Origin of the sequence: Phocicoccus schoeneichii, from assembly GCF_014635565.1 — a bacterium.
GTDB lineage: Bacteria > Bacillota > Bacilli > Staphylococcales > Salinicoccaceae > Phocicoccus > Phocicoccus schoeneichii.
Genome location: NZ_BMDB01000004.1, coordinates 115,343 through 218,330, shown reverse-complemented (window position 1 = coordinate 218,330; position 102,988 = coordinate 115,343). Strand labels below are relative to the sequence as shown.

The 102,988-nt window shown below is 35.6% G+C and carries 104 protein-coding genes, 1 rRNA gene and 2 pseudogenes; 78 read left to right on the top strand and 29 right to left on the bottom strand.

Features of this window, described 5'->3' with window-relative positions:
• Nucleotides 1–11 precede the first annotated feature (11 nt).
• The 5 genes from rrf (at nucleotide 12) to tsaD (ending at nucleotide 2,724) form a co-directional block, all read left to right on the top strand.
• Nucleotides 12–124: ribosomal RNA gene (gene rrf, locus IEU51_RS09000) — 5S ribosomal RNA — on the top strand.
• Between the two features lie 82 nt (nucleotides 125–206).
• The gene (gene tsaE, locus IEU51_RS08995; protein ID WP_186088403.1) at nucleotides 207–665 is read left to right on the top strand and encodes a tRNA (adenosine(37)-N6)-threonylcarbamoyltransferase complex ATPase subunit type 1 TsaE; all 459 of its coding nucleotides are present in this window, start codon (nucleotides 207–209) and stop codon (nucleotides 663–665) included.
• Complete coding sequence (gene tsaB, locus IEU51_RS08990; RefSeq protein WP_186088404.1) at nucleotides 646–1,290, top strand: tRNA (adenosine(37)-N6)-threonylcarbamoyltransferase complex dimerization subunit type 1 TsaB; 645 nt, start codon at nucleotides 646–648, stop codon at nucleotides 1,288–1,290. Before tsaE ends, tsaB begins: the two co-directional genes overlap by 20 nt.
• Nucleotides 1,263–1,718 carry a ribosomal protein S18-alanine N-acetyltransferase gene (gene rimI / locus IEU51_RS08985; protein ID WP_229713934.1) on the top strand — a complete coding sequence of 152 codons (456 nt, stop codon included), beginning with the start codon at nucleotides 1,263–1,265 and terminating at the stop codon, nucleotides 1,716–1,718. The genes tsaB and rimI overlap by 28 nt, the downstream gene beginning before the upstream one ends.
• Entirely contained in the window at nucleotides 1,705–2,724 is a 1,020-nt protein-coding gene (tsaD, locus tag IEU51_RS08980) for a tRNA (adenosine(37)-N6)-threonylcarbamoyltransferase complex transferase subunit TsaD (protein ID WP_186088405.1), read from the top strand. The genes rimI and tsaD overlap by 14 nt, the downstream gene beginning before the upstream one ends.
• Before the next feature lie 287 nt (nucleotides 2,725–3,011).
• On the opposite strand, the gene IEU51_RS08975 is transcribed toward tsaD, so the two are convergent.
• Entirely contained in the window at nucleotides 3,012–4,940 is a 1,929-nt protein-coding gene (locus IEU51_RS08975; protein WP_186088406.1) for an ABC-F family ATP-binding cassette domain-containing protein, read from the bottom strand.
• A gap of 125 nt (nucleotides 4,941–5,065) precedes the next feature.
• Here IEU51_RS08975 and IEU51_RS08970 point away from each other — a divergent pair, with 125 nt between their 5' ends.
• The 6 genes from IEU51_RS08970 (at nucleotide 5,066) to IEU51_RS08945 (ending at nucleotide 10,176) form a co-directional block, all read left to right on the top strand.
• Nucleotides 5,066–5,698, top strand: coding sequence for a redox-sensing transcriptional repressor Rex (locus tag IEU51_RS08970; protein WP_186088407.1), 633 nt, complete (start codon nucleotides 5,066–5,068; stop codon nucleotides 5,696–5,698).
• 15 nt (nucleotides 5,699–5,713) lie between these two features.
• On the top strand, nucleotides 5,714–5,959 hold the full coding sequence (gene tatA / locus IEU51_RS08965) for a twin-arginine translocase TatA/TatE family subunit (protein WP_308808187.1): 246 nt from the start codon (nucleotides 5,714–5,716) through the stop codon (nucleotides 5,957–5,959).
• A 53-nt stretch (nucleotides 5,960–6,012) separates the two neighbouring features.
• Nucleotides 6,013–6,771 carry a twin-arginine translocase subunit TatC gene (gene tatC, locus IEU51_RS08960; protein WP_186088408.1) on the top strand — a complete coding sequence of 253 codons (759 nt, stop codon included), beginning with the start codon at nucleotides 6,013–6,015 and terminating at the stop codon, nucleotides 6,769–6,771.
• Nucleotides 6,771–8,255: a glycoside hydrolase family 32 protein gene (locus IEU51_RS08955; protein ID WP_186088409.1), complete on the top strand. Its 1,485-nt coding sequence runs from the start codon at nucleotides 6,771–6,773 to the stop codon at nucleotides 8,253–8,255. The genes tatC and IEU51_RS08955 overlap by 1 nt, the downstream gene beginning before the upstream one ends.
• Nucleotides 8,256–8,297: 42 nt before the next feature.
• A complete protein-coding gene (locus IEU51_RS08950; RefSeq protein WP_186088410.1) occupies nucleotides 8,298–9,128 on the top strand; it encodes a MurR/RpiR family transcriptional regulator in 831 nt (276 codons plus the stop codon).
• Between the two features lie 115 nt (nucleotides 9,129–9,243).
• Nucleotides 9,244–10,176: a midas domain-containing protein gene (locus IEU51_RS08945; RefSeq protein WP_186088411.1), complete on the top strand. Its 933-nt coding sequence runs from the start codon at nucleotides 9,244–9,246 to the stop codon at nucleotides 10,174–10,176.
• Between the two features lie 55 nt (nucleotides 10,177–10,231).
• Here IEU51_RS08945 and IEU51_RS08940 read toward each other — a convergent pair whose 3' ends face one another.
• A complete protein-coding gene (locus IEU51_RS08940; RefSeq protein ID WP_186088412.1) occupies nucleotides 10,232–11,932 on the bottom strand; it encodes a M3 family oligoendopeptidase in 1,701 nt (566 codons plus the stop codon).
• Nucleotides 11,933–12,058: 126 nt separating this feature from the next.
• Here IEU51_RS08940 and IEU51_RS08935 point away from each other — a divergent pair, with 126 nt between their 5' ends.
• The 3 genes from IEU51_RS08935 to IEU51_RS08925 all read left to right on the top strand — a co-directional run bounded on the left by IEU51_RS08935 (nucleotide 12,059) and on the right by IEU51_RS08925 (nucleotide 14,738).
• Nucleotides 12,059–12,655: a LemA family protein gene (locus IEU51_RS08935; RefSeq protein WP_186088413.1), complete on the top strand. Its 597-nt coding sequence runs from the start codon at nucleotides 12,059–12,061 to the stop codon at nucleotides 12,653–12,655.
• Nucleotides 12,655–13,479 (top strand): TPM domain-containing protein, encoded by an 825-nt coding sequence (locus tag IEU51_RS08930; RefSeq protein ID WP_186088414.1) that lies wholly within the window; start codon nucleotides 12,655–12,657, stop codon nucleotides 13,477–13,479. The genes IEU51_RS08935 and IEU51_RS08930 overlap by 1 nt, the downstream gene beginning before the upstream one ends.
• 128 nt (nucleotides 13,480–13,607) lie before the next feature.
• Nucleotides 13,608–14,738, top strand: coding sequence for a globin domain-containing protein (locus IEU51_RS08925; protein WP_186088415.1), 1,131 nt, complete (start codon nucleotides 13,608–13,610; stop codon nucleotides 14,736–14,738).
• Nucleotides 14,739–14,791: 53 nt separating this feature from the next.
• Here IEU51_RS08925 and IEU51_RS08920 read toward each other — a convergent pair whose 3' ends face one another.
• Entirely contained in the window at nucleotides 14,792–15,547 is a 756-nt protein-coding gene (locus IEU51_RS08920) for a CPBP family intramembrane glutamic endopeptidase (protein ID WP_186088416.1), read from the bottom strand.
• Between the two features lie 160 nt (nucleotides 15,548–15,707).
• Here IEU51_RS08920 and groES point away from each other — a divergent pair, with 160 nt between their 5' ends.
• The 14 genes from groES to IEU51_RS08850 all read left to right on the top strand — a co-directional run bounded on the left by groES (nucleotide 15,708) and on the right by IEU51_RS08850 (nucleotide 34,837).
• Nucleotides 15,708–15,992, top strand: coding sequence for a co-chaperone GroES (gene groES / locus IEU51_RS08915; protein ID WP_186088417.1), 285 nt, complete (start codon nucleotides 15,708–15,710; stop codon nucleotides 15,990–15,992).
• 17 nt (nucleotides 15,993–16,009) lie between these two features.
• Nucleotides 16,010–17,632, top strand: a complete 1,623-nt coding sequence (groL, locus tag IEU51_RS08910; RefSeq protein WP_186088418.1) for a chaperonin GroEL — start codon at nucleotides 16,010–16,012, stop codon at nucleotides 17,630–17,632.
• Nucleotides 17,633–17,765: 133 nt separating this feature from the next.
• Nucleotides 17,766–19,046 carry a sigma-70 family RNA polymerase sigma factor gene (locus IEU51_RS08905; protein WP_188349300.1) on the top strand — a complete coding sequence of 427 codons (1,281 nt, stop codon included), beginning with the start codon at nucleotides 17,766–17,768 and terminating at the stop codon, nucleotides 19,044–19,046.
• Nucleotides 19,033–22,338: a helicase-related protein gene (locus IEU51_RS08900; RefSeq protein WP_188349299.1), complete on the top strand. Its 3,306-nt coding sequence runs from the start codon at nucleotides 19,033–19,035 to the stop codon at nucleotides 22,336–22,338. Before IEU51_RS08905 ends, IEU51_RS08900 begins: the two co-directional genes overlap by 14 nt.
• A gap of 9 nt (nucleotides 22,339–22,347) precedes the next feature.
• Nucleotides 22,348–22,500: a hypothetical protein gene (locus IEU51_RS08895; protein WP_186088607.1), complete on the top strand. Its 153-nt coding sequence runs from the start codon at nucleotides 22,348–22,350 to the stop codon at nucleotides 22,498–22,500.
• A gap of 129 nt (nucleotides 22,501–22,629) precedes the next feature.
• Nucleotides 22,630–24,231, top strand: a complete 1,602-nt coding sequence (locus IEU51_RS08890; protein ID WP_186088421.1) for an N-6 DNA methylase — start codon at nucleotides 22,630–22,632, stop codon at nucleotides 24,229–24,231.
• Nucleotides 24,232–24,234: 3 nt separating this feature from the next.
• Nucleotides 24,235–24,759 carry a hypothetical protein gene (locus tag IEU51_RS08885; protein ID WP_186088422.1) on the top strand — a complete coding sequence of 175 codons (525 nt, stop codon included), beginning with the start codon at nucleotides 24,235–24,237 and terminating at the stop codon, nucleotides 24,757–24,759.
• A gap of 89 nt (nucleotides 24,760–24,848) precedes the next feature.
• Nucleotides 24,849–26,366: a class I SAM-dependent DNA methyltransferase gene (locus IEU51_RS08880; RefSeq protein WP_186088423.1), complete on the top strand. Its 1,518-nt coding sequence runs from the start codon at nucleotides 24,849–24,851 to the stop codon at nucleotides 26,364–26,366.
• A complete protein-coding gene (locus IEU51_RS08875) occupies nucleotides 26,356–27,573 on the top strand; it encodes a restriction endonuclease subunit S (protein ID WP_186088424.1) in 1,218 nt (405 codons plus the stop codon). The genes IEU51_RS08880 and IEU51_RS08875 overlap by 11 nt, the downstream gene beginning before the upstream one ends.
• Nucleotides 27,557–30,652 (top strand): type I restriction endonuclease subunit R, encoded by a 3,096-nt coding sequence (locus IEU51_RS08870; protein ID WP_186088595.1) that lies wholly within the window; start codon nucleotides 27,557–27,559, stop codon nucleotides 30,650–30,652. Before IEU51_RS08875 ends, IEU51_RS08870 begins: the two co-directional genes overlap by 17 nt.
• Nucleotides 30,653–30,683: 31 nt before the next feature.
• On the top strand, nucleotides 30,684–30,875 hold the full coding sequence (locus IEU51_RS08865; protein WP_186088425.1) for a hypothetical protein: 192 nt from the start codon (nucleotides 30,684–30,686) through the stop codon (nucleotides 30,873–30,875).
• A gap of 8 nt (nucleotides 30,876–30,883) precedes the next feature.
• Complete coding sequence (locus IEU51_RS08860) at nucleotides 30,884–31,267, top strand: hypothetical protein (protein WP_188349298.1); 384 nt, start codon at nucleotides 30,884–30,886, stop codon at nucleotides 31,265–31,267.
• 305 nt (nucleotides 31,268–31,572) lie between these two features.
• The gene (locus tag IEU51_RS08855; protein WP_186088427.1) at nucleotides 31,573–33,315 is read left to right on the top strand and encodes an ATP-dependent nuclease; all 1,743 of its coding nucleotides are present in this window, start codon (nucleotides 31,573–31,575) and stop codon (nucleotides 33,313–33,315) included.
• Between the two features lies 1 nt (nucleotide 33,316).
• On the top strand, nucleotides 33,317–34,837 hold the full coding sequence (locus IEU51_RS08850) for a UvrD-helicase domain-containing protein (protein WP_186088428.1): 1,521 nt from the start codon (nucleotides 33,317–33,319) through the stop codon (nucleotides 34,835–34,837).
• Between the two features lie 469 nt (nucleotides 34,838–35,306).
• Here the strand turns inward: IEU51_RS08850 and IEU51_RS08845 are convergent, their stop codons facing one another.
• Complete coding sequence (locus tag IEU51_RS08845) at nucleotides 35,307–35,471, bottom strand: hypothetical protein (protein WP_186088429.1); 165 nt, start codon at nucleotides 35,469–35,471, stop codon at nucleotides 35,307–35,309.
• Between the two features lie 263 nt (nucleotides 35,472–35,734).
• Here IEU51_RS08845 and IEU51_RS08840 point away from each other — a divergent pair.
• From IEU51_RS08840 to IEU51_RS08795, 11 genes and pseudogenes are all read left to right on the top strand, one after another.
• Nucleotides 35,735–36,801 (top strand): annotated as a pseudogene (locus IEU51_RS08840) (ABC transporter permease).
• 3 nt (nucleotides 36,802–36,804) lie between these two features.
• Nucleotides 36,805–37,476: an ABC transporter ATP-binding protein gene (locus tag IEU51_RS08835; protein WP_186088430.1), complete on the top strand. Its 672-nt coding sequence runs from the start codon at nucleotides 36,805–36,807 to the stop codon at nucleotides 37,474–37,476.
• An 82-nt stretch (nucleotides 37,477–37,558) separates the two neighbouring features.
• Nucleotides 37,559–37,726, top strand: coding sequence for a hypothetical protein (locus IEU51_RS09425; protein ID WP_308808186.1), 168 nt, complete (start codon nucleotides 37,559–37,561; stop codon nucleotides 37,724–37,726).
• A 6-nt stretch (nucleotides 37,727–37,732) separates the two neighbouring features.
• A complete protein-coding gene (locus tag IEU51_RS08830; RefSeq protein ID WP_308808185.1) occupies nucleotides 37,733–40,150 on the top strand; it encodes a DEAD/DEAH box helicase family protein in 2,418 nt (805 codons plus the stop codon).
• A gap of 547 nt (nucleotides 40,151–40,697) precedes the next feature.
• Complete coding sequence (locus IEU51_RS08825; protein WP_186088431.1) at nucleotides 40,698–40,943, top strand: hypothetical protein; 246 nt, start codon at nucleotides 40,698–40,700, stop codon at nucleotides 40,941–40,943.
• Nucleotides 40,944–41,124: 181 nt separating this feature from the next.
• Complete coding sequence (locus tag IEU51_RS08820) at nucleotides 41,125–41,436, top strand: putative quinol monooxygenase (RefSeq protein ID WP_186088432.1); 312 nt, start codon at nucleotides 41,125–41,127, stop codon at nucleotides 41,434–41,436.
• A gap of 163 nt (nucleotides 41,437–41,599) precedes the next feature.
• Nucleotides 41,600–41,995 carry a MepB family protein gene (locus IEU51_RS08815; protein WP_186088596.1) on the top strand — a complete coding sequence of 132 codons (396 nt, stop codon included), beginning with the start codon at nucleotides 41,600–41,602 and terminating at the stop codon, nucleotides 41,993–41,995.
• 87 nt (nucleotides 41,996–42,082) lie between these two features.
• Entirely contained in the window at nucleotides 42,083–42,562 is a 480-nt protein-coding gene (locus IEU51_RS08810; RefSeq protein ID WP_186088433.1) for an immunoglobulin-like domain-containing protein, read from the top strand.
• A gap of 115 nt (nucleotides 42,563–42,677) precedes the next feature.
• Nucleotides 42,678–42,944 carry a ribosomal protein L7/L12 gene (locus tag IEU51_RS08805; RefSeq protein ID WP_186088434.1) on the top strand — a complete coding sequence of 89 codons (267 nt, stop codon included), beginning with the start codon at nucleotides 42,678–42,680 and terminating at the stop codon, nucleotides 42,942–42,944.
• Nucleotides 42,945–43,085: 141 nt separating this feature from the next.
• On the top strand, nucleotides 43,086–43,316 hold the full coding sequence (locus tag IEU51_RS08800) for a hypothetical protein (RefSeq protein WP_186088435.1): 231 nt from the start codon (nucleotides 43,086–43,088) through the stop codon (nucleotides 43,314–43,316).
• A 3-nt stretch (nucleotides 43,317–43,319) separates the two neighbouring features.
• Nucleotides 43,320–43,781, top strand: a complete 462-nt coding sequence (locus IEU51_RS08795; protein ID WP_186088597.1) for a S41 family peptidase — start codon at nucleotides 43,320–43,322, stop codon at nucleotides 43,779–43,781.
• 683 nt (nucleotides 43,782–44,464) lie between these two features.
• Here the strand turns inward: IEU51_RS08795 and IEU51_RS08790 are convergent.
• A pseudogene (locus tag IEU51_RS08790) lies at nucleotides 44,465–44,704 on the bottom strand (Na+/H+ antiporter NhaC); the annotation flags it as partial.
• Nucleotides 44,705–44,799: 95 nt separating this feature from the next.
• Between IEU51_RS08790 and IEU51_RS08785 the strand changes: the two are divergent.
• The 3 genes from IEU51_RS08785 (at nucleotide 44,800) to IEU51_RS08775 (ending at nucleotide 48,522) form a co-directional block, all read left to right on the top strand.
• On the top strand, nucleotides 44,800–46,251 hold the full coding sequence (locus IEU51_RS08785) for a phospholipase D-like domain-containing protein (RefSeq protein WP_186088436.1): 1,452 nt from the start codon (nucleotides 44,800–44,802) through the stop codon (nucleotides 46,249–46,251).
• 112 nt (nucleotides 46,252–46,363) lie between these two features.
• Entirely contained in the window at nucleotides 46,364–47,401 is a 1,038-nt protein-coding gene (locus IEU51_RS08780) for a hypothetical protein (RefSeq protein ID WP_186088437.1), read from the top strand.
• A 101-nt stretch (nucleotides 47,402–47,502) separates the two neighbouring features.
• Nucleotides 47,503–48,522 (top strand): hypothetical protein, encoded by a 1,020-nt coding sequence (locus IEU51_RS08775; RefSeq protein ID WP_186088438.1) that lies wholly within the window; start codon nucleotides 47,503–47,505, stop codon nucleotides 48,520–48,522.
• 806 nt (nucleotides 48,523–49,328) lie between these two features.
• Here IEU51_RS08775 and IEU51_RS08770 read toward each other — a convergent pair.
• The 4 genes from IEU51_RS08770 to IEU51_RS08755 form a co-directional block, all read right to left on the bottom strand.
• The gene (locus tag IEU51_RS08770) at nucleotides 49,329–50,093 is read right to left on the bottom strand and encodes an NRDE family protein (protein WP_186088439.1); all 765 of its coding nucleotides are present in this window, start codon (nucleotides 50,091–50,093) and stop codon (nucleotides 49,329–49,331) included.
• A complete protein-coding gene (locus tag IEU51_RS08765) occupies nucleotides 50,093–50,770 on the bottom strand; it encodes an RluA family pseudouridine synthase (protein ID WP_186088440.1) in 678 nt (225 codons plus the stop codon). The genes IEU51_RS08770 and IEU51_RS08765 overlap by 1 nt, the downstream gene beginning before the upstream one ends.
• Before the next feature lie 65 nt (nucleotides 50,771–50,835).
• Nucleotides 50,836–51,741, bottom strand: coding sequence for a fructose bisphosphate aldolase (locus tag IEU51_RS08760; protein WP_408634900.1), 906 nt, complete (start codon nucleotides 51,739–51,741; stop codon nucleotides 50,836–50,838).
• Between the two features lie 112 nt (nucleotides 51,742–51,853).
• The gene (locus tag IEU51_RS08755; RefSeq protein ID WP_186088442.1) at nucleotides 51,854–52,318 is read right to left on the bottom strand and encodes an S-ribosylhomocysteine lyase; all 465 of its coding nucleotides are present in this window, start codon (nucleotides 52,316–52,318) and stop codon (nucleotides 51,854–51,856) included.
• Nucleotides 52,319–52,414: 96 nt separating this feature from the next.
• Here IEU51_RS08755 and IEU51_RS08750 point away from each other — a divergent pair, with 96 nt between their 5' ends.
• Nucleotides 52,415–53,374: an ABC transporter ATP-binding protein gene (locus IEU51_RS08750; RefSeq protein WP_186088443.1), complete on the top strand. Its 960-nt coding sequence runs from the start codon at nucleotides 52,415–52,417 to the stop codon at nucleotides 53,372–53,374.
• A 14-nt stretch (nucleotides 53,375–53,388) separates the two neighbouring features.
• Nucleotides 53,389–53,868 carry a nucleoside deaminase gene (locus IEU51_RS08745; RefSeq protein ID WP_308808184.1) on the top strand — a complete coding sequence of 160 codons (480 nt, stop codon included), beginning with the start codon at nucleotides 53,389–53,391 and terminating at the stop codon, nucleotides 53,866–53,868.
• Nucleotides 53,869–53,905: 37 nt separating this feature from the next.
• Here the strand turns inward: IEU51_RS08745 and IEU51_RS08740 are convergent, their stop codons facing one another.
• Together IEU51_RS08740 and IEU51_RS08735 are read right to left on the bottom strand one after the other, a co-directional pair.
• Nucleotides 53,906–55,279 carry a nucleobase:cation symporter-2 family protein gene (locus tag IEU51_RS08740; RefSeq protein WP_186088444.1) on the bottom strand — a complete coding sequence of 458 codons (1,374 nt, stop codon included), beginning with the start codon at nucleotides 55,277–55,279 and terminating at the stop codon, nucleotides 53,906–53,908.
• The gene (locus IEU51_RS08735; RefSeq protein WP_186088445.1) at nucleotides 55,276–55,857 is read right to left on the bottom strand and encodes a xanthine phosphoribosyltransferase; all 582 of its coding nucleotides are present in this window, start codon (nucleotides 55,855–55,857) and stop codon (nucleotides 55,276–55,278) included. Before IEU51_RS08735 ends, IEU51_RS08740 begins: the two co-directional genes overlap by 4 nt.
• A gap of 122 nt (nucleotides 55,858–55,979) precedes the next feature.
• Between IEU51_RS08735 and IEU51_RS08730 the strand changes: the two genes are divergently transcribed.
• Nucleotides 55,980–57,422, top strand: a complete 1,443-nt coding sequence (locus tag IEU51_RS08730) for an MDR family MFS transporter (RefSeq protein ID WP_186088446.1) — start codon at nucleotides 55,980–55,982, stop codon at nucleotides 57,420–57,422.
• 24 nt (nucleotides 57,423–57,446) lie between these two features.
• On the opposite strand, the gene IEU51_RS08725 is transcribed toward IEU51_RS08730, so the two are convergent.
• Nucleotides 57,447–58,823 carry a hypothetical protein gene (locus IEU51_RS08725; protein ID WP_186088447.1) on the bottom strand — a complete coding sequence of 459 codons (1,377 nt, stop codon included), beginning with the start codon at nucleotides 58,821–58,823 and terminating at the stop codon, nucleotides 57,447–57,449.
• 21 nt (nucleotides 58,824–58,844) lie between these two features.
• On the bottom strand, nucleotides 58,845–59,120 hold the full coding sequence (locus tag IEU51_RS08720; RefSeq protein ID WP_186088448.1) for a hypothetical protein: 276 nt from the start codon (nucleotides 59,118–59,120) through the stop codon (nucleotides 58,845–58,847).
• A 73-nt stretch (nucleotides 59,121–59,193) separates the two neighbouring features.
• Between IEU51_RS08720 and IEU51_RS08715 the strand changes: the two genes are divergently transcribed.
• Both IEU51_RS08715 and IEU51_RS08710 read left to right on the top strand, forming a co-directional pair.
• Nucleotides 59,194–59,769, top strand: coding sequence for a nitroreductase family protein (locus IEU51_RS08715; protein ID WP_186088449.1), 576 nt, complete (start codon nucleotides 59,194–59,196; stop codon nucleotides 59,767–59,769).
• Nucleotides 59,770–59,775: 6 nt separating this feature from the next.
• The gene (locus tag IEU51_RS08710; RefSeq protein ID WP_186088450.1) at nucleotides 59,776–59,931 is read left to right on the top strand and encodes a hypothetical protein; all 156 of its coding nucleotides are present in this window, start codon (nucleotides 59,776–59,778) and stop codon (nucleotides 59,929–59,931) included.
• Nucleotides 59,932–59,985: 54 nt separating this feature from the next.
• Here IEU51_RS08710 and IEU51_RS08705 read toward each other — a convergent pair whose 3' ends face one another.
• The 3 genes from IEU51_RS08705 to IEU51_RS08695 all read right to left on the bottom strand — a co-directional run bounded on the left by IEU51_RS08705 (nucleotide 59,986) and on the right by IEU51_RS08695 (nucleotide 62,649).
• A complete protein-coding gene (locus IEU51_RS08705) occupies nucleotides 59,986–60,177 on the bottom strand; it encodes a hypothetical protein (RefSeq protein WP_186088451.1) in 192 nt (63 codons plus the stop codon).
• A gap of 112 nt (nucleotides 60,178–60,289) precedes the next feature.
• On the bottom strand, nucleotides 60,290–61,126 hold the full coding sequence (locus IEU51_RS08700) for a prephenate dehydratase (protein ID WP_186088452.1): 837 nt from the start codon (nucleotides 61,124–61,126) through the stop codon (nucleotides 60,290–60,292).
• 14 nt (nucleotides 61,127–61,140) lie between these two features.
• On the bottom strand, nucleotides 61,141–62,649 hold the full coding sequence (locus tag IEU51_RS08695) for an ABC transporter ATP-binding protein (RefSeq protein WP_186088453.1): 1,509 nt from the start codon (nucleotides 62,647–62,649) through the stop codon (nucleotides 61,141–61,143).
• Between the two features lie 136 nt (nucleotides 62,650–62,785).
• On the opposite strand from IEU51_RS08695, the gene IEU51_RS08690 reads away from it, so the two are divergent.
• Nucleotides 62,786–63,847: a D-alanine--D-alanine ligase family protein gene (locus tag IEU51_RS08690; RefSeq protein WP_186088454.1), complete on the top strand. Its 1,062-nt coding sequence runs from the start codon at nucleotides 62,786–62,788 to the stop codon at nucleotides 63,845–63,847.
• A 97-nt stretch (nucleotides 63,848–63,944) separates the two neighbouring features.
• On the top strand, nucleotides 63,945–65,171 hold the full coding sequence (gene pepT, locus IEU51_RS08685; RefSeq protein ID WP_186088455.1) for a peptidase T: 1,227 nt from the start codon (nucleotides 63,945–63,947) through the stop codon (nucleotides 65,169–65,171).
• Nucleotides 65,172–65,189: 18 nt separating this feature from the next.
• Here pepT and IEU51_RS08680 read toward each other — a convergent pair whose 3' ends face one another.
• Together IEU51_RS08680 and IEU51_RS08675 are read right to left on the bottom strand one after the other, a co-directional pair.
• Nucleotides 65,190–66,878 (bottom strand): IS1182 family transposase, encoded by a 1,689-nt coding sequence (locus tag IEU51_RS08680; RefSeq protein ID WP_186088456.1) that lies wholly within the window; start codon nucleotides 66,876–66,878, stop codon nucleotides 65,190–65,192.
• A 180-nt stretch (nucleotides 66,879–67,058) separates the two neighbouring features.
• Complete coding sequence (locus tag IEU51_RS08675) at nucleotides 67,059–68,558, bottom strand: SLC13 family permease (RefSeq protein WP_186088457.1); 1,500 nt, start codon at nucleotides 68,556–68,558, stop codon at nucleotides 67,059–67,061.
• Nucleotides 68,559–68,718: 160 nt separating this feature from the next.
• Between IEU51_RS08675 and IEU51_RS08670 the strand changes: the two genes are divergently transcribed.
• Nucleotides 68,719–69,282 carry an NAD(P)H-hydrate epimerase gene (locus IEU51_RS08670; RefSeq protein WP_186088458.1) on the top strand — a complete coding sequence of 188 codons (564 nt, stop codon included), beginning with the start codon at nucleotides 68,719–68,721 and terminating at the stop codon, nucleotides 69,280–69,282.
• A 208-nt stretch (nucleotides 69,283–69,490) separates the two neighbouring features.
• Here the strand turns inward: IEU51_RS08670 and IEU51_RS08665 are convergent, their stop codons facing one another.
• The 3 genes from IEU51_RS08665 to IEU51_RS08655 all read right to left on the bottom strand — a co-directional run bounded on the left by IEU51_RS08665 (nucleotide 69,491) and on the right by IEU51_RS08655 (nucleotide 71,729).
• On the bottom strand, nucleotides 69,491–69,757 hold the full coding sequence (locus tag IEU51_RS08665; RefSeq protein WP_186088459.1) for a hypothetical protein: 267 nt from the start codon (nucleotides 69,755–69,757) through the stop codon (nucleotides 69,491–69,493).
• A gap of 259 nt (nucleotides 69,758–70,016) precedes the next feature.
• Nucleotides 70,017–71,504, bottom strand: a complete 1,488-nt coding sequence (locus tag IEU51_RS08660; protein ID WP_186088460.1) for an MDR family MFS transporter — start codon at nucleotides 71,502–71,504, stop codon at nucleotides 70,017–70,019.
• A gap of 48 nt (nucleotides 71,505–71,552) precedes the next feature.
• A complete protein-coding gene (locus IEU51_RS08655) occupies nucleotides 71,553–71,729 on the bottom strand; it encodes a hypothetical protein (protein WP_186088461.1) in 177 nt (58 codons plus the stop codon).
• Between the two features lie 113 nt (nucleotides 71,730–71,842).
• Between IEU51_RS08655 and IEU51_RS08650 the strand changes: the two genes are divergently transcribed.
• Complete coding sequence (locus IEU51_RS08650) at nucleotides 71,843–72,631, top strand: class I SAM-dependent methyltransferase (protein ID WP_186088462.1); 789 nt, start codon at nucleotides 71,843–71,845, stop codon at nucleotides 72,629–72,631.
• A 387-nt stretch (nucleotides 72,632–73,018) separates the two neighbouring features.
• Entirely contained in the window at nucleotides 73,019–73,153 is a 135-nt protein-coding gene (locus IEU51_RS09390) for a hypothetical protein (protein WP_268234197.1), read from the top strand.
• Between the two features lie 79 nt (nucleotides 73,154–73,232).
• Here the strand turns inward: IEU51_RS09390 and IEU51_RS08645 are convergent, their stop codons facing one another.
• On the bottom strand, nucleotides 73,233–73,625 hold the full coding sequence (locus tag IEU51_RS08645; RefSeq protein WP_186088463.1) for a VOC family protein: 393 nt from the start codon (nucleotides 73,623–73,625) through the stop codon (nucleotides 73,233–73,235).
• A gap of 189 nt (nucleotides 73,626–73,814) precedes the next feature.
• Between IEU51_RS08645 and IEU51_RS08640 the strand changes: the two genes are divergently transcribed.
• The 10 genes from IEU51_RS08640 (at nucleotide 73,815) to IEU51_RS08595 (ending at nucleotide 83,952) form a co-directional block, all read left to right on the top strand.
• Nucleotides 73,815–74,642, top strand: coding sequence for a YitT family protein (locus IEU51_RS08640; RefSeq protein ID WP_229713938.1), 828 nt, complete (start codon nucleotides 73,815–73,817; stop codon nucleotides 74,640–74,642).
• A 57-nt stretch (nucleotides 74,643–74,699) separates the two neighbouring features.
• The gene (pxpB, locus tag IEU51_RS08635) at nucleotides 74,700–75,368 is read left to right on the top strand and encodes a 5-oxoprolinase subunit PxpB (protein ID WP_186088465.1); all 669 of its coding nucleotides are present in this window, start codon (nucleotides 74,700–74,702) and stop codon (nucleotides 75,366–75,368) included.
• Nucleotides 75,352–76,263, top strand: coding sequence for a 5-oxoprolinase subunit C family protein (locus IEU51_RS08630; RefSeq protein ID WP_186088466.1), 912 nt, complete (start codon nucleotides 75,352–75,354; stop codon nucleotides 76,261–76,263). The genes pxpB and IEU51_RS08630 overlap by 17 nt, the downstream gene beginning before the upstream one ends.
• Before the next feature lie 49 nt (nucleotides 76,264–76,312).
• On the top strand, nucleotides 76,313–77,074 hold the full coding sequence (locus tag IEU51_RS08625; protein ID WP_186088467.1) for a 5-oxoprolinase subunit PxpA: 762 nt from the start codon (nucleotides 76,313–76,315) through the stop codon (nucleotides 77,072–77,074).
• Nucleotide 77,075: 1 nt separating this feature from the next.
• On the top strand, nucleotides 77,076–78,290 hold the full coding sequence (locus IEU51_RS08620) for an NRAMP family divalent metal transporter (protein WP_186088468.1): 1,215 nt from the start codon (nucleotides 77,076–77,078) through the stop codon (nucleotides 78,288–78,290).
• A 70-nt stretch (nucleotides 78,291–78,360) separates the two neighbouring features.
• Entirely contained in the window at nucleotides 78,361–78,960 is a 600-nt protein-coding gene (locus IEU51_RS08615) for a pyroglutamyl-peptidase I family protein (protein ID WP_308808183.1), read from the top strand.
• 19 nt (nucleotides 78,961–78,979) lie between these two features.
• Nucleotides 78,980–79,708, top strand: a complete 729-nt coding sequence (gene nagB / locus IEU51_RS08610; protein ID WP_186088469.1) for a glucosamine-6-phosphate deaminase — start codon at nucleotides 78,980–78,982, stop codon at nucleotides 79,706–79,708.
• 368 nt (nucleotides 79,709–80,076) lie between these two features.
• Nucleotides 80,077–81,819 carry an ABC transporter ATP-binding protein gene (locus IEU51_RS08605; RefSeq protein WP_186088600.1) on the top strand — a complete coding sequence of 581 codons (1,743 nt, stop codon included), beginning with the start codon at nucleotides 80,077–80,079 and terminating at the stop codon, nucleotides 81,817–81,819.
• Nucleotides 81,806–83,545, top strand: a complete 1,740-nt coding sequence (locus IEU51_RS08600; RefSeq protein WP_186088470.1) for an ABC transporter ATP-binding protein — start codon at nucleotides 81,806–81,808, stop codon at nucleotides 83,543–83,545. Before IEU51_RS08605 ends, IEU51_RS08600 begins: the two co-directional genes overlap by 14 nt.
• Nucleotides 83,542–83,952 (top strand): GNAT family N-acetyltransferase, encoded by a 411-nt coding sequence (locus tag IEU51_RS08595; RefSeq protein ID WP_208455160.1) that lies wholly within the window; start codon nucleotides 83,542–83,544, stop codon nucleotides 83,950–83,952. Before IEU51_RS08600 ends, IEU51_RS08595 begins: the two co-directional genes overlap by 4 nt.
• Nucleotides 83,953–83,990: 38 nt before the next feature.
• On the opposite strand, the gene IEU51_RS08590 is transcribed toward IEU51_RS08595, so the two are convergent.
• Together IEU51_RS08590 and IEU51_RS08585 are read right to left on the bottom strand one after the other, a co-directional pair.
• Nucleotides 83,991–85,184 carry an ABC transporter permease gene (locus tag IEU51_RS08590; RefSeq protein ID WP_186088471.1) on the bottom strand — a complete coding sequence of 398 codons (1,194 nt, stop codon included), beginning with the start codon at nucleotides 85,182–85,184 and terminating at the stop codon, nucleotides 83,991–83,993.
• On the bottom strand, nucleotides 85,184–86,077 hold the full coding sequence (locus IEU51_RS08585; RefSeq protein WP_186088472.1) for an ABC transporter ATP-binding protein: 894 nt from the start codon (nucleotides 86,075–86,077) through the stop codon (nucleotides 85,184–85,186). The genes IEU51_RS08590 and IEU51_RS08585 overlap by 1 nt, the downstream gene beginning before the upstream one ends.
• 79 nt (nucleotides 86,078–86,156) lie before the next feature.
• Between IEU51_RS08585 and IEU51_RS08580 the strand changes: the two genes are divergently transcribed.
• From IEU51_RS08580 to IEU51_RS08565, 4 genes are all read left to right on the top strand, one after another.
• Nucleotides 86,157–86,711, top strand: coding sequence for a VanZ family protein (locus IEU51_RS08580; RefSeq protein ID WP_229713932.1), 555 nt, complete (start codon nucleotides 86,157–86,159; stop codon nucleotides 86,709–86,711).
• A complete protein-coding gene (locus tag IEU51_RS08575) occupies nucleotides 86,708–87,625 on the top strand; it encodes an ABC transporter substrate-binding protein (RefSeq protein WP_186088474.1) in 918 nt (305 codons plus the stop codon). Before IEU51_RS08580 ends, IEU51_RS08575 begins: the two co-directional genes overlap by 4 nt.
• A 68-nt stretch (nucleotides 87,626–87,693) precedes the next feature.
• The gene (locus IEU51_RS08570) at nucleotides 87,694–88,554 is read left to right on the top strand and encodes a M23 family metallopeptidase (RefSeq protein ID WP_186088475.1); all 861 of its coding nucleotides are present in this window, start codon (nucleotides 87,694–87,696) and stop codon (nucleotides 88,552–88,554) included.
• A 2-nt stretch (nucleotides 88,555–88,556) separates the two neighbouring features.
• Nucleotides 88,557–89,645, top strand: a complete 1,089-nt coding sequence (locus tag IEU51_RS08565; RefSeq protein WP_186088476.1) for a CapA family protein — start codon at nucleotides 88,557–88,559, stop codon at nucleotides 89,643–89,645.
• Here the strand turns inward: IEU51_RS08565 and IEU51_RS08560 are convergent, their stop codons facing one another.
• Nucleotides 89,646–89,825 carry a hypothetical protein gene (locus tag IEU51_RS08560; protein WP_186088477.1) on the bottom strand — a complete coding sequence of 60 codons (180 nt, stop codon included), beginning with the start codon at nucleotides 89,823–89,825 and terminating at the stop codon, nucleotides 89,646–89,648. It lies immediately after the preceding gene.
• A 57-nt stretch (nucleotides 89,826–89,882) separates the two neighbouring features.
• Here IEU51_RS08560 and IEU51_RS08555 point away from each other — a divergent pair, with 57 nt between their 5' ends.
• Genes IEU51_RS08555 through IEU51_RS08540 form a run of 4 tightly spaced genes read left to right on the top strand, consistent with a single transcriptional unit; the run spans nucleotide 89,883 to nucleotide 91,906 of the window.
• Entirely contained in the window at nucleotides 89,883–90,221 is a 339-nt protein-coding gene (locus tag IEU51_RS08555; RefSeq protein WP_186088478.1) for a TIGR04104 family putative zinc finger protein, read from the top strand.
• A 10-nt stretch (nucleotides 90,222–90,231) separates the two neighbouring features.
• Nucleotides 90,232–91,335 (top strand): iron-containing alcohol dehydrogenase, encoded by a 1,104-nt coding sequence (locus tag IEU51_RS08550; RefSeq protein WP_186088479.1) that lies wholly within the window; start codon nucleotides 90,232–90,234, stop codon nucleotides 91,333–91,335.
• On the top strand, nucleotides 91,336–91,746 hold the full coding sequence (locus IEU51_RS08545) for a (deoxy)nucleoside triphosphate pyrophosphohydrolase (protein WP_186088602.1): 411 nt from the start codon (nucleotides 91,336–91,338) through the stop codon (nucleotides 91,744–91,746).
• Nucleotides 91,733–91,906, top strand: coding sequence for a hypothetical protein (locus tag IEU51_RS08540; protein WP_186088480.1), 174 nt, complete (start codon nucleotides 91,733–91,735; stop codon nucleotides 91,904–91,906). Before IEU51_RS08545 ends, IEU51_RS08540 begins: the two co-directional genes overlap by 14 nt.
• Before the next feature lie 62 nt (nucleotides 91,907–91,968).
• Here the strand turns inward: IEU51_RS08540 and IEU51_RS08535 are convergent, their stop codons facing one another.
• The gene (locus IEU51_RS08535) at nucleotides 91,969–92,970 is read right to left on the bottom strand and encodes a metal ABC transporter solute-binding protein, Zn/Mn family (protein WP_186088481.1); all 1,002 of its coding nucleotides are present in this window, start codon (nucleotides 92,968–92,970) and stop codon (nucleotides 91,969–91,971) included.
• Between the two features lie 212 nt (nucleotides 92,971–93,182).
• On the opposite strand from IEU51_RS08535, the gene rpmG reads away from it, so the two are divergent.
• Both rpmG and IEU51_RS08525 read left to right on the top strand, forming a co-directional pair.
• Nucleotides 93,183–93,332 carry a 50S ribosomal protein L33 gene (gene rpmG / locus IEU51_RS08530; RefSeq protein ID WP_186077036.1) on the top strand — a complete coding sequence of 50 codons (150 nt, stop codon included), beginning with the start codon at nucleotides 93,183–93,185 and terminating at the stop codon, nucleotides 93,330–93,332.
• Between the two features lie 116 nt (nucleotides 93,333–93,448).
• Nucleotides 93,449–94,327 (top strand): bifunctional 5,10-methylenetetrahydrofolate dehydrogenase/5,10-methenyltetrahydrofolate cyclohydrolase, encoded by an 879-nt coding sequence (locus IEU51_RS08525; RefSeq protein ID WP_186088482.1) that lies wholly within the window; start codon nucleotides 93,449–93,451, stop codon nucleotides 94,325–94,327.
• Here the strand turns inward: IEU51_RS08525 and IEU51_RS08520 are convergent, their stop codons facing one another.
• Entirely contained in the window at nucleotides 94,328–94,705 is a 378-nt protein-coding gene (locus IEU51_RS08520) for a YolD-like family protein (RefSeq protein WP_186088483.1), read from the bottom strand.
• 101 nt (nucleotides 94,706–94,806) lie between these two features.
• On the opposite strand from IEU51_RS08520, the gene IEU51_RS08515 reads away from it, so the two are divergent.
• Entirely contained in the window at nucleotides 94,807–95,091 is a 285-nt protein-coding gene (locus IEU51_RS08515) for an alpha-amylase (RefSeq protein WP_186088484.1), read from the top strand.
• Between the two features lie 1,135 nt (nucleotides 95,092–96,226).
• Here the strand turns inward: IEU51_RS08515 and IEU51_RS08510 are convergent.
• Together IEU51_RS08510 and IEU51_RS08505 are read right to left on the bottom strand one after the other, a co-directional pair.
• On the bottom strand, nucleotides 96,227–97,159 hold the full coding sequence (locus IEU51_RS08510) for a manganese-dependent inorganic pyrophosphatase (protein ID WP_186088485.1): 933 nt from the start codon (nucleotides 97,157–97,159) through the stop codon (nucleotides 96,227–96,229).
• A 45-nt stretch (nucleotides 97,160–97,204) separates the two neighbouring features.
• Nucleotides 97,205–98,389 (bottom strand): MFS transporter, encoded by a 1,185-nt coding sequence (locus tag IEU51_RS08505; RefSeq protein ID WP_186088486.1) that lies wholly within the window; start codon nucleotides 98,387–98,389, stop codon nucleotides 97,205–97,207.
• A 71-nt stretch (nucleotides 98,390–98,460) separates the two neighbouring features.
• On the opposite strand from IEU51_RS08505, the gene IEU51_RS08500 reads away from it, so the two are divergent.
• Genes IEU51_RS08500 through purB form a run of 5 tightly spaced genes read left to right on the top strand, consistent with a single transcriptional unit; the run spans nucleotide 98,461 to nucleotide 102,869 of the window.
• The gene (locus tag IEU51_RS08500; protein ID WP_186088487.1) at nucleotides 98,461–99,906 is read left to right on the top strand and encodes a nicotinate phosphoribosyltransferase; all 1,446 of its coding nucleotides are present in this window, start codon (nucleotides 98,461–98,463) and stop codon (nucleotides 99,904–99,906) included.
• Nucleotides 99,906–100,742 carry an ammonia-dependent NAD(+) synthetase gene (nadE, locus tag IEU51_RS08495; RefSeq protein WP_186088488.1) on the top strand — a complete coding sequence of 279 codons (837 nt, stop codon included), beginning with the start codon at nucleotides 99,906–99,908 and terminating at the stop codon, nucleotides 100,740–100,742. Before IEU51_RS08500 ends, nadE begins: the two co-directional genes overlap by 1 nt.
• Before the next feature lie 4 nt (nucleotides 100,743–100,746).
• Nucleotides 100,747–101,367 carry a DUF2179 domain-containing protein gene (locus IEU51_RS08490; RefSeq protein ID WP_186088489.1) on the top strand — a complete coding sequence of 207 codons (621 nt, stop codon included), beginning with the start codon at nucleotides 100,747–100,749 and terminating at the stop codon, nucleotides 101,365–101,367.
• Nucleotides 101,357–101,554 carry an NETI motif-containing protein gene (locus IEU51_RS08485; protein WP_186088490.1) on the top strand — a complete coding sequence of 66 codons (198 nt, stop codon included), beginning with the start codon at nucleotides 101,357–101,359 and terminating at the stop codon, nucleotides 101,552–101,554. The genes IEU51_RS08490 and IEU51_RS08485 overlap by 11 nt, the downstream gene beginning before the upstream one ends.
• 16 nt (nucleotides 101,555–101,570) lie before the next feature.
• Complete coding sequence (gene purB / locus IEU51_RS08480; protein WP_186088491.1) at nucleotides 101,571–102,869, top strand: adenylosuccinate lyase; 1,299 nt, start codon at nucleotides 101,571–101,573, stop codon at nucleotides 102,867–102,869.
• Nucleotides 102,870–102,988 lie beyond the last annotated feature (119 nt).

Genomic DNA, 102,988 nt, shown 5'->3' with positions numbered 1-102,988 from the left:
AACATTCCATGTCTAGTGGCGATGGCGGAGAGGCCACACCTGTTCCCATGCCGAACACAGAAGTTAAGCTCTCCAGCGCCGATGGTAGTTGGGGTTTCCCTGCGAGAGTAGGACGCTGCTAGGCAATACATAATAAATATTATGGATGCGATGAGCCGCATTGAGACCGTAAGGTCTCTTTTTTTTATATATATTGAGGTGATCTTTTGAAACTTGTTACGAATTCATTAGAAGACACAGTTGAACTCGGTAACCGTTTAGGACAAACTCTAAAGCCTGGAATGACTTTATTATTAGAAGGTGATTTAGGTGCAGGAAAAACGACACTTTCACAAAGCATAGGTAAAGGTTTAGGTGTAAAACGTCATATGACAAGTCCTACATTTAGTATTATTAAAAGTTATAAGGGCAAATATAGAGTCCATCACATGGATTGTTATCGTCTTGAAGGTAGTGACGAAGATCTAGGGTTTGACGAGTATTTCAATGATGAAGATATTGTCCTTGTGGAATGGTATACTTTTATTGAAGATTATTTGCCAAGTGAGTATTTACATGTCGCTATTCGTTATATAGATGAAACGACACGTGAAATTGAATTTACTCCAGTTGGTGATAAGTATATTGAGTTAGTTGGTGAACTAAGTGAAAACACTATTAATTGATACGTCAGATCAAGTATTATCTGTAGCAGTAACAGATACTATTATTTTGGGTGAAATTAATATTAATATAAAAAGAACACATTCAGAAACACTCATGCCATATATTAGTGAGTTATTAAATATGACGAATGTGAAGAAGAATGAATTAGAACAAATTGTTGTGTCTAATGGTCCAGGATCTTATACAGGTGTGAGAATTGGTGTGACTGTAGCTAAGACTTTAGCTGTTGCATTAAACATTCCTATTTATACTGTATCGAGTCTATTTGTCATGGCTGCAAGCGTCCGAGGTGTTGTTGCTCCAGTCATAGATGCACGAAGAGGAAATGTGTATGGTGCGATCTATGAGTTAGACGGTGAATCATTCGATACTTTAAAAGAGCCGATGTATTTATCTTTTGAGGAATTTAGTGAAACTGTTAAAGATACAGGTGCAATCGTGATAGGGAATACAGATCTAAAGCAAAACTTTGAAGGTAATGTCACACATGTGATGAGTCGTGTTGGAAATGTTGTGAATTATACTGATGCGCTCGTTGAAGTAGATGCACACAGTGTAGTTCCAGAATATCTAAGAATATCGGAGGCGGAACGTAATTGGATAGAATCAACATCCGAAAAATGATGCTAGACGATATTGATGACGTTCATAAGATTGAGAAAGAAGCCTTTCCATTTACGACATGGAAAAAAGAAACTTATATCCATGAAGTGACGCTGAATAATTTTGCGCACTATTTTGTCTTAGAAATAGACGAAAGTATCATTGGCTATATTGGTATGTGGATAGTGATTGATGACGGACAAATTACGACTATTGCTGTAAAGAGAGAGCATCAGGGCAGAGGGTATGCAAAAAAACTAATGAATTTTGCAATGGATTATATGCAGCCACCTGTTAAAAAAGTGTCATTAGAAGTAAATGTTAAAAATGAGAGTGCAATCAAACTGTATGAATCTCTCGGATTTCTATACGGAGGAATCCGAAAGGAGTATTACGGACCAGGTATGGATGCACATGTAATGTGGGTGAATTTAGATGAAAGACATTAAAATCTTAGCAATTGAAACAAGTTGTGATGAGACGGCTGCAAGTGTGGTTCAGAATGGTAACAAAGTGCTTTCTAACGTCGTTATCAGTCAAATTGAGAGTCATAAACGCTTCGGTGGTGTGGTTCCAGAGGTCGCAAGTAGACACCACGTAGAATTGATTACTATCGTTATTGAAGAAGCAATGCAAGAAGCAAATCTTAAGCCAGAGGATCTCGATGCAGTTGCTGTGACATATGGTCCAGGTTTAATTGGTGCCTTGCTTGTCGGTCTGAATGCTGCAAAAGCATACGCATTTGCGCACGACTTACCACTTATTCCAGTACATCATATTGCTGGTCATATTTACGCGAATCAACTTGAGCGTAAGCTTCAATTCCCACTCGTTGCTTTAATCGTTTCTGGAGGTCATACAGAGCTTATTAAGATGAATGAGCACTTAGACTTTACAGTGCTCGGAGAGACACGAGACGATGCTGTAGGTGAAGCATACGACAAAGTTGCACGTGTTTTAGGTTTACCATATCCTGGTGGACCTGAAATCGACCGACTTGCAAAAGAGGGTGAGGATACGTACAAGTTTCCACGAGCGTATCTTGATAAAGACAGCTACGACTTTAGTTTCAGTGGTCTAAAATCAGCAGTCATCAATACGCTTCATAACGAGCGCCAAAAGAATAATCCAATTAATGAAAAAGACGTTTCACGTAGCTTCCAGGAGAGTGTGATCGATGTGTTAACTGAGAAGACATTAGATGCGATTATCTCTGAAGACGTTAAAGATTTAATTGTTGCAGGAGGAGTAGCTGCGAACAGTGGATTAAGAGGGCGCTTTGAAACATTAAGTGAAAAACACGGATTTAATCTTTACATCCCAGCCCTTAAGTATTGTACAGATAACGCTGCAATGATCGGAGCAGTTGCATACGAGTTATATCTCAAAAAACACTTTGCAGATTTAGATTTAAATGGACAAAACTATATAGATATAGAAGAATTTAGCTTCTAAAAGTTTACCTTCCAATTAATAAATTGGAAGGTATTTTTTTGATTTTAGAACATATGTTTTATCGTTTACACTTACTTTACGCTGTGTTCTTGTCAATACAGAACATACGTTTTATCCACAATTGTGGATAACTTGTTGATAACTATGTGAGTAATTCTGTAAAACAGTGGATAAGTGTGTGGATAACTCTGTAATTTGTGGATAATTACGGAGGAAAGTGATAAAATCAACATTTTTCATGTGTATAACTAAACAACGAACATAGTATCGAAAATAAGAACTTGACGTTAATCAAGTTCTAATTCGGATAATCGTTCGACTGCAGATTCCCAGTTTTCCATAGCAGTTTCTAGGTCTCTGTTCATCTTATTTAGTTGTGCATTCAGTTCATCTAATTTTTCATAGTCATTAAAAATCTCAGGGTTTGTCATTTCTAATTCTATTGTTTCGATCTGAGTCTCTAAATTATGAATCACTGTTTCAACAGCATCTCGTTCACGTTCAATCTTTTGGATTTCAGAACGTCGCTCTTTCTGCTCTTGATAATCCATGTTCACATCTTTTTTCTCTTCCACTTGCGGAACTTCATTTGCACTTTCTTCTGCTAAACGTTCTTCCTTCTTATGAAGATAATATTCATAATCACCATTTACTAAAAAGACATCATCATGTCCGATTTCCATAACTCTGTTCGCAATTTTTCTGATAAAGTAACGGTCATGCGAAACGACAATCAGAGTACCAGGGTAGTCGAGTAACGCTTGTTCTAGGACTTCCTTACTATTGATGTCTAAATGGTTCGTCGGTTCGTCTAATATCAGAACGTTATTCTTTTCAAGCATGAGTTTCGAAATCTGAATACGGGCTTTTTCTCCACCGCTCAAGTGGTCGACATATTTCATAACATCGTCTTTTGAGAATAAGAATTGACCAAGCACACTTCTAATATCTTTTTCAGACATGTGTGGATATTCTTTCCATAACTCTTCTAGTACCGTGTTATTAGATGAAAACTCGGCTTGCTTCTGGTCATAATATCCAATCGAAACATTCGTACCATATAAAATGTTCCCATCAATCGCTGGAATGAGTTTTGCGATCGTTTTAATTAACGTCGATTTCCCAATACCGTTCGGACCAAGAATCGCAAGGCGGTCTTTCTTTTCAACATAGAAATTAAGGTGAGCATTTAACGTTAGGTCATCGTAACCAATTGCTAAATCATTTACTCGGAGAACGTCATTTCCACTTTCTTTTTCAATATCAAAATGGAAACTTGCCTTTCTATGGTCGTAATCCGGACGATCCATGACATTCATATGCTCAAGCATCTTTCGCCTACTCTTTGCCATGCCACTCGTAGATGCACGTGCTATATTTTTTTCTACAAATGTCTCGAGCTTTTTAATTTCTTTTTGTTGAGCTTCGTAGAGTTTCATCTGCTGCTTATAGATTTCTTCTTTTTGAGTCATATAAAGAGAATAGTTACCGTGATAGACAGTACCTTTGCCGTATTCAATTTCATAGATAGAGTCAACCGTCTGGTCTAAGAAATAACGATCGTGTGAGATAATTACAATCGCACCTGTATAACGTTTCAAATACGACTCTAGCCATTCAACCGTCTCTAAGTCCAAGTGGTTCGTAGGCTCATCCAAAAGAAGCACATCCGGACGCTCTAACAGCATCTTACCTAACGCAAGACGTGTTTTCTGACCACCAGAAAACTCGTTAATGTTTCGATCTAAATCTGAGAGTTCGAAATTTAATCCAGTTAATACTGTCTTAATTTCAACATCAATCGTATATCCATGATGAGTTTCAAAATAAGATTGGAGTGATTCAAACTCTTTAATTTTTGAATTATAGTCTGGATGCGTATATTCATGTTTTGAGAGCCATTCAGTGACATCATCCATCTTGTCTTTTACGTTCAGAACTTCACTAAAGGCAGACTCCATCTCACTTCGAACTGTAGCGTCACTATCTAAAGTCATTTGTTGTGATAAATACCCAACTGTAATGCCTTTCGGTGTTGAGATAATACCGTCATAAGAAAGCACGCCAGCCATCATGCGCATGAGCGTCGTTTTACCGGCACCATTTTTACCAACAATACCAGTTGTTTTGCCTGTTTTTATCTCTAAATTTATACCATGTATGATATCTGTCCCACTAAAATGTTTGCTCACATTTTGGAGTTGCATAACAATCATTTTTTTAACCTCGCTTTAGAATAATTTTACATCATTTTAGATTCGTTTACGACATATAAAAATTCACATAAAAGCATGCAAGTTTATGGTATAATTGGAGAACAAGATGTATGAGGTGAGAACGGTTGTCAAAAAAACGTAAAATTCCTAATGCGACACTAAACCGATTACCCCTTTACTTTAAGTATTTTAAGCAAAGTGAAGATAACGGTGTAGACAGGGTGTCATCTAGAGAAATCAGCGAGGCACTCGATATAGATTCGGCGACAATTCGCCGAGATTTTTCATATTTCGGAGAACTCGGTCGTAAAGGCTATGGGTATAATGTTCGTGCGCTCGTTAAGTTCTTTTCAGAACAAGTTCAAGGCACAGGATTAAAACATGTAATTTTAGTCGGAACAGGAAACCTTGGTAGTGCACTTTTAAACTACAAATTTACAAATATTCATGATAAGATGAGTATCGTAGCAGCATTTGATAATAAGGAATCTATCATTGGAAATGTCATCAATGAAGTAGAGGTCTTACACACAGATAAATTAGAGGAAGTCATCAAAGACCATCACGCAGAAGTGGCCATTCTTACTGTACCAGGTGAAGCGGGAGTTAAAATTGCTGAACGCCTTGAAGCCGCTGGCATTAAAGGAATCCTAAACTTCACACCTGAAAAGTTAGAAGTGTCTAAAAAAGTTACTGTTCACAACATCGACTTAGGTGTTGAGATGCAAGCATTATTATTTTATATGAAGCATAAATAACAGAGGAGGAATATTATGAGCATTTTATTACCAATAACGCTTATGGTTCCAGCACCAATTAGTTTAATCATAATTGCTGCGATTGCGCTATTAATTTTCGGACCAACAAAATTACCACAACTCGGTCGTTCAGTAGGGACTACGTTCAAAGAATTTAAGGCTGGTTTCAACGGTTTAGCTGATGACGAAGAAGAAAAAGAAGAGCCTAAAAAACTTGAAGAAGTCAGCACTGTTAAAGCAGAAGATAAAGTAACGAAATAAAGATTATCTGAGGTGGCCCTGGCCGCCTCTTTTTTCAATGAGGTGAGAAATGTATGCATGAAGAAAAAGAAATAATGGAGCACTTAGATGAGCTTAGAAAACGGGTGCTATTTACTGCATACTTCTTTGTTGCAGCAATATTTGTTGGATTTTTCTTCGCAAAACCAACAGTAAAGTTTTTACAAAATGCACCATGGACGGATTCAATAGAAATGCATGCATTTAACGTTACCGATCCATTAAAAATATATCTAACTGTTATTGTCGTAATAGCATTTATCATCGTTTCTCCAATTATTCTATATCAACTATGGGCATTTGTATCACCAGGATTATACGAAAATGAGCGCAGAGTGACGCTTCTATATATTCCTGTCGCATTTGTACTCATGATTATCGGAATTGTATTTAGTTATTTTGTATTAGTACCTTACATAATTGAATTCACATTCCAGCTTTCGAACGATATGGGAATCGTGACAACAATCGGTATCAATGAATACTTTGGATTCTTGATGAGAACAGTTTTACCATTTGGTGTCGTATTCCAAATGCCAATACTTGTTTTATTCTTAACACAACTTGGAATCATCACACCGATGATGTTAAAGAAATACCGTAAGTATGCATATTTTGTACTGTTTGTAATTGCTGCGATTATCGCGCCACCTGACTTAATGACACACGTCTTACTTACAATTCCAATGATTCTTTTATATGAGATTAGTATCATTGTTTCAAAAACAGGTTATAAGAGATATTTAAAATCTGAAGAAAAAGCACTACTACAATCATTAGAGGAGGATGAGTAATGGATAGACTCGAGCATATAGACAATGAAATTCTAGACAAAGCAATTGAAGAATCCATGCATTCTCCTTATCGCCTCGGGTATCATGTACAACCTGTGGTCGGCACTATGGGAGCACCATGTGGCTTTTGTTACATCAATGGTTTATTCCACCTGTTCTATGAATGGCAGCCAACAGTGACAAATGATAGTGTGACGTATCTATACCACGTGACAACTGAAGACTTAGTTACGTTTAATTACGAAGGTGTGAAGGTGCGTCCTGAAAGTCTTTATGATAACTATAATATTTATGGCGGAAGCCTCGCAGTCGTGAATAATGTACTCACACTTTTCTACACAGGGATTCAGGAGAAAAATGGTGAATATATTACCCATCAACTCGCTGGTGAAATTGATACAGGATTTAAGGTTCAAAAATTACCTGCACCAATTATTCGTGGGATACATTCGAAATATAACACGTATTTTAGAAATCCGTATGTCTTTACGGAAGGCTCTGAAGTTAACTTAATGCTCGGTACTATGAATGAATCTGAATTTGGTCGTGCCGTCATGTATCGAGGGGAGTCTGTAGAATCACTCAATCTCTTAGGAGAGCTCAATACAGGATACGATATGTTTGGATATTTCTGGGAATCTCCTGAAATATTCCCAATTGATGATGCCGCAATTATGATTTTAAACCCAAGAGGGTTAGATAAATATAAGAATAATTTTTGGAATATCTATCAGTCTGGCTATATGGTTAATGATTTTGAGTACAATTCACTTTTTGTAGATCATGACGACTTCCATGAATTTGATAATGGATTTGATTTTTACAGACCCGTTACAACATTAGATAAAAACAACACCCGCATCATGATTGCATCGATGTCCGCTCATGAGTCAGAGTATCCAACAGAAAAAGATGGATTTAAAAATGCGCTGACGATCCCTCGCGTGTTAACGATCAAAGAAGATCGTGTGATTCAAACGCCACACCCGAACCTTAAAAAGTTAAGGGGAGAGAAGATTACTGCACTTGGTTACTTTGATCAGTATCCAAAGAAAATACAGGATTTTTACGGAAGTCAGTATGAATTATGTATTGAATTAAAAGAGTTAACGACAAATGAGATCTCGTTTTTACTTAGAAAAAGTCGTAGAGAAGAAACGGTCATTAAGTACAATGTAGAAAATCAGACCGTTATCTTAGACCGCACATTCAGTGGAGAGCCAATTAATGAAGTCGATGGTACAACACGAACGGTAGAACTCTTACGTCCACTAGAAAACTTAACTGTTTTTATGGATCGAACAAGCATCGAGGTATTTTTAAATGATGGAGAGCATACGATGACAGCGCGTATCTTCCCAAGTGAGGAAGCAGTGGGGGTAGAGCTCGTGACTGAAAACGGCGATTGCCTTGTTGAGATGACGTATTATAAATTATCGAGCATTATGGAAGCGCCTGTAATCACAAGTAGAGACAAGATTTAAGATACATAGCATTTACGGATTTAATAATTTGGGGTGATTAGAGTGTATTCTGTTCTTGATCAGATTAAAAAAATGTATGAGACGATGACTCCTGTCGAAAAGAAAATTGCAGACTACATTTTGAATAATTCTGAAGCGGTCACTAAAATGGCAGTTAAAAGAATTGCTGAAGAGAGTGGCACAAGTGACGCGGCAATCGTACGCTTTTCAAAACGCATTGGTCTAAGCGGCATAAAAGCGCTAAAGATGGAGCTTGTTAAAGAGCTCACTGAAAACACAGATACAGGGTTATCTCGAACGATCGATATAAACACAGATAATCATGAGTTAATCTTTCAGAAAGTGTTTCAAAATACATTAAGATCTCTGTACAACACTGAAAAAATCATTAACCATAAAAGAGTCATAGAATCTGCACAACTCATTGTGAAAGCAAATCGATCACTCATTTTTGGCGTATCAGACTCAGCAAACACAGCAAAAGATTTAGAACAAAAATTACAACGATTAAACTTCAACGCATATTTCACTTCAGATCGTACACTCATGATGGAGCGACTGAAAACTGCGAATGATAAAGATATTCTTTTTGTTGTGTCAGCGAAAGGACACTCTACAGAAGTCATTGATGTTTTAAAGCTTGCTAAAGAGCAAAAACTTAAAACAATTGTACTGACTCAACAAAATGTCATGCAGCTTGCACGTCTTTCTGACGTTAAGATTGAAATTAGTTCAGAAGAATCTAATGTAGTGGATATCAATATGACAAACAGAATTTCTCAACTCATGGTAATCGATGTTTTATTCTTCTATATTTGTAAGAGCGTCAAAGACACTGCAAATTACAAGAGATTAAATATATTAGATATTTAAAATTAAATGTATATCTCATGATTATTAAGAGTATGTAACAATCCCTATATTTAATGGAATAGATGGCTTTACTTTAATATAATTGAAGAAAAGATGAATGGACGCGTGGTAAAAAATGCTGAAAACAATTAAATTAATGAATGGCATCCTGATCGGGTCATTTTTAATTTGTGTTTCTACAGATTCGGTAGTAAGCGCAGAAGAAGTGCCGACAGAAATACTATCAGAACCTGTAAATGACGCGCGTGATTCTAAAGATAAATTAATTGAAGTTCTAAATAAAGAAAATGAACTAACAGAAAATTCTGAAGCAGTGGCTGAAGAGATAGAAGTTAATCATCCATCTGTAGAGACGCCTGAACAAAATGACAATGTGACATCACCAACTGAATCCAATGATGTTGAAGCAATACAAGAGTCAAACGTGAATACAAAAGCTGAAGAGAGTGAATCAGAAGTAGGTACTGAAGAATCTGATGAAGCGGGCGTCTCTAATGAAGAAAACACTGGTGATACTACAGAAGAACCTGTAATAACCGAACCAGAAGTACCGACCGAAGAGGAAAATCCAGGTGATGGTACAGAACCAGATACAGGCAATGAAGGTACTGACAATGATGGAGACACGTCAACTCCTGATGAGCCTGGTGAAGGAAACAATGAGCCTACTGACGACAATGACTCTGATAATAGCGGTAATGAAGGATACGTCCCGCCATCTTCAGAAATTGATGATTTAGACGACAAAGTCAAAGATGCATTCAAACCAATTGAGATACCAGAAGAAGACACAACAGTGGAAGAACCAACTAATAATACAGACAACAATACGACTTATCAAAATAATGATACTTCTAAACAAGAAACACAAACAAATATTGCCAATAAAGATAAAAAGAAAAAGATAACGAAGTATAACATTGATCGTCTACCTGAGACAGGAATTACGGATAATATCGAATTGATTTACATTTTCGAAATTATCATTCTTGGTTTCGCATTACTCTTACTTTCATTTAAACCAGTGAGAAAATCTCATAAAAAATAAACAAAAGACCTTTTAATTTCCATGACGGATTTAGAAGGTCTTTTCTTTTTAATTATTATAGGTTTTTATCGTCGATGCTATTTAAGAAATCTTTTACGTGTGAGACGATTGATTCTAACGTACCATCTTCAAACGGAGAAAGTAGGTTTGCAGTTTTTACAATTTCACCGAATGGTAATGATCCGCCAAGCTTACAAATTGTAAGATAGTCGTTCCATGCACTGTCGAAGTCTTCATTTGCACGTTTCCAGAACTGTAGCGCACATACTTGAGCGAGTGTATAGTCAATGTAGTAGAACGGTGCACCGAATACGTGACCTTGGCGATGCCATAATGAACCATGAATCAATGGTTCAATTCCATCATAGTCCGTTTCAGGAAGATATTTCTGTTCAATCTTTTTCCACTCGTTACGACGTTCTTCTGGAGTGAGTTGAGGGTTTTCATACACCACATGCTGGAACTCATCAATTGCTACACCATATGGTAAGAATTCTAACGCACCAGATACGTGTGAGAACTTGAATTTATCCGTGTCTTCTTCGAAGAATAATTCCATCCAAGGATATGTGAAGAACTCCATACTCATAGAATGAATTTCAGCTGCTTCATAAGTTGGCCAAATATATTCAGGAACAATCACATCTCTTGATGAATACACTTGGAACGCATGTCCTGCTTCATGTGTTAATACTTCTACGTCCCCCTGAGTACCGTTGAAGTTAGAGAAAATAAATGGTGCTTTATAGTCATTGATGTATGTACAATAACCGCCACCTTCTTTACCTTTTTTAGCTTCAACATCAAAGAGATCACGCTCAGTCATGAATGTATAGAACGCATCTGTTTCAGGTGAAAGTTCTTTGTACATTTTAGCACCCTTAGCCATGATTTCTTTAGTAGAGCCTTTAGGAGTAGGATTTCCATTATTAAACTCAAATGCTGAGTCGTATGATTTCAGTGAATCCACACCGATGCGTTCTTTTTGGCGACGTTTTAAATCACTAACGATTGGTACAACATGTTCTTTAATTTGATTACGGAAATTCTCAACCATTTTTCTGTCATAGCCGATTCGGTTCATACGAATATATCCGAGCTCAACAAAGTCTTTAAGTCCAAGTTGTTTCGCCATTTTGTCGCGGACTTTAACGAGATTATCATAAATTGTATCAATCTTGTCTAGGTTTTCACCCATGAATCCTTGAACCGCAAGAGATGCATTTTTACGTACATCACGATCACTATCGATCATATATTTACCAAACTCAGTCAGTGATAATTTCTTACCATCGAAGTCAATTTGTGCACTCGCGAGAAGTTTAGAATACTCAGTTGTGAGTCTGTTTTCTTCTTTCATTAAGTCCATGATAGAAGGGTCGAATTCTTTAACAGCATTATCTGTTAAAGCAAATAATTGATAACCAAATTCTTGTTCTAAATCATTTCTATACTTACTTTGTGCAAGTCTCTTTTGGAATTTGTTTTCTAGCTCAGACACATTTGGACCAAACTCATCGTAGAAATTACGCTCTTCATCGTAAAACTTATCGTTTGTATCGATAGATGCTCTAATAGACGCAAGTGTATGCATACTATAGTACTTACTCATCAAATCATTATAATCATAGATTGCCTGTTTTTCATCTTCAACACTTTCTGATTTGTCAAACGCTTCCAAAACTTTGTTGACTGAAGCAGTAAGTGCGTCTAGATCTGGACGTTTGTATTCAAAATCTTTAAACTTAGTAACCATTGTGTCACTCCTTTTAATTGTTAGATTCTATTTTACACTACTCTAAATAAATATGGAAAGTCATGGTTTACGGTTGTGTATAAAAGGCTATAATGTACTATAGACTTTTATTAAGGAGACACACCAATGAAAAAATTTTTAGTACCGATCATAGTTGTTGTTGGTATCATTGTAGTCGCTGCAATGATTATCATGCCTAAGTACAATAGCTTTGTTCAATTAGATGAAGAAGTAAATCAAAAAGAAGCACAAATTGAAACACAACTACAGAGACGTGGAGAACTTATTCCTAACTTAGTAAGTACCGTTCAAGGATATGCGTCACACGAAAAAGAAATCTTTACGGAAGTTGCTGAAGCACGTTCTAAACTTGCTGGTGCGAACGGAGTAGAAGAGATGAGTGCAGCGAACGATGAAATGACGTCAGCACTATCTCGTTTACTTGCGGTTGCAGAGAACTATCCAGAACTTCAAGCGAGTGAACAGTTCACTGGTTTAAGAGACGAATTAGCAGGAACTGAAAACAGAATTGCTGTCGCAAGAAATGACTATAACACAGCAGTTCAAGAGTTCAACAGACAAACGCGCACATTCCCAAGTAACATTATCGCAACAATTTTTAACTTCGATAAGAAGCCATACTTTGAAGCAGACGCAAATGTTAAAAACGCGCCGAAAGTAGATTTTAATACAAATCAAGAGGATAACTCTGGTGAGGACTAATGAAACGTCTTGTTGCACTCATTGCAATACTATTCTTATTTTTAAGTTCAAGCGCTAGTGCACGCATAGAGTTACCTGAACTTAATACATCACATCTATTTGTTCAAGATAATGCGCACTTATTAACAGAAGCAGAAATCAATGAATTAAACGCGCTCGGCACTCACCTTGAAAAAGGGACAGGCGTTGAGCTACTCCTACTTACTATGGATAGTGTAGGTCAAGAACATCGACAAGATTTTGCTTTAAGAGCACTCAGAGAATATGGTGTAGGTAAAAAAGAACGAGACAACGGGATTGTTATATTCTTAAACATGGACAATGGTAATGAATATAATAACCGTGGTATTGACATACAGGTAGGCTATGAAGTCGAAGGATATTTAAACGATGCAAAATTAGGTAATATCATCGACACAGTAGCCATGGATGATTTTAGAAAAGGGGATTATGCTTCGGGAATAAAAAATCTATACAAAGCAATCTATGACGAGAGTCTAGATGCATATGGATGGGATCCTGAATCACAAGAATTCACAAACGATCAACCACAGAATACGGAAGAAACCCCTTCACTCTTTGAAGTCATTTTATCTATCATATTTATTATGATTGTAATTTGGCTACTCTATAAAGGGGGGAGTGGTGGTGGACGTCCACCTGGCGGACGTCGTAGACGCGGTCTTTATCCACCAATCTTTACAAGTGGTTCCGGTGGCCATGGTGGCTTCGGAGGTGGCTTTGGTGGCGGATCAAGCGGCGGTGGGTTTGGCGGCTTCGGCGGTGGTTCCGGAGGCGGCGGAGGCGCAGGTCGTGGATTTTAGAAATGGACAGTACATGAAATATGTACTGTTTTTTCCTATGAAAAACATTAAAAAATGATATAGGTCAATTTATTTAGAAAAATTTTCATATATACTGTTATCAGTATAAATATTAGAGGAGTGTTATTGTGTTAACAGAACAAGAGAAAGACATTATTAAAAGCACTGTACCTGTTTTAGAAGAGTACGGTACAGGAATAACGAAGACTTTCTATAAGAATATGTTTGAAGCTCATCCGGAGTTATTAAACATGTTTAACCAAACAAACCAAAAGGTAGGAGATCAGCCAGAAGCACTTGCTAAGACTGTACTTGCGGCTGCACGTCATATTGACAACCTTGAAGCCATTCTTCCTGCTGTCATTGGAATTGGACACAAGCACCGTGCACTAAATGTAAAACCTGAGCACTACCCAATTGTTGGTAAATATCTGTTAGCTGCAATTCAACATGTACTTGGTCTTGAATCGTCAGATAAAATCCTAAGCGCTTGGGAAAAATACTACGGTGTAATTGCGCAAGTATTTATCGATGTTGAAAAAGATATGTATAAAGAAGCAGACTGGGATGGATTCCAACCTTTCGAAGTCATCAACAAAGAATTTCTTTCGGATGATATCGTTAGATTTACAGTTAAAAATGATGAGCTTAAGTTTGGAGTACAAGCAGGTCAATATATCACTGTAAAAGTTAAACCAGAAAATTCAGATTACGAAGCTTTAAGACACTACTCAATCTCAAGTATTGACACTTCAAAAGGTTTACAGTTCGCTGTAAGACGTGAAGGTAAAGGCGACGAGAAAGGTGTTGTATCACACCACATGTTTAACGATTTAAATATTGGTGACACTGTTGAAATCTCAGCACCAGCTGGAGACTTCTTACTTGATCCATCAGATGATCACTTACTATTCATTGCAGGTGGAGTAGGTATCACACCAGTGATGTCAATGATCGAGGAAGCAATGGGTAACAATAAAAATATTAAATTAATCTACAGTGTAAGAAATGAATCAGAGCTTCCATTCAAAGAAGAGCTAGAAGCGCTGAAAGAAAAAATTGATGTAGAAGTACGATTCACACATGAAAAAGGTCGTTTATCTGGTAAAGACTTCAGAGACTATGTAGAACACTCAGTATATCTCTGTGGGTCTATGGACTTCATGCAATCAATGATTCACTTCTTACAAGATGAAGGATTCGAAATGAACCAAATCAACTACGAACCATTCGGTCCGAAGATGAGTATTTCCATCTAATTATTTTCCAATAAAAATGACGATATGAGGGTTTCTCATATCGTCATATTTTTTTAGAATAAATGAATGATCGCTTGTGCGACTGATTGTAGTTTTTCGATTGCCTCGATGTGATCTTTTAAAACGACTTGTAATAGTACGACGATACCGTTCATCAGCATGTGCACCATGATTGGTACAATCAAGCGTTTTGTCATCAGATATACAAAGCTAAATGTGTAGCTCATTGCGAGATAAATAATGATGTGGGTAAAGTCCCAGTGTGCGAGTGCAAAAACGAGTCCACTGATGAGTCCTGCAAGTAAGAATGCAACAACTTTATTCATTCTAGCCATGAGTTCATACAACTCTGCAAAGATCGCTCTTCTAAATACATACTCTTCAATAATCGGCCCGAGAACGACAACGAGAATTACCATATAAGGTGCACTGAGTACCATGTCAATAATACCTTCGGTATTTTGACTTTCTATTGGATTTTGAAGTACGTAGACGTTGATGAGTCCTGCAATGATTTGAGAGGTATAAGCTAAGAACGTCCCACCAATAATCCAAAGGACCGTCGCATATAATGGTGATTTCTTCTCACTACGCTCGAAGATGTTTTTATCTTTATGTGTATTTCCTAAAATAATCACTGCGATTGCTCCGAGTACAAACGCACCGAATTGGTAAGGCATCACTTTATTTAATAACTCAGCCTGTGTTAAATCTTGATTTGTAAAACCTATGACCATTGCTATGGGTACGACAGCGACTTGTACAACAATAAAAGTAAGTATAATAAATAAACTAAATGCTTTTCTCATAACGTCCTCCTAAAGAAGTCATAGTGTTAGTTTACATGAAATTAAAGTCACACTAAAGATAAATCTTTTGGATTGATTCTTGACCAATTTTGATGTAATATAAAAATTGTTAGCAATGCTCTATTAAGAGTGCTAAAAATTATATTTTGGAGGGGATTTTATGTTAAGACCTTTAAGAAATAGAGTTATTGTAGAAAGAAATGAAAATGAAGAGTCTACTAAAAGTGGCATTATTATTACGGATTCTTCAAAAGAAAGGCCATCTCAAGGAAAAATAATTGCAGTGGGGCCTGGGCGATTAAGAGAAAGTGGAGAATTACAACCAATGTCTGTTGAGGTTGGTGAAGAAGTTTACTTCTCTAAATATGCAGGGGAAGAAGTAGAGTATGAAGGTAATAAATATTTAATTTTAGATGATGATGATATTTTAGCAGTAATTGAGTAAATGGAGGATTTTAAACGATGGCTAAAGAGTTAAAGTTTTCAGAAGATGCACGTCAATCGATGCTAAATGGTGTAGAAAAATTAGCGAAAGCAGTACGTGTTACATTAGGACCTAAAGGACGTAACGTTGTTTTAGATAAATCATATACAACACCACTCATCACAAATGATGGTGTAACAATTGCAAAAGAAATTGAATTACAAGATCGCTTTGAGGACATGGGTGCAAAACTTGTAGCAGAGGTTGCAACTAAAACTAACGAAATTGCAGGTGACGGTACAACAACAGCAACAGTACTTGCACACTCAATGATTGAAGAAGGACTTAAAAACGTAACAGCAGGTGCAAACCCTGTAGGCATTCGTCGTGGTATCAGCCGTGCAGTAGAAGTCGCTGTAGAAGAATTAAAAGCAATTTCTAAATCAGTGCAAGATAAAGACTCAATCGCTCAAGTAGGCGCAATTTCAGCGAATGATGAAGAAGTCGGAAAATTCATTTCAGAAGCGATGGAAAAAGTTGGAAAAGACGGTGTGATTACAATTGAAGAATCACGCGGATTAAAAACAGAATTAGAAGTCGTTGAAGGAATGCAATTTGACCGTGGGTATTCATCTCCATACATGGTGACAGACTCAGAAAAAATGGTTGCAGATTTAGAAAATCCATACATTTTAATTACAGATAAGAAAATCTCAAACTTCCAACAAGATTTATTGCCAATATTAGAGCAAATTGTGCAGCAAGGTAGACCAATTTTAATCATTGCAGACGATGTAGAAGGTGACGCACTTGCAAACCTTGTCTTAAACAAACTCAGAGGTACATTCACAGCAATTACAGTTAAAGCACCAGGATTTGGAGACCGTCGTAAAGAAATGTTACAAGACATTGCAATTTTAACTGGTGGACAAGTGATTTCAGAAGAACTTGGATTTGAGTTAAAAGACACGACACTCGATATGCTCGGACGCGCATCACGTGTACAAGTGACAAAAGATGACACAACAATCGTCGAAGGCGCAGGAGATGAAGCGGCGCTCGAAGGACGTGTGAAACAAATTAAAGCACAACTTGAAAATACGGATTCAAATTTCGATAGAGAAAAATTAGAAGAACGACTTGCAAAACTTTCAGGTGGGGTTGCGGTAATCAAAGTAGGAGCAGCAACAGAAACAGAGATGAAAGAACGTAAGCTACGTATTGAAGATGCTTTAAACTCTACACGTGCAGCAGTAGAAGAAGGTATTGTTGCAGGTGGAGGAACAGCACTTGTACAAGTGTATGATAAAGTTGCTCAAATCGAAGCAGAAGACGATGAAAAGACAGGAATTAATATTGTCTTAAAAGCATTAGAAGCACCATTACGTCAGATTGCAGAAAACGCAGGACAAGAAGGATCAGTCATTGTATCGAAGTTGAAAGAACAGGCGCAAGGATTTGGATACAATGCAGCAACAAACGAATGGGTGAATATGATTGAAGCGGGAATTGTAGACCCAACAAAAGTAACAAGAAGTGCACTGCAAAACGCAGGATCAGTAGCTTCAATGTTCTTAACAACAGAAGCAGTAGTCGCAGACATCCCAGAACCAGAAAGCAATATGGATATGGGAATGGGCGGCATGCCGGGAATGATGTAATAAATTAGGACTCTCTCACCTAGGTGGGGGAGTTTTTTTGTTGAGATAAATTATTATATAATTGATAGAATTATATAATAATTTTAAGAATAAATGATATGATTAACTTGAGTATGACAAAAATTACTGTTATTTGGAAGTGATTAAAGTGAAGGGTAAAAATGCTTTAATTGAATATATTAATAACAATATACGTTTTGGATCAGTGCTTGATGATAAACGATTAATACAATTGTATCGCGAGTATTCATTAAACTTTTCTGAAAAAATTGAAGTATTTAATGAGTTGAATTCATTGGATATAAAGTTAAATTCTTATTCCAAACACTATCATCTAAATGTACTAAACACCTTAATTGTATGTTTAGAGAATGAAAAAGAAATACATAAGTATCAAATTGAAGAAGTATTAGAGAAAAATAATGTGTACTCACAATACTATGAAGAAATATTTAAAGAGATAGATAAAAGAAATCTTGTTAAAATAATAGAGACTGAATATAAAGATGAATTCGATTTTCTAGAGGACTTTAATGATATAGATTTAGATGAATTTTTATCCTCAGAAAACTTAACTTCAGAATTAAAAAAATACGAAGATATTGTTGATAAATCCTTTAATATAGATTATTTGACTTCTTATAAGGAAGGTATTGATCAAGAGTCAGCAGTTGAAAATTTAATTATTGCTAATAGAGGATTGGTTAAGAAAATAGCAAAACAATATTCAGGATTAGTAACAACAAGTCTTGATAAAGATGACATTGAACAATTTGCATTAGAAGGGTTATTAGAAGCTATAAAAAGATTTGAAGTAGCAAAAGGATATCAATTTTCTACTTATGCATACTGGTGGTTAAGACAAGCGACAAGCAGAGGCATTTATGAAACAGCAGATATGATTAGAATTCCAATACATATGCGAGAAAGAATCAATAAATTGCAAAAAATAGAAAAGGAATTATCTGTATATTTAGGTAGAGATGTAACAAATTTTGAACTTTCAAATGAGATGGATATTTCAGAGGACGAGATTAGAAAAATTAAGTTTTTAATTTTCCAATCAAACATTCCTAGTCTCGATATTTCTGTTAATGAAGATGGAGACACATCGCTTGTAGAAATGATTGAAGATACTGATGGTGAATTAGTTGAAGAAAGAGTAATAGAAAATAGTCTAATCAATGACATAAATAATTTACTAACAAACAATTTGACTAAAAGAGAGAAAGAAGTATTAATTTACCGATTTGGACTAGAGGGTAGACAAGAAAAAATGACATTGGAAGAAATTGGAAAGATTTTCAGTGTTACAAGAGAAAGAATCAGACAAATAGAAGCAAAAGCTCTAAGAAAATTACGTACACCAAAATTAAAAAAAATTTTAGAGGAGTATTTTTATGAAACTAATTAATAAGTGCAATAAAATTTTTGAGGAAGTAGGACCTTCCATTCTTGTATTAAGCGGATTTGATACAGAAAGTTTAAGTAAAGAGAACAAATATTTTAAGTTCGACCTTAGCAACATAGATCAAATAGATTTAGATGAGGTATACAAAACAGTAAGAACAACTTTAATAGAAAATTTAGACAGCAATGATAGTTATAAATGGATGACGATAGAAGAGTATCAACTATTTAAAAGACATAGCAATATTAATGATATGAAGATAGTATCATTAAAAAACAATTTATATGATAAACAATTTCCATATAATGGCCTATTGTCAGATGTGGATAAAATATATAAAAACTACTACTTCGATGAAGAAAATGAGTTATCTAAAGAAGAGTTAAAGACTTTAGAAAATGTAAATACTTTTTATGGAAAAATAAACTATTCGAAGCAAAGAAATGTTTATTATGTTACATATCCAGAATTTGAACAAGATGTAGAAGAATATTATTTTTATGATCAAGAGGACTACAAAGCAATACAGGAAGAAAATCTACCAGAGAATATTTATCAAGTTGAGTTATCAGAGGATGAGATACCTTTTCTTGATATAGTAAGTGATTTATCAAGTAATGAGAAATTCGATGCAAATATTGTTTTCGTTACTTCAGGAGATTCTGTAATAAATTATAATAACTATTTATCTAGAATAAATATCTTATCTAAAATAACAAACAAGAAATTTTATTTTTCTACTCACTCATTACAAAGAAAAGCTATAAAGAATGAACAAGAATATAAAAGCATCCTAAATAACATTTATGGTTATGATTATTTTAAAGACATAGCATTCTATAAAAATATTGATGAAAAATCTAGTGAAACCATCGAAATATCTCAAATGCAGATAATCGATGATATAGTCAATGAAGCAGAAAAAGCTATGTTAGGAGAAGATTTTAGAGATATTTATATTACGGCTTCAACTGGAGCAGGAAAATCACTTATGTTCCAAATTCCTGCTCTTTATTTATTAGATAAATATCCAGTAGAAAGACCAATTACAATAGTAATTTCTCCTTTGATTGGATTGATGAATGATCAGGTTTCAAGCATGAAAAGGAAAGGTATAAAAAACTCAGCTACTATTAATGGTAATACACTTCCTTTTGATAAAGAGAAAATTCTTGAAAATGTAGCGAATAAAGAAGTTGATATTCTATATATATCGCCAGAAACTCTTCAATCAAGATCAGATATTAAGACATTGATTTCAGATCGCAGTATTGGTGCGGTTATTATTGATGAAGCACATATAGTAACAACTTGGGGAAAATCATTTAGATCAGATTATTGGTATCTAGGGATATATTTAACTAAATTAAGAAAAGAATATAAATTTCCTATTATTACTTTTACAGCTACATCAATTTATGGTGGAAAAGAAGATATGTACATCGATACTAGGAACAGCTTGAATATGATAAGTCCGATTTCCTATTTTGGTAAAGTTAGAAGAGAAGAAATATTGATGAATGTTGTTAGTAGCGAAAAAACTTATAATTTAGAAGGTAATGATTATAGAAAAACAAAAAATGTTTTAGCTTTAAGACACTTAGTAAGAGCAAGTAAAAATAATGAAAAATCTTTACTTTACTTCCCAACAGTGAGGTTATTAAATGAATTTGGAGAGTTTCTAAAAAAGAATGAACCTAAATTATATGAAGATACTGGTAGATACTTCGGTAATTTACAAAAAGAAGAAAAAGATGAAGTGTTAAATCAATACCAATCCGGAGAAATAAAATTTGTCTTAGCAACAAAAGCATTTGGTATGGGAATTGATATTCCAGATATAAAGTATGTATATCATTACGCACCAACAGGTAATGTTGTTGACTATATCCAAGAAATTGGAAGAGCAGCAAGGGATAGAGATAAGGTTACTAACCGTTATGGGATAGCAGAGATTGATTTTTTACACAGAGATATGAATGAAGTCATGAGATTATATGGTATGTCTTCAATAAGAAAGCAACAAATTTTAGATGTAATGGCAAAGATTGTTCAAATCTATAAGAAAAATAATAATCGTAATATGATTATAAGTCCTGAGGACTTTAAACATATATTTGAAGATAATAACGTACATGAAGATTCTTTAGATAATAAAGTGAAAACAGTATTGTTGATGATAGAAAAAGATTTTGAATCTCCGAACAAATTAGGATACCCACCATTTGTCGCAAGACCAAGGAATGTCTTCGGAAATGATTTAATTTTTGTATCAAGAGATTTTGAGAAAAAGCTGTTAAGTTCTAACCTTGGAAAGCATGTGAAGAAACTTTATGATATCGACGGTAAATATTATTCAATGGTATATGAATTAAAGTTAAGTGAGATTTGGGAAAAGCATTACAATAAGTATTCATATCCAGATTTTAAGAGAAGATTATTCACACCTGAAGAACGAGACAAGCTACAGCACGCTAACTTATTTAGTGAATTAACATTTGCGTCTGGAGTAATTGTTACACCAAGTAGTGGATATAATGATATTCGAATCCTACAAGAATATGAAGAGACAATGAAAGCATTTGAAAGCTTTTCTAATAACTATAGAATATCTGATAAACATTTTACAGTAAGAGACCTTGGTCGCCATTTTAAAAAGTCGTTAAAAATTAACGATGAATTTAAGGCTATGACTGTGGCTCAAAGTGTGATTAACGCAGCATTTGAATTTTCAAAGATTAATGAAATTAAATTTATTACGGATAGATCTATCAGTAGTGAAACACAATCTCGATATAAAATAACTCAAGATGTAGACTTGTTTAAGAAGTTCATACTAAATAATATAAAGAATTGTTTAACCCCATCAATGAACTTTGTACAAAAAGAAGATAGCATGATCACTTTCCATAGTCGTACAAAATTGGGGAACAAGTCTGAAATGGACGCAAAAATAGCGACATTAGGTATTGGTGATGTACAAAAAATATTGAGTTTCAAAGTAATCGGCGGATACAACCCACAAATATATTTAAGAATGAACTCTATTTATCCAATGGAAAGAGCTATAGCAGAAGGAGATTTCTACAAAAACAATATTCTTCAAGATGTTCAAAACAAACATTATACTAGTGTAGAAATGCTTAGATATCTATTTACGAAAAAGTTTGACGTGAAAAGTAATGGAGAAAGAATTAAAAAATATACTGAATGGTTTTGGGATGTAATTGAAGAATACTTTATGGGTAAGATTCCTCAAGAAGTAGAAGACAATATAAATAGACTAAGAAGATAGTTCATACTATTGAACAGACTAATTACAGTAACAAGAAGTGCACTGCAAAACGCAGGATCAGTAGCTTCAATGTTCTTAACAACTGAAGCAGTAGTCGCAGACATCCCAGAACCAGAAAGCAATATGGATATGGGAATGGGCGGCATGCCGGGCATGATGTAATAAATTAGGACTCTCTCACCATGAGGTGGGGGAGTTTTTTTGTTTAAAAAATAAAATGGTTAACATTAACCTTGACATCGTTTACGGATTAGATTATTATTAGGTTAACATTAACCAGGGGATGATTTTATGTCAGAAAACAAACAGTGGAAACAACTAGAAAAACTTAGAGGACGATGGCATTTAGAAGAAGTACGAAATACGATTCTTGGTACTATAGAGAATAGAGATAATCCAGAATTAAATAAAGATATAGTTTTTGAATTAGATTTATTGTCAAAAAGCGAAGAGGAATTAATTAATCTATTTTATTCATTAAAAGGCACTAATTATGAAAATATCTTTTTCTTTAATGATTCAATTGAAAATCTAGCATTAGAAATATTCAAGGAAAAATCTAAATCTAATTCGATTCTTGATTTGGGATCTGGTGTAGGACATATGCTTTATAAAGCTGCTAAAAATTATAATTACACTGAATTAGAAGGTGAGGAAATTAATCCAGATGCAATTAAAATAAGTAATATTATTTTAGATAAACTTGATGCTAAAAAAGAAATATCTAATGTGGATTCTACTTTTAACTTTTCTAATACTAAAAAATATGATTCTGTTTTTGTAGATGGATTATTTTTGAATGCAAACAAAAATCAATTTGATGATATTGCAAAACAAGCTGGAGAAGAATTTCTAACAACAAAAGGACGTATCCTTGAGTGGGTTTTTGTGAACAGAATTTTGCACAATATAGACAATGATGGAGTAGGGGTAATTGTTATCAGAGACAGTGCTCTGACTTCTGATTATAATGCTGATATTAGAAAGCAACTTGTAGAATCAGGTCTGATTAAAGCAGTAATACAGTTGCCTAAAAATATATTGGAGCTTACATCAATCTCAACGTCTATTTTAGTGCTATCGAAAAATAATGCTGAAGACATTACTTTCATTGATGCGAGTGAGGAATTTGAAGTGAAAAATCGTTTTGAAGCAAAGTTTAGCGAATCAAATATTCAAAAGATTATTCATTCTTTTGAACAAAATACCAGTATATCTTGTGTCATTACAAAAGATGAGATTAGAAAGAAGCATTATGCTTTGAATGCTAAAAGATATGTTAATAATGTAGTAGATAATTTAATTAATCCTGTAAGTTTAACTTCATTAGTTGATGTAATCAGAGGAAGAGATATATCTAAGAAAATTTTAGATGATGATAAATCCAAAGCTAAAGCAGGATACTTAATAAATCTTTCTGATATCCAAGATTACAATATCTTCTTTCCTCAACAAGAAATAAGTAGTGAGGTTTTTGAAGAGTATAAGAGATATAAAGTAGAGCCTCTGGATATCGTTATTACAGCAAGAGGATCAGGATTCAAAGTAGCGTTAGTACGTGAAGATATTTCCGATAAAAATATGATTGTAAGTTCGAATTTAAACATATTGAGAGTTAAAGATTCAAGTATCGATCCATATTATTTATTCTCTTTCTTAACAAGCCAGCTAGCAACTGAGCAACTTGAACAATTAAGTTCTGGAAGTGTAATTAATGTCATCTCAAAAAAATCTTTAGATGATTTTCAAGTTTCACTATTAAATCAAGAAGAGCAAGAAGAAATTGCAAAACAAATGGAAGAAACTATCATCGATTACACAAGTTATCTAGAGAAAATTAATAATCTCCAATCTGATATTAAATCATTATTTGAAAAAACATTGGAGGTTTAATCGATGGCAAAATTATCTTATAAAGATCTTAGAGTATATTTAGATGATTTATTTGAGAAGTTAAGTGAAGAGGCAAGGTTTTTCAATGAATCAGGAAACCTAAACATGTTTATTAATAAATATCAGTTCGAAGATGATAATAATAAAAGTTCAACGATATCTGAAGATGCAAAAGTACTTATACTTGGTATAGGTAATGGTTTAAAAGAAAAAGATATCACTGGAATTTTCAAGGAAGCGAAACTAAAAGACGATTTTGAATGTATAAATATCGAGAATTTAACCAACTTTGACTTTTCAAACTTAGAACATAGCATAAAATATTCTGACGTTTTTGTTGGTTCAATACCTCATAAAGTAAGAGGAATTAAAGATGCTAATAATCCTGTTGAATATTTGGAGGAAAATTCAGAAGGACTGTATCCAAAAATTCATGTACTGAGAACATCAAATAAACTGAAGATTACTAAGTCAAATTTAAGAGAAGCAATTGCAACGTCATTGAAGTTCCAGTTAGCAAATTTATAGTGATTTATAGTATAAGATTATTCTCATAAGTATTGGTATGATAGGGATAAGAGAAATAAGTACAAAAATATTATATTAGGAGTTTTATTATGTCCGAAAATATTAAATTAGAAGAAAGATTATGGAAGATGGCTGATAAATTAAGAGGAAGCATGGATTCATCAGAATACAAACACGTTGCATTAGGATTACTCTTTTTAAAGTACGTATCTGATTCATTTGAAGAATTACATGGACAATTACAAGAAGAAGAATATGCTGATCCAGAGGATAAAGATGAATATTTAGCTGAAAATGTATTCTGGGTACCTAAAGTAGCGAGATGGTCGTACATTAAAGATAATGCTAAAAGACCTGAAATTGGTCAGATTATTGATGAAGCAATGATTGCGATTGAAAAAGAAAACGCTAGTTTACAAGGGGTTCTTCCTAAAAACTATGCGAGACCAGATTTAGATAAAACTAGACTTGGTGAGACTATCGATATGTTTTCATTCAAAGTTGGGGATAAAGAAAGTCGTTCAAGTGATGTTCTAGGAAGAGTTTATGAATACTTCTTATCGAAGTTCGCCAGTGCTGAAGGAAAAGGTGGAGGCGAGTTCTATACGCCTAAATCCGTAGTAAAGCTACTCGTTGAAATGCTTGAACCATATAAAGGAAGAGTTTATGACCCTTGCTGTGGATCTGGCGGTATGTTTGTTCAGAGTGAAAGGTTTGTAGAAGAACATCAAGGGAAATTAGGTGACATTGCAGTATACGGTCAGGAATCAAACCCGACAACTTGGAAGTTAGCAAAAATGAACTTGGCTATCCGCGGAATTGATGCCAACTTAGGAGCGCAAAATGCAGATACTTTCCATAATGATTTACATAAGCGTTTGAAAGCTGATTATATTTTAGCGAATCCTCCATTCAATATTAGTGATTGGGGTGGAGAACGTCTTCAAGATGATTTACGTTGGAAATACGGTACACCACCAACAGGGAATGCGAACTATGCTTGGCTTCAACATATGGTATCAAAACTGGCACCCACAGGAACAGCTGGAATTGTCTTAGCAAACGGATCTATGTCTACGAATACATCATCTGAATTAGAAATTCGTAAAAACTTAATTGAAGAAGATCTTGTAGAATGTATCGTCACATTACCTGGACAACTCTTTTATTCTACACAAATTCCTGTTTGTCTATGGTTCATTACAAAAAATAAAAAGAAAAACGGTAAACGTGAACGTTCAGGAGAAATATTATTTATTGATGCGCGTAATTTAGGTCATATGGCAACACGTACGTTGAAAGAATTCTCACAAGAAGATATTCAAAAGGTTGCAACAACCTATCATGCTTGGCGTGGAACGAAAGAAGAAACATATGAAGATATTGCTGGTTTCTGTAAGGCTGCAAACTTAGAAGAAGTGCGTGAACATGATTATATTTTAACACCCGGTCGTTATGTTGGTTTAGAAGCAGAGGAAGATGACGCTATTCCATTTGAAGAGAAAATGGAAAGACTAACAAGAGAATTATCCGCGCGATTTAAAGAATCAAAGAAACTAGAAGACCAAATCCGCGAAGTACTTGGGGGGATTGGGTATGAGGTTTGAAGACTATAAATTAGGTGAAATTTCAACATTTAAATACGGTAAAATGCCAAAAAAAGATCGAATAAAAGTTAAGGGTTATCCAATATATACTGGATATAAAGTTTCGGGGTATTATGATGAATACATGTATGAAACAGAACAGCTTATAGTCGTGGCTCGTGGTGTAGGAGGAACTGGTGATGTAAAATTAGCTCCAGAGAAGTCATATATTACCAATCTATCTATCATAGTTGAATTAGATAAAAAAAAGGCTGATAAGACATATATGATGTATTATTTAAATTCATTAAAATTACGTTATCTTGATACTGGATCGGCACAATCTCAGATTACAATTAAAGATTTAACGAATCTTAAAGTACGTATACCATGTTTAAAAGAACAAAAAAAAGTAGCGCAAACCTTGAATAAATTGTTCGAAAAAATCGAACTAAACAACTCCATCATTGCAAATCTTGAAGAACTTGCCCAAACTTTATTCAAACATTGGTTTGTTGATTTTGAATTTCCTAATGAAGAAGGAAAACCATACAAATCAAGTGGTGGAAAAATGGTTGAAAGTGAACTTGGGATGATACCAGAGGGATGGGATGTAAAAACTTTAAAAGATTTAATTGAAATTATAGACAATCGCGGAAAAACTCCTCCGTTAGTAAACTATAGTGAATATCCAATTATTGATGTGAAAGCTTTATCTGGAGATAGTAGAGTTATAAATTATGGTATGTGCACAAAATATGTGAATAAAAATACATATGATAATTGGTTTAGAAAAGGTCATCCTCAACGTTATGATATTCTTTTCTCTACTGTGGGTAGTATTGCGTCTATGAAAATGTTTTTTGAAGGAAACTTTGGAACGATAGCGCAAAATGTTGTGGCATTAAGAAGTATCGCAATTAATCCATTTTATTTATATCAGTATTTGATCTATCAACAGGAAGAAATAAAGCAACTTAATATTGGTTCTGTACAACCTAGTATTAAGGTAACTCATTTTATTAAAAAGAAAATCTTAGTTCCTAATAAAGAATTATATAACAAATTTAACAATACCATATCAATCCTATCTTTGTATATTAATTCTATTAATAAAGAGAATGTGAAATTAATGAATGTGAGAGATACACTCTTACCTAAACTCCTTTCAGGAGAAATCGAACTACCAGATGACATGGAGGTGACGGATGATGTACCAATTTCATGAAGATGATTTAGAACAAGCAACCCTTGAATGGCTAGAAGAATTGGGGTATGAAAGACTTCATGGTCCAGATATTGCCGTAGATGGAGAATATCCAGAGCGTGAGTCTTATCAAGAAGTTGTTTTACATGATCGTTTAGAGGAAGCTTTACGGAAAATCAATCCGTCAGCTTCTTCTAGTTCGATTGAGCGTGCGATTCAACTTGTTACAATGATTGAATCACCTAGCCTAATTGTAAATAATCGTAATTTCCAAAAGTTCGTGACAGATGGAATTGATGTAGAATATCGTACAGATGATGGCAGAAATGCAACGGAAAAATTATGGTTATTTGACTTTGAAAATATGAATAATAATGATTTTCTTGCAGTGAATCAATTTACGGTTATTGAGGGACAGAACAATAAACGACCAGACGTCGTTATTTTTGTAAACGGTTTACCACTAGTTGTGATCGAATTAAAGAGTTCAACAAATGAACAAGCAGGGATTACAGAGGCATTTCGTCAAATTCAAACCTATAAACGGGCAATTCCATCATTGTTTAAATATAATACTTTCCTAGTAATTAGTGATGGGGTAAACGCAAGAGCAGGGTCACTTACTGCTAACGAAGAACGTTTCATGATGTGGCGTACAGAAGACGGAGAAACAATTGCTCCGACTTCAAATCCTCAACTTGAAACATTATTACGTGGGATGTTTAAACAAGATGTACTATTAGATATTTTACGTCACTTTGTTGTCTTCCAATCAGATGGAGAGAATACCTTTAAAATTGTTGCTGCTTATCACCAATATTACGCAGTCAATAAGGCAGTAGAACAAGCAAAACGAGCTTCAAGTGCGGATGGAGATCGTAAAATTGGGGTTATTTGGCATACACAAGGCTCTGGTAAAAGTTTATCCATGGTCTTTTTCACGGGGAAACTTGTATTAGAGATGGATAATCCAACTGTTGTCGTTTTAACAGACAGAAATGACTTAGACGATCAACTGTATGGAACTTTTTCGATGTCGAAAGATTTATTACGTCAGACACCAAAACAAGCAGAAACAAGAAGTGATTTAAAAGATTTATTAGCCGTTGAATCAGGTGGAATTGTCTTTACAACGATGCAGAAGTTTGCCCCTGAAGAAGGATCAAGCACGATGGATGCTTTAACGGAACGTAAGAACGTGATTGTGATGGCAGATGAAGCTCATCGTACACAATATGGTTTTCAAGCAGAGATGCAAAAGGGAAATTCAGATATTGCAACAAAATATGGCTATGCAAAATATATGCGTGATGCATTACCAAATGCGTCATTCATTGGATTTACTGGTACACCAGTTGAAATGGCAGACAAAAATACGCCTGCTGTATTTGGTAATTATATTGATATTTACGATATGACTCAATCAGTAGAAGATGAGTCAACCGTTCGTATTTTCTATGAAAGTAGAATCATCCCACTTCAATTACCTGAAGATTTGAATATTGATAGTGATTATGAAGAGATTACTGAATACCAAGAAGAGTCTGACCGTGAACGATTGAAATCCAAATGGTCACGTTTAGAAGCTCTAGCAGGTGCAGAGAGTCGGGTTGACCAATTAGCGAAGGATATTGTGGATCACTATGAAAATAGAGAGACAGCCATTCATGGTAAAGCGATGATCGTTGTCATGAGTCGTCGGATTGCTGTTGATTTATATGAAGAAATCATAAGAATTCGACCAGAATGGCATTCTTATGATGATGATAAAGGTGTAATCAAAATTGTTATGACAGGCGCATCAAATGATCCTGAACATTGGCAGCAACACATTGGTAACAAAAGACGTCGAGACTTTTTAGCACGTCGTATGAAAGATAATGAGGACGAATTGAAACTTGTTATCGTTCGTGACATGTGGTTAACAGGGTTTGACGTACCATCTATGCATACAATGTATGTGGATAAGCCAATGCGTGGACATAACTTGATGCAGGCAATTGCTCGCGTTAACCGTGTGTTTAAAGATAAACCAGGAGGATTAATTGTTGACTATATAGGTATTGCAGATAGTTTAAAAGAAGCTTTAAAGCAATATACAGAATCTGACCGTGAAAATACAGGCATCGACACATCAGTTGCAGTTGATCTTATGCTCGAAAAATACGAAATTATTCAAGATATGCTTTATCAACATAATTATGAGCACTTTTTATCCGATAAATCATCAGAGCGAATGAAAGCTATTACGGAAACAATGGATTTTGTTATTGGTTTAGGTGACGAAGATAAGAAGCATTTCATAAAGACGGTAACTGAATTAGCTAAAGCGTTTGCTTTATGTTCAACTGAAGAGGAAGCACAAGAGTTAAATGCTGAAATAGGATTCTTTAAAGCGGTTAAATCAGGGTTAATGAAGCTTATACCATCAGGAAGTGGCAAGAAAACAACAGCGCAAATTGATGATCAGCTTAATCAATTAATCTCAAAGTCAATCATTTCTGAAGAAGTAGTCGATGTATATGAGACTCTAGGGTTAGATAGTCCGGACATTTCAATACTTTCGGATAAGTTTTTGGAAGATGTTCGAGGATTACCTCAGAAAAACTTAGCAGTAGAACTATTAAATCGTCTGTTACAAGGGAAAATCAAAGCTGTTCAGAAAATCAATTTAGTTAAAGCGAAGAAGTTTTCAGAAATGCTAGAAAATGCTGTGAACCAATACAATAAACGTGCAATCGAGACGTCTAAAGTCATTGAGGAACTTATTAAACTAGCAAAAGAAATGAATGAGTCATATAAAATAGGAGAAAATCATGGCATGCTTAAAGAAGAAGTTGCATTCTATGATGCACTTTCTTCACATGATACAGCAGAAGAAGTTCTAGGTGATGAAGTATTGCGGGCAATCGCTCACGAGCTTACAAAATCGATTAAAGAGAATATGAGCATTGACTGGAACCTACGTGAATCAGCAAGAGCTAAAATGAGAATTACCGTAAGACGGTTACTGAAAAAATACGGTTATCCACCAGATCTACAAAAGATGGCAGTGGAAACAGTAGTTAAGCAGGCGGAATTAATGGCGGAGAATATGTAGTTTTAATTTCTATTGAAGGGAGATAACAGATGTGTTAGGAGGATTCATTGGGGGAGGACTAGGTTTAGTTGGTGTTATTACTTCGATATACTTTTCTTATAAATTAAATAAATCTAATCAACAATTCCAAAACGAATTAAAAAATAAAGAACATAACTTCGAATTAAAGTTAAAAGATATGGAAAAGAAAAATAGTGTTTGGTTAAAAAATATAATCTTTTAATACAGTTAATGAGCTACAAACATGATATAGGATCAAAAGAATTTAGTTCGGCTTTAAATGGCGTAGTTGCTTTATTCCATGATTCCAGAGAAGTAATGGATGCACTAAAAAGTTTTTATAATATTGCATCAAAACCAAAAGAACAAAAAAGCTCAAATGAACAAAATGATAAACTAATTGAAGTATTTTCTTCAATATATACAGAATTGGATATGGATGAGAACTTAGATAAATCATTTTTAGAAAAAACTTTTAATATTGATGATAATCTATTGAATTTTTATCAACACGAACATCTAATATTAGAAAGGGAACAAACAATTTCTTTAGCTAGAATTGCAGATGTAATTGATCCAAATGACACTAGAAGGCAAATACATCAAGAAAATTAGATTGTACTGTAACTTAATGCATTGGTTTCTTCTAGAAGAAAGAGCATAAATGGAAACCGATACCTACTAACACTATGGGGAACCTAGTTTTGTAGGAATCATTGTTTTAACTATAGTCACAACAGCGTGACAAGTTACTTATTTAAAGTCACATGCTTGTGACAAGTACAAAAAACATGTCCCCATCCATTTGTTAGGCTTTGCCTAATTCCATACGTTAAGAGGGGAAAAAATCCCCTTATGCTCTTACCTGACCTTTATCTATATTACAGATTGGATCAAACATTAGAATGGAGAGATGGCTTTTGGAATTAAAAAAATTGATTGTGAAAAATTTTCGGAACTTTGGAAGTGTTGAGATTCAATTAACTAATCAAAATGTAATCTTTGGAATGAATGATGTAGGGAAAACTAACTTACTATATGCTTTAAGGTTTTTGCTAGATCGGCAAATACGAAAAGATGGATTTAGAGATAGTGATTTTTTTCAAAAAAACACTAATCTAGAGATCGAAATAACTCTAGAGATAGATTTAAGTAATAATGAAAATAAAGATTCTCAACACGTTATTTCTAAAGTGCGTGGTAGCAGAAAACAGCAGGATCTTGAAAAGTTTTATATCCAAGTAAAAGGTATATACGATGAATCGGAATATTTTGGTGCTCCTACATTGTATTGGGGAAGTGTATTTGAGGAGCTTGAGGAAGTTCCTCAAACAGGTTTAATATCTGATTTAGATAGGTTATTTAAAGTAGTTTATATTGATCCAATTATTAATTTAGAAAATACATTTTCAAGAAATAGAAAGAAATTGTTTGATCAAAGAAGATTGAGTGAAGATGATATAGTATTATCCAATGAAATCCAAGATTTAACAGACGGTATGAACGAAAAAATTAGTGAAATGGAAGTAATCCAAGATTTTCAAAATATACTAACTGAGGAATACAAAAATTTAAAAAAGGAAGAAATTAAAATTGAAATGAAGTCCGAAATGGCTATAAATGGGTATTTCAGTGATCTAACTCCATACATAAAACGTGATGGGGACGAAAAACATTATCCAACTTCTGGAGATGGAAGAAAAAAGATATTGGCATATTCTCTGCTTAATTATTTAACTAAAGAATACGAATCAAATAAAATTGTTATATATTTAATTGAAGAGCCTGAAAATAGTTTGCATAGATCTATGCAAATAGCACTTTCCAAACAGTTATTTGAAAATGAAGTATATGATTATTTCTTTTTATCAACACATTCTTCAGAGTTATTATATGAAATGGATAACGCTTCCTTAATTAGAATTTACAACAAAGACAGAGTTAATTGTGCATCGCATATTTATCATGTGGATGAAGATTATAAAAGTTTGAAGCAAGAATTGAATCGTTCTCTATCTACAGCTTTATTTGCAGATAAAGTATTATTAATTGAGGGTCCTTCAGAGCGTGTATTATTTGAAAAGGTTTTAGAAGAAACAAACCCCACTTATGAATTAGAAGGTGGATATATCCTGGAGGTTGATGGGATAAAATTTAAGCCCTATTATAAAGTTTTAAAAGCTTTGGAGATTATTACTATTGTTAAGACAGATAATGACTTGAAGGCAAAAAGTAATGAAAAGACCCATTTTGATTTAATAGGATTTAATAGATGCCTTGAATTGGTGGAAATGACTAAGAAAGAATTCGTTGAGATTGATTATTCAAGCATAGACGAAAATGGCAAAAAAGTTTGGTTAGGATCTAATAAAGAAAGACTAGTAAAAGAAGAAAAAAAAGATATTTATGAAACAGAAGAGGAAACTATTAAAACTCTAGAAAGCAAAGACATTTATCTATCGGAAATAGATTTAGAACATGATTTGTATGAGGCTATAGGAGATAGAATGAAAGAGATTTTAAAGAGTAGTACTCCAATAGAGTATCTGCAAAGAGCTAAAATGTTAAATATGCTAAAGCTTACCCAAGATCTTACCGCAACAGACTGTTCAACAATAATAGAACATGATTTATTTAAAGCATTGAAAAGGCTGGTAGATTAATATGATAATTGTTGATCAGGAAGCTCGAGATGCAATATTGTATGAAAAAGGAAGTATAGTAATTTCAGCAAGTGCTGGATCTGGGAAGACAACAATAATGATAAAGAAATTAAAAAAGGTACTTGAAGAAATAAATAATCATAAGACAGTAGCCGCAATAACCTTTACAACTAAGGCTACTGAAGAAATCAAGAAGAAAGCCATCTTAGAAGGAGTAAAAAAGGAGTTTTTTGCCCAAACTAACGATTCTTTTGTTGAATACGAAATAATTCGTCCGTTTATTACCGATACTTATGGACCAGAATTCCAAAGTGATTTTACCATCGATTATGATTTTAAATTCCATGACTTTGAAAGTGGGAAAATATCACTTGTTGAGCAAGAGAAACTAGGAGTCTTTTATGACATCAAAGAGAATTTCAAGTTTCGATTAGCTTTAGATATCTTAAAAAATAATACTGCAGCTCGTCAATATTTACAATCAAAATATGAAATGATTTTTCTGGATGAATATCAAGATTCAGATTTAGATATGCACGAACTATTTATGTATCTTAAAGAAGTACTTGGTATAAAGTTATTTATCGTTGGTGACCCTAAACAAGCAATTTATATATGGAGGGGTGCACAACCAAATATATTTGAAAAATTGGATAGCGATGATTTCAAGCATTACGAATTAGTCATGAATTTTAGGAGTCATGATGAGATAGTAAATTATGCAAACCTACTTCATAATACTAAATATTTTAACAATCAGTATAGTGAAAAAGTGAAGCGAGTAGTTCACTGTAAATTAAAAGATTTTACATCAAGCTTTTCTCGACTAGTTTATGAAGGTGAGATTGATCCTGATAAAGAAATTACAATTATTATTAACTATAACAATGATGCTAGAGAATGTGCCGAAAGACTAAATGAACAAGGTTATAACTTTCAATTTATCCCGAGAACTCCAATAGATGATAATACTCCTAATAATCATTTGTTATATCAGCTTGCGTGCTATGTAATCGATAATAATTTCTCTATTTATGATTTAATCGAAAATATAAATGTAGATTCAAGACGACAAATGGTGCGAAGAGTAGAAGTGATTCTCAAGAAATTGAAAGGGAATTTGAAGTGTGATCAAGAGACGTTTTGTAGCACTTTAATTGAGTTAGAAAAATTGTTAGAGATTAAGTTTACAAAAGATGAAATGAATTTACTTTATGAAACAGTGAAAGAAGATCAGTACCATATTGCATTTAAAAAGATAGAGGACAAATATAAAGTTATGACAGTATTTGGCTCAAAAGGATTGGAATTTAGCCAAGTAATTAGCTTTTCTAGATTTTACAAAGTACACATTGGAGAAGGATATCAGAACCATTATGTATGCATTACTAGGGCGAAAGATAAGTTTATAATGGTTGATGATTCGAATTCGTATGAGGAGCATATAGTATCTCATTCTTATAGATTAGGGATGAGTAAGACATATAATTTATTTAAAAGCGTAGATATGTTATCTGAATAAGAACTTTTGGAAAAATCGATTTTGTGAAATCCAGAAAATTATGTTTAGGATATCTGTCAGAAACTACTTTTTACCTTTAATGAATAAAACAGACTTATTTTAATTTGCAAGAAAATATTCCCAATATCAGTAATTTATTGAACTTTTACTAACGATGAAAGAAAAGTACAGAGTAAAAAGAAGCTTACGAAAACTATATATAAGTGAATAACCATAACAAAGCTCATGCAAAAGTTTTTCTGCGTGGGCACTTTTTATATTCATCTTCATCCAGTTTCTTCACAACTAAATTCATTGTCTTTTCGTATAAATCTAGTAACTTATTCAATTCGTCATTACGATCATTAAACATTTGCTGGATGTTATTTAGTTCGAGTTGGATACAATATGTTGCAAATTATGTGTCAGCGAATAGATTTACAAAGTTGGATTCATTTTTCTGCTTCCACACCTTTGTTCACAACGTTCGTTATATAATTAAGACTCCAATTTTTTTGCTTAATTCACGGTGTTCTGCAATAATTGCATCTACTGCTTCACCGATTGTATTATAATCATTGTTAATTTGATAATCCTCTAAATACTCATAGTTTACATTTCGAATTCTTGCTCTAAATTGATGTCTATTCTCCACTCAATTTTCATCTTTTCAAATATCTTTTATTTTCTTTTTTCTAAGAATATTGATTTCATCGAATTGTTAAAAGTTGATTTTATGCTATTTTACTGGCTATCTTATGCCGGGAATAATGTAATCTATGAAACCTATCATCTTTTTTGATGATAGGTTTTTGTTTTTTTAAATCTTATAAGCAGTGTGAGGCTTTTAAACCATTATTTTATAGAGATTATGATATAAATGATTAATAAGAAGTTTAGATGAAGGGTTGGAAGTTTATGTTTTTGGCATGGAATGAAATCATGAAAAATAAACTCCGATTTATTTTAATTATTGGAGTTTTAATGCTCGTTTCTTATCTCGTATTCTTTTTATCTGGTCTGGCTACTGGATTAAAAGATTTAAATAGAGAAGCTGTTGACAAGTGGGAAGCGGATGGCATTATTTTAACAGAGGAGTCTGATAGAAGTTTATCTCAATCTTCTCTTGATTTAGATAATGAGAAAGATGTGGACGCAAAGGAAACGGCTGTTCTTGGACAAATCAATGCAATTGCTAGAGCGGGTGACAAGAAAACAAATATTGCGTTGTTTGGTATTCGGAAAGATGAATTTTTGATGCCAAATATCGAAGAAGGAACAGCATTTAGTAAAAAGAATGAAGTGATTGCAAGTGATGCATTAAAGGATGATGGATTTAAGATAGGGGATACCCTTCAGTTATCATCATCTGAAGAAAAGCTAAAATTGTTGGATTTACAAATCAGTCACGGTTTAATGCTGCGCCTGTATTATATGGAGATTTAGATACTTTCAAAGAAGTAAAGTTTGGAAAAGCACAAAATCCAAACATGAAAGATCAAATTAACGCGATTGTTGTGCGGGGTGACATTCAGGATAGTGTTTCTAATAGTGAATTAGAGGGTGTAGAAATTGAAACGTTCATTGAAAACTTACCCGGATATACTGAGCAAAATTTGACGTTAACATTTATGATTTATTTCTTATTCATTATTTCATCAGTGATTGTAGCGATTTTCCTTTATGTCTTGACTGTACAAAAGATTAGCATGTTTGGTCTAATGAAAGCACAAGGTATTTCTAATTTATATCTCGCGAAATCTGTAATTGCTCAAACGTTTATTCTAGCTTTTTTAGGTGTCTTTGTAGGATTCATTTTAACTTTGATTACCGGAAAGTTTTTACCAAGTGAGGTACCGGTGTCATTCGATATTGTTACCATGATTTTATATGGTGTTATTATAATCATTGTTGCAATTCTCGGTGCTGTATTCTCTGTATTTACGATATTTAAAATTGATCCATTAAAAGCGATAGGAGGATAATCGATGTCTGTTTTAGAATTGAAGAATGTGAATAAGACATTTGGTAAAGGGCACAAGAAAGTACATGCATTAAAAGATACTGATTTCTCAGCAGAAAAAGGAGAAATTATTGCGATCATAGGTCCTTCTGGTTCTGGAAAAAGTACCTTTCTAACTATTGTTGGTGGCCTTCTTTCACCAACTGATGGAAATGTGAGTATTAATGGGACCTCAATTTCTCACTTAAGTGAGAAAAAACGCTCTAAAGTGCGTTTAAATGAAATTGGATTTGTTCTGCAAGCCTCTAATCTCATTCCGTTTTTAACAGTAGAAAAACAATTTAAATTATTAGATAAAGTGAAGAAAAATAATATGTCCCCTGACGAATTAAATTCACTTTATGAAGACTTGGATATTATAGATTTAAAAAATAAATATCCGAATGATTTATCAGGGGGAGAAAGGCAACGGGTGGCAATAGCTAAAGCACTCTACAGCAACCCATCATTAATACTTGCAGATGAACCGACCGCTTCACTGGATTCTGACCGTGCATTTGAAGTGATGGAACTTTTAAGAAATGAAACAAAAAATAAGAATACAACAACAATTGTTGTTACTCACGATACCAGACTCATCGACTATTGTGATCGTGTATTTAAAATGAAGGATGGCGTATTACTTCAAGAACCCTAAAATCTTCTAATTTAATTGGTCCCTATATCTCTACATAGATTTAGGGACTTTGTGAGTTAATATCAAAAAGAAGGTGTAAAAGATGAGTAATGAGATCTTACACAAGCAGATTGTAGAGAAGTTTAATAGTATTTTTTCAGATCCACCACCAGAAGTGCCTGATTATGTCGCAGATAATTTAGGTCATAAACTAAGACCGTATCAAGAACACGCTTTATCGCAGTTTATTTTTACACAAGAAATCGATTAAGCTGATATGTACTCTAATCATTTACTTTTTCATATGGCAACAGGATCAGGAAAAACGCTTGTTTTAGCTTCTAATATCCTTTATCTATACAAGGAACAAAACAAGCAGAACTTTATATTTTTTGTAAATAGTGACGCTATTATTAAAAAAACGAAAGACAATTTGACCAATACAAACTCTTTGAAGTATTTATTTAGAAAAGAAGGGATTGTCATTGATGGAAATCAGATTGATATCCAGATTGTTGATGTCTTTCCAAGCTTACCAGACCCTCACACAATCTATTTAAAGCTAACCACCATACAAAAGCTTCACTTAGACCTAACAGAGCCAAGAGAGAACTCTTTAACCTTTGAAGGATTGGAAGAATTGGAGATTGTTCTTTTAGCAGATGAAGCCCACCACATTAATGCCTGGACTCGTAGAGATAAAAGAAAACTTAATACAAAAGAACAAGAAGAAAGAACGTGGGAAAACACTGTTAATCGTTTATTAAAGCTAAATCCAGCTAACCGACTGTTAGAGTACACTGCAACGATTGATTTAACGAAAGATGTCTTATTTGAAAAGTATCGGGATAAAATTGTTTACCAGTATGATTTAAGGCAATTTATGAGAGATGGCTATTCAAAGAATGTCATGCTTTTACGAGCTGATGAAGAAGATAGAAATAAGATGTTAAACAGTGTTTTGTTAAGCCAATATAGAAAATATGTTGCAAGAGATCATGGAATCGACTTAAAACCGATTATATTTTTTAAATCGAACCTGATTAAAAACTCTCAAAATGCTCAAGAGAAGTTTATTAATCTAATTAAAGGTTTAGAAGCAGAAGAATTAAAAGAAGTAATAGAAAATGGCTATGCTATCTATAAGCATCAGCAAAGTATTTGGAGCAGTATGTTCGCTTACTATAAAAAGATAGACCTCAATCAAGTGGTTCAGGACTTAAAATGGGATTTTGCAGAAGGAAATCTTTTAAATGCAAATGACAGAGATTTTTTATCAGAAGAAAATGCTTTGATTTTAAATAGTTTAGAAGAAGCTAATAACCCTATTCGTGTTATTTTCGCAGTTGCAAGGCTAAATGAGGGTTGGGATGTTCTTAATCTCTTTGATATTGTCCGTATTAGTGAAGGAGCAACAAAAACAAAGGCAACAACGGACAGTGAAGCACAATTAATCGGTCGTGGTGCGAGATATTATCCTTTTGAATACAAAGATGAAGATTCCTATACCAGACGTTTTGATTTTGGGGGAGAAAACTCTGAACTAAGAGTGATTGAGTCGCTTCACTATCATACAATCAATGATAATGCCTATATTAAAAATCTAGAGAAGTCTTTAAAATCAGCTAATATTCAAGTAAAAGAAGATAAATACCATCATTTAGAAGTAAAGATCAAACCTTCTTTTAAAAAGAATCCTATTTTTAAAGAGGGAAAGATCTATATCAATAAATTAATTGAAACAACAGCAGAAGATTATAACACTTTAGAAAAGTACAATGTTTCAACTGTCTTTGATATACCGTTTGAAATGGCGATTGAACAGAAATATGGAAGCAAAATAACCCATAAAGTAGCTACTCAAACTCATGAAGTCAGCTGGAAGGTGGAAGAAAAATATATTCAAAAAGCCATTCAGAGAAGACCGTTTTTTCATTATAGTAATCTAAAAAATTATATGCCTTCCATTTCAAGTATGAAAACCTTTATAGAGAGTAAGGATTTTTTAGGCGATTTAACTTTATATGTTTCTTTACCTTCTGAAACTGAAATAAAGGACTTAGATCCAATCACAAAACTAGAAATGGTAGAAAAATTCTTTGAATCCATGGAGAAGAAGATTCGACTAAACTATATGAAAAATCGTGGGACGCCTGTCTTTGAAGGTGTAAAATTTTCAAAATTAATTAATGATTATCAAATTGAATTAAACAAAGTCAATCAAGGAATTTCAGATATAGATGAATTAGTACAGCCTCGAAACATGCGAGATCATGATTGGTTTATTTATGATAAAGCGATTGTGAACTCTTGGGAAAATTCATTTATAAATTTCATTAATGATTATATAAAACAATTAAAAGAAAAATATAATGAAGTTTATCTGATTAGAAATGAACGTAAAATAAAGATAGTTGAGATAGATGGAACAAGAGGATTTATGCCAGACTTTTTATTATATCTTCAAGATGAAAACTGTACTTACCAAATATTTTTAGAACCTAAAGGAGATCATTTAAGGCTTCAAGATAAATGGAAAGAAGATTTTTTATCTTCCCTTGGGGAAAGAGAAGATGTAGAAGTATTAACTGAAAATGAAGAAGTTCGCTTGCTGGGAATTAAATTTTATTCAGAAACTCCTGAATTAAAAGAAAGATTTAGAAAGGATTTTATAGAAAAGACTTTAAAAAAATAAAATAAAATTATAAAAACAAAGAAGTTCATGTAAAAATAATTTCAAAAGTGTTGGAAGGCAAGCAACGGTTTTGTCCGACAAACCCAAAACTTTAATTTTTTGCTCGCCTTCAATTTTTTTTAAAATATGTAAGGCAAGCAACGGGTTTGTCATGACAAACGCCTAAAATTAGTTTTTGCTTACCTTCCAAATTAAAAGATTTTTGGTAGGCAAGCAACGGGTTTGTATATACAAATCCTAATACTAAAGTTTTGCTCTGATAGGAAGTTTCCTATAACCTCTTACATAAAATTTTTCGTAAACTCAATTTTTTATGAATGTCGCTTCGCTCGATTAAGAAATAATAATAAAATTAAATGAAAATATTAAGGTTTAAAAAAGCTGTTTTAAATATACCTAACGCCCTTCGGTTGTTATAACTAACATAATAAAAAAAATGGTAAAAAATATTTTTTCATTATGTTAGTAGGGTTATTATAAATAAGATTTTTTAGATGGGTATCAAGTAAATAAGATCAAAAAATATTTTATGTTAGGAGGAGAAAACATGAAACTTGACTATGATTTAATTAGTAAATACGAAAGATATAATTTAACTGCAGATGAAGAAACTGAAATGATAATAGTAAATGTTTATGATGTTAAGACAAATACATTAAAAAGAAAAGTAGAACTAACTAAATTAAAATTAATGCAACTAATAAAAAGATATGAAAAAACAGATCCTGATAAAATAACTTGGTATGATAGAACTTTATTGGAATGGGGAGATTCTGATAAGAAAAAAAGATAAAAAGTTTTTATAATTTTAGTTTGTCACAATAAGAATTGAGTAAAACTGATAATACTATTTTATCTTTAATTTTGGTTACGTGGTATAATTTAATCAAAAACAGGGTAACTATTGAATATTCTAATAATAATTTATAGTTAGTAAAAAGAGAAAAAAACTAAATATAATAAGGAGGATATATATGAGTAAATTTGGATTATATGGTAAATTATTAGTGAAAGAAGATGACCGTGACAAATTAGTATCTATTCTATTGGAAGCAGCGGAATCTATGAAAAATCTAGAAGAATGTCAGATATATCTAATAAGTACATCTGATGAGGAACCAAATGCTGTATTTGTTTATGAAGTTTGGGATAACGAAGATGCACATAAAGCATCGTTATCACTTGAGTCAACTCAATTGTTAATCGAAAGAGCGAAACCAATTCTTACAGGAATGGAAAATATTAATACTTTAAAAATAAGTGGAGGAAAAGGAATATCTCTCTAATTTTACATTTTTTCATTTGGAGATGATAGTTGAAAAATAGAATATGATTTGAAAAAGCATCAGTTTGTCACAAATGCAAATATGACAAACTGGATAAAATAGCTATAACAATTGATATAACTAGGATAGAGTAGGTTTACTGCTCTGTCCTTTTTTCTTTTAAATATTTAAGCTAGATTCAAAAACTGTACGATTCAGAGTTGCGAATGCAACACCTACAAAAGTTGGACAATTCGTTGCTTTTTGGGAAAAAGATCAGGATAATGTAAATCAGCCTTATGGTCATGAAACTGCTCCTGATTTATTAGTCATTAATACTTTTGAAAGTGAGAATAAATTAGGACAATTTGTTTTTCCAAAAGACATTTTGTTGAATAAAAAAATTCTAACTTCTCACTCTAGTAAAGGAAAGATGGGAATCAGAGTTTATCCTAGTTGGGATTTACCTGCCAGTGACCAAGCAAAGAAAACTCAAAACTGGCAACAAAAATATTTTATTGATTTTAGCGAATCAGATGAAACAACCAACCAAAAAATAATTGAGTTATATTCTCGCTAATTTTTATATAAACTTGTAAAAAATTTCATTGTTGAGTTTGTCAAAAATGCAATTAAGACAAACTCAAAAAAAAGAGGAGGGTATTTGATGAAAAAAAATCTATTTTTAGCTCTTACACTGCTAGTAAGTGTTTTATTAGTTGCTTGTAGCAATGGAAATGGAGATTCAACAGCAGTAAATGATTGGGAACCTACACAATATGATACAGTCAATAACTTTGATGGTGTTTCTATGAATATCAAAGAAGATAGTGTCTCTCCAACAGGGTTGACAGTAATATTTGAGAATAACTCTGATAAACAATGTGTATATAGCGATGACTTTCTGATTGAAAAGAAAATTAAAGGAAGTTGGTATCAAGTACCTATTATCATAGATGAATACGGATTTAATGGTATCGGTTATGAGTTAGCTCCATCGGCAAATGAAGAGTTCACAATTGATTGGAATTGGCTTTATGGAGATTTAGATACCGGTGAATACCGTATAGTTAAAAAAATATTAGATTTTAGAGACACAGGAGATTTTGATGAATATAATTTAGCAGCAGAGTTCACAATTGATTAGATCAAGGTAATATATTTATAAAATGCACTAAATAGCTTTTAAACTAGAAAAGTCTAGTTTGACTTAATGCTAATTGAGTAAAACTCTATCTTAAATAAAAAAGGAGCTTGTTCGCATGGAAACAAGCTTATTATTAACTATAATAGTGCTATTATTAGCTTCATCCGACCCTTCAGATGCAAAGATAAAACATATGGATAAAAAATTAGATCAGATAATGGACTATCTAGGAATTGAAGATGTAAACATTGATGAAGAACTAAAAGAACTTATAGCAGATAATAAAAAAATACCAGCTATAAAAAGATTGAGACAAGAAACAGGAATGGGGCTTAAGGAAGCCAAAGAATATGTTGATAATTTAGATGAAAAAAGCTTTTAACTAAATATAAGAAAATAGTTTGTAATAGTAGTAATTGAGTAAAGTTTATACAAAAAATAAATAGAAATAAAGAATATATAATTGCAACATAGTAAGTAGATTTATATGCAATTATATATTCGATGTAAAAGGAGAGATATTATGAAAAATATTAAATATTTACAGTATGCATTTTTAATCGTAGGTGTATTAGCAGTTTTTGAGTTTATATTTGTAAGAGGAATGTTTACATGGTTGATAAGTGTTGCAGCGGTTATAGTTGTTGGAAGCTTAAATGTAATTGTAGGCATAAAGAATAAAGAATGGTTGCAAGCACTTCATTATATACTGTCAATCATAGCTTTATGCATGGGCTATTTTGTAATAATGTAAAGTATAAATCATATTTTAGAATCTAAGTTTAATGAAGGTGAAATTAAACCAATTAGTAATCTTCCACAATCATTAGAGATTAATACTAAAAACTCAAATTATTCTCACTATGTATTAGATACTCAAAAGATTAAGCCCAAATATGATGAAAAGCTATTTCAGGGAAAGATATGGATACTGGTAAGTGAAGATGTATACTCTTCTTCAGAAAATTTTGCAATGTTTTCAAAAAATACAGATTTTGCAACATTAGTTGGAACAAATACTGGGGGAGATGGAGGAGTAGCAGATCCTATCTTAATTAGCCTCCCAAATAGTGGACTAATAGTTAGGTTCAGTATGTTGTATGGATTAAATCCTGATGGAACTGGGAATGAAAAGTATGGAACAACTCCAGATATACTAATTGATGAAGAGCAAGATGCTTTTGATAAAACTATAGAAGAGATAAATAGAAAAAATTAAATATAGACCTTTAATGAGTTTGTCATAATTGCAATTAAGACAAACTGGATAAAATAGCTATAACAATTGATATAACTAGGATAGAGTAGGTTTACTGCTCTGTCCTTTTTTCTTTTAAATATTTAAGCTTGTCATAGTGTTTAATCTAACCTATTTATGTAAAACTCTGATAGATTAGCAAGAAATTTACTTGAATTAAGTTTAGATGTTTAAAATCAATAATATTGACGCTTTAAAATCGATTATAAGAGCATTTAGAGACACTCAGGTGTTAATGCTAGAGTAGGACATTTTAAAGCGTAAGAATGAACGAAAAAACTGCTGTATTTATCTTTATAACACTCTCGACCGATGAAATTATAAAAGTGACTCTTGTATACCCTGTAAACCTTGTAAACGATGTAAACCATGTAAATTATGTATACAGAGTTTACAGTGTATACTGCAAGAAAAGAAATTCGTGAATAATACCCTTTTACCCTTGCTTAATGTAATCACATGAACTATCCTTAAAATAAGCGTGAATAATACCTTTTAATATACCAATTTAAGAATACAACTAGGATTTCCTTCATTCCTAGTTTCATACATAAAACCCGTATTTCAATGAAATACGGGTTTTATCATGATTAAAGCTTATTTTATTGGTTTAAATTACTACTAACCAATAGTTCTATAAAGAGTTATGCTTCTTTCTTCTTCATTCCTAAACCAATTCCTGTAATTCCATAAATCATAGCGAATACGATACATAGGTAACATGGAACTGCCCAAATCCAGTAATCTCCAACTCCGACTCCAAGCACTTCTAAGTAATAAATAGCAGAGACGCCCCATGGTACAAACATTAATACACCAACCATAATAATTGAGATGGACGCTACTCCTGATGTGAATACAATAATTAAACTTCCTAAAATTGTTGAACTATAATTTACAATCTGTTTACTCCTTTCTAAAAGTAAATTCACTCATTTCCTGTATAATAATAATCAAATAGGTATCGTGAGGTGTTCTTATGACAAAAAAGAATTATCGTAGGCGAAGGTTTGTCAGGGTGACTGTTGGTGCGGTGGCGATTCTCGTTGCTATCCCGCTTTTCGTTGGGGTCTATTCGCTCTTTAAGCCACTCCCTAAAGGGATTTCTACTCAGTCTGATTTTGTTAAAACAGATGATTTAGACCTACTCTATGATGTGACATATGAAGATAAAAACAAAGCAGTCCATCATGAGCAAGAAATTGTTGAAACGATGTACGAAGTGATCGATCATGCTGAGGATTTTCTCCTCGTCGACATGTTCTTATTTAACGATGACTATAATCACGACACACTTGAGTTCCCAACTTTGTCTGAGGATTTTGCAGCTCGTTTAGTACAAAAGAAACAAGAGTCTGACATTCCAATTACCGTCATCACAGATCCCATCAACTCTTTTTATGGTACATATGACACGCACGTATACAAAAAATTACGTGATGCTGGAATTGATGTTATAGAAACGGATCTGTCTAAATTAAGAGATTCTAACTATCTATACGGTGGTTATTACAGGATGTTTCTTACTTGGATAAAACCAGGTGGTCTGAAAATTTTACCAAACGCACTTCGTCCGATGGATGACAAAGTGGGTATTGGGAGTTATTTAAGACTCTTAAACTTCAAAGCCAATCACCGCAAGACAATCATGAATGAGAAAGAAGCGGTCATTGCGTCACTTAATCCACATGATGGTTCGAGCTTGCACTCTAATATTGCAGTGCGGTTTTCTGGAGATACTTTGAACGATTTATTAAAAAGTGAAACTGCTGTTTTAGATTTTTCAGGATATGATACATCTAAAATTAAGAAGTACGAAGTCGAAACTGATAAAAACACAGGTGAATACGAAATTTCTCTCGTCACTGAAGGTAAGATTAGAGAAGCGCTAATTGACACAGTGAATGAAGCTGAAGCGGGGGATTCTCTTAAAATCGGTGTGTTTTATCTTTCGGATCGTGGATTTATTAAAGCACTGAAGAAGGCGTTAGATCGCGATGTGCAGGTGCAACTGATTTTAGATATTAACCAAGATGCTTTTGGTAATGAGAAGAACGGTATTCCAAACAAGCCTGTGGCGAGTGAGTTAATGAATTATAAAAATCCTCCAGAAATTCGTTGGTATAAGTCTCATGGTGAGCAGTTTCATGCAAAGTTTATGCTGCATGATAATGGTGAAGATTCAACTTTGATTGTGGGTTCATCTAACTTCACAAGACGTAACTTGAAAGATTTAAACTTAGAAACCGACCTTGTTGTTAAGTCAAATTCGGACAGCGAAGAAATGATTTCCATGAATGAATATTACGATAGACTTTGGAATAACAAAAATGGTATTTACACGCTCGATTATGAGGAAGAAGCTGAAGATAGTATAATGAAAACAATTCTATACAGAATTCAAGAAGGGCTCGGTCTATCCACATTTTAACCAAGACATTTGTCTTGGTTTTTTATATTTACAGAAACTTTACATCATTTTCTGTTTGTTGAAGATTTTCTAGGGAATAGGTTTAGTAAATATTAAAAGTAGGAGTGAAAATATGAAATACTTAAAGCTATTGGCTGTACTATTTTTATCAATTACGCTCGCCGCATGTGGAGACAAGTCGGATGAAGAGTCCGCAGATACTAAAGATGAAAATAAAACTGAAGAGACGGCTGAGACAGAAACTGAAAACACTGAGGCAGCAGATGGCACAGCCGACTCAGATAGTGCGACAGAGGGTGATACTGAAAGTGAATCAGAATCAGACGATGCCGACACTGACACTGATTCTTCGGACGATTCGACTGAATCAGATAACGAAACTGATGATAGCGCGACTGAGGAGGAGGTAGTTAGTACATCAGAGAAAGAGTACAAAATCGGTGATGATACGACGCCATTACTTGGAACAAAAGCGATTGAGTTTGGTGAAGAATTAGAAGGGAAAGAAGAGAGTTCTCTTAAAGCACAAGAAATTATCGCAGAAGCACCAGATTCTCCAAACTATATTTTAAATAACTACCTCATTATGAGAGTGAAGAATGAATCAACGACAAACTATGACGCGACGGTTACACGTTCAATGGTTGACGAAGCGGACCCAGCAAAGATTTATACTGAAGTTGCTGATAAAAACACAGGTGAATTTAGAATGTTCAACTACGAGGAAAATGGTAAAGCTTACGTTTATGATCAAGGGTCTTGGGTTGAGTTTCCTCTTGAAGGAAAAGACCACGTCATGTACGGTCTAGCTGAGAATCTTGTATCTATCGCAGATGAAAACAACAGCGATTTCAAAGTATTTGAAGATGATGATCAGTTTTATCTAGAATACTCTGGTCCTGAAAACGAGCTCACAAAATCAATCAGTGACTCATACAATGTAAGGTATACAAAAGTGGATTTAAATACACTTAAATATAATGTGCTTTATAGCTTCGACAAAGAAGATAAAACACTAGACGATTTTATTTTCGTCTCAAGAGTGAAGGGGCAAAATCCGAATGAAACTCTACAAATTGAAGTACACGTAGAGTTTGATGATTATGGAAATCACCCTGCAAGTAAGATTACGAAACCACAAGGATTATAACTTTTACTTAGAGTGTGCAAAATTTGCACACTTTTTTGTTTCGTTCTTTATCTAGTAGGGAATAAATTAATAATTATATTTATAAACAGGAGTGAAAAAATATGAAGTATTTAAAACTTTTAGTCGTACTATTACTATCGATCACACTGGCAGCCTGTGGAGATAAGTCGGATGAAGAGTCCGCGGACATTAAAGATGACAATAAAACTGAAGAAGCGACAGCTGAAACTGAGAATAAAGATGATGAGGAAGAAGAGACAGATGACTCAAGTCGTACGACTGAAAGTGATGTTGAAGCGGATGATTCAGAAGAATCAAGCAGCACAACTGAAGGTGTGACAGAGACAGAGTCAGATGACTCAGCAACTGAAGATGAAGTTGTAGGGGAGTCTGAAAAAGAATACAAAATTGGTGATGATACTACACCATTACTCGGACAAAAAGCAATGGAATTCGGTCAAGAGTTAGAGGGTAAACAGCCAAGTAGCAAAACTGTAGATGACGTTCTTGGTAAAGTACCAAATGCAGCGAACTATATTTTAAATAACTATCTAATTTTGAGAGTAAAAGATGGAGAGACAGCAAACTATGATGCAGTTGTGACGCGGTCAATGATCGACGAATCGTCACCTGCAAAAATGTACACTGAAATTGCAGACAAACAAACGGGCGAATTCTACATGCTCTCATATGAAGAAGAGGGTAAAGCATATGCCTATCAGAATGGTACATGGACTGAACAATCACTTGGTGATAAAGAACATGCAGTCTATGGTTTAACAAATAACCTTAAATCAGCAGCTTTCGATAACAAAGAAGTCTTCAAAGTGTTTGAAGATGACGATAATTATTACTTAGAATATTCAGGACCACAAAATAAAATGACTGAAACGTTAAGTGAAATCTATAACTTCCAATATCAAAATGCGGATTTAAGCACGCTTAAATTCAACGTTGTGTATAGTGTAGACAAAGATGACAATACACTCGAAGACGTGATCGTGATTTCGAGAGTTAAGGGTCAAAACGCAAGTCAATCACTCCAAATTGAAGTCCACGCAGAATTTGAAGATTACGGAAACCACTCAGCAAACAAAATTAAAAGACCAGAAGGGTTATAAGATAAAAACCAGAGTGTGCGTAAAACGCACGCTCTTTTTTTATAGAATTATTTTCCTAACTAGAAGGGATTCCACGTCTTGATTAACTTCTAATCGGGGCGTAGTTTTTATCAAACAAGGATTCCACGCCTTGATTAACTTCTAATCGGGGCGTAGTTTTTATCTAACAAGGATTCCACGCCTTGATTAACCTCTAATCGGGGCGTAGTTTTTATCTAACAAGGATTCCACGACTTGATTAACCTCTAATCAGGACGTGGTTTTTATCAAACAAGAATTCCACGCCTTGATTAACCTCTAATCGGGGCGTAGTTTTTATCAAACAAGGATTCCACGCCTTGATTAATCTCTAATCAGGACGTAGTTTTCATCAAACAAGGATTCCACGCCTTGATTAACGTCTAATCGGGACGTGGTTTTTATCAAACAAGAATTCCACGCCTTGATTAACCTCTAATCAGGACGTAGTTTTCATCAAACAAGAATTCCACGCCTCGATTAACCTCTAATCGGGGCGTAGTTTTTATCAAACAAGGATTCCACGCCTCGATTAACTTCTAATCAGGACGTAGTTTTCATCAAACAAGAATTCCGCGCCTTGATTAACTTCTAATCGGGACGTGGTTTTTATCAAACAAGAATTCCACGCCTCGATTAACTTCTAAACGTCACGTGGTTTCTTAAATCTAAAATTAGACATGACGTTTCCATTATAATCACGCTTTCCGTCCACTCGAACAAGATAAAAACACACTCTTTTTTTGTGAATGCGCATGAAAAAAGAGAGTGCTCGCGCGCACTCTCATCTATTGTTCTATCTTAAAATTAAATTCTGTATCAAAGACAAACTTTCCTCTATCATATGTGCGCTCTACAAAGTGTACGTTTCCGTCTTGTGTAATTAAAATGACTGTCGAGCATCTCGTTCCGTACTCCATCTCTTCTAATTCAATGAACTGACTCGAAAGATTGTATTCCATAGATTCCCCAACACCAGTATGTTGGTTGTGATCATATGTTTTTTCTTTTGACTGCAATAATGTAAGGAGAGTGTGTTTATCTAATTCAATGTTTCCAGTGAGTGTGTCTAATGTATGTTTACCTAGCTGAACTTTCGCCCATGGTGTGTCGAGCGATGCGTTCGATAATCCGTGAATGTCTTCGGTCACTTTTTCTATCTTATTATCATAGTTATTCATGTAATAAAGTGACTCCGCGTCTCCTAATAATACATTGAATCCACCGTAGTCTTTGCTCTCTGTTCTTAAATGCATTAGGAAGTCTTCTGGCGTATCGTCTGATTTTAAAAAGTCTAACACAATGTCTCCACGTGACAACGGACTATTTTTAGACATTTCCTCTAAATTACGCACATTCGTAATCATCGCAATGCGTCCAGTTTTCGTAATCCCAAGCCACGTGCCACCACGCACTTCATCTGTTCCGTATAAAATATCTCCATGAAAAGCTGCTGGTGTAGCGGGGCGGTTGTATGATTCATCACGATTTGCAGCGATGACTAATTTATATTTTGGATCGTCTTTCAATTTAAAATTAATTACACACATCATTATTTCTCCAAATTAAATAGATTCCAAGGATAAACACTTGGTGGCATTTCTAGTGTCTCAATCATTTTATTTTGTGTTGGATGTTTATAATTTAACTCATATGCAAATAGAGCAAGTTGGTCCCCGACTTTATTCACATCTTGTCCGTAACGCTGATCTCCAAATAGTGGGTGTCCGAGATTTTGAAATTGCACTCTGATTTGATGTGAGCGTCCTGTTTCGAGTTCCACTGAAACGAGTGAAAAATTATCCACTGTATCTAACACTTCATAAGTTAACACTGCTTTTTTTGCATCCCTATAATCCTTCGGAACAACCCTAGACGTATTCGTCTTTTTGTTCTTCACCATATAATCAACGAGTTTCCCTGTGCCCTCAAGTTTCCCATGCACGACTGCAAGATATTTTCTCTCGACTTGACGGAGTCTTAATGCGTTAGATAAACGGCTTGCTGCCTTTGATGTCTTGGCAAATACAATCAGACCGGCAGTAGGGCGATCCAGTCGATGAACGAGACCCAAATACACATTACCTGGCTTGTTGTATGTTACTTTTATGTATTCTTTAATCATGGTGAATAAGTCCTTATCCTTAGACGCATCTTCTTGGACAGGGGTATTGGCTGGCTTTTCTACCACAATTGTATGATTGTCTTCATAAATAATTTTTAAATCCATAAATAAACCTCAAAAAAAACCGTAGTGCTATTATTGTAGCACTACGTTTCAGTTAAATCTAAATTTTAGTTTTTGTTTACAGATGCATCGTAGATTGATTCAATTGATTTCTTTAAATCAGAGTTGAACTCATCATCTGATTGATTTGCAGATAATCCTTCAGTTAATGCACGTGAGAAGCTTGCTAGGATACCATTGTTTTTCTTAAGTAATTCGTTAGCTTCGTCTCTAGAGTATCCACCAGATAACGCAACTACACGGATTACACGTGGATGGTTAACTAAATCTTCGTAAAGATTTGCTTCTGTTGGAATTGTTAATTTTAACATCACTTCTTCACCTTCAGAAAGGTCGTCTAAGTGTGCTAAAATTTCTTTATTTAATAACGTTTCGATTTCTTTTTTATCAGCAGAGTTAATGTTAACTTCTGGTTCGATAATTGGAACTAAACCTTTTGCCAAGATTTGTTTACCAACTTCAAATTGCTGATCAACAACAGCTTTAATACCTTCTTCGTTAAAACTGTTCACTACAGAACGCATTTTAGTTCCAAAGATATTTCTTTCATTTGCACGGTCAAGAAGTGCATCAAGTTCAGGCATATCTTTCATTAATTGAACACCATTTTCTTCATCAGCCAGACCTTTGTCTACTTTTAAGAAAGGCACAACATCTTTTTCAATTAAATAATCAGCAGTGTATTTACCTTCGACTTCACGGTCCATCGTTTGTTCGAATAAAATCGCGCCTAAGATGTGCTCACCAGTGAAACTTGGTGAAGTAACAATGCGTGTTCTCATTTCGTGAACAAGATCAAACATTTCGTCTTCATTGTTATACTGATCTTCATTTACACCATATAATTTTAATGCTTTTGGTGTAGAACCACCACTTTGGTCTAATGCAGCGATAAAACCTTTGCCATTTTTAACTTTTTCTAACTGTGACATGTTAAAGTCGACACTCCCCATAATTTTATAAAAACGCTTCATTTATAGTATGCTAAACTTTACACAAAAGTGCAATTATTTTCTTGGTGAATCGCATAATAGTGCTATTTAAAAGAATATTTCAGATAAAAACCTACTCAGCAAAAATTTGGTGCCAAGCATCTTTACCATCTAGCATTTCTTGAGCAGTATTTTTAGCCCCATCAAGGTCGTGACTCTTCGCGAACCCACATTGGACTTCATTTTGTGCTGGAATTTCAGTTGCTTCTAAAACATCGTGTAATGTTTTTTCTAGTGCTTCTGCAATATTTTCAGAGTTGTCATCATTGAATACTGTAAGATAAAAACCAGTCTGACAACCCATTGGGCTTAAATCAATCACATTCTCGTAGTGATTTCTCATGTTCTCAGCCATCAAATGCTCCAAGGTATGCATGACTGGCATTTTTAAGAATGTTTTATTTGGTTGTTTAAATCGAAGATCATATTTATGAACCTTATCTCCATTTGCACCATCTACTGTGCCGGCTAAACGAATAAACGGAGCCTCTACTTTTGTATGATCTAGGTTAAAACTTTCAACGTTATATTTTTTCATAAAATTACTCCTCACATTAATGCTTCATTACTCTATATTAACGAACAAAACACGCGTGCTCAAGAAATTCGCGTATAAACTTGCTATAATGAAACTATGAAAAAGATCCAGTTTAATGATGTGTTTAAATCATATGAAGACAATCAAATATTGAAAACAATTGATTTTTCTGTCGAAAGAGGAGAAGCGTTTGTTATTGTAGGACCTTCTGGTTCAGGTAAGAGTACAATCCTAAATTTAATCGCTGGACTTATAAAACCAGATTCCGGCGAGATTATTATGGAGGGGAGAGCGGTTACACATGAGTCTCCAAAGACTCGGAATGTGTCGTTTGTCTTTCAGGATTTTGCACTTTATCCGCATATGAGTGTGTATAATAATATCGCGTTCGCATTAAAATCAAAACGAATGAATAAGACGGATATAAATACTCGCGTGGATACAATCGCGAAAAAGCTACATATCGAAAAATTATTAAAACGTTATCCGAATGAGTTATCTGGCGGGCAAAAGCAACGAGTCGCATTAGCACGTGCACTTGCAACGGAAGCGGATATCATATTGATGGATGAGCCTTTATCTAGCTTAGACACGGATCTTCGTCTAAAATTACGCGAAGAATTAAAAGTATTTCATAAAGAAAATAACACGACGCTTATTTTTGTGACACATGACCAAACAGAAGCGATGACACTTGCGGATCGTATTATGATTATCAACAACGGAACGATCGAGCAGATCGGTACACCGCGTGAAATTTATTTAGAGCCTATGACGCCTTTCGTTGGAAAGTTTATTGGCACACCTAAAATGAATTTATTTAAAAATGATGTGGGGACACTTTTTGGAATTCGTCCGCAACATATTAAAATTTCTGATAGCCACCTAGGTGAACCTGTAGTAATTACATCTATTGATTATTTAGGACAAGAAAATTGGGTACACTTTGAATATGATGCACATCCATTTGTACTCGTGACGACTAGAGTGGATCTAGAAGTCGGTCAAACGATTCATATCACAATGGATGAATCTAATATTGCAACTTTTAATTAAAAAATGGAGTGGTAATGATGATTACAGAAAAAGATTTAGAATTTTTAGAGCTTGCTGTACAACAAGCAGAAATTGCGCTCAAAGAAGGGGATCAGCCATTTGGTTCTGTACTCGTTAATGACAAAGGCGAAGTTTTATTTAAAGACTATAACCATGTTTCTACTGGAGACAATACGAGACATCCAGAGTTCGAGATTACAAGATGGGCGAGTCAAAATATGACACCAGAAGAGAGAAAGAATTCTGTTGTGTACACGTCAGGTGAACATTGTCCGATGTGCGCGACAGCGCATGGCATTAATGGACTAGGTAAAATTGTATACGCGACAAGTAGTAAACAGTTTAGGGAATGGCAAGACGAATTTGGAGTGAGTAAAGGCAATATCAAACCACTATCAATCGAAGATATCGTGACTGATATCGAAGTAGTAGGACCTGTAAAAGAATTTGAAGATAGAGTGAAAGAACTTCAAAGACAATATTATAATCAGTAACAAAAAAGCCATCTGAACGATTCAGATGGCTTTCCTATTATTTATGCGCCTCAGTATCTTCATTAATTTCAATTTCTGTTTCAGGTTCAGTGTTTTCATCGTCTGGAGTGACTTCAAACATCTGATCCTTAATGTCATCGTTCGGTTCTAAATTAAAGTTTAAAATGAGATTAAGAATAATTGCTGTAAGACTTCCCATCACAATACCACTTTCTGTGATTACAGAGAGGCGAGCTGGGAGTGACGTAAACACGTCAGGTACTGCAGTAACTCCAAGTCCAAATGCGATTGAAATCGCAACAACCATCAGGTTATTTTGGTTTTCAAAGTTAACTGTAGAGAGCATCTTAATTCCGTAAGCAATGACCATACCGAACATCGCTATCATCGCGCCACCTAATACAGATTCAGGAATAGCGAGTGTTGCTGCTCCAATTTTTGGCATTAAACCGAGCAATATGAGCATGACACCAGCGATGTAGATGATGCGTAAACGTCGTACGCCAGACAGTTGAATTAACCCAACGTTTTGACTGAATGCAGTGTACGGTAAAGAGTTAAACAGTCCACCGAGCATGATTGCGACACCTTCAGCACGATATCCACGTTTTAAATCCGCTTCACGAATGTCTTTATCTGTAATATCTCCCAGTGCAAAATACACACCAGTCGATTCAACAAGGCTCACCATAGCAACTAAAATCATTGTCAAAATTGGCACAAGATGAAATTCTGGTGTCCCAAAATAGAACACAACAGGTAAATGTACCCATGATGCGTCTTTTACAGGAGATAAATCCACGAGTCCAAAGAATGATGCAATAATTGTACCGACAATAATACCAATCAAGATTGCGATAGAGGCAAAGAATCCTTTCGCAAACTTCAGAACAAGTAAGATAATTAAAAGCGTTAAGAATCCAAGTCCGATATTTTGTAATGAGGCAAAGTCTTCAGAGCCTTGGCCACCTGCAAAGTTATTTAGAGCAACAGGGATTAGCGTCACACCAATGATTGTAACAACAGAGCCAGTTACGACAGGAGGGAAAAACTTAATTAGTTTACTAAAATATTTCGCAATTAAAACAACAAATAACCCAGAAACAAGTATCGCACCATATACCGAACCAATACTATATGTATTCGCAATATTGATGATTGGTCCGACAGCTGTAAACGTACATCCTAAAACAACAGGGAGCCCGATACCCATAAATTTATTTTTCCATACTTGTAAAATCGTCGCGACACCACACATCATGATATCGATTGAAATTAAGTATGTGAGTTGAGTTGTAGTAAGGCCAATAGAAAAACCTATAATTAGAGGTACGACTACAGCACCCGCATACATCGCGAGTACGTGCTGAAGTCCAAGTGACATGTCTTTAAACATGTTTACCTCTCTCATTCGTCGTCACCTACAAATTTGATATTACCATTGTACATCGATTCAATTCGAGCGAGAGACTCTACACGATATCCTTTGTCACGTAAGATTTTACCGCCACTTTGGAATGCTTTTTCAATGACAATACCAACACCGACTATTTCAGCACCAGATTGGTTTACAACATCAATCAGTGCATTTGCCGCTTCACCGTTTGCTAAGAAATCGTCGATGATTAGTACTTTATCTTCTTTAGATAAAAACTTGCGTGCTACAGCGATTGTGTTCGTTTCTTGTTTAGTAAATGAAAATACTTGTGACGTATAGAGATCATCTTTTAGAGTTAATGATTGTCTCTTTCTTCCGAATACGACAGGAATGTCTAACTGTAAACCAACCATAACAGATGGTGCAATTCCTGATGATTCTAGCGTAAGCACTTTTGTGATTTCTGTATCGTTAAAACGTTCTATAAATTCTTCGCCGACTGCTTTCATTAATTTAGCGTCAATTTGGTGATTTAGGAACGAATCTACTTTGAGAACATTCTCACTTAATGCGTTACCGTCCTTTAATATACGGTCTTTTAAAAGTTTCATGATAATCTCCAATCGTATAATTATCTATAAATAATAGCAGAAAAAAAGGTTTGCAACAATGGTTACAAGGAGTATAATGGACTAATGTTTTTTAAGAGGAAAGTAGGAGGAAAATAATATATATGAAAAAGTATGAGTTTTTAGCAGATGATCCTTCAGTTAATTCGAAGATGATCATGACCTCTCTCATCATTGGAGCTTTCTTTGCGATTTTAAATGAAACTTTGTTAAACGTTGCATTGACAACAATTATGGAAGAATTTGATGTCACGCTGACCACAGTTCAGTGGATGGCAACTGGATTTATGCTCGTGATGGGTATAATACTTCCTATTTCAGCACTCATTATCCAGTGGTTCACAACAAGACAAATATTTTTAGGTACAATGATAATTTTTATAACAGGAACAATCATTGCAGCGTGTGCACAAAATTTCCCAATGTTACTCACAGGCCGTATGATTCAAGCTGTGGGTACCGGTGCATTAATGCCAGTATTATTTAATGTGATGCTTGTGATGTATAAGCCAGCGGTGCGTGGTAAAATCATGGGTATCATTGGATTTGTAATTATGTTTGCGCCAGCGATGGGTCCGACATTATCAGGAGTCATTGTTGAGTATCTTGGATGGAGATATCTATTCATTATCGTAGTTCCATGTGTCCTATTTGCACTCATTTTTGCGAGCAAATATCTTGTTAACGTATCAGAAGTTACGAAACCTAAGATTGATGTACTATCGGTCCTTTTATCTACAATTGGATTTGGTGGTACCATATACGGGTTTAGTTCGGTGGGGCAGTCCGAAGCAGGATTCAGTAGTCCGGTTGTTATTGTATCTATCATTATCGGTCTTTTAGCGATTGTTTTATTCGCATGGAGACAGTTTAAATTAGAAGAACCGATCATGAACTTACGTGTGCTGAAGTATCCATTATTCTTACACGCAATTGCGATGTTTCTAATTATCGTTATGACAATGTTTGCGACAGAGATTATTCTTCCGGTATACATGCAAACAACGATGCTCGTTTCTGCAGCAGTCGTTGGTATGGCAATGCTACCTGGAAGTCTATTAAACGGGTTCTTATCACCATTTATGGGTGCCTTGTTCGACAAAGTAGGTCCAAGAGTCATGATGATTCCAGCTACAGCTGTGTTATCAGTCGTGCTTTACTTCTATACGAAGATTAACCCAGATACAAGCGTATGGATGATTGTCGTCGGGTTTGCACTCATTATGGTGTCAATTAGTGCGACAATGATGCCAGCGCAAACAAACGGGTTAAACCAGCTACCTAAGGCGTTGTATCCACATGGATCAGCAGTTATGAGTACACTACAACCCCTTGGTGGAGCTATTGGAGTTTCTGTTTTTATCAGCATATTAAACTCCAAGAAGCTTGCGTTTTTAGCAAATAACCCAGGTGCAACAGAGAACGAGGCAATGACAAACGCAGTTGAGTTTGTGTATACGATTAGCTTTATAGGTGCACTCATTACATTCGTTCTTGCATTATTTGTGAGACGCGCAGAACCAATCAATCTAGAAGAAGAAAAATAAAAAGCGTCGTAAAGACGCTTTTTTCTATACAAAATAATAGATGAACGAGCCAACGAGAATTGCTAGGAATCCAATTCTTAATGAAAACGGCCAGTTGAGTTTTGTGATTTTATAAGGTGAAATTTTTAGCAATTGGTTTGTCAGAGTAGATGTCATACCATATGGCGCAGCTGCTGCGACACCAAGGCCACAGACGATCATTACAACTGCAATTGGCACCATTGTCGCTTCGGACATAATCGGTGCAAGCATACTCCCGAGTATCCCAATCGTTGCGACTGGGTGTACACCAATCATAGACAAGATATATATAAGCACCATTATGAATAATAGAATAAATGGGAAGAACCCTTCAATCTGCCTTAATATACTCTCTAAATACACAGGAATGACACTTTCACTAAATCCTTTAGAAAACACACCTAAAGATAAAAACAGAACCGTAAAGTGTTGCATGGTATTATTGTGGGCTTTCCAAGCAGGGAGAGACACTTGTAAAAAGTAACTAAACACGCGTAAGATAATTGCCGTGATGACAGAGAAAGGAATGATGATCAGTGCAACTGTCATTACGAAACCTGAGTCAAAGTATTCTACGAGACCTATAACGAGAGCCATAAACGAGATTACAATAATGGCTAGTTTAATGAGTGACTTTTTAACTGCATCAAAATCTAGCTTCTCGAATTCATATCCAATTTGGATTTGACTGAATTCCGTACTGACTTTTTTCATCTCGTATAGGTACATAATGATTGAAATTAAAATGATCCAAGGAATGACTTGGAAGTATGATGCACCAGTCTCATCGATACTAATACCAACAAGTATCTCGATTGGACTCCACATCACTGCAAGACCAAATGCGCGTAATGTACTTTTTGCAATAAAGTGAATGCGTACATTTCTGTCTTCACCATTCAGAATTTTTCCGAGCACATTTTGAACGATATAGATAGATGAGATATTCAAAAATATCGTGAGTACATATGTTGTCATAATCGTACGATTATATATTTTATCTAATCGACCTTTTTGGTCTTCTATCAAACTAACGATAGACTCTTCCATACCCCCAACTTGAATGACCGTGTTGATGAATGGAAGAAGACTTAAGAATAAGAGTAAGTTCATGTTATCAATGATATGTACAATCGTCTCACTAAATGAAATACCACTTACAAACGCAAGTAAGAATCCAATAAGTAGGAATGCTCCGCCAATAATTTTGAAAAGCTTGGACGACATCCACCATGAAATTACAAACATGACTGAGGCAATTGTAACAACTGCATATTGTACTGTCGTATTACCTGTATAAAAGTATATTAAGAATAAAACAAATAAAATAAAAAAACCGATATAGATTCGGTTTAAGAATTGAGACGTCTCTCTAGCCATAAAATCCTCCTGACTCTAGTTTTAAAAGTAAAGAAATAGTGCACCGAAAAAGATTAAAAAGAGTGGTGTGACAAATATCGCAAAATACACGCCTGGATATGGATCATCTTTAGGTACGATTACTTTTTTAATAAAAAATTGAGCGAGACCTAAGAAAATTGCACCAGCAATAGAAAGTATTGCACCACCTAAAACGGTTTGTTCATTCAAGTCGATTTTAAGCATAAGCCATAGTAAACCAAAGCCACCTAAAGCACCTAATAAAAATGACGATGTATATTTAAGAAATCTTTCCATGTTACCTCCAAAGTTAAAATATTCTTATATTTATAGTATCATTAAAATAACAATAAAAGGATGGTTGATTTTAATGAACGTACAAGAAGCAATTAGATTACGTCGCAGCACGAAGCTGTTTAAAGATGATGAAAAAATGAGTCATACAGATATAAAAGATATCATTGAAGCGGCAACACATGCGCCGACGCATCACTTTACAGAAGCATGGCGTTTTATTGTCATGGAAGGTGAGTCTAGAATGCCGTTTTATAATGCATGTCTGTCATTTGTAGAAGATAAATTTAAAGATGCAACTTCTGAAGAAATGGAGAAGAGACGTGACAAAATGGTCTCTAAAGCACTCTTTGCGCCAACGGCAATTGCGGTTGTATATTCGGAAAACAAAGACAATCCGCGCGGTGACTATAAAGAAGATATTCTTTCAATTGGAGCTGCAATTCAAAATATGCTCTTAGAAGCAACTGCAAAAGATATTCAATCGATCTGGAAAACAGGTGGGGTATACAATAGTGCACCAGTGAAAGAAGTCTTTAATATGGATGAAGATGAAGAAGTCATCGGGGTTATTTTCTTAGGAAAAGGTGAACGAGATAAGATTCCTAAGAGAATTCGTACAAATGCCGAAGAAAAGACGACTTGGATTTAATAAAACATGAAAATACTTGTATACGTGTTATACGCACTTGCGACACTACTCATGTTACTTACTATTTTAGTCATACCAAAAGAGTATAACTTCATTGCTTACCTTGGTGTATTAATCTTGGTACTTGGTGCAATCGTCACTAACATGAGAACTGAACTTTAACTTTAAAATAAAAATAAGCTCACATTAAGAATCATTCTTAGTGTGAGCTTTTTGTTACTTCATTCTATTTTCTTCTTCGATTTCTTCTTTTGCTTTGTGTCTTGTGTAGTAGAAAAGTATTACTGATATAAATGCTGAACCCACACCAAGTAGTGGATGGACTGCTGTTGTAAAGAGACTCGCAACGTTCAGTGCTAAGGCAATCAGTAAAATCACTACGGATACATAGTATAGTTTTTTAAACATTCATTAAGTTCCTCCGGTAAGTGATACAGTATTTATTATACATGAACATTAAAATCATTGTGTGTGTAGTATTCATCTCTCTTGAGATGACTTTAAATAGAATGTTTATGATTTAACTATTAAAAGTTGGAGGCTCTCCAGGAGAATATGTACCAAGTATATTTAAGTACATCGATTTCTCTCTGATTTCATTCAAACTTGTAGTTAAATTACCTTTTGCACTGCGTTCAACGTCAATAAAGAAGCCATAAGAGAAAGCTTTCTTCTGTATTGGTCGAGACATCAAATAGAGTAGGTTAATGTGATATTTACTAAAGATATTTAAAATCTCGTTCAGTGATCCCGTTGAGTGTTCTGTCTCAACGTAAATGCTTGTTTTATCTTTATGTGAAAGATATGGTTCACGTCTCTTTTTAAATATTAAGAAACGCGTCGTGTTTAATGGATTATCACTGATATTTTCTCTTTGAACTTTCATATCATAGAGTTCAGCAGCATGCGTTCCTGCAATTGCAGCAATGTTTGTAAGTTCACTATTTTTAACCATTTCTACTGCACCTGCAGTATCGTGATATTCTTTGATTTCGAGTTTTTCAATTTCATTTAAATATGTGATGCATTGTTCAAGTGCCTCAGGGTGTGAATATACGATTTGAATATCTTCAAATTTTGTTTCTTTCTTAGTGATTAATGCATGATCAATCTTCACATAGATTTCACTTACTGCACTCACTTCTAGATATTTCATGAGATCAATGGTTCTAGTAATTGGACCTGAGGTTGAATTTTCGACAGGTAACGCTATATAATCTACGTCTTCGTTCATAAGTGCTTGAACGAGCTCTTTAAAAGTTGTGTAACCAAATGATTCAAATGGTGTATTTCCAAAGAATTTTGCAGATGCCAGAGAGCTATAGCTCCCTGGCACCCCTTGATAACCTATTTTCATGTAATAATCCACCTTTACAACGTATTGAACTGTGCATCATGAAGTGCACGGTAAATACCTTCACTGTTTTTAAGTAATGATTCGTGTGTACCTGTTTCAACAATTCCATCTTTAGTAACAACCATGATCCTGTCTGCGTTTTTAATCGTTGCAAGTCTGTGTGCAATAATTAAAGTGGTGCGTCCAACAGAAAGTTTGTTTAATGCGTTTTGGATATGAACTTCCGTCTCAGTATCCAGTGCACTTGTCGCTTCATCTAAAATAAGAATTGGTGGGTTTTTCAAGAACATACGTGCAATGGAGATACGTTGTTTTTGGCCACCCGAAAGTTTGACTCCACGTTCTCCAACTACTGTGTCTAGTCCGCGAGGATAACTATCTACAAGTTCTTTAAGTTGTGCCTTCTCTAACGCTTCATAGATTTCTTCATCTGTTGCATCGAGTTTTCCGTATGCCACGTTTTCACGTAAAGTTCCTGCGAATAAGAACACATCTTGTTGTACGGTACCAATATGTTCACGAAGTGATTTTAGTTGAAGGTCACGAATGTCAATTCCGTCAATTGTAATTTGTCCCATATTCACATCATAGAATCTTGGAAGGAGTGCAGTGAGTGTTGTCTTTCCTGCACCAGATGGTCCAACAAATACTGCGTTAATTTTCTCTAATGGTTTAAATAGAATATTCGACATTAAAATAAATGCAGCAAATTCACCATACGAAATTTTGTCGTTCATAACGAAGTACGCACCGGCAATTAAGATAAATACAGTAACAAATCTCATGAGCATGTATGTGCTTGAGTTGTTGAATGACATGATTTTATATGCCTTAAGTTTCGTAAGCCTAAATGCATCGTTTAGTTTTCTAAAAGCAGCAATCTCTTTATCTTCATTCGCGAATGCTTGTACTAAACGAATACCACCAATTTTGTCTTCGATCAGATGGTTGAAGTCAGAAACTCGACCGAATAGTTCTCTGAACGCAATCGTCATCTTTTTATTGAAGTAAATCGCAATTACTAAAATAAGTGGAACGATGATAAATGAAATAACCGCAAGTTGTGGGTTAATCCAGAACATAATTCCGAATGCACCTAAGAGAGTCATCACGGCAATGAATAAGTCTTCAGGACCGTGGTGAGCCATCTCACCAATGTTCATTAAGTCATTAGTGAGACGAGTTAATAGTTTACCCGTCTTAGTGTTATCAAAGTAGCTATATGATAAATTTTGTATATGAGTAAAGAGATCATTTCTGATATCTCTTTCTATATTTGTTCCGAGCATGTGTCCCCAATATGTAACAACAAACTGCATGAATGTATTGATGAGATATACGAGTAGGAGACCAATACTAGCAAGTATAATCCACTTCCAATTTCCTGATGGGAGTAAGCCGTCAATAAAATAGCTGACGATTACAGGGAATAGAAGTTCTAATAGTCCAACGAATACTGCTGATGCGAAATCAATCGTGAAAAGCAGCTTATATGGACGGTAATAGGAGAAAAACTGCTTCAAATGAAACCATCCCTTCCGAGTTAAAGTTATGTAAAATTATATCACAATATAGATTTGATAGATTCATACGATTGATGGATATCACTAATATTGATGTGATAATATATAACTAACTTTATATAATGAGGGAACATACATGAGTAAATTAACTATTGGTTTAATATATGGTGGTAAATCCACTGAATACGAAGTATCTTTACGTAGCGCAAAGAGCGTACTTGATGCGATCGATAAAGACAAATACACCATTCGTTTAGTTCATGTACTGAAAGACGGTACTTGGAAAACAACGACTGAATTAGATGAAATTGATTTAGAGAAGAAAGATGCTGAAACAGTGTACGTAGTGCCTGGACAAGCGTTTAAAACAGAAAATGGACCACTTACGATTGATGTTATGTTACCTGTATTACACGGTACGTACGGTGAAGACGGAAACGTTCAGGGAGTATTCAATAGTGCAGGTGTTGCATTTGCTGGATGTAATACACGCTCAAGCGCGATTGCGATGGATAAAGACATTACTAAGCGTCTCTTATCTTATGCAGGCATTGATGTTGCGAAAGGTATTGTTCTAAATGATTATGAATCTGATACATGCTCATTCACTGATGCGAGTGAAAAACTCGGGACTCCAATGTTTATTAAGCCAGCTAACCAAGGGTCTTCAGTTGGTGTATTTAAAGTTGTAAATGAAGAAGAGTATGACTACGCATTAAAAGAAGCCTTCAAGTTTGACACTAAGATCTTAATTGAAGAAGCGATTGTGGGTCGTGAAATTGAAGTATCAGTACTTGGAAATGAAGAGTTATATATTTCAGTGCCTGGAGAAATTGTCTCAAACGTTGATTTCTATGACTATGAGTCAAAATACCTTACAGATGACGGTGCGACTCTCATGATTCCTGCAGAAATTACGGAAGAAGAAAAACAAAAAATTCAAGAAGTCGCATATCGCACATTTAAAACATTAGATTGTGAAGGATTCTCAAGAGTGGATGTATTCTTAACAGAATCTGGACAAGTCTTAGTAAACGAGATTAACACGTTACCAGGATTCACTTCGATTTCAATGTATCCAAAACTCATTGAAGTTTCTGGTATTCCTTATAGTGAACTACTCGATGAACTGATTAATCTTGCTTTAAAACGTCATGAAAAAGAAGTCGCACTTATGACAAACAATCCATTATTCTAAAATAAATCCCTGTATATTGAAGAGACATACTTCAATATACAGGGGTTTTTCTTGTGGTAAACTAAAGGTAATTAATTTAAAGAGGATGGTTATGTTTATGAAAGAAACACTTATTGAAAGACTAACAAGATATACAACAATTGATACACAATCTGACGCATCTAGTACAACTGTGCCTTCAACGAAGAAGCAGTTTGATCTCCTCAATGTATTAAAAGAAGAGCTAGAAACAATTGGCTTAGAAGATATTACTTTAGATGAAAAAGGATACCTTTTCGCAACATTAAGAGGACAAAACAAAAATGCGAAAACGGTAGGATTTTTAGCACACGTAGACACAGCGACTGATTTCACTGGAACAAATGTAAAACCACAAGTCGTGAACTACGAAGGTGGAGATATTCTTTTAAATAAAGAACTTGATGTCTCAATTACTGAAGCACAATTCCCAGCTCTAAAAAACTATGTCGGACACACGCTGATGACTACTGACGGAACAACACTTCTAGGCGCAGATAACAAAGCGGGAATTGCTGAAATTATTTCTGCAGTGGAATTCTTAAAAAACAACCCAGTAGATACACTCGGTGACGTGAGAATCGCATTTACTCCAGACGAAGAAATTGGTCGCGGACCCCATCACTTTGACGTAGAGAAATTTGGAGCAGATTTCGCGTATACTGTAGACGGAGGACCAGTGGGTGAGCTTCAATATGAGAGCTTTAACGCTACAGGAGTTAAGGTGATTATTCACGGTACGAATGTCCATCCAGGTACAGCTAAAAACGTTATGGTAAACTCAGGTCGTATAGCGGCTGAGTTTATCTTACAGTTTGATGAGAAAGATACTCCAGAGCACACAGAAGGATATGAAGGATTCTTCCATTTAATGGAAATCGAAGGTACAACAGAAAAAACAGTCTTAGAATACATCATTAGAGACCATGACAAAGAGAAATTTGAAGCGCGTAAAATACAGATGCAAGATGCAGTAAAAGCATTGCAAGAAAAACATACGAACGCTAAAATTGATCTTCTAATGGAAGATCAGTACTACAATATGAAAGATAAGATTGAGCCTCATATAGAAATCGTAGAGTATGCGAAAGAAGCGATGGAGTCACTAGATATTACACCTGTGATTGAGCCAATCAGAGGTGGGACAGACGGATCACAACTTTCATATATGGGACTACCAACGCCAAACATCTTTACAGGCGGAGAAAACTTCCATGGTAAATATGAATTTGCATCCATTGATGACATGGAAAAATCAGTTAAGACGATTGTTGAAATCATAAAATTAGTAGGGAAAGATAGTTAATTAATCATATTCAATGACTTACAAAAAAACAGGCTGGGACATAACCAGCCAAAATAACTGAAAAAAGGTGCCAATCATAAGTTTTTCATGATTGGCACCTTTTTGGTTTGAAAAATCGTCATTATTTAATGGGGGGCAGGGCTTCCTGGCAGTGTACTTCCTTAAGTTCACTGCCATGAATGCAAAGCCCAATTCATTTTCCACGTTCTCTGCGCCTCTCACTGACATTCGAGTGAAGCACAAATTCGCCTTCAAAAATCCGAAGACAGGCTCGACATCGATTTTACGTTTGCCGTAAATTTCACCTGTTTCTTCATTCGAAAGCTGTGTCCGGATATATTCTTTTTGTTGTTCCCATTTCTCGTTGTAGTGAATCTTTCGATTCTTCCCTGCTTCCGCTTGGGTGCATAGATGCCGTAACGGGCAGTCCGAACAATCGTCACACTCATAGACTTTAAACTGTCGGGTATAACCATAACGATCTTTTCTTGTGGATCGGTAACGGAATGTGAGTGTCTGGTGGTTGGGGCACGTGAAAGTGTCCGTCTCTGCCTCATAGTCCCAATTCGAGAAATGGAACGGATTGTTTTTATATTTCTTCTGCTTCTCTTTTCGGTATTGGTTATAGGTGATCAGGGGTGTGCGTTTGCGATGGTGAATCACATCTTCATAATTTTGTTCACTGCCATAGCCGGCATCCGCGACAATATAGTTCGGCAATTTAAAGTAATTATTTTCAATGGTATCCAGGAAAGGGATGAACGTTCGCGTATCCGTTGGATTCGGGAAGACTTCATACGCCAACGCATATTGGCCTTCTGTGGCCAGTTGAATATTATAGTCGGCTTTTAATTGGCCATTCCCCATATAGTCGTCTTTCATTCGCATAAACGTCGCGTCGGGATCCGTTTTTGAATAACTATTTCGGTTGCCGAAGATGCCCAGGGCCGTTTGATATTTCAAATGACGGGCCAAATAATCTTTGAATTTTTTACGATATTGTTTCGGCGCTTTCCGCTCTGAACGCAGTTGCTTCCGTTCTTTGGCATCGTCACTCTCTTCGATTTGTTTGTCATATGTTTTCACTGTATCGTCCAAGTGGGCCACAATTTGATTGAGTGCTTCAGTAGAGAGGACCTCCGGGTTTTCCCGTTCGATTTCCGGAATGATGGACTGTGCCAATAATTCATCGTACATTTTATTGGAGTTTTCCACTAATTGCGCACTATGATTTTCGATTGATTTCCGCCATACAAACGTAAATTTGTTGGCATTCGCTTCAATCTTTGTCCCGTCGATGAAAATCGCTTCATCGTCAATCAGCTGCGCCTCAACCAGTTGACAGCGAAACTGCACGAAACATTGACGCAGCAGTGTCTTAACTTCTGGATGCACCCGAAAACGGTTGATCGTCCGGTAGCTGGGTTCATACCCCTGCGCCAGCCACATCATCCGCACACTGTCTTCCAGTAATGCTTCGATCTTACGACCGGAAAATACGGATTGGGTATAGGCACATAGGATGATTTTCATCATCATGCGGGGATGATAGGCCGGGCAGCCTGTTTCACGCAAGAAACCGTTGAACGCATCATCCGGAATCTGTTCCACCATTTGATGCACGGTAAAAGCGATATCGTTTTCTTTCAGTTTTCTCTCCAGATCCAGCGGCAAAACCACTTGATTCATGTTATAATCTTTAAACATAGGGATACCTCCGATAATTGGGTTGTGGTGACTTTAACTTTATCAGAAGGTGTCCCTTTTGTTTACAAAAAACAAGATATATTTGTTATAAAAATGAAGCGAGGCAGTCACAATTCTGAATTGTGACTGCCTCGCTTATCTTCTTAATCTACTGGGGAGTTTTGTCCCAGCCTGTTTCATTTATATTAATCCAATCCACTGCCAGTATGTCGCTGAAAGTATCAATATGAGAATATATCCTACGATTGTCAGGACAATGCCTGATTTAAGTAGGTCCTGGACTGTAAATGTATCAGTACCGTAGGCAAGCATATTTTGAGGCGCACTGACCGGAAGTAAAAACCCGAAACATATGACAAACTGCTGGATAAGTACGAAGCCGAGGCTGGACTCTCCAAGCCCGAGCGTAGTCGTCAGGGCGATGAAGACAGGAATCAGTGCCGACGCCAGACTTGTCGCACTTGCAAAACCAAGATGTATCAGGATGTTGAAAATACTCACAAGTGCAATCACTGCAAGCAGCGGCATGGACTGGAGACCCATCGCCCCGAAAGTCACATCGGATAGCCATTGGGCAGCGCCTGTTCTGAGCAGTACCGTCCCGAGTGAAATACCGATTGCAAATACGATGATCGTGCCCCAGTTGATTGTGCCCTCAACCTGTTTCCAGGTGAACACGCCGAGCTTAGGTGCCAGCATGAGGGCAAGCGCAATGAGTGTAACCGAAGCGGAATCGAATGGATGCAGTATGCCTTCCGTCGACCACATCGCCAGCAGAAGCCCTGCGATGATGATCAACCTTATTTCAGATGGCTTGATGGGACCGAGCTTCTCAATTTCCTGCTGAATCATTTCCCGGCCGCCTTCGATTTCGCTGGTTTCAGATTTAAAGAGTCGGGTCATGGTGAAATAAAGTACTATACTCATGAGAATAGACCATGGCGCTGCATAGATGAACCACTCAATCCATGAAACATCCTGCCCCATGGCTTCGTTGATGAACCCGATTGCCACAAGATTCTGAGCAGCCGCTGTTTTAATGCCGACATTCCAGATGGAGACGGCCTGGACTGCAGTGATGACCAGCAATGTTGCAAGCTTGCTTTGTTTCGTCAGACCGAATGCAGCCACCATCCCGATCAAGATCGGAATCACTGCACCGGCGCGTGCTGTTGCAGATGGCACGAAAAATGCAAGGATCACTGACACCATGATTGTGCCGAGCACGATGGCGTTGGTTTTGTTGCCGACGACCTTGAGTACATAAAGCGCCATACGCTTATGCAGGTTGGTGATCTGCATCGCACTGGCAAGGAAGAGCGCTGCGGCTACAAGGGCGACTGCAGAGGTCGAAAAGCCGACGAATGCAAGTGACAGTGCGTTTGATGTACCCAGCATATCAGAGCCTGACAAATCTGCATCCCCCAGCGTCTCACCGAGCTCCCCGACAGGGGAGAAGCCGAGCAGAACAATCATAAGCGTGGCAATCATCACTGCAGAGACGGGGTACTTCACAGCTTCAGTCACCCACATGATGACAGCAAAAGCCAGTATCGAAAGGGCACGGAGACCGATGACACTCAAATCATCAGGAGCCGGAATCAGATTGATTGCAATTAAGACCGCGAAACTGACGATGACCCAAATCGGCTTGAATTCTTTATTCTCTTTTCCTGTCATAAGTGGTCCTCCTATTGTTTAATTACTATGAGTGTATCAAATTTACACTGTGATGGGTACCCTTTATGAAAAGTATCACAAAAAATTCATTATTCTTAATCATCTGGTCATATTTATAAGTCTTCAGGCTTCCCTTATACTCTAAGTGGAGGTGTTTTTTATGAGAGTCGTCGCAGGTGAAGAGATGAAAGCCGTCGATCGGTACGCGATCGAAGAAATTGGCATTGACGGACGGATATTGATGGAAAATGCAGGGCGTGTCGCCGCAAAGAACATTATGAAAAACTTTGGGAGGCAAAAGTTTTGCGTCCTCATCGGCAGCGGCAATAACGGCGGGGATGGTTTTGTCATCGCCAAGGTGCTGCAGGAAAATGGTTACCATGTGAGCGTTTGCGTTATTCCTGAAAGGGATAAAATCAAGGGCGATGCAGAGTACCATATGAACATTTACCTCAACTCAGGTTTCAGTTTCACACAATATGATCAGGCCCCAGCAGAAAGTGCGGACATCATCGTCGATACGATGCTCGGGACCGGGATCAAAGGGGAGATCCGTTCACCTTATAAAGAAATTTTCAGGGAATTGAACAAAATGGATAACACAATAATATCTGTAGATCTTCCCAGCGGTGTCCCGGCAGATGAATCCCCGGTGCCGGAACATGCGCTGCAGGCCGATCATACGCTGATCATCGGGCTGCCAAAGTTAAGCTATTATACTTAGCCTGCACGCAAATATTATGGGGTGGCAAAAGTGATTCATATAGGCTTACCGAAGAAAGCGATCGAGGAAACCGTACAGTCGAACATAATGCTTTGGTCGCAACTCCTGACGGAGAAATCTTCATCAACGATACCGGCAACGCCGGCCTGGCCAAAGGAGTTTAGGGATTATATAATTGAGATGTATTAGAAAAAAGAGATAACCTCGTTTATCTCCAATTATTTATAGTAGTAAGTTCATCGATTAGATGAATGACTTTGATTCTTTCGTAACTTATACTATCTTCAATTTTATCTAAATATAAATAATAACTTGAGACAGGATTATACTTCGCTACATCATTGGTATTACTATCATATATTGATTGTTCTACCTCTCTAGTTACATAAACATATTCATCATCTGCTATTTCTGCTTTCTTTAAATCAAATAAAAATTTTGATAATAAGTCTGTGTAATCATGAAAAATCCTCATAGATTCGCCCCTTGTTGTTTAAAATTAAATCGCTTAAAAGCTATTTTGCATCTTGTACTTCATATATAATATCAAATAGTAAGAGGGGCGGGGACATAAGTATCTTAAGAAAAAATAATCCGTACGTTAGCTTTCCTGGGGCATCGCGTAAGCCTGTAGTCTTACGCTGGTGCTTTTCCCCTAGGAGTCTAACGTACGGATTTTATCTATTCTCTGTGAAACATTACATCTTTTCAGGACTTATGTCCCAGCCTCTTTTTTAATCTTGTTCTTTTCGTTTAATTTTATGTGATTCGCCAATAGGTCTCACTGATGTGATTCCGTCTTCCAGATTCTCTGTTGAGTAGGCTGGTTTTAGGAATAGTGCAGTTAAGAGTCCAATTGCCATGAATATTGATCCTACAAAGAAGCTTAGATTTATTCCATCTAGCATTGCTTGGTTAATTTCTAGCTGAGTAGGGTTTGCGATTTTACTTAACTGGAAGTTCATATATCCTTGCATCACGGAGATTAAAACAGCGATACCAACTGCTCCTGATACTTGGTTCATCATACTGTTTAGAGATGATCCATCAGGTGTTAATTCCCTAGGTAAGTCATTCATACCGTTTGTCATAACAGGAGTGTTTACCATTGTCATACCAAAAGCTCTCACCATATATAATGTGAGTAGGTAACCAAAGCTTGTATCAAATGTCAGTTTACTGAACATGTACGTAGTGATAGTCGCGAGAATTAAACCAACAATAGCAAGCCATTTTGGACCAACTTTGTCGAATAGCTTACCAGACACTGGTGAAAGGAATCCCATGATTAACGCACCAGGTAAGAGTAAAAGTCCCGTTTCAATCGGTGATTTGCCTTGGATATCTTGTAAGAACAAAGGGACTAAAATCATACCAGCAAAGAGTCCCATGTTAGACGCTGAGCTAATGATTGCTCCGAGCGTATACATCTTATGTTTATACACACGAAAGTTTAACATCGGCATCTCTAATTTCATCTGTCTCATTATATATATATACACGAGAATTAAACCTATAAATATTGGTGCAAGAGTAATAATCGAAAGCAACTTGTGGTCACCAGCAGAAACGAGTCCGTATAGTAGAGCACCAAAACCAAGTGTAGATAAAATTACAGATGGAATATCCATTACAGCTTTATTGTTGTTTTTAATCTCAGGTAAGAGCTTATATCCAACGACAAGTATGATAATAATAACTGGTAACATCATAATGAAAAGCATGTTCCATGAGTATGATTGAACGATAAATCCAGAAAGTGTCGGGCCAATTGCTGGTGCGAAGAACATGACGAGACTAAATAATCCCATAGCAGTCCCACGCTTTTCTGGAGGGAAGCTTCGAATCATTGTATTCATTAAGAGCGGCATGAGTATGCTTGATCCAGCAGCTTGAATCATACGACCGACGATGAGCATCGGGAAGCTGATTGAAAAACCTGCAATAGTAGCGCCTAATAAGAATAAGCTCATTGCAGATAAGAAAATTTGCCTTGCGCTAAACTTGTTCATGAGATATGCTGTCGTCGGGATGACAATTCCAGACACAAGCATGTATGATGTAGATACCCATTGAACAGTACCAGTGGATATATCAAACTCATCTTTTATAGAAGGCAAGGCGACGTTTAAGAAAGTGTTAGAAAGAAAAGCAATAAAAGCACCAGTGATAAGTATCGTTATCAAGCGATAATCTGGTTTATCAGGTGAAGTTTTTGACAAAAAGACGCCTCCAATTCAAAATGTTAATTGCATTGAACATTAAATGATTCAATCAAAATATTTATTGTCAATTAGGGTATAGATATAGAAACCGGCTACAGCTCCAATCACAATTGCAAGCGAAATATTACGAGTGCCAAGTGATGGAATAATAAGATCAAGTAAAAAATGAGAAACAAAAATCATTATAGCTATTGATAATAAAGCAGTAAGCAGCTTGGTCATTCTGTTCCCTCCCTTTACTAAAATTAACAACATATAGTATGATACACCCAACTAAGTGCAAAAAACAATAAATAAGTTCGATAACCGAAATATTAAAATGGAAGAGGGTTACTATGGAAAAGACACATAAGTTTGAATATGAGTATTATGAAAATAGAAATGATATTCCGGATGAATTTTTAGACGAATTAAAGATTAGAGGCGTAGATTTAAAAGGAAAAAATGTCCTCGATTTAGGTGCCGGTCCTGGATTTTTAAGTGCAATGATGGCGGATGAAGGTGCGATTGTAGATGCACTCGAACCATCAGATACGTTCATAAAACTTGGCGAAGAATATACTAAAGGTAAAAATGTTACCTTTATTAATGGTATGGCAGAATCTATTCCTTTAAAAGAACAAAAGTATGATGTTGTTATAGCACTACGTGCTTGGCAATACTTTGAAAGTGGAAAAGTAATTAAAGAAGTTTTACGTCTATTAAAGCCAGACGGATTATTAGTAATCTCAGACATTGGATTTAGAGTGAACAACAAGATGATGAAGCAAACAATGAAAATCATCAAAGAATCTGCAAAAGGTGAAAAACTAGATCCAGCAGGTTCAAAAAAATATTCGATTCAAATGATTAGTGGTTTTCCAGTAGAGTGGTTTAGCGAACTTAAATTTGAAAAATTTGACTTAATAGAGTTATTCAAAAAAGATTATCGACTAAAATTTACTGACGAAGAGTGGACAAAACGTATTGAAACCTCTTCTTGGTTATCTAGACATAGTGACAAACGTAAAAAAGAGGTCGTAGATAACCTTACTGAAATGCTTAAAGATATCGATAGAGATAAAAAACATAAAGTACCTCATGTACTTTCAACAGCAATTTTAAAGAACAAAAATAAAGAATAGTATTGAATAAGCGCAAAAATATTGCGCTTATTTTTTTTATGCAAGATAAAGATAACGGTTACATTTTACAATAAATTTCATTGTACATTTACACTAAAAAGTATTGTTTTTATCTGAAAAGTCATAAAAACTCGAAGAAAACGTTATTATATGTATTAATATTCGATTATATGCATGGAAAGAATTGACAGAACTCTTTTCGTAATTTTATTTCAATTACTATTAATTAATATTGAAATATCAGAATATTCCAAAGAGATGAACATTGATAAATAGTAATCATAATAATTGAAATCCCTTGGTACATAAGGTATTATAATAAGTGACAAAAGCCACACAGGTCAAAACGATGTATGAAATAAATTTTAAATTAAAGGAGGGAAAAGAGTGTACACTACATCAATTATTCCAGCGGAACAACGCATTAAGGAATTTAAACAGGTAGCAATGAACAATTCAAGACTTAAAGAGAGCAAAGTGAGTCGTAAAAATGATTCATTCTTATCTAAATTAGTTGGCTAATACGTATTTTTATGAATTTTAGAATCGAAAAAGTTAAAGACGTCCAATCCTTAAAGTAGGAGGGGCGTCTTTTTTCTTTTTAATTTAAATTTAATTGCCAAGTGAATCCGAATGGATCTGAAACCCATGCGAACTGTTTACTGAATCCATAGTCGTCGATTGGCATGAGTATGGCACCTTTGGATTTAATTTTTTCGTAGTACCTCATTTGCTCATTCATTGACTCGCACTCAATGAAGAGACTAGTAGACGGTGTAAACGAGAAATCATGTGATACTGATGAATCGGAGACCATGATGTTTAGTTCGCCAATGCGAATCAAACCTTGCATGATTTTTCCTTCCCATTCGTTTGATTCAGGTCCAAATCTATTTAAAAAAACAACTTCGACGTCATCGAAGACAGACTGGTAGAACATAATTGCTTCCTCAGCTCGACCTTCAAACATGAGAAATGGTGTAATAGATTTCATTTGAGTAAACCTCCAATATTTAAATTTAAATATAGTATATCAGAGATATTTGCCAATCTTGTGCATTGAATAATCGTTTGCTTTCTTATAAAATTAAACTACTGTGCGAAAGGAGAGATAGAGATGAACGAAAAGAAGAAAAAGAAATTTAGGGAGTTTGAAAAGAAGAAACTTCCAATTACACGTCAGATGACTGTGCAAACACTGATTAACTTAATTGTTATTACTATTGGTTCATTTCTATTTGCTATTGGAGTTAATACATTCATGATCGGAGGAAACCTTGCAGAAGGTGGGGTTATCGGTCTATCTATTATTATCTATTATGCGTTTGGATATTCTCCTGCACTTACGAACTTTTTAATTAACATGGTACTACTTGCAGTTGGGTTCAAGTTTTTATCTAAACGAGCAATGATTTATACATTATTTACAGTACCAATGAACTCACTTATGATTTGGTTAACAGAAACATGGGTGTTGGAAACTGAAAATATCATCGTAAACATGGTATTCGGTGGACTTTTAATTGGTCTCGGTATTGGTCTAATCTTTAGAGTAGGGTCAACAACAGCAGGGACGACTATCTTAGCGAGAATCGCAAATAAATACCTAGATGTAAACGTCTCATATGCACTTTTATTCTTTGACCTAATCGTTATCGCAATCGGTTTAACAGTAATGGACTTAGAACAAATTCTACTTACTGTTATCGCATTATACATTGCGACAAAAGTGATGGACTTTATTATCGAAGGTATGAATCCGAAAAAAGCAATCACAATTATATCTAAACGACCAGAAGTATTAGCGAAACTCATCACTGTGGATATTGAACGTGGTGTGACGATACTTAAAGGTAAAGGATATTACACACAAGAAAATAAAGAAGTCCTTTATGTTGTTATTAATAAGAATCAGTTGTCACGACTTAAGCGCCTGATTAAGAATAATGACGAAGACGCGTTTGTAATCGTCCACGACGTAAACGACGTTTTAGGTAACTTCTTAATATAAATGCTAAAGATGAGATGTAGAAATCTCATCTTTTTTTACATAAAGGGTGAAGTCGGTATGAATATAAAAGAGATTTCAGAAGATAGACTAGTTATTTTTAAAGATAAAAACACGCTCACCATTAAAGAACACGAAAAACTGATTTCCTTGATGCAACAGATTGAAGAAAGTATGATGCCTATACTTAACGTGAATGTTTCGTATAACGCTGTAACTGTGCAGTGGGATATCTTTAAGATGGACGTAAATGATGTAAAAGAAAACATTCAAACACTCATAAAGAATTTGGATCATATTAAAATCGAAACTCTTGAGAAAAAAATTGTAGAAATTCCTGTCTGTTACGATTCGGAGTTTGGAATAGATCAAGACAAGTTCGATATGCCAATAGAAGAACTCATTGAACTTCACACAAAGAATGAATACCGCGTTTATATGCTTGGCTTCTTGCCTGGATTTATGTATCTTGGTGGACTAGATAAAAGACTCTATAAAGAAAGGTTAGACACGCCTCGCAAAAAAATTGACAAGGGGAGCGTCGGAATTGCTGGTGGTCAAACGGGTGTATATCCGCAAAATGCACCAGGTGGATGGAATATTATTGGACGCACACCAATAGAAATGGTGAAAGAGGGTATTCCTATTGTAAGACCTGGAAATTATGTGAAATTTAATTCTATTACTATTGATGAATATCGGAGGCTAAATAATGATAAGAATAATTAAGCCAGGGATGTATTCATCTATTCAAGATTTGGGACGTACGGGCGTTGAGAAATTCGGGCAAAGTGAATCTGGAGCCATGAATTTTCGTGCGATGATGTTGTCTAACAAGATGCTAGATAACCCATTATCAAATCCAGTGATCGAAATGACAATCGTAGGTCCAGAGTTTGAAGTTTTAAAAGACATAACAATTGCAGTGTTTGGGACTGAGAAAATTAGGCTAAATGGTTCTATTGTCTCTACAGCATCTTTTATTGAATTAAAAGAAGGAGATCACGTCAAGGTGGGGCGATTGCTCGACACGAGAGGATATATCGCTGTAGATGGTAGGATGAACTCTAACCATATACTTGGCAGTCAATCGGTTCATAGTCAACTCTTAGATATACATCCGTTACGTAAAGGAGACGTCATCAAGATTGATGGCGCTAATGAAGCATCATTAGAGAAGAAAATCATGTCAAAATATCCAACGGTTAAAACATATAAAGGGAAGCCAGTGATTCGTGTCATGATAGGTGAAGATGCGGAACGCGTCAAAAATTTAGATTCGTTCTTTAAAGAGAGTTATACCATTCAATCTGATTCAAATCGTATGGCTATTAAATTATCAGGGACTAAGATTGAAGCGGATGAATACGATATTGTGAGTGACGTCACACGTCTTGGTTTAATCCAAGTAACAAAAGACGGTAACCCTATGGTGCTCATGAATGATCGTCAAACGACCGGTGGATATTTAAGACTCGGTACAGTAGCTAAAGTCGACTTGCCAATACTTGCTGACGCACGGCTAGAGAGTCTTGTTTACTTTGAAGAGATTTCGATTGAGGATGCGAGAGCGCTATATAATGAAGAGATGGAGCGTATACAAGGTACGTATTATTTACCCTAATGATGCTTATTTTGATAAGCTATAACTAAAGTAAAGTGGAGGGAAACGTATGAAGACCATCGATATTAATGCAGACTTAGGAGAAAGTTTTGGGGCGTTCAAAATCGGAAACGACGCGGCTATGTTGCCACTCGTTACGAGCGCAAATGTCGCATGTGGATTTCATGCGTCTGATCCTGAAACGTTGGTACATACGATTGACTTAGTAAAACAGAATAACGTAACACTTGGGTGCCATCCTGGATATAGAGATCTAGAAGGGTTCGGGAGGCGTGACATGTCTTTATCTTATAAAGAAGTGTATGCATTAGTGAAATATCAGATTGCAGCTGTGGATGGCCTTGCGAGAAGTGTTGGAGTAAAGATGAAATACGTGAAGCCTCATGGTGCGTTATACAATAAAGCAGAAGTATGCAAAAAAACTAGACAAGCGATTGTAGATAGTATTTATGACTATGACGAGTCACTCTACGTAATGGGGATGTCTATGGGACAGTTAGTGAAATGCGCAGAAGATAAAGGGCTTGGTACAATTCATGAAGTCTTTTTAGACCGTGCGTACAATGATGACGGCACGCTCGTTTCAAGAAACAGTGAAGGAGCAATGATTAAAGATGCTAGAGAAGCAGCGGCACGTTTAGAAGAGATGATTGAAGTGGGGTCTGTTACAACAATCACGGGTAATAAAATCCCAATTAAAGTCGATAGCGTATGTGTACACGGAGACACAGAAGGTGCAGTTCAATTTTTAAAGGATGTATTTAAGGAGTTAAAAACAAAAAATTATCAATTTCAAAGTGTGGTGAACTGAGATGTTCAAAGAATTTAATTTACTAGATAATCAACAGAAACGAAAGTTAATTGGTGCAATCTTCATCATGATGACAGCGTCAATTACACCAGCATTTTTACTTACTACAGCTGATCTAACAAATGAATTAAAGACGACATTCGCGTTTGTAATTTTGGTCACACTAATCATAGAACTCGGTTTCCAATTGAACTTATGGCGTGTGGTCTCAGTGAGTGGAAAACCAATCCATCAACTGATAAATACAATCGTACCAAAGCTAGGAAACGTCATTTCATTTTTTGTGATTCTCGGCGGACTCGCATTTAATATCATTGCAATCATTGGTATGGGAGTAGGGTTTAACTTAGCTTTCGGACTTGATTTAAAAATTGGAGCAACGATTGGTGTATTCTTAGCAATATTAATATTCGCATTTAAGGCAGGTAGAGATAACCTTGACTTGATTGCGCCTATTTTAGGAATTGTGATTCTATTGATTACAGCATTTACATATCTCTTTGTATTCAATAAAGTGCCATATGATGAAGTATTTGTACGCACGATAATGCCTCAAAATATTGAGCGTACGATTGTCCCGATTGCGATGGTTTTAGCTGGTACGATAGGTGGATACATTTCACTATCAGGAGCTCACAGATTGATAGATGGTAAGATTACAGGCATGAAATATCGACATGTTGTAACACGTGCATCGAATTTAAGTGTGGTTTTAACGAGTTTGGTACGTGTGTTTATCTTCCTAATTGTCATTGGACTCTTAGCATCAAATACGATTCTATTTAGTGATAGTGTGTTAGAGAATGCATTTGTTGAGATCTACGGCGATTACGGTAATGTTGCACTTGGAGTGCTTTTTATAATAGCGGCAGTTACGTCGATTTCTGCGACAACTTATACGGCTGGTACGATGATACAGAGCTATAATATCGCGCTGAAGAAACACCTAAATATTGTACTTGTCATGTATATCGTAACTGCATGGCTAATCTATCTGATGGTGGAAGAACCGACGACACTAGTGTTGTTTTCATTTGCACTAAATGGAATTTTAATACCGGTCATTTTAGGTGGTATGCTCCACGCTACTAGACGTAAAGATATCGTCGGAGCATACAAACATCCGCTATGGATGTCTATTTTTGGAGTGATTGCTTTAATCTTCACATTCATTGCAGCATTCTATATGATTTACGAATTGCGTATTTTATTTTAAATGTATGATAGAAAATAATTTACATTTTGAGTGTAAAGTATTATACTAAACCAATACTTTAGGAGTGAATATGTTGAAAACATTATTATTAACGGGGTATGAACCATTTTTAAAGTTTAAAACGAACCCAACAGAGAGTGCAGCTAGACACTTAGATGGCACAACTGTTGGCGAGTACAGGATTGTTTCAAGAGTATATCCTGTATCGTTTAAAAATATCGAGGTATTAATTAGAAAAGACATCGATGAAGTAAATCCAGATGCGATTATTCATCTCGGACTTGCAGGGAATATTCATAGTATTCATTTAGAACGCATCGCAATCAACTGTATTGATGGAAGACCTGATAATGACGGGTTTCATCCGAATGGTGAGAAGATTAATGAAGACGGACCAGATGCGATTTTTTCAACACTCCCAATTAAACGATTAGAAAAAGCACTTTTAGAGAATAATATACCAGTGACGATTTCAAACTCGGCAGGTACGTATCTATGTAATAACTTGATGTATTGCTCGCTGTATTATTTAAAAGAAAAAGATTTAAATATACCGAGCGGTTTCGTCCATGTGCCAGCAAATATGGAAATTTCAATTGCTAATAAAATTCCAGGTTGGCCACAAGATTACATTAACGTCGCCGTTACAAAAGTAATAGAAAATCTATAAATTCACTGGAGGAATTTTAATGACAAAATTTACAGAAGTTAAAGCAAGCACGTATGCTGAGATGAGCAGAGAAGCTGCAAAAATTATTTTCGACGATTTAAAAGCGAAAAAAGATACGGTATTAGGACTTGCAACTGGTTCAACACCAGAAGGTATGTATGATGCATTATCAACTATGATCAATGAAGCGGACTTAGATTTAAGTGAAGTAACTACTTTCAACTTAGACGAATATGTTGGTCTTGATGAAGGTAATGATCAAAGCTACCACTACTTCATGGATAAAAACTTATTCTCGAAAATTGATGTACCTAAAGAAAACATCCATATCTTAAACGGTGTAGCAGATGACATTGAAAAAGAAGTTAAGGAATACGAGGCTTTAATCGATGAAAAAGGAATCGATATTCAAGTACTTGGAATTGGGCGTAATGGACATATCGCGTTTAACGAACCAGGAACTTCATTTGACTCATTAACACACCGTGTACAATTAACAGATGAGACGATTGAAGACAATGCACGTTTCTTCGAAAAGAAAGAAGACGTTCCAACAGAAGCACTATCTATGGGACTTGCTACAATCATGAAAGCTAAAAAAATCATTTTACTCATTTCTGGTGCAAACAAACAAGAAGCTAGAGACTTATTTGTGAGTGGAGAAGTGTCAGAAGACGTTCCAGTTTCGATTTTACACAATCATCCAAATGTGATTCTATTAACAGATTCTGAAGCACGTGGAGAATAATTGATATTGATGCACTTCCATTTTTGGAAGTGTATTTTTTATCCAAAAAAGAACTGGATGCGCAAATATTTAGATAATTGTAAAAAAACGGTTGCATTGTTTCAGAAGTCGAAATATACTTGAGTTAACTATTAAAGAAATGGAGGAAACGTATTATGAACAACAGATTAGATTTAGACGTAATTAAAAACTTAAACTTTTCCTCCGAATTAGATGCAAAATAATATAGAGATTTTATAAGTCTCACTATATTTATGTGCACTTAGAATGGGGGACAACTCTAATTCTATGTGTATTTTTTTATGCGCACTGGAATCAGTGTGCATTTTTTTGTACAAATTCGGACATGGAAGATGAAAGGAACGCAAATGTTAAACTTTTTAAAACAGCTTAAATGGTTCTTTACCACGCATAAGAAAACATATATTTTACTGTTTCTAACAGTAATTTTATTAAACATTATCGATGTTGTTCCACCGTACATCATTGGTAAATCGATCGACTTTATAACTGAAGGATCGATGTCAAAAGAACTATTAATGAAAATTGTATTGATTTTCTCAATCATTATTGTAATCAGTTATACCTTGAGTTTTGTATATTCATTTCTCATTTGGCAAGGTGCCTACAAAGTTGAGACCATCGTGAGACATCGTCTCATGAGAAAATTCCTTTTAATGAGTCCTTCTTTCTTTGAAAAGAATAAAACAGGAGATCTCATGGCGAAGGTAACGAATGATTTAAAGAGTGTTTCTAACGGTGTAGGTATTGGGATATTTACATTATTAGACTCAAGTGCATACATGATCACGCTACTCATCACGATGATGGTAGTCGTTTCTTGGAAGCTTACGATACTCGCAATTCTCCCATTACCCATACTTATTTTTGTAGAAGTATTCATTGGTAAAAAAATCCATCTCGCTCACGAGAAAGCTCAGAAATCTTTCGGCGATATGAACAACTCAGTGTTAGAGGGTGTTGAAGGTGTGAGACTCACACGTAGTTTCGTTCAAGAAAAAGATGAATACGCAAGATTCTATGATATGACAGAAAACTATCTACAAAAATTTATGAAAGTAGTTAAACTCGATAGCTTATTCAATCCACTCACAACAATCGTTGTGTCTGTCACATTTATTCTCTCATTTGGTTTTGGTGCTTACTTTATCAACCGAGGAGACATCACCCTAGGTGAATTCATTACATTCAATATTTACTTGAACATGATGATTTGGCCAATGTTTGCGACAGGTATCACAATTGACCTTATGCAGCGTGGGAACGCATCGTATACGAGAATTAACCGCGTGTTTAACACTGAAGACGATGTTATTTTTGGTACGAACAGTGATCATAAGACGGACATTGGATTTGAATCATATGGATTCACTTATCCAAGTAGTAATCATGTGAATTTAAAAAATATCACAATTGATTTAAAGAGTGGAGACACACTTGGTATTGTTGGTCGTACGGGTTCTGGTAAGACAACGCTTATCAAGCAGTTACTCATGTACTATCCATTTGGTGAGGGGAAACTCCAAATCGATGGTGTACCAATTTCTGACATCAGTCGTTCAGACTTCAGAGAAAAAATTGGTTATGTCTCACAAGATAATATATTGTTTTCAAAAACAGTAAGAGAAAACATTCTATTTGGTAAACAGGATGCAACAGAGGAAGAATTACAAGAAGCAATCAAGATGAGTGCACTCGATCAAGACATCGAAAACATGCCGAACGGTCTCGACACACTTGTTGGTGAGAAAGGTATCGCACTATCTGGTGGACAAAAGCAGCGTGTATCTATCGCGAGAAGCTTTATTAAAAATCCAGATATTCTTATCTTAGATGATGCTTTATCAGCAGTTGATGCAATGACTGAGTCACGCATCATTGAAAACATTAAAGCTACACGTCAAGGTAAGACAACAATCATCATCACTCATAGGCTTTCTGCTGTGCAACACGCAGACCAAATTCTCGTTTTAGATAAAGGGGAAATTGTGGAACGTGGTACGCATCATGAGCTCTCAAACAGTGGTGGATGGTATCAGAAACAACATGAGTATTATCTATCCGGAGGTGATGACGATGAAGAACTTTAAACGATTATATAGTTACACGATCGGCGAAAGAAAAACATTAATATTTGGTATTTTCTTAAGTGCGATTGGTGTCGTCCTCACGTTACTTGGACCGTTAATCTTGAAATTCATTATCGATAACTACATGCAAGAAGGTAATGTAGTTGCTAAAGGAATTATCACACTCATCCTGATCTATCTTGGTATTCAAATTGTCAACTCAGTTGTCGCATATTTCTCGCAAATCGTTATTCAAACGTCATCGAGCCGTGTGATACAAAAACTGAGACTAAAAGTATTTGACCATGTACAAAATTTACCAGTTCGTTATTTTGATGACTTACCTGCAGGGAAGGTTGTAGCGAGAATCACAAACGATACTGAAGCGATTTTAGCGCTATTCACTTCAGCGGTACCTGTCATCATTATCAGTGGATTTACGATCTTTGGAATTATTGTGGCGAGCTTCTTTGTAAGCTTCTATGCAGGGCTTGCAATGATCGTGATTGTACCAATTATTATGATTTGGGTTTATCTATATAGAAAAGCTTCGACAAAGCATAACAATATTAAACGTGAGAGAAACAGTGACATCAATGCGATGATCAACGAATCTATTAACGGAATGCAAATCATTCAAGCATTTAATAGAGAAGAAACTGTGCTTGAAGATTTCAGCAAGATCAACGATGAGTTCTACGACAGCTCAATGAAGATTGTTAAAATCAACGCACTGACAAACCATAACTTAATTGAGACATTAAGAAGTATTTTACTCATGATTTTAGTGGTCGTTTTCGCAAGTATTTTCTTAGATACAGGAACGGCACTTACCGTCGGTTCGATGTATTTAATCATCGACTATTCAACGAAGTTTATGGACCCGTTATATAACATTGTTGGGATGCTCGATATCATTGAGCAAGCACGTGTATCAACAAATAAGGTGTATGAACTTCTCGATAAGGAAGTAGAAGATAACCAAGATGGCGAGCTTAACACGTTCACAGGAACAATTGAGTTTCAAGACGTGAACTTTAGTTACGATGGTAAGACGAACGTTTTAAACGACATTTCATTTAAGGTGAATCCGAATGAAACACTCGCACTTGTAGGGCATACAGGCTCTGGTAAGAGTTCGATTATCAACCTCTTAATGAGATTCTATGACCCAACATCAGGTCGTATATTATTTGATGATAAAAACACGTTAGAACTTAATAAGCAGTCTATGCGTAAACACATGTCAATTGTCCTTCAGGATCCGTTTATTTATTCAGGATCACTTCTCTATAATATTCGTATGAATAATACAGAAATTACAGAGAAAGAAGCTCTAGACGCCCTCATTAAAGTGGGTGGACAAAATATTTTAGACAAGCTAGAGAATGGGATTCATTCAGAACTATCAGAGCGTGGGGCAACACTATCACTTGGAGAGAGACAGCTGATTTCATTTGCGAGAGCACTTGCATTTAACCCGACTGTTTTAATCTTAGATGAAGCTACGTCAAACATTGATAGTGAGACAGAGCAAATGATTCAAAATGCGATGGCAGTCGTGTCAAAAGACCGAACGACATTTATTATTGCACACCGATTATCTACGATACAGAATGCAGATCACATCATTGTCTTAGAAAAAGGACATATAATTGAAGAAGGAAATCACGCATCACTCATGCAAGAAAACAACAAGTATGCTTCAATGTATTTAAAACAAGTGACGAAAGAGGAGATAAAGTGAATATTACCTATCATGAAAATCGAATAATCGACACTAAAGAACTAATCGAACTGTATAAGAGTGTGGAGTGGTCTGGATATTACGAAGACACGTATATTATGGAGTATATTTTGAAGAATAGTCTGTTTCATATTTCAGCTTGGGACGGGGAAAAATTAGTTGGACTAGTACGAGTAGTAGGCGATGTTGTATACATTGCTTATATCCAAGATATTTTGGTACATCCAGACTATCAACGACACGGTATTGGAAAAGCACTTATGGAAATGACTTTAGAAAGAGTGCGGAAATGCAGACAAATTGTACTTACAACAGAAAACTCAGAAAAAACAAAAGGGTTTTACAAATCACTTGGCTTTAAAGAATTTTCAGAGTTAGGCGCACTCGGATTCGGATATTATAATTAAAGCAAAAGACTGTCATACTTTTGTATGACAGTCTTTTTTTATTTCTTAAATATTTTTTTGATTGATTTAATCATACCGCCTTCTGTGAGTAAAATACTGCGTTTATAAATATATGTTGTGAGCCAGATAATAAGTACGATTGAAATAATCATAATAATTATTCCAATAAACTGTTCTGTCAACGAAGTGTCTGGATCTATCAATCGTAAAGGCATCACGTATGGTGTAAAGAATGGGAAGTAACTGGATAGTTTTACAAGTATTGTCCCAGGTGTCGCAATACTAAACATCGCAATGTAGAACCCACCGATACTTAAGAATGTCAGTGGCATAATACTTTGTTGTAAGTCTTCCATTCTAGAGACGAAGCTTCCTAACATCGCTGCAAGTGATAAATACAGAAGTAACCCTAGAAGCATATAGATGATACAAATAATGATAATCGAAACCGTATTATCACTAAATTCAAGATCAAACTTTTGAACCGCTTCATTAATATTACTCGTCTTAAATGCAATATATCCACCAATCAGGAGCACTAAAATCTGGGTCAATGCACTTAAAATTATTGCAGATACTTTCGCAACCAAGTGAGTCGTTGGGGACACACTAGATACGATCATTTCAATGACGCGAGATGATTTTTCCTGCGCAATATCATTCGCGACTTGTCCAGCATACCCAATAATAATGAAGAACATGAGCATCAGCGTGATATACATAATCACCATGTTTGCTGGATTGATATCATCGAATCCACTCTTAGGTGCATCTTCATCTGCCGTCTTTTCAGTCAAATCAGTTTTTGTGTTTAACTCTGCGATTGCTTCAGGATTGATGTTGTTCTCTTGCATTACTAATGTTTGATGAAGCTGATCGAGTGTGTTTTGAATCGCATTTTTATCGTCTGATGACAGTTCAACTTCTGTGTTGATCAGAGAAGTGAGCGTGTTTTTATCTCGCTCAATCGTTAGAATATTTGTAGAATCATCGGTGACTTTAATCGTCTCTGAGTGATTTGGCAATAACATCTCAAATCCTTCTTTTAACTCTGGTTCAGCCTCTACAGTAATCGTTTCAATCTCTTCAGACTTATTAAACATATCGATAATGACATTAAAGTTAAATCCTAAAAAGATAATTGCGACAGTGATCAATGTAGTGAAAATAAACGCTTTTGATTTTACTTTCTGCTTATAGGCACTTCCTAAAATCATAAAAAATTTATTCATTATTTTCTACCTACTTTCTCTATGAATATTTCGTTAAGGGTAGGGTCTTCGACACTAATCTTTTTGAAATATCCTATTGAAGAGATTGTCTCGTATATATCTTTTGCGTAAGACTCTTCTGCAATCTTAAGTGTGACTGTGTCATTCTTTTTAGTGTATTCAAGAACTCCAGGAGCATTCTCTAAGAATGCGAGGTCATGTTCACCAGTAATCGTCATGCGCTTTTCTTTGTATGAGCGCTTAATGTCCGAGATTTTTCCACTTAAGACTTGCTTACCTTTATTCAAAATACAGATGGATTCACACAGTTCTTCTACGTGCTCCATTCTGTGAGAACTAAAGATAATTGTTGCTCCATTTTTATTGAGTTCAAGAACGGCTTCTTTTAATAACTCAACGTTTACTGGGTCAAGCCCTGAGAATGGTTCGTCTAAAATAATGAGTTTCGGATTATGGATTATAGAAGCAATCAGTTGAATCTTTTGTTGATTCCCTTTTGATAAACTTCCGATCTTCTTGTTGAGATTCTCTGAAACATCAAAGCGGTCTAACCAGTATTTTAAAGCCTCTAGTGCGTCCTTTTGGCTCATGCCTTTAAGACGTCCAAGGTATGTCACTTGCTCTTGTACAGTGAGTTTTGGGTGTAACCCGCGATCCTCAGGCAGATACCCAATCATATCTGTTACATCATAGTTGATGTGTGTATCATTCCATGTGATGGTCCCTTTAGTAGGTTTGAGTAAATTTAAAATCATACGGAAAGTAGTCGTTTTACCCGCACCATTTCCGCCTAAGAACCCATACATTTCTCCTTCTTCAACATGCAGTGATATGTCATCAACAGCAGTGTGTTCATTAAATACCATCGTAAGGTTATTAATAGATAGTCCCATGCAGTTCACTCCTTTAAGTTATTTTCAGTTTACCATAATTTATGATATAGTTTTTAGATATATAGATTGGAGAAAGACCTTGCAAATTTTATTAGAAGCATTTAAACCAATTATCCCAATTTTTATTATTGCAGTGATGATTTTTTTATTTGTATTGCTGTATATCAACTACAAAATGGGATATAAGCTGAATAATTTTAAACGCATCTTACAGTTTAGTACTTATTTTGGACTCGTCGTGACACTCCTAGGCATGTTCTTAGTAACGATGATGCCAACTTCAATAGAAAGTCATTCTTTGAATTTAACACCATTCGGAACCATTAGAGACATGTTAGACTATGCAACACGAGAAGCTATTTTTAATAACATCATCATGAACATTGTGTTATTTATGCCGTTCGGTTTCTTTATGTACTTGGTGTTAAGAAAAGAACTTCTAGTATCACTAATAGGGATGGCTGTTTCATGCTTAATAGAAACACTACAATTTATTTTTCCTATTGGACGTACGTCAAACATAGATGATGTGATTTTAAATGTAATTGGTACGATTATTGGTATAATTATAGGAGTATTATTTTTAAAGATAGAACAAATATATGACGTATACTTTGGTAGGAAGAGCAAATGAAAAAATTATTAATGTTAATTATCTTCGCAGCGACACTTGTACTCAGTGCATGTAGTACGTATCAAGAAGTGAGTAGTAATAAAGAAGAAAACAAGCGAACAATTACAGTAGAGCAAGCAGGAGAATTAGAAATTCCATATGACGTGGAACGCGCGTTATTATTTCGCGCTACAGATCCACTGAATGCACATTTACTCGGTGTAAAGCCTGCTGGTGTTAATGAAATACTTAAAGAGAATAAGTATATAGAGGAAAACTTGAAGGATGTAGCGTTTATTACACCTGGTGATTTAGATCATATTAAGACATTAGATCCTGACTTAATCATTACCTACGCACCAGATGATTATTCGAGTGAATACGTCGATATCGCACCAACAATAGAGATGATATATAACTCAAGTTTTTTAAGCCCTTATAAGAAACGCGTCTATTTAACTCATTTCTATCATTTAGGTGTGATGTTAAATAAGGAACAAGAAGCGAAAGACATCATTGATGAATGGATGACGACGATGACAGAATTGAAACGTGGTTTACCATTTAATGCGAGTGAATATGATGCAGTTGTTTTAACTGAAATCGATGGTGGCTATCAAGCGGTACCTAAATTCGGTAGCTTTGGGACTGAAGCAATCTATGATGTCTTAGGATTTAATCTGAATAAAGAAGCCAAACGTCTCATGGAAAACAATGCGACGACGGTAGAGTCACTAGATCAATTGAAAGATTTTGAAGCTGATTATGTGTTTATCAGTTCAAATGAAGATCCAAAAACCCTAAAAACTAAAGTTAAGAATGAAGCGGGTATGGATGAGTCACGCGTCGTAATTATGAATCTCGATGACTTTAGAACAAATGATTTAATTTCTGTAGAAGGTCAAACAAAAGAAATTATTGATGCACTTAAATAATCTAAAAAGACTTTAAAACGTGATTTTAAAGTCTTTTTTTTGTACACTTTAATAAATGAGGTGAAACAATGAAGGTATTACCAGAAGATTTTGTAAAGCTTTTTAATGAAAGACATTTCAATATCTTATATCAAGCATCTACAAAGGATTATCAGTCACTCATGAGTGAAGAAGAATTCGTCACTTATGCGAATGACTTTAAGAATAATAGTGGGGATTTTGAATTAAAATTTCACAACTCAATTCACTACAAGGTAGACAGGTATTGTTTTATAGATGATAACGACACGCATATGATTACCGCTGTGTTTCATCAGAATGGGGAAATTGGTGGTATCCAATTTGATTTTCATGAGCAGTATGAAACGGACGATGACTATACAAAAAATGAATATAAGTTTCCGATTAATGACGAGTGGTTCGTTTTATGGGGTGGTACAAATGCGTTCTTAAACTACCATTATCCATATAAAAACCAGCGCTATGCTTACGATTTAGTACAGTCGATTTCTGGACATGTTCATAATGGATTAGAGAAAAAGCTCTCGAGCTATTTTACGTATGGTAAAGATGTTGTTGCACCGTTAAAAGGTGAGGTCGTGGATGTTTATCTGCATCAACCAGATAATTTTATAGGAATTCCAAATATGGAACAACCGATGGGGAATGCGGTTGTCCTTAAACATGAAAATGATGAATACAGCATGGTCGCGCATTTACAAGCAGGCAGTATTGTAGTAAGAGTGGGAGATACAGTGGAACAAGGCGATTTGCTCGGATTTGCAGGTAATAGTGGAGCTTCAAATGAACCGCATTTGCATTTCCAAGTGACGGATGGCAGAGATTTAGTAGATTCAAACTCATTAAGAATTAGATTTAAAGATTATGAAAAAGAACCAGTTCAAGCAGAAACTGTGAGAGGTGTCTAATTATGTTTAAATCATTGTTATCTGTGTTACTTGTGAGCACAATGTCAGCAACAACATCTGGATTACAGAGCGTAGGATCATCGAATTTTGTGGATTTGTCTCCAGTAAAGTCTTTTGACTTTAGAGCAACTGGAGACATACTTGTCCACGATTATTTATATGAAGATGTGAAACAAGATGACGGTAGTTATGACTTCAATTCAAGGGTTAAATCGATTGAACCATATCTAAAAGACGCTGATTTTGTGTATTTAAACCAAGAAACACCAATTGGTGGGGAAGAGCTCGGACTAAGTGGATATCCTACATTTAACGCACCAGAAGAAGTGGCGGATCTATTAGAATACTTACATGCAGATGTCGTAAACTTAGCGAATAACCATATCTTAGATAGAAGTACAGATGGTGTTTTAAAGACAGTTGAACGTTTGAAAGAACGTGGTATTGATTACGTGGGTGCAAATATCTCAGAAGAAGATATGAACCGCATGCGCGTCTTTCTGGTGAATGGTCTTAAAGTGGGCATGAGTGGTTATACATATGGCACAAACGGCATCGAAACTCCAGAAGGACAAGACTATTTAGTGAATTATGATTATTTAGACTTAATTTTAGAAGATGTTGAGAAGTTAAAAGAAGTATCGGATGTGCAGATTATCAGCATGCATAGAGGTGTAGAGTACGCAGAATTCCCCGAAGAAGCAGATCGTAGAATGTATGAACAGATTGCTGAAGCGGGCGTAGATTTAATTATTGCGTCACATCCGCATACACTACAACCGGTTGATATATATGAAACATCAGATGGTAGAGAAGTGCCAATTGCGTATTCAATGTCGAACTTCTTTAGTGCACAACAGACGTTAAATACAAAACTTGGTGGTATCTTTGATTTTGAAGTTAAAAAAATTGGTACCACAGTAATGGTACCAAAAGTAAGATTTATGCCAACGTATGTTAAGAGTAATGAGTATGAAGACTTTAATCTGATTCCTTTAAACGATGCAGAAATGCCTCTAGTCTATAAAGACGTAGAATCTCATATGAAGACTTATACAGATAAGTTAGAAGTCGTACCTTATCTTGAGTAGTTATTCATCGTACTCTCTTTTGAATATTGTAGAAAGAGAGTATAGGGCGATCACAATGAATAATACGATGATTGCGATTTTTAATAGACCGGCAACATGAGGTGCAATAAAGTAATAGATTGCACCGAGTGCGATGACAATTAGTAAGACATTAAACGATTTTTGTAGTTCGAGTTTCATGGAATCACCTATTTTATCTTTTAAATATAGTTTAGCATAGATTGAAAGGAAGTCATTATGGCGAATCAGAATAAAAATAAGGTCGGCGTGTGTCCGTATTGTAAGCATGAATGGACGTATAAAGAACGCCTACTTGGTTATGTTATTAAGCCAAGGTCAAGAACGAAATGCCCGAAGTGTGGAGAGTATTTAGAGCCGTCAACAATGACGATGATCTATGAATATTTAGCGCTAATACTTGTACTCATATTTGTGATATTTATAATCCCACAAGCACCGTGGCTCCATTGGACAAAAGTGATCTTGAGCGCTGCACTCATACTACCACTGATCTTTATCTTTATTCCGTTCAGTGTGAGATTTGAGAGACAAGTATATAATGTGAAGAAGAAATGAGTGATATGTCTTGTTTAAGTTATTTCATCCTGTGAATATTAAGTTTGGTGAGGGATTGATTGGTGATCTTGAGACTCTATTGGAGGGCTATGAGGGGTATAATTTTGTGATTGTCGCGGGTAATTCTGCGAAACAAAACTGCATTCTTCGTGTGATTGAGTCACAACTTGATAATCGTGTATTAGGTACTGTAGTCGGTATTGAAGAGAATCCAACAATGGAGAATGTGGACACGATTATCGAAATGATGAATAACACAAATGCGGATGCCTTAATCGGTATTGGTGGGGGTTCTGTCATGGATGCCACTAAGGTTGCGTCTATCGGCGCTGCAATGGGACTTTCAGCGCGTAAGGTTATAAGTGAAAAGAGTCGAACAAGAGTACCTCTGATCCTTATTCCGACAACGAGCGGCTCGAGCAGTGAAGTGACGAATTCTGCAGTCATCAGTGATCATACAATTGGTAAAAAGTTGCCAACGAATGGTCCTGAAGTATTTGCGGATCTTGCGATTATCGATCCAGAGCTTACATACACATGTCCGAAGGGTGTTACTGCAATTTCTGGAATTGACATTATGTGTCACGCGTTTGATGCGATTGGTAACGTCAAGCACAATCCTTATTCTGATACACTCGCAACGGAAGCTTTACGTCTCGCATTCAAACACTTAAAATCAGTATATGATGGTGAAAATAATAGAGAAGGGCGTCATGCGTTATCTCTTGCGACGATGCTTGTAGGTCAAGCGTTCAGTCAAACTGGTACAAGTGGCTCTCATGCAGTCAGCTATTATTTAACATCGGAATTTGGTGTGCCTCACGGTGAAGCGTGCGCGTTGACGGTTGATTTATGGTACAAAATTAATAGTGAAGAAGACCCGCGTCTTGAAGAAATCGCGAAGTCTTTAGGGTTTTTATCGGTAGATGAAATGTTAGATGCATTCAATGAGTTAAAAAAATCTATAGGCTTACGAACGACATTTGATGCACTTGGAATAGATAAAAAACATCTTGCAGCTATAGCAGAGGATGCATTGTTACAAGCAAATATGAAAAACAATATTGTTCAGTTAAATGAAGCTGAACTTGTTGAACTATTGAATAGGAAGTAGATTATGAAGAAAATTGTTGTGGTTGGCGCCGTAATTATAAATGAACAAGGCGAAATTTTATGTGCACAAAGACCAGAGGGCAAGACATTGCCATTAATGTGGGAATTTCCTGGTGGCAAGGTTGAACCAGGAGAAGATCCAAAAGTCGCCTTAAAAAGAGAACTCTTGGAAGAAATGGATTGCGAAATTGAAGTGCTCGATAAAATAACAACAACAGAATATAAATATGATTTTGGAACAGTGGAACTTACAACATTTTACTCAAAAATTATCGATGGAGACATAAAATTATTAGAACATATCGATAAAAAATGGTTAAAAGTCTCGGAATTAGGGAAATTAGAATTTGCACCTGCAGATATTCCTGCAATTGAACGAATCATGGAGGAGAAAAAATATGGAATTTATTAAAAGTGTATTTGGACTCGTATTTAAAGTGTTATTAGTGCTGTCAGTAATTGGCGCAGTAGTTGGCGCAATTGTATACTTTGTTGTTAAGAAAGACATTAAAGAAATACAAGAATTTACAGCACGTATTCGTGAGGAAATGGAAACAGAACAAGGTGTTTAATCCTTGAAAAGTAAAACTCCCACCAGTATTTAAATACTGGTGGGAGTTTTTGGTGTAAAGTTTTATTTCAATACTTCTTTTAAACTTTCGATGTTTTTATTCATCATGCTTTGATATGTTGCGTCTTCTGGGTCTTTATCTGTCAAAGTTTCTAAGTTATGGAAAGGCAGAAATTCTGTTTCTGTTTCTCTACCAATCATATCTGTAACGCGTGATGATACGTTTTGTTCATAAAGAATGTATGGAATTTTTTCTTCGTTAATGTGTGTGACCATCTCAGTGAGCGCTTTTTGTGATGGTTCTTCATTGTTTAGACCGCTAATTCCGACTTGTTCAAAATGATATCTGTCTGCAAGGTATCCGATAGATTCATGTGAGATATACACTGTTTTACCATCAGCATTTTTCGTTGCGTCTTTTAAATCTTTGTCCATCTGAACGAGCTCATCTTTTAATCTGTTAAAGTTCTTTTCATACAGTTCTTTATGTTCGGGTTTCATTTCAGATAATGTTTTTGTGATATTCTCGGCCATTTCTAGTGCAAGGTTCGGATCTAACCAAACGTGCGGATCGTGCGCACCATGGTCGTGTCCGTCGTGACTATGGTCGTGAGATTCTTCATCTCCGTGATCATGTGCTTCTTCGTCTTCATGCTCGTGTTCAGCGTGTTCTTCTTCTGATTCTCCTTCATGATTATGATCGTTTTCAATCAGTTTATCTTCAGAAGAGAATGCCGCAAGTGATTTTGTGTGGGAACCGATTGTGTCATTAATTTTTTTGGCGAGTGGGTCGAGTTCTTCATTTGTAAATACAAATAAATCTCCTTCAGCATAGCTTAAAATATCTTTTTGAGACGGCTCGTATGAGTGAATGTTGACGTTTTCAGGGTATACAGATTCAACTTCTACAGTATCTCCGCCGATTTCTTTTGTCATGCTATAGAGTGGAAACACTGTTGTGTATATATGTAGCTTGTTTCCATCTGTTTTCGTGTTTTTATCTCCCGTGCCACAGGCTGCGAGAAGTAAAGTGATAGATAAAATTAAAAAAGCTTTAAATTTCATAAATTGACCTCCTTATTGCTTACGGTTTTAAATTATATCGTAATGATTACGATTAAGCAATAATTTTTTAATAAAAACTTGAAAATAGTCGTGAAATCCTGTATTATAGACAAAGTGATTTAATGTGCCTATGGCACACAGTTCATCCTTTGATGATCAACTGGCCAGTTGAAAAGCATAATCACGAGACATGTTTATTAGGAGGGAAAACCATGCGCGTTAACGTTATTTTAGAGTGCACTGAAACAGGTGACCGTAATTACATTACTACAAAAAACAAACGTAATAATCCTGAGCGTATTGAATTTAAAAAATATAGCCCAAGATTAAACAAAGTTACTTTACACCGTGAAACTAAATAATTAAAAGTTTTCACTTACCATATCAATTTTGATATGGTATTTTTTGTTTAGAGAAGGGCTTAGTGAGCGACTGTGATATACTTAAATTAAGAATATTACTAGTAGGAGTGTGTGTAATGGCAGAATTACTCGATGGAAAAAAAGTAGCTGCGCATCTTTCAGAACAGATTAAAGAAGCAGTTGAAGAAACCAAAAGAATTGGTATTTCACCAAAAGTATGTTTTGTACGTGTAGGAGATTTAGAAGACTCCATCTCTTATGAGAATGCAGCTATAAAACGGTTTGAAAAATTAGGGATCGAAACAGAACAACTTCACTTTAAAGAAGATATTTCTGAAAATGAATTTTTAGATAAGTTTAAAGAAGTGAACTGGGCGGTTGATGTTCACGGAATTCTTTTACTCCAACCACTTCCAAAACACATCGACATCACAAAAGCATCACGTGTGATGCGTTCACATAAAGATATTGACGGACTTACTGTGATGAACTTAGGCAAAGTGTTGACGAATGCAGCGGATCGACTAGAACCGTGTACGCCAGCAGCTGTAATGGAATTACTTGATTTCTATGGTGTTGAGCTTGAAGGTAAAAACGTAACAGTCGTTGGTGCAAGTGCAGTAGTAGGTAAGCCACTTTCACTACTTATGTTAAACAAAAATGCGACAGTAACGACTTGTAACTTGCATACTAAAGATCTCGTAGAAAGTTGTAAGAATGCAGATATCATTGTGAGCTGTGCAGGTGCGATCAATCTAATTCAAGAGCAACACGTGAAACCTGGTGCAGTCATTGTTGACGTTGGTATCAACTTTAACGATGAAGGCAAGATGGTCGGAGACGTTGATTTTGAAAATGTTAAAGAAAAAGCAAGCATGATTACTCCAGTACCAGGTGGGGTTGGAGCAATCACAACAACTGTACTTGCTCAACATTTAATGAAAGCTGTTGAGTACCAAAAAGAAGCAGTCCTCTTCGTACCAGATAAACACTAATTATAATAGTGAGATTTCCAATATATCCATAAAAGGTATAAAGAAAGTCTCTAATGAATCTAGATATCGGCCAATGAGCATTTCGCTCCATTGGTCGATTTTTATTATTTCAACATCGACAGTGTAGCGATACCCATCATAGAAATATTCGATTTTGACTGGGAGCTTGTGGTTCATAGCGTAACTCATCTTGCGGTTCAGTAAATCAACACGATCGTCAGTTAAAACAGGGCGCGTGATTTTATCTTGTGAATCTATGATATTTTGAACATTCTCAAACTGCTCTGGCATCGTTGCGAAGGGTGCCCACTTGATCATCCCTCTGCCGACAGGGATATTTGAATCGAGCTCTTCTGTTTTCATCTGTCTATAATCCATAATATCCCTACTTTCTTATTATAATTATACGAACATATGTTCTGTTTTTCAAGACGTATAATTAGAAAAAGATATGGTATATTAGTGATGGAGGAACGATTATGAAAAAGTGGATATATGCGAGTGTCTTAATTGTAACCGTAATTGCGCTATTATTTTTGCCAATCGTAGACGAAACGAGTAGTGGAACACGTGTGGTTGTCGATCATTCAACAGGCGAAATCATACACCCAAACTGTTTCGAGCACGTTGAGAAAACGAATTGGATAGACGAAGTATCATATAAGCGCGCACAAGAAGAATATAACTATGAAGTAACAAACACCTGCTCACAAGAACTTTTAAGCGATAAAAAAACGAGCATCGTGAAGCGGCTGTTTAAATAAAAAGTGTGGTTGCCCCTAAGGTCAGATTTATTTGACTGGAGGGGTGTTTTTGTTGGATTAGTACTGCCCTTGTTGCGGTAAACGCAAGTTTGAGAGTATTAGCGCTAAAAGGTGCGTTGTTTTCATCTTATTTTTTTGATAAAAACAGAATCCCTCCTTTAAGTTGTTAAGATACCCAATTAACGGCAGGATAAAAATAGTATCCTACCGCTAAAGTGTGTGGAATCTTGATTAGAGTAAGGATGCTCGGAGAATCCGGAAGCTAATGTGAACTAAAACTTGGTTAGAGTAGGGATTCTAAGAGTATTCTTCCTCTAATTTAAAAAAGCCTTTGATTAGGGCACGATTCACAAAGTATCCTGTCGCAAATCGTAAAAATTTACTGATTAGTGTCAGGATCGATTCTGTCTATAAATATATTTAAGATAAAAACAGCATACTATAGCTAAAACTCTGGGAAATGGAATGAGTTGTAGTATGGAAGTGCGTGCCATATATCTAGTTTGTCCGGGAACAAGATTAGCTATACTTATGGAAAAAATATTGTTGCGCTAATTTTTAACAAACACCAAATAGCGCAACGATGTGCCGATTATGTTTGCGCTAACTTCTAGCAAACACCAAATAGCGCAACGATGTGCCGATTATGTTTGCGTTAATCTCCAGCAAACACCAAATAGCGCAACGATGTGCCGATTATGTTTGCGTTAATCTCCAGCAATCACCAAATAGCGCAACGATGTGCCGATTATGTTTGCGCTAACTTCTAGCAAACACCAAATAGCGCAACGATGTGCCGAGTATGTTTGCGCTAATCTCCAGCAAACACCAAATAGCGCAACGATGTGCCGATTATGTTTGCGCTAATCTCTAGCAAACACCAAATAGCGCAACGATGTGCCGATTATGTTTGCGCTAATCTCTAGCAAACACCAAATAGCGCAACGATCGGCTAACTATTTTCGCGCTAATTTCTGTTTTTATCTATTTACCGCAACGATTTCGCGCCAACAACCGACTCGCACCAACCCATCGCACACTAACGCCAACAATGCTAACCAAATCCTCACGCCACCCCAAAAAATCCCACAAAAAAACGTGCAACCTACTATTTCAGGTTACACGTCTATCTTGTTTACTCATATAATGATGCAAATGCTTTTTCAATGTTTGGTACGACTTGTTTTTTACGTGATACAACGCCTTTTAGGATTGCGGCGTTGTCTTCTAATGCGACATCGAATGCTTTTTCGATTACGCCGTGATGTTCTCCTAGTGCAAGTACTTTAGAGTTTGATTCTAAAATGTTTGTCACGACTAGAGTGAATAGATCATACTTGTTTGCATCGATTTCTTTGTTGATTGCTTCTACTAGTTCGTCTTTTCTTTCGAAAAGTTCGTCAACGTCAACTACGTTTACTTGCGCAATGCGTACACTGCGTTCTCCCATTTCAAATGTTTTCGCATCTCCGTTAATAAGTTCTTCTGCTGTTTTATCACTTGTTGACGCGCCAGCTTTAAGCATTTCTAATCCGTATAATTCAAGATTAATATCAGCAATTTCTGCTAATTGATATAACGTTTTTTCATCTTGTTCAGTTGTAGTTGGTGATTTTAGTAAGAGTGTGTCTGAAATAATCGCGGATAACATCAACCCAGCAAGTTCTCTTGTTACTTCAATATTGTTTTCATTGAAGATTTTATAAAGAACAGTTGCTGTACAACCAACTGGTTCTGCACGGAAGTAAAGTGGTGCGTTCGTTTCAAAGTTCGCAACTCTGTGGTGATCAATAACTGCTAAGATTGTCGCAGCTTCGATTCCAGGTGCTGATTGTTGAAACTCGTTATGGTCAACAAGCATTACTGTATCTTCTTCAGTAACAGAGTCTAAGAGTTCAGGTGCGTCTACATTAAAGTATTTTAATGCATATGCAGTTTCTTTATTCACTTCACCTAAACGGTATGCTTTCGCATCTCTTCCTAATTTAGATTCAAGTTCAGCAAGCACAATTGCTGATGTGATTGTATCAGTATCTGGGTTTTGGTGCCCAAAAATTTTGATTGACATAAAAATTCTCCTCAAAAAGTGTTAATAGATATAGTTTAACATGTTTTACTGTGCCATTCTATTTCTTCTTTTAGACATATAAACAAGGTTTAAGATTAAAATAATCGCCATGATAACAACAAAGAATGTGAAGTAAAGTGCACCATCAGTGACAGAAATTACAAACCCACCAATGATTGGTCCTATGATACTTCCAATAGAGAACATGATATTTGCCATCACGTTACCTGCAGGCAAGTTTTCACGTGGCGTGACATCCGCCATATATCCAAGTCCAAGAGAGAACACAGACCCCGTTGCCATACCTGAAACAGTGAATAGTATCATGAGTCCTAGGAATGATTGGTTAAATACTTCCATCAGCGTGAATGCAATTATACCGATCACCATTAGAATGCTAAGCAGTTTTCCTCGACCGATTTTGTCTCCTAAAGCACCAATCGGTAACTGCAGGAGTATTCCCCCGAAGTTAAACATCGGTAAAATCCACGTGACTGCTGAAATCTCGAGACCATTCCGGAGTGCAAACACTGGGAAGTTCGAGTTGATTGAAGCCTCGAAAAACCCATATAACATCGGGAACATGAACGCTGCCCAAGATGTGATAATTACAGCTTTAAAGTTTTTAAGCGTCGTGAAAAATGTCATCGGAGCATCTGTTGGATCTGGTCTTGCATCTTTTGCATCTTTAATTAATAAGATTAATGGCCACGCGAGCATCGTGAGTACACCTGATACCACGAAAGGTAGCGGCTCCCAGATAACGACAAGTTCACTCACCTTAGGTCCAATCATAAATCCAAGTGAGAAGAAGAGACCATAAATCGCAATGACGCGTCCAAGCTTTTCGATTGGCGTCGTTTGAGTCAACCAGGTTTGCGTGGAAATATGAAGAACGTTATCCGCGATCCCAATAATAATACGTAAAATAAACCAGATTAATACAGTATCTAAAATCGGGAAAGATAAAATTGCCAAGCTTACTGTAATACCACCGACAATAATTAAGAAGCGGTATCCATATTTACGCATCGGACCTTCAATGACAAGTGAAGATAAAAACACACCGATATATAGACCAGCAGTATGTAATCCGCTCAGTGACGCACTGACACCACGTTCTTCAAAAATAAATGAAATCAGAGGTAGAAGTAGTCCTTGGGAGAAACCACTGATGCAAACGATAATCGATAAAATAATAAATCTTGCTTTGAAACTCCCTAATTGCATTTATTTGTCCCTCCAAATCATATATAATTTTATGTAATAGATTAGTACGAAATTCAAAATTGAGGTGCAGTATGAAAAAGTTTGAAGACAACAGTTTTATGTTACACACAGATTTATATCAAATCAATATGGTTAAAACATATTATTTAAAAAACATGCATAATACACGTACTGTGTTTGAGGCATACTTCAGAAAAATGCCATTTACAAATGGTTACGCAATCTTCGCTGGACTCGAACGCATTATCGATTATGTAAAAGAATTAAGGTTTACAGATTCAGATATTGAGTATTTAGAAACGTTAGGTTATGAAGAAGAATTTCTTTCATATCTAAAAGAGTTTAGATTCACAGGAACGATTCGTGCGATGCACGAAGGTGAAGTTGTGTTTAACAACGAACCCCTCGTTCAAGTAGATACGACACTAGCTGAAGCACAATTGATGGAAACAGCAATACTTAATATTATTAACTATCAGACGTTAATTGCAACCAAAGCGAGTCGACTAAGAGAACTCGTTCCAAATGATCAACTCATGGAATTCGGTACGAGACGTGCGCATGAATTTGATGCAGCAATTTGGGGAGCGCGTGCTGCAGTCATCGGTGGTTTTGACGGTACATCAAATGTCCGTGCTGCGAAGAAATTTGGACTCACACCTTCAGGTACACACGCACATGCGATGGTACAAGCATTCGGCGATGATTACAGCGCATTTAAAGCATATGCAGAAACGCATAAAGACTGTGTGTTCTTAGTCGATACATTCGATATTGTTAAATCTGGAATTCCAAATGCAATCAAAGTTGCCGATGAAATGGGAGATAAAATTAACTTTATCGGAATCAGATTAGACTCTGGAGATATTGCGTATTACTCAAAAATTGCACGAAAAATGCTCGATGAAGCAGGATATAAAAATGCGAAAGTCATTGTTTCCAATGATTTAGATGAAATGACCATTCTTTCTCTTAAATCTCAAGGAGCAAAAATTGATGGATGGGGCATTGGTACGAAACTAATTACAGCGTACGACCAGCCAGCGCTTGGTGCAGTGTATAAACTCTCTGCGATAGAAGTTGATGGTGAACTTGTTGACCGTATGAAGATTTCAGGCAACATTGAGAAACTGACAACACCTGGTAAAAAAGAAGTATACAGAATCATTAACAATGAGACGGGTAAATCTGAAGGGGATTATATCACGCGTGTAGGTGAAGAGATCGACACGTCTAAAGAACTCTTTATGTTTGACCCAGTGCATACAGTTAAGAGAAAATACGTTAAGAATTTTACACCAGTGAAAAAACTAAATGACATTTTCGTAGATGGTGAACTCGTTTATGAAACACGTACGATTGAAGAAATTAAACAAGTGAGAATCGATCGATTAGAAGAACTTTGGGAAGAAAACAGACGTCTCGTCAATCCACAAATTTATCCTGTCGACTTGTCACTTAAACTTTGGACAGACCGTCAGGAACTGATCGAGGAACTCGCGGAAAGGGATATTTAATGAACTTACAACAGCAACGTATTATTGAAGCACTGCACGTAAAAAGTCACTTTGACCCTGCAGTCGATACGCGAGAAATCATTGATTTTATAAAAGCATATACGAAAGAATTTTCTTTCATCAAAACGCTTGTCCTTGGAATAAGTGGTGGACAAGACTCGACGTTACTCGGAAAATTAGCACAAATCGCTGTGGACGAGTTAAATAATGAAGTCAAACACACTACTTATGAGTTTATCGCCGTTCTATTACCATATGGCGAACAACAAGACCGTAAAGATGTGCTCGATGCAGTAAAATTCATTAACCCGAGTCGCACGGTTGAAGTGAATATCAAAGACGCTGTAGATGCGAGTGTGAAAGGTCTTAATGAAGCGGGAGTATATATCAACGATTTCGTCAAAGGTAACGAAAAAGCACGTGAACGCATGAAGGTTCAGTATTCGATTGCCGCACATACAAGTGGTATTGTGCTTGGCTCTGACCATGCAGCTGAGTCCATCACTGGATTCTTCACGAAGTTCGGAGATGGTGCAGCAGACATCACACCTCTCACTGGCTTAAATAAGCGCCAAGGAAGACAGATTTTAGAGCATTTAGAAGCACCTGAGCACCTGTATTTAAAAGTGCCAACGGCAGATCTTGAATCTGATAAACCCATGCAAGCAGATGAAGAAGCGCTAGGAGTTTCTTACGATGCGATTGACGATTTTCTTGAAGGGAAAGAAGTGTCTAAAAAAGACTATGACACAATCGTTGGTCATTATCGACGCTCTAGTCATAAACGTGTGTTACCATACAATAGATATTTACTACCAAAAGAATTGGAGGACTGAGTAGATGCTACAAGCAATCTCAGAAAACCAGTGGCTCATGCTACTTACGATATTTGTCATTAATATCGCGTACGTATCTTTTCTTACAATGCGTACAATTTCAACATTAAAAGGATATCGATACGTTGCAGCATCACTCAGTGTATGTGAGACGTTCATCTATATCATGGGTCTTGGACTCGTGCTCGACAACTTAGATAAGCCACAAAATATTGCGGCATATGCATTTGGTTTCGGTATCGGTATTTTACTCGGAATCAAAATCGAAGAGAAGCTCGCACTTGGTTATTTAGTTGTAAATGCAATTACAGCTGAAAAAGATAAAGACCTGCCAATGATGTTACGTGATCTAGGCTATGGTGTTACGCATGGCTATCAATATGGGCGTGACGGAGAGCGTACAAACCTTCAAATTTTAACACCACGTCGCTATGAGAAAAAACTCATTGCAACTATTAAAGAACTAGATCCAAAAGCATTTATAATTAGCTATGAACCGCGTACGATTCACGGTGGATTCTGGACAAGAGGCATAAGAAGTCGTCAGGTGGAACAATATGAAGTAGAACACGTTGAAGAAGTGTTAGACGAAATTTCAACGGATGGTACACCAAATGGCAAATAAGAAACCAAAGAAAAAGAAGTTTAGAGTTGAAGAAGGCAAGTCAATCAGTGATGTTCTACAAGAAATGAGAAATGAAGGCTATACGCCAGTCGCCAGATTTGAGAAGCCTGTCTTTATCGAACGTGGAAAAAATGTTGAAGTCAGCCATCAAGAAATTATTTTTGAAGGCAAATTAATAGAAGAATAATTAGGAGTGTATCAGAATGATTTCTCGTTATACAAGAGAAGAAATGGCACAAATTTGGACAGAAGAAAACAGGTTTAAAGCGTGGTTAGAAGTTGAAATTTTAGCAGCTGAAGCTTGGGCAGAACTTGGAGAAATCCCAATGGATGAAGTTAAAAATATTCGTCCAAATGCGCGCATCGATGTGGACCGCATCAAAGAAATTGAACAGGAAACACGTCACGACGTTGTTGCGTTCACTAGACAAATTTCTGAAACACTTGGCGAAGAAAAGAAATGGGTTCATTACGGACTCACGTCAACGGACGTCGTAGATACAGCGCAAGGATACTTAATTAAGCAAGCGAACGATGTCATTCAAAAAGATATTGAAACATTTATTGAGGTATTAAAAAATAAGGCCATTGAACACAAACATACACTCATGATGGGGCGTACACATGGTATTCATGCTGAGCCAACGTCATTTGGTATTAAGATGGCCCTTTGGTATGAAGAAATGAAACGTAACTTAGTACGTTTCGAGCAGGTAAGACAAGAAGTTGAAGTCGGAAAAATGAGTGGTGCGGTTGGTACTTTCTCAAACATTCCACCAGAAGTGGAAGAGTATGTATGTAAGAATTTAGGACTCGATTATGCAAGAGTATCCACTCAAACATTACAACGTGACCGTCATGCACATTACATTGCAGTCTTAGCGTTAATTGCAACATCTGTTGAGAAGTTCGCGGTTGAAGTGAGACACTTACAACGTACAGAAGTACGTGAAGTGGAAGAAGCGTTTAGAAAAGGTCAAAAAGGATCAAGTGCCATGCCGCATAAGAGAAATCCAATTGGTTCAGAAAACGTTTCGGGAATTGCTCGTGTCATTCGTGGGTATATCACGACAGCATACGAGAACGTTCCACTTTGGCATGAACGCGATATCTCGCATTCAAGTGCTGAGAGAATCATGTTACCAGACGTGACGATTGCACTCGATTACATGCTGAACCGGTTCTCTAACTTAATTAAAAACCTAGTTGTGTTTGAAGACAACATGAAAAAGAATATCGACCGTTCATTTGGTTTAGTAAACTCACAACGTGTGATGCTTGCTTTAATCAACAAAGGGTGGTCTAGAGAAGAGGCATATGATACGGTGCAACCAAATGCGATGGAAGCTTGGGAACACCAAAAACCTCTGAAAGATCTCATTAAGAAAGAGTCTAAGATTGCGGAAGCTCTCACAGATGAAGAGATTGAAGCAACATTTGATGACACGTATCATTTACAACGTGTCGATGCAATTTTTAAACGTACAGGTCTTGAACAATAAATGTACACCGAAAGCTTTCTTAGCTTTCGGTTTTTTAATTTAAAAAGTAATAGAAATCGTGAGAAACTCACATGGCAGGTTTAGTGTATACTACTGAAAGATGATATAATTAGACTATT

What these genes read in the sequence shown, in the direction of transcription:
- tsaD (WP_186088405.1), top strand. Translation starts at nt 1,705, where the DNA reads ATGAAAGACATTAAAATCTTAGCAATTGAAACAAGTTGTGATGAGACG.
- IEU51_RS08975 (WP_186088406.1), bottom strand. Translation starts at nt 4,940, where the DNA reads ATGATTGTTATGCAACTCCAAAATGTGAGCAAACATTTTAGTGGGACA.
- tatA (WP_308808187.1), top strand. Translation starts at nt 5,714, where the DNA reads ATGAGCATTTTATTACCAATAACGCTTATGGTTCCAGCACCAATTAGT.
- tatC (WP_186088408.1), top strand. Translation starts at nt 6,013, where the DNA reads ATGCATGAAGAAAAAGAAATAATGGAGCACTTAGATGAGCTTAGAAAA.
- IEU51_RS08955 (WP_186088409.1), top strand. Translation starts at nt 6,771, where the DNA reads ATGGATAGACTCGAGCATATAGACAATGAAATTCTAGACAAAGCAATT.
- IEU51_RS08945 (WP_186088411.1), top strand. Translation starts at nt 9,244, where the DNA reads ATGCTGAAAACAATTAAATTAATGAATGGCATCCTGATCGGGTCATTT.
- IEU51_RS08940 (WP_186088412.1), bottom strand. Translation starts at nt 11,932, where the DNA reads ATGGTTACTAAGTTTAAAGATTTTGAATACAAACGTCCAGATCTAGAC.
- IEU51_RS08935 (WP_186088413.1), top strand. Translation starts at nt 12,059, where the DNA reads ATGAAAAAATTTTTAGTACCGATCATAGTTGTTGTTGGTATCATTGTA.
- IEU51_RS08930 (WP_186088414.1), top strand. Translation starts at nt 12,655, where the DNA reads ATGAAACGTCTTGTTGCACTCATTGCAATACTATTCTTATTTTTAAGT.
- IEU51_RS08920 (WP_186088416.1), bottom strand. Translation starts at nt 15,547, where the DNA reads ATGAGAAAAGCATTTAGTTTATTTATTATACTTACTTTTATTGTTGTA.
- groES (WP_186088417.1), top strand. Translation starts at nt 15,708, where the DNA reads ATGTTAAGACCTTTAAGAAATAGAGTTATTGTAGAAAGAAATGAAAAT.
- groL (WP_186088418.1), top strand. Translation starts at nt 16,010, where the DNA reads ATGGCTAAAGAGTTAAAGTTTTCAGAAGATGCACGTCAATCGATGCTA.
- IEU51_RS08900 (WP_188349299.1), top strand. Translation starts at nt 19,033, where the DNA reads ATGAAACTAATTAATAAGTGCAATAAAATTTTTGAGGAAGTAGGACCT.
- IEU51_RS08890 (WP_186088421.1), top strand. Translation starts at nt 22,630, where the DNA reads ATGTCAGAAAACAAACAGTGGAAACAACTAGAAAAACTTAGAGGACGA.
- IEU51_RS08885 (WP_186088422.1), top strand. Translation starts at nt 24,235, where the DNA reads ATGGCAAAATTATCTTATAAAGATCTTAGAGTATATTTAGATGATTTA.
- IEU51_RS08880 (WP_186088423.1), top strand. Translation starts at nt 24,849, where the DNA reads ATGTCCGAAAATATTAAATTAGAAGAAAGATTATGGAAGATGGCTGAT.
- IEU51_RS08875 (WP_186088424.1), top strand. Translation starts at nt 26,356, where the DNA reads ATGAGGTTTGAAGACTATAAATTAGGTGAAATTTCAACATTTAAATAC.
- IEU51_RS08870 (WP_186088595.1), top strand. Translation starts at nt 27,557, where the DNA reads ATGTACCAATTTCATGAAGATGATTTAGAACAAGCAACCCTTGAATGG.
- IEU51_RS08860 (WP_188349298.1), top strand. Translation starts at nt 30,884, where the DNA reads ATGAGCTACAAACATGATATAGGATCAAAAGAATTTAGTTCGGCTTTA.
- IEU51_RS08850 (WP_186088428.1), top strand. Translation starts at nt 33,317, where the DNA reads ATGATAATTGTTGATCAGGAAGCTCGAGATGCAATATTGTATGAAAAA.
- IEU51_RS08835 (WP_186088430.1), top strand. Translation starts at nt 36,805, where the DNA reads ATGTCTGTTTTAGAATTGAAGAATGTGAATAAGACATTTGGTAAAGGG.
- IEU51_RS09425 (WP_308808186.1), top strand. Translation starts at nt 37,559, where the DNA reads ATGAGTAATGAGATCTTACACAAGCAGATTGTAGAGAAGTTTAATAGT.
- IEU51_RS08830 (WP_308808185.1), top strand. Translation starts at nt 37,733, where the DNA reads ATGTACTCTAATCATTTACTTTTTCATATGGCAACAGGATCAGGAAAA.
- IEU51_RS08825 (WP_186088431.1), top strand. Translation starts at nt 40,698, where the DNA reads ATGAAACTTGACTATGATTTAATTAGTAAATACGAAAGATATAATTTA.
- IEU51_RS08820 (WP_186088432.1), top strand. Translation starts at nt 41,125, where the DNA reads ATGAGTAAATTTGGATTATATGGTAAATTATTAGTGAAAGAAGATGAC.
- IEU51_RS08810 (WP_186088433.1), top strand. Translation starts at nt 42,083, where the DNA reads ATGAAAAAAAATCTATTTTTAGCTCTTACACTGCTAGTAAGTGTTTTA.
- IEU51_RS08805 (WP_186088434.1), top strand. Translation starts at nt 42,678, where the DNA reads ATGGAAACAAGCTTATTATTAACTATAATAGTGCTATTATTAGCTTCA.
- IEU51_RS08800 (WP_186088435.1), top strand. Translation starts at nt 43,086, where the DNA reads ATGAAAAATATTAAATATTTACAGTATGCATTTTTAATCGTAGGTGTA.
- IEU51_RS08785 (WP_186088436.1), top strand. Translation starts at nt 44,800, where the DNA reads ATGACAAAAAAGAATTATCGTAGGCGAAGGTTTGTCAGGGTGACTGTT.
- IEU51_RS08780 (WP_186088437.1), top strand. Translation starts at nt 46,364, where the DNA reads ATGAAATACTTAAAGCTATTGGCTGTACTATTTTTATCAATTACGCTC.
- IEU51_RS08775 (WP_186088438.1), top strand. Translation starts at nt 47,503, where the DNA reads ATGAAGTATTTAAAACTTTTAGTCGTACTATTACTATCGATCACACTG.
- IEU51_RS08770 (WP_186088439.1), bottom strand. Translation starts at nt 50,093, where the DNA reads ATGATGTGTGTAATTAATTTTAAATTGAAAGACGATCCAAAATATAAA.
- IEU51_RS08765 (WP_186088440.1), bottom strand. Translation starts at nt 50,770, where the DNA reads ATGGATTTAAAAATTATTTATGAAGACAATCATACAATTGTGGTAGAA.
- IEU51_RS08760 (WP_408634900.1), bottom strand. Translation starts at nt 51,741, where the DNA reads ATGGGGAGTGTCGACTTTAACATGTCACAGTTAGAAAAAGTTAAAAAT.
- IEU51_RS08755 (WP_186088442.1), bottom strand. Translation starts at nt 52,318, where the DNA reads ATGAAAAAATATAACGTTGAAAGTTTTAACCTAGATCATACAAAAGTA.
- IEU51_RS08750 (WP_186088443.1), top strand. Translation starts at nt 52,415, where the DNA reads ATGAAAAAGATCCAGTTTAATGATGTGTTTAAATCATATGAAGACAAT.
- IEU51_RS08745 (WP_308808184.1), top strand. Translation starts at nt 53,389, where the DNA reads ATGATGATTACAGAAAAAGATTTAGAATTTTTAGAGCTTGCTGTACAA.
- IEU51_RS08740 (WP_186088444.1), bottom strand. Translation starts at nt 55,279, where the DNA reads ATGAGAGAGGTAAACATGTTTAAAGACATGTCACTTGGACTTCAGCAC.
- IEU51_RS08735 (WP_186088445.1), bottom strand. Translation starts at nt 55,857, where the DNA reads ATGAAACTTTTAAAAGACCGTATATTAAAGGACGGTAACGCATTAAGT.
- IEU51_RS08730 (WP_186088446.1), top strand. Translation starts at nt 55,980, where the DNA reads ATGAAAAAGTATGAGTTTTTAGCAGATGATCCTTCAGTTAATTCGAAG.
- IEU51_RS08725 (WP_186088447.1), bottom strand. Translation starts at nt 58,823, where the DNA reads ATGGCTAGAGAGACGTCTCAATTCTTAAACCGAATCTATATCGGTTTT.
- IEU51_RS08720 (WP_186088448.1), bottom strand. Translation starts at nt 59,120, where the DNA reads ATGGAAAGATTTCTTAAATATACATCGTCATTTTTATTAGGTGCTTTA.
- IEU51_RS08715 (WP_186088449.1), top strand. Translation starts at nt 59,194, where the DNA reads ATGAACGTACAAGAAGCAATTAGATTACGTCGCAGCACGAAGCTGTTT.
- IEU51_RS08710 (WP_186088450.1), top strand. Translation starts at nt 59,776, where the DNA reads ATGAAAATACTTGTATACGTGTTATACGCACTTGCGACACTACTCATG.
- IEU51_RS08705 (WP_186088451.1), bottom strand. Translation starts at nt 60,177, where the DNA reads ATGTTTAAAAAACTATACTATGTATCCGTAGTGATTTTACTGATTGCC.
- IEU51_RS08700 (WP_186088452.1), bottom strand. Translation starts at nt 61,126, where the DNA reads ATGAAAATAGGTTATCAAGGGGTGCCAGGGAGCTATAGCTCTCTGGCA.
- IEU51_RS08690 (WP_186088454.1), top strand. Translation starts at nt 62,786, where the DNA reads ATGAGTAAATTAACTATTGGTTTAATATATGGTGGTAAATCCACTGAA.
- pepT (WP_186088455.1), top strand. Translation starts at nt 63,945, where the DNA reads ATGAAAGAAACACTTATTGAAAGACTAACAAGATATACAACAATTGAT.
- IEU51_RS08680 (WP_186088456.1), bottom strand. Translation starts at nt 66,878, where the DNA reads ATGTTTAAAGATTATAACATGAATCAAGTGGTTTTGCCGCTGGATCTG.
- IEU51_RS08675 (WP_186088457.1), bottom strand. Translation starts at nt 68,558, where the DNA reads ATGACAGGAAAAGAGAATAAAGAATTCAAGCCGATTTGGGTCATCGTC.
- IEU51_RS08670 (WP_186088458.1), top strand. Translation starts at nt 68,719, where the DNA reads ATGAGAGTCGTCGCAGGTGAAGAGATGAAAGCCGTCGATCGGTACGCG.
- IEU51_RS08665 (WP_186088459.1), bottom strand. Translation starts at nt 69,757, where the DNA reads ATGAGGATTTTTCATGATTACACAGACTTATTATCAAAATTTTTATTT.
- IEU51_RS08655 (WP_186088461.1), bottom strand. Translation starts at nt 71,729, where the DNA reads ATGACCAAGCTGCTTACTGCTTTATTATCAATAGCTATAATGATTTTT.
- IEU51_RS08650 (WP_186088462.1), top strand. Translation starts at nt 71,843, where the DNA reads ATGGAAAAGACACATAAGTTTGAATATGAGTATTATGAAAATAGAAAT.
- IEU51_RS08645 (WP_186088463.1), bottom strand. Translation starts at nt 73,625, where the DNA reads ATGAAATCTATTACACCATTTCTCATGTTTGAAGGTCGAGCTGAGGAA.
- IEU51_RS08640 (WP_229713938.1), top strand. Translation starts at nt 73,815, where the DNA reads ATGACTGTGCAAACACTGATTAACTTAATTGTTATTACTATTGGTTCA.
- pxpB (WP_186088465.1), top strand. Translation starts at nt 74,700, where the DNA reads ATGAATATAAAAGAGATTTCAGAAGATAGACTAGTTATTTTTAAAGAT.
- IEU51_RS08630 (WP_186088466.1), top strand. Translation starts at nt 75,352, where the DNA reads ATGATAAGAATAATTAAGCCAGGGATGTATTCATCTATTCAAGATTTG.
- IEU51_RS08625 (WP_186088467.1), top strand. Translation starts at nt 76,313, where the DNA reads ATGAAGACCATCGATATTAATGCAGACTTAGGAGAAAGTTTTGGGGCG.
- IEU51_RS08620 (WP_186088468.1), top strand. Translation starts at nt 77,076, where the DNA reads ATGTTCAAAGAATTTAATTTACTAGATAATCAACAGAAACGAAAGTTA.
- IEU51_RS08615 (WP_308808183.1), top strand. Translation starts at nt 78,361, where the DNA reads ATGTTGAAAACATTATTATTAACGGGGTATGAACCATTTTTAAAGTTT.
- nagB (WP_186088469.1), top strand. Translation starts at nt 78,980, where the DNA reads ATGACAAAATTTACAGAAGTTAAAGCAAGCACGTATGCTGAGATGAGC.
- IEU51_RS08605 (WP_186088600.1), top strand. Translation starts at nt 80,077, where the DNA reads ATGTTAAACTTTTTAAAACAGCTTAAATGGTTCTTTACCACGCATAAG.
- IEU51_RS08600 (WP_186088470.1), top strand. Translation starts at nt 81,806, where the DNA reads ATGAAGAACTTTAAACGATTATATAGTTACACGATCGGCGAAAGAAAA.
- IEU51_RS08590 (WP_186088471.1), bottom strand. Translation starts at nt 85,184, where the DNA reads ATGAATAAATTTTTTATGATTTTAGGAAGTGCCTATAAGCAGAAAGTA.
- IEU51_RS08585 (WP_186088472.1), bottom strand. Translation starts at nt 86,077, where the DNA reads ATGGGACTATCTATTAATAACCTTACGATGGTATTTAATGAACACACT.
- IEU51_RS08575 (WP_186088474.1), top strand. Translation starts at nt 86,708, where the DNA reads ATGAAAAAATTATTAATGTTAATTATCTTCGCAGCGACACTTGTACTC.
- IEU51_RS08570 (WP_186088475.1), top strand. Translation starts at nt 87,694, where the DNA reads ATGAAGGTATTACCAGAAGATTTTGTAAAGCTTTTTAATGAAAGACAT.
- IEU51_RS08565 (WP_186088476.1), top strand. Translation starts at nt 88,557, where the DNA reads ATGTTTAAATCATTGTTATCTGTGTTACTTGTGAGCACAATGTCAGCA.
- IEU51_RS08560 (WP_186088477.1), bottom strand. Translation starts at nt 89,825, where the DNA reads ATGAAACTCGAACTACAAAAATCGTTTAATGTCTTACTAATTGTCATC.
- IEU51_RS08555 (WP_186088478.1), top strand. Translation starts at nt 89,883, where the DNA reads ATGGCGAATCAGAATAAAAATAAGGTCGGCGTGTGTCCGTATTGTAAG.
- IEU51_RS08540 (WP_186088480.1), top strand. Translation starts at nt 91,733, where the DNA reads ATGGAATTTATTAAAAGTGTATTTGGACTCGTATTTAAAGTGTTATTA.
- IEU51_RS08535 (WP_186088481.1), bottom strand. Translation starts at nt 92,970, where the DNA reads ATGAAATTTAAAGCTTTTTTAATTTTATCTATCACTTTACTTCTCGCA.
- rpmG (WP_186077036.1), top strand. Translation starts at nt 93,183, where the DNA reads ATGCGCGTTAACGTTATTTTAGAGTGCACTGAAACAGGTGACCGTAAT.
- IEU51_RS08525 (WP_186088482.1), top strand. Translation starts at nt 93,449, where the DNA reads ATGGCAGAATTACTCGATGGAAAAAAAGTAGCTGCGCATCTTTCAGAA.
- IEU51_RS08520 (WP_186088483.1), bottom strand. Translation starts at nt 94,705, where the DNA reads ATGGATTATAGACAGATGAAAACAGAAGAGCTCGATTCAAATATCCCT.
- IEU51_RS08515 (WP_186088484.1), top strand. Translation starts at nt 94,807, where the DNA reads ATGAAAAAGTGGATATATGCGAGTGTCTTAATTGTAACCGTAATTGCG.
- IEU51_RS08510 (WP_186088485.1), bottom strand. Translation starts at nt 97,159, where the DNA reads ATGTCAATCAAAATTTTTGGGCACCAAAACCCAGATACTGATACAATC.
- IEU51_RS08505 (WP_186088486.1), bottom strand. Translation starts at nt 98,389, where the DNA reads ATGCAATTAGGGAGTTTCAAAGCAAGATTTATTATTTTATCGATTATC.
- IEU51_RS08500 (WP_186088487.1), top strand. Translation starts at nt 98,461, where the DNA reads ATGAAAAAGTTTGAAGACAACAGTTTTATGTTACACACAGATTTATAT.
- nadE (WP_186088488.1), top strand. Translation starts at nt 99,906, where the DNA reads ATGAACTTACAACAGCAACGTATTATTGAAGCACTGCACGTAAAAAGT.
- IEU51_RS08490 (WP_186088489.1), top strand. Translation starts at nt 100,747, where the DNA reads ATGCTACAAGCAATCTCAGAAAACCAGTGGCTCATGCTACTTACGATA.
- IEU51_RS08485 (WP_186088490.1), top strand. Translation starts at nt 101,357, where the DNA reads ATGGCAAATAAGAAACCAAAGAAAAAGAAGTTTAGAGTTGAAGAAGGC.
- purB (WP_186088491.1), top strand. Translation starts at nt 101,571, where the DNA reads ATGATTTCTCGTTATACAAGAGAAGAAATGGCACAAATTTGGACAGAA.